119 protein-coding genes, 3 pseudogenes and 1 riboswitch (1 of these 123 running past the window's edge) are annotated in these 115,343 nt (G+C 44.4%); of the genes and pseudogenes, 25 read left to right on the forward strand and 97 right to left on the reverse strand.

Annotated features, from left to right (window positions below; all coding sequences use genetic code 11):
• Nucleotides 1-149: 149 nt before the first annotated feature.
• The 19 genes from lepB to ACAN55_RS14685 form a co-directional block, all read right to left on the reverse strand.
• A complete protein-coding gene (lepB, locus tag ACAN55_RS14595) occupies nucleotides 150-602 on the reverse strand; it encodes a signal peptidase I (RefSeq protein ID WP_379134009.1) in 453 nt (150 codons plus the stop codon).
• A gap of 20 nt (nucleotides 603-622) precedes the next feature.
• Nucleotides 623-808 carry a hypothetical protein gene (locus tag ACAN55_RS14600; protein WP_379134012.1) on the reverse strand — a complete coding sequence of 62 codons (186 nt, stop codon included), beginning with the start codon at nucleotides 806-808 and terminating at the stop codon, nucleotides 623-625.
• A 139-nt stretch (nucleotides 809-947) separates the two neighbouring features.
• The gene (locus ACAN55_RS14605; protein ID WP_379134014.1) at nucleotides 948-1,649 is read right to left on the reverse strand and encodes a class I SAM-dependent methyltransferase; all 702 of its coding nucleotides are present in this window, start codon (nucleotides 1,647-1,649) and stop codon (nucleotides 948-950) included.
• Between the two features lie 6 nt (nucleotides 1,650-1,655).
• On the reverse strand, nucleotides 1,656-2,222 hold the full coding sequence (locus tag ACAN55_RS14610) for a GNAT family N-acetyltransferase (RefSeq protein ID WP_379134017.1): 567 nt from the start codon (nucleotides 2,220-2,222) through the stop codon (nucleotides 1,656-1,658).
• Between the two features lie 154 nt (nucleotides 2,223-2,376).
• Entirely contained in the window at nucleotides 2,377-2,760 is a 384-nt protein-coding gene (locus ACAN55_RS14615; protein WP_379134019.1) for a VOC family protein, read from the reverse strand.
• An 80-nt stretch (nucleotides 2,761-2,840) separates the two neighbouring features.
• Entirely contained in the window at nucleotides 2,841-3,116 is a 276-nt protein-coding gene (locus ACAN55_RS14620) for an ArsR/SmtB family transcription factor (protein ID WP_379134353.1), read from the reverse strand.
• Nucleotides 3,117-3,221: 105 nt separating this feature from the next.
• On the reverse strand, nucleotides 3,222-3,749 hold the full coding sequence (locus tag ACAN55_RS14625; RefSeq protein WP_379134021.1) for an AAA family ATPase: 528 nt from the start codon (nucleotides 3,747-3,749) through the stop codon (nucleotides 3,222-3,224).
• Between the two features lie 96 nt (nucleotides 3,750-3,845).
• Nucleotides 3,846-4,742 carry an alpha/beta fold hydrolase gene (locus ACAN55_RS14630; protein WP_379134023.1) on the reverse strand — a complete coding sequence of 299 codons (897 nt, stop codon included), beginning with the start codon at nucleotides 4,740-4,742 and terminating at the stop codon, nucleotides 3,846-3,848.
• Between the two features lie 217 nt (nucleotides 4,743-4,959).
• The gene (locus ACAN55_RS14635; protein WP_379134025.1) at nucleotides 4,960-5,667 is read right to left on the reverse strand and encodes a class I SAM-dependent methyltransferase; all 708 of its coding nucleotides are present in this window, start codon (nucleotides 5,665-5,667) and stop codon (nucleotides 4,960-4,962) included.
• Between the two features lie 64 nt (nucleotides 5,668-5,731).
• The gene (locus ACAN55_RS14640; protein WP_379134028.1) at nucleotides 5,732-6,163 is read right to left on the reverse strand and encodes a GNAT family N-acetyltransferase; all 432 of its coding nucleotides are present in this window, start codon (nucleotides 6,161-6,163) and stop codon (nucleotides 5,732-5,734) included.
• A gap of 204 nt (nucleotides 6,164-6,367) precedes the next feature.
• Complete coding sequence (locus ACAN55_RS14645; RefSeq protein ID WP_379134031.1) at nucleotides 6,368-6,709, reverse strand: hypothetical protein; 342 nt, start codon at nucleotides 6,707-6,709, stop codon at nucleotides 6,368-6,370.
• A gap of 63 nt (nucleotides 6,710-6,772) precedes the next feature.
• Nucleotides 6,773-6,898, reverse strand: coding sequence for a hypothetical protein (locus ACAN55_RS14650; protein WP_379134034.1), 126 nt, complete (start codon nucleotides 6,896-6,898; stop codon nucleotides 6,773-6,775).
• A gap of 40 nt (nucleotides 6,899-6,938) precedes the next feature.
• Nucleotides 6,939-7,391 carry a GNAT family N-acetyltransferase gene (locus tag ACAN55_RS14655; protein WP_379134036.1) on the reverse strand — a complete coding sequence of 151 codons (453 nt, stop codon included), beginning with the start codon at nucleotides 7,389-7,391 and terminating at the stop codon, nucleotides 6,939-6,941.
• A 288-nt stretch (nucleotides 7,392-7,679) separates the two neighbouring features.
• The gene (locus ACAN55_RS14660; protein WP_379134039.1) at nucleotides 7,680-8,612 is read right to left on the reverse strand and encodes a YwqG family protein; all 933 of its coding nucleotides are present in this window, start codon (nucleotides 8,610-8,612) and stop codon (nucleotides 7,680-7,682) included.
• 218 nt (nucleotides 8,613-8,830) lie between these two features.
• Nucleotides 8,831-9,172: a hypothetical protein gene (locus ACAN55_RS14665; protein WP_379134042.1), complete on the reverse strand. Its 342-nt coding sequence runs from the start codon at nucleotides 9,170-9,172 to the stop codon at nucleotides 8,831-8,833.
• A 414-nt stretch (nucleotides 9,173-9,586) separates the two neighbouring features.
• Nucleotides 9,587-10,000 (reverse strand): hypothetical protein, encoded by a 414-nt coding sequence (locus ACAN55_RS14670; RefSeq protein WP_379134045.1) that lies wholly within the window; start codon nucleotides 9,998-10,000, stop codon nucleotides 9,587-9,589.
• Between the two features lie 31 nt (nucleotides 10,001-10,031).
• Nucleotides 10,032-10,799, reverse strand: a complete 768-nt coding sequence (locus ACAN55_RS14675) for a hypothetical protein (RefSeq protein WP_379134047.1) — start codon at nucleotides 10,797-10,799, stop codon at nucleotides 10,032-10,034.
• A 351-nt stretch (nucleotides 10,800-11,150) separates the two neighbouring features.
• Nucleotides 11,151-11,603 (reverse strand): VOC family protein, encoded by a 453-nt coding sequence (locus ACAN55_RS14680; RefSeq protein ID WP_379134050.1) that lies wholly within the window; start codon nucleotides 11,601-11,603, stop codon nucleotides 11,151-11,153.
• A 420-nt stretch (nucleotides 11,604-12,023) separates the two neighbouring features.
• On the reverse strand, nucleotides 12,024-12,872 hold the full coding sequence (locus ACAN55_RS14685; protein WP_379134052.1) for a class I SAM-dependent methyltransferase: 849 nt from the start codon (nucleotides 12,870-12,872) through the stop codon (nucleotides 12,024-12,026).
• Between the two features lie 30 nt (nucleotides 12,873-12,902).
• Between ACAN55_RS14685 and ACAN55_RS14690 the strand changes: the two genes are divergently transcribed.
• Nucleotides 12,903-13,226: a transposase gene (locus tag ACAN55_RS14690; protein ID WP_379134055.1), complete on the forward strand. Its 324-nt coding sequence runs from the start codon at nucleotides 12,903-12,905 to the stop codon at nucleotides 13,224-13,226.
• Here the strand turns inward: ACAN55_RS14690 and ACAN55_RS14695 are convergent.
• The 11 genes and pseudogenes from ACAN55_RS14695 to ACAN55_RS14745 all read right to left on the reverse strand — a co-directional run bounded on the left by ACAN55_RS14695 (nucleotide 13,186) and on the right by ACAN55_RS14745 (nucleotide 23,428).
• Nucleotides 13,186-13,761: a 2'-5' RNA ligase family protein gene (locus ACAN55_RS14695; protein ID WP_379134057.1), complete on the reverse strand. Its 576-nt coding sequence runs from the start codon at nucleotides 13,759-13,761 to the stop codon at nucleotides 13,186-13,188. The two genes, ACAN55_RS14690 and ACAN55_RS14695, sit on opposite strands and share 41 nt — an antisense overlap.
• 158 nt (nucleotides 13,762-13,919) lie before the next feature.
• On the reverse strand, nucleotides 13,920-14,372 hold the full coding sequence (locus ACAN55_RS14700; RefSeq protein WP_379134059.1) for a DinB family protein: 453 nt from the start codon (nucleotides 14,370-14,372) through the stop codon (nucleotides 13,920-13,922).
• 211 nt (nucleotides 14,373-14,583) lie between these two features.
• Nucleotides 14,584-15,027, reverse strand: coding sequence for a GNAT family N-acetyltransferase (locus tag ACAN55_RS14705; RefSeq protein WP_379134061.1), 444 nt, complete (start codon nucleotides 15,025-15,027; stop codon nucleotides 14,584-14,586).
• A gap of 295 nt (nucleotides 15,028-15,322) precedes the next feature.
• A complete protein-coding gene (locus tag ACAN55_RS14710; RefSeq protein ID WP_379134063.1) occupies nucleotides 15,323-15,823 on the reverse strand; it encodes a hypothetical protein in 501 nt (166 codons plus the stop codon).
• A 226-nt stretch (nucleotides 15,824-16,049) separates the two neighbouring features.
• On the reverse strand, nucleotides 16,050-16,586 hold the full coding sequence (locus ACAN55_RS14715; protein WP_379134066.1) for a hypothetical protein: 537 nt from the start codon (nucleotides 16,584-16,586) through the stop codon (nucleotides 16,050-16,052).
• Between the two features lie 476 nt (nucleotides 16,587-17,062).
• On the reverse strand, nucleotides 17,063-17,596 hold the full coding sequence (locus tag ACAN55_RS14720) for a GrpB family protein (protein ID WP_379134069.1): 534 nt from the start codon (nucleotides 17,594-17,596) through the stop codon (nucleotides 17,063-17,065).
• A 242-nt stretch (nucleotides 17,597-17,838) separates the two neighbouring features.
• A pseudogene (locus tag ACAN55_RS14725) lies at nucleotides 17,839-18,431 on the reverse strand (DUF2441 domain-containing protein).
• Nucleotides 18,432-18,592: 161 nt separating this feature from the next.
• A complete protein-coding gene (locus ACAN55_RS14730; RefSeq protein ID WP_379134072.1) occupies nucleotides 18,593-18,931 on the reverse strand; it encodes a hypothetical protein in 339 nt (112 codons plus the stop codon).
• Nucleotides 18,932-19,199: 268 nt separating this feature from the next.
• Nucleotides 19,200-20,135, reverse strand: coding sequence for a hypothetical protein (locus ACAN55_RS14735; protein WP_379134078.1), 936 nt, complete (start codon nucleotides 20,133-20,135; stop codon nucleotides 19,200-19,202).
• Between the two features lie 449 nt (nucleotides 20,136-20,584).
• Nucleotides 20,585-21,304, reverse strand: a complete 720-nt coding sequence (locus ACAN55_RS14740) for a DUF5677 domain-containing protein (protein ID WP_379134081.1) — start codon at nucleotides 21,302-21,304, stop codon at nucleotides 20,585-20,587.
• Between the two features lie 1,293 nt (nucleotides 21,305-22,597).
• Entirely contained in the window at nucleotides 22,598-23,428 is an 831-nt protein-coding gene (locus tag ACAN55_RS14745) for a hypothetical protein (protein WP_379134084.1), read from the reverse strand.
• Nucleotides 23,429-23,798: 370 nt separating this feature from the next.
• Between ACAN55_RS14745 and ACAN55_RS14750 the strand changes: the two genes are divergently transcribed.
• From ACAN55_RS14750 to ACAN55_RS14760, 3 genes are read left to right on the forward strand one after another with little or no spacing between them, the layout of a single operon-like run.
• Nucleotides 23,799-23,939 (forward strand): hypothetical protein, encoded by a 141-nt coding sequence (locus tag ACAN55_RS14750; protein WP_379134087.1) that lies wholly within the window; start codon nucleotides 23,799-23,801, stop codon nucleotides 23,937-23,939.
• A 15-nt stretch (nucleotides 23,940-23,954) separates the two neighbouring features.
• Nucleotides 23,955-24,575, forward strand: a complete 621-nt coding sequence (locus ACAN55_RS14755) for an IS110 family transposase (RefSeq protein ID WP_379134090.1) — start codon at nucleotides 23,955-23,957, stop codon at nucleotides 24,573-24,575.
• Entirely contained in the window at nucleotides 24,569-25,102 is a 534-nt protein-coding gene (locus ACAN55_RS14760) for a transposase (protein ID WP_379134093.1), read from the forward strand. The genes ACAN55_RS14755 and ACAN55_RS14760 overlap by 7 nt, the downstream gene beginning before the upstream one ends.
• 161 nt (nucleotides 25,103-25,263) lie before the next feature.
• Here ACAN55_RS14760 and ACAN55_RS14765 read toward each other — a convergent pair whose 3' ends face one another.
• The 19 genes from ACAN55_RS14765 to ACAN55_RS14855 form a co-directional block, all read right to left on the reverse strand.
• A complete protein-coding gene (locus ACAN55_RS14765) occupies nucleotides 25,264-25,716 on the reverse strand; it encodes a hypothetical protein (RefSeq protein WP_379134095.1) in 453 nt (150 codons plus the stop codon).
• A 207-nt stretch (nucleotides 25,717-25,923) separates the two neighbouring features.
• Nucleotides 25,924-27,363 carry a hypothetical protein gene (locus ACAN55_RS14770; RefSeq protein WP_379134098.1) on the reverse strand — a complete coding sequence of 480 codons (1,440 nt, stop codon included), beginning with the start codon at nucleotides 27,361-27,363 and terminating at the stop codon, nucleotides 25,924-25,926.
• A 210-nt stretch (nucleotides 27,364-27,573) separates the two neighbouring features.
• Nucleotides 27,574-28,050 (reverse strand): hypothetical protein, encoded by a 477-nt coding sequence (locus ACAN55_RS14775; protein ID WP_379134101.1) that lies wholly within the window; start codon nucleotides 28,048-28,050, stop codon nucleotides 27,574-27,576.
• A 602-nt stretch (nucleotides 28,051-28,652) separates the two neighbouring features.
• The gene (locus ACAN55_RS14780; RefSeq protein ID WP_379134104.1) at nucleotides 28,653-29,033 is read right to left on the reverse strand and encodes a VOC family protein; all 381 of its coding nucleotides are present in this window, start codon (nucleotides 29,031-29,033) and stop codon (nucleotides 28,653-28,655) included.
• A 141-nt stretch (nucleotides 29,034-29,174) separates the two neighbouring features.
• Nucleotides 29,175-29,516 carry a VOC family protein gene (locus ACAN55_RS14785; protein ID WP_379134107.1) on the reverse strand — a complete coding sequence of 114 codons (342 nt, stop codon included), beginning with the start codon at nucleotides 29,514-29,516 and terminating at the stop codon, nucleotides 29,175-29,177.
• 243 nt (nucleotides 29,517-29,759) lie between these two features.
• A complete protein-coding gene (locus ACAN55_RS14790; RefSeq protein WP_379134110.1) occupies nucleotides 29,760-30,002 on the reverse strand; it encodes an EFR1 family ferrodoxin in 243 nt (80 codons plus the stop codon).
• Between the two features lie 149 nt (nucleotides 30,003-30,151).
• Nucleotides 30,152-31,501 (reverse strand): MATE family efflux transporter, encoded by a 1,350-nt coding sequence (locus tag ACAN55_RS14795; protein WP_379134113.1) that lies wholly within the window; start codon nucleotides 31,499-31,501, stop codon nucleotides 30,152-30,154.
• A 54-nt stretch (nucleotides 31,502-31,555) separates the two neighbouring features.
• Nucleotides 31,556-31,987: a MarR family winged helix-turn-helix transcriptional regulator gene (locus ACAN55_RS14800; protein ID WP_379134116.1), complete on the reverse strand. Its 432-nt coding sequence runs from the start codon at nucleotides 31,985-31,987 to the stop codon at nucleotides 31,556-31,558.
• 256 nt (nucleotides 31,988-32,243) lie between these two features.
• Nucleotides 32,244-33,260 carry a GTP 3',8-cyclase MoaA gene (gene moaA / locus ACAN55_RS14805; RefSeq protein WP_379134119.1) on the reverse strand — a complete coding sequence of 339 codons (1,017 nt, stop codon included), beginning with the start codon at nucleotides 33,258-33,260 and terminating at the stop codon, nucleotides 32,244-32,246.
• 25 nt (nucleotides 33,261-33,285) lie between these two features.
• Complete coding sequence (locus ACAN55_RS14810) at nucleotides 33,286-34,530, reverse strand: molybdopterin molybdotransferase MoeA (RefSeq protein ID WP_379134122.1); 1,245 nt, start codon at nucleotides 34,528-34,530, stop codon at nucleotides 33,286-33,288.
• 29 nt (nucleotides 34,531-34,559) lie between these two features.
• Nucleotides 34,560-36,062 (reverse strand): nitrate/nitrite transporter, encoded by a 1,503-nt coding sequence (locus ACAN55_RS14815; RefSeq protein ID WP_379134125.1) that lies wholly within the window; start codon nucleotides 36,060-36,062, stop codon nucleotides 34,560-34,562.
• 260 nt (nucleotides 36,063-36,322) lie between these two features.
• Complete coding sequence (locus tag ACAN55_RS14820; RefSeq protein WP_379134127.1) at nucleotides 36,323-36,853, reverse strand: hemerythrin domain-containing protein; 531 nt, start codon at nucleotides 36,851-36,853, stop codon at nucleotides 36,323-36,325.
• Between the two features lie 21 nt (nucleotides 36,854-36,874).
• On the reverse strand, nucleotides 36,875-37,522 hold the full coding sequence (locus ACAN55_RS14825) for a response regulator transcription factor (RefSeq protein WP_379134356.1): 648 nt from the start codon (nucleotides 37,520-37,522) through the stop codon (nucleotides 36,875-36,877).
• A gap of 7 nt (nucleotides 37,523-37,529) precedes the next feature.
• Nucleotides 37,530-38,582, reverse strand: a complete 1,053-nt coding sequence (locus ACAN55_RS14830; RefSeq protein WP_379134130.1) for a sensor histidine kinase — start codon at nucleotides 38,580-38,582, stop codon at nucleotides 37,530-37,532.
• A gap of 14 nt (nucleotides 38,583-38,596) precedes the next feature.
• On the reverse strand, nucleotides 38,597-39,055 hold the full coding sequence (locus ACAN55_RS14835) for a GAF domain-containing protein (RefSeq protein ID WP_379134133.1): 459 nt from the start codon (nucleotides 39,053-39,055) through the stop codon (nucleotides 38,597-38,599).
• Nucleotides 39,056-39,100: 45 nt separating this feature from the next.
• Nucleotides 39,101-39,790: a respiratory nitrate reductase subunit gamma gene (gene narI, locus ACAN55_RS14840; RefSeq protein ID WP_379134136.1), complete on the reverse strand. Its 690-nt coding sequence runs from the start codon at nucleotides 39,788-39,790 to the stop codon at nucleotides 39,101-39,103.
• Nucleotides 39,787-40,353, reverse strand: coding sequence for a nitrate reductase molybdenum cofactor assembly chaperone (narJ, locus tag ACAN55_RS14845; RefSeq protein ID WP_379134139.1), 567 nt, complete (start codon nucleotides 40,351-40,353; stop codon nucleotides 39,787-39,789). The genes narI and narJ overlap by 4 nt, the downstream gene beginning before the upstream one ends.
• Nucleotides 40,346-41,917 (reverse strand): nitrate reductase subunit beta, encoded by a 1,572-nt coding sequence (narH, locus tag ACAN55_RS14850; protein WP_379134142.1) that lies wholly within the window; start codon nucleotides 41,915-41,917, stop codon nucleotides 40,346-40,348. Before narH ends, narJ begins: the two co-directional genes overlap by 8 nt.
• Complete coding sequence (locus tag ACAN55_RS14855; RefSeq protein ID WP_379134145.1) at nucleotides 41,907-45,581, reverse strand: nitrate reductase subunit alpha; 3,675 nt, start codon at nucleotides 45,579-45,581, stop codon at nucleotides 41,907-41,909. The genes narH and ACAN55_RS14855 overlap by 11 nt, the downstream gene beginning before the upstream one ends.
• Nucleotides 45,582-45,852: 271 nt before the next feature.
• Between ACAN55_RS14855 and ACAN55_RS14860 the strand changes: the two genes are divergently transcribed.
• Both ACAN55_RS14860 and ACAN55_RS14865 read left to right on the forward strand, forming a co-directional pair.
• The gene (locus ACAN55_RS14860; RefSeq protein WP_379134148.1) at nucleotides 45,853-46,278 is read left to right on the forward strand and encodes a hypothetical protein; all 426 of its coding nucleotides are present in this window, start codon (nucleotides 45,853-45,855) and stop codon (nucleotides 46,276-46,278) included.
• Between the two features lie 38 nt (nucleotides 46,279-46,316).
• Entirely contained in the window at nucleotides 46,317-46,862 is a 546-nt protein-coding gene (locus tag ACAN55_RS14865) for a flavin reductase family protein (protein ID WP_379134151.1), read from the forward strand.
• A gap of 50 nt (nucleotides 46,863-46,912) precedes the next feature.
• Here ACAN55_RS14865 and ACAN55_RS14870 read toward each other — a convergent pair whose 3' ends face one another.
• The 4 genes from ACAN55_RS14870 to ACAN55_RS14885 are packed head-to-tail and all read right to left on the reverse strand — an operon-like array spanning nucleotide 46,913 to nucleotide 50,302.
• The gene (locus ACAN55_RS14870) at nucleotides 46,913-47,620 is read right to left on the reverse strand and encodes a Crp/Fnr family transcriptional regulator (RefSeq protein WP_379134154.1); all 708 of its coding nucleotides are present in this window, start codon (nucleotides 47,618-47,620) and stop codon (nucleotides 46,913-46,915) included.
• 34 nt (nucleotides 47,621-47,654) lie between these two features.
• The gene (rd, locus tag ACAN55_RS14875; protein ID WP_379134157.1) at nucleotides 47,655-47,834 is read right to left on the reverse strand and encodes a rubredoxin; all 180 of its coding nucleotides are present in this window, start codon (nucleotides 47,832-47,834) and stop codon (nucleotides 47,655-47,657) included.
• Nucleotides 47,834-49,051: an NAD(P)/FAD-dependent oxidoreductase gene (locus tag ACAN55_RS14880; RefSeq protein ID WP_379134160.1), complete on the reverse strand. Its 1,218-nt coding sequence runs from the start codon at nucleotides 49,049-49,051 to the stop codon at nucleotides 47,834-47,836. The genes rd and ACAN55_RS14880 overlap by 1 nt, the downstream gene beginning before the upstream one ends.
• 15 nt (nucleotides 49,052-49,066) lie before the next feature.
• Complete coding sequence (locus tag ACAN55_RS14885; protein WP_379134163.1) at nucleotides 49,067-50,302, reverse strand: FprA family A-type flavoprotein; 1,236 nt, start codon at nucleotides 50,300-50,302, stop codon at nucleotides 49,067-49,069.
• Between the two features lie 285 nt (nucleotides 50,303-50,587).
• Between ACAN55_RS14885 and ACAN55_RS14890 the strand changes: the two genes are divergently transcribed.
• Both ACAN55_RS14890 and ACAN55_RS14895 read left to right on the forward strand, forming a co-directional pair.
• Nucleotides 50,588-51,304 (forward strand): YwiC-like family protein, encoded by a 717-nt coding sequence (locus ACAN55_RS14890; protein WP_379134165.1) that lies wholly within the window; start codon nucleotides 50,588-50,590, stop codon nucleotides 51,302-51,304.
• Nucleotides 51,305-51,365: 61 nt separating this feature from the next.
• Nucleotides 51,366-51,611 (forward strand): hypothetical protein, encoded by a 246-nt coding sequence (locus tag ACAN55_RS14895; protein ID WP_379134168.1) that lies wholly within the window; start codon nucleotides 51,366-51,368, stop codon nucleotides 51,609-51,611.
• A gap of 181 nt (nucleotides 51,612-51,792) precedes the next feature.
• Here the strand turns inward: ACAN55_RS14895 and ACAN55_RS14900 are convergent, their stop codons facing one another.
• The 4 genes from ACAN55_RS14900 to ACAN55_RS14915 all read right to left on the reverse strand — a co-directional run bounded on the left by ACAN55_RS14900 (nucleotide 51,793) and on the right by ACAN55_RS14915 (nucleotide 54,988).
• Complete coding sequence (locus tag ACAN55_RS14900) at nucleotides 51,793-52,833, reverse strand: SDR family NAD(P)-dependent oxidoreductase (RefSeq protein ID WP_379134171.1); 1,041 nt, start codon at nucleotides 52,831-52,833, stop codon at nucleotides 51,793-51,795.
• Nucleotides 52,830-53,153 carry an ArsR/SmtB family transcription factor gene (locus tag ACAN55_RS14905; RefSeq protein WP_379134175.1) on the reverse strand — a complete coding sequence of 108 codons (324 nt, stop codon included), beginning with the start codon at nucleotides 53,151-53,153 and terminating at the stop codon, nucleotides 52,830-52,832. The genes ACAN55_RS14900 and ACAN55_RS14905 overlap by 4 nt, the downstream gene beginning before the upstream one ends.
• A gap of 189 nt (nucleotides 53,154-53,342) precedes the next feature.
• Entirely contained in the window at nucleotides 53,343-54,206 is an 864-nt protein-coding gene (locus ACAN55_RS14910) for a DUF6612 family protein (protein WP_379134178.1), read from the reverse strand.
• Nucleotides 54,207-54,320: 114 nt separating this feature from the next.
• A riboswitch (cyclic di-GMP riboswitch) is annotated at nucleotides 54,321-54,414 on the reverse strand.
• Between the two features lie 88 nt (nucleotides 54,415-54,502).
• Nucleotides 54,503-54,988, reverse strand: coding sequence for a GNAT family N-acetyltransferase (locus ACAN55_RS14915; RefSeq protein ID WP_379134181.1), 486 nt, complete (start codon nucleotides 54,986-54,988; stop codon nucleotides 54,503-54,505).
• 152 nt (nucleotides 54,989-55,140) lie between these two features.
• On the opposite strand from ACAN55_RS14915, the gene ACAN55_RS14920 reads away from it, so the two are divergent.
• From ACAN55_RS14920 to ACAN55_RS14930, 3 genes are read left to right on the forward strand one after another with little or no spacing between them, the layout of a single operon-like run.
• Nucleotides 55,141-56,475, forward strand: coding sequence for a spore germination protein (locus ACAN55_RS14920; protein ID WP_379134184.1), 1,335 nt, complete (start codon nucleotides 55,141-55,143; stop codon nucleotides 56,473-56,475).
• Nucleotides 56,468-57,550 carry a GerAB/ArcD/ProY family transporter gene (locus tag ACAN55_RS14925; RefSeq protein ID WP_379134187.1) on the forward strand — a complete coding sequence of 361 codons (1,083 nt, stop codon included), beginning with the start codon at nucleotides 56,468-56,470 and terminating at the stop codon, nucleotides 57,548-57,550. Before ACAN55_RS14920 ends, ACAN55_RS14925 begins: the two co-directional genes overlap by 8 nt.
• Nucleotides 57,534-58,610, forward strand: coding sequence for a Ger(x)C family spore germination protein (locus ACAN55_RS14930; protein WP_379134190.1), 1,077 nt, complete (start codon nucleotides 57,534-57,536; stop codon nucleotides 58,608-58,610). Before ACAN55_RS14925 ends, ACAN55_RS14930 begins: the two co-directional genes overlap by 17 nt.
• 69 nt (nucleotides 58,611-58,679) lie before the next feature.
• Here the strand turns inward: ACAN55_RS14930 and ACAN55_RS14935 are convergent, their stop codons facing one another.
• The 5 genes and pseudogenes from ACAN55_RS14935 to ACAN55_RS14955 form a co-directional block, all read right to left on the reverse strand.
• Complete coding sequence (locus tag ACAN55_RS14935) at nucleotides 58,680-60,746, reverse strand: RCC1 domain-containing protein (protein ID WP_379134193.1); 2,067 nt, start codon at nucleotides 60,744-60,746, stop codon at nucleotides 58,680-58,682.
• A 186-nt stretch (nucleotides 60,747-60,932) separates the two neighbouring features.
• Nucleotides 60,933-61,324, reverse strand: a pseudogene (locus ACAN55_RS14940) (erythromycin esterase family protein).
• Nucleotides 61,321-61,494 (reverse strand): annotated as a pseudogene (locus tag ACAN55_RS14945) (erythromycin esterase family protein); the annotation flags it as partial. The pseudogenes ACAN55_RS14945 and ACAN55_RS14940, both read right to left, overlap by 4 nt.
• Before the next feature lie 89 nt (nucleotides 61,495-61,583).
• On the reverse strand, nucleotides 61,584-62,945 hold the full coding sequence (locus tag ACAN55_RS14950) for an LTA synthase family protein (protein WP_379134196.1): 1,362 nt from the start codon (nucleotides 62,943-62,945) through the stop codon (nucleotides 61,584-61,586).
• A 148-nt stretch (nucleotides 62,946-63,093) separates the two neighbouring features.
• A complete protein-coding gene (locus ACAN55_RS14955) occupies nucleotides 63,094-63,348 on the reverse strand; it encodes a glycosyltransferase family 2 protein (RefSeq protein WP_379134198.1) in 255 nt (84 codons plus the stop codon).
• Nucleotides 63,349-63,513: 165 nt separating this feature from the next.
• Here ACAN55_RS14955 and ACAN55_RS14960 point away from each other — a divergent pair, with 165 nt between their 5' ends.
• Together ACAN55_RS14960 and ACAN55_RS14965 are read left to right on the forward strand one after the other, a co-directional pair.
• Nucleotides 63,514-64,143 carry a DUF1796 family putative cysteine peptidase gene (locus ACAN55_RS14960; protein ID WP_379134201.1) on the forward strand — a complete coding sequence of 210 codons (630 nt, stop codon included), beginning with the start codon at nucleotides 63,514-63,516 and terminating at the stop codon, nucleotides 64,141-64,143.
• A 228-nt stretch (nucleotides 64,144-64,371) separates the two neighbouring features.
• The gene (locus tag ACAN55_RS14965) at nucleotides 64,372-65,244 is read left to right on the forward strand and encodes a pentapeptide repeat-containing protein (protein ID WP_379134204.1); all 873 of its coding nucleotides are present in this window, start codon (nucleotides 64,372-64,374) and stop codon (nucleotides 65,242-65,244) included.
• A gap of 73 nt (nucleotides 65,245-65,317) precedes the next feature.
• Here the strand turns inward: ACAN55_RS14965 and ACAN55_RS14970 are convergent, their stop codons facing one another.
• The 3 genes from ACAN55_RS14970 to ACAN55_RS14980 all read right to left on the reverse strand — a co-directional run bounded on the left by ACAN55_RS14970 (nucleotide 65,318) and on the right by ACAN55_RS14980 (nucleotide 67,477).
• On the reverse strand, nucleotides 65,318-65,719 hold the full coding sequence (locus ACAN55_RS14970) for an NUDIX hydrolase (protein ID WP_379134207.1): 402 nt from the start codon (nucleotides 65,717-65,719) through the stop codon (nucleotides 65,318-65,320).
• Nucleotides 65,719-66,705 carry an aldo/keto reductase gene (locus ACAN55_RS14975; RefSeq protein ID WP_379134210.1) on the reverse strand — a complete coding sequence of 329 codons (987 nt, stop codon included), beginning with the start codon at nucleotides 66,703-66,705 and terminating at the stop codon, nucleotides 65,719-65,721. Before ACAN55_RS14975 ends, ACAN55_RS14970 begins: the two co-directional genes overlap by 1 nt.
• Before the next feature lie 142 nt (nucleotides 66,706-66,847).
• A complete protein-coding gene (locus ACAN55_RS14980) occupies nucleotides 66,848-67,477 on the reverse strand; it encodes a YfbR-like 5'-deoxynucleotidase (RefSeq protein WP_379134213.1) in 630 nt (209 codons plus the stop codon).
• 127 nt (nucleotides 67,478-67,604) lie between these two features.
• Between ACAN55_RS14980 and ACAN55_RS14985 the strand changes: the two genes are divergently transcribed.
• A complete protein-coding gene (locus ACAN55_RS14985) occupies nucleotides 67,605-68,165 on the forward strand; it encodes a GNAT family N-acetyltransferase (RefSeq protein WP_379134216.1) in 561 nt (186 codons plus the stop codon).
• Nucleotides 68,166-68,473: 308 nt separating this feature from the next.
• Here the strand turns inward: ACAN55_RS14985 and ACAN55_RS14990 are convergent, their stop codons facing one another.
• The 9 genes from ACAN55_RS14990 to ACAN55_RS15030 form a co-directional block, all read right to left on the reverse strand.
• Nucleotides 68,474-69,433 (reverse strand): carbohydrate kinase family protein, encoded by a 960-nt coding sequence (locus tag ACAN55_RS14990; RefSeq protein WP_379134219.1) that lies wholly within the window; start codon nucleotides 69,431-69,433, stop codon nucleotides 68,474-68,476.
• A gap of 48 nt (nucleotides 69,434-69,481) precedes the next feature.
• A complete protein-coding gene (locus tag ACAN55_RS14995) occupies nucleotides 69,482-70,321 on the reverse strand; it encodes a carbohydrate ABC transporter permease (RefSeq protein ID WP_379134222.1) in 840 nt (279 codons plus the stop codon).
• Nucleotides 70,322-70,334: 13 nt separating this feature from the next.
• Nucleotides 70,335-71,267, reverse strand: coding sequence for a carbohydrate ABC transporter permease (locus tag ACAN55_RS15000; protein WP_379134225.1), 933 nt, complete (start codon nucleotides 71,265-71,267; stop codon nucleotides 70,335-70,337).
• 24 nt (nucleotides 71,268-71,291) lie between these two features.
• On the reverse strand, nucleotides 71,292-73,157 hold the full coding sequence (locus ACAN55_RS15005; RefSeq protein ID WP_379134228.1) for a glycoside hydrolase family 32 protein: 1,866 nt from the start codon (nucleotides 73,155-73,157) through the stop codon (nucleotides 71,292-71,294).
• A gap of 13 nt (nucleotides 73,158-73,170) precedes the next feature.
• A complete protein-coding gene (locus ACAN55_RS15010) occupies nucleotides 73,171-74,775 on the reverse strand; it encodes a glycoside hydrolase family 32 protein (RefSeq protein ID WP_379134231.1) in 1,605 nt (534 codons plus the stop codon).
• Between the two features lie 61 nt (nucleotides 74,776-74,836).
• On the reverse strand, nucleotides 74,837-76,462 hold the full coding sequence (locus ACAN55_RS15015; protein ID WP_379134234.1) for a response regulator: 1,626 nt from the start codon (nucleotides 76,460-76,462) through the stop codon (nucleotides 74,837-74,839).
• A 5-nt stretch (nucleotides 76,463-76,467) separates the two neighbouring features.
• Nucleotides 76,468-78,249, reverse strand: coding sequence for a sensor histidine kinase (locus ACAN55_RS15020; RefSeq protein WP_379134237.1), 1,782 nt, complete (start codon nucleotides 78,247-78,249; stop codon nucleotides 76,468-76,470).
• 159 nt (nucleotides 78,250-78,408) lie between these two features.
• On the reverse strand, nucleotides 78,409-79,737 hold the full coding sequence (locus tag ACAN55_RS15025; protein WP_379134239.1) for an ABC transporter substrate-binding protein: 1,329 nt from the start codon (nucleotides 79,735-79,737) through the stop codon (nucleotides 78,409-78,411).
• A gap of 103 nt (nucleotides 79,738-79,840) precedes the next feature.
• Nucleotides 79,841-80,689, reverse strand: a complete 849-nt coding sequence (locus ACAN55_RS15030; protein ID WP_379134241.1) for an SDR family NAD(P)-dependent oxidoreductase — start codon at nucleotides 80,687-80,689, stop codon at nucleotides 79,841-79,843.
• A gap of 189 nt (nucleotides 80,690-80,878) precedes the next feature.
• Between ACAN55_RS15030 and ACAN55_RS15035 the strand changes: the two genes are divergently transcribed.
• Both ACAN55_RS15035 and ACAN55_RS15040 read left to right on the forward strand, forming a co-directional pair.
• Nucleotides 80,879-81,472 carry a TetR/AcrR family transcriptional regulator gene (locus ACAN55_RS15035; protein ID WP_379134244.1) on the forward strand — a complete coding sequence of 198 codons (594 nt, stop codon included), beginning with the start codon at nucleotides 80,879-80,881 and terminating at the stop codon, nucleotides 81,470-81,472.
• Between the two features lie 48 nt (nucleotides 81,473-81,520).
• A complete protein-coding gene (locus ACAN55_RS15040; protein WP_379134246.1) occupies nucleotides 81,521-82,261 on the forward strand; it encodes a spermidine synthase in 741 nt (246 codons plus the stop codon).
• 9 nt (nucleotides 82,262-82,270) lie between these two features.
• Here ACAN55_RS15040 and ypfJ read toward each other — a convergent pair whose 3' ends face one another.
• From ypfJ to ACAN55_RS15055, 3 genes are all read right to left on the reverse strand, one after another.
• Nucleotides 82,271-83,101 (reverse strand): KPN_02809 family neutral zinc metallopeptidase, encoded by an 831-nt coding sequence (gene ypfJ, locus ACAN55_RS15045; RefSeq protein ID WP_379134248.1) that lies wholly within the window; start codon nucleotides 83,099-83,101, stop codon nucleotides 82,271-82,273.
• 150 nt (nucleotides 83,102-83,251) lie between these two features.
• Nucleotides 83,252-83,428, reverse strand: coding sequence for a hypothetical protein (locus ACAN55_RS15050; RefSeq protein ID WP_379134250.1), 177 nt, complete (start codon nucleotides 83,426-83,428; stop codon nucleotides 83,252-83,254).
• Between the two features lie 179 nt (nucleotides 83,429-83,607).
• Entirely contained in the window at nucleotides 83,608-84,360 is a 753-nt protein-coding gene (locus ACAN55_RS15055) for a YheC/YheD family protein (protein WP_379134252.1), read from the reverse strand.
• 206 nt (nucleotides 84,361-84,566) lie between these two features.
• On the opposite strand from ACAN55_RS15055, the gene ACAN55_RS15060 reads away from it, so the two are divergent.
• Together ACAN55_RS15060 and ACAN55_RS15065 are read left to right on the forward strand one after the other, a co-directional pair.
• The gene (locus ACAN55_RS15060) at nucleotides 84,567-85,379 is read left to right on the forward strand and encodes a DUF6492 family protein (protein WP_379134255.1); all 813 of its coding nucleotides are present in this window, start codon (nucleotides 84,567-84,569) and stop codon (nucleotides 85,377-85,379) included.
• Between the two features lie 21 nt (nucleotides 85,380-85,400).
• The gene (locus ACAN55_RS15065) at nucleotides 85,401-86,723 is read left to right on the forward strand and encodes a sugar phosphate nucleotidyltransferase (RefSeq protein ID WP_379134258.1); all 1,323 of its coding nucleotides are present in this window, start codon (nucleotides 85,401-85,403) and stop codon (nucleotides 86,721-86,723) included.
• A 131-nt stretch (nucleotides 86,724-86,854) separates the two neighbouring features.
• Here ACAN55_RS15065 and ACAN55_RS15070 read toward each other — a convergent pair whose 3' ends face one another.
• The 5 genes from ACAN55_RS15070 to ACAN55_RS15090 form a co-directional block, all read right to left on the reverse strand.
• Nucleotides 86,855-88,207 carry a TldD/PmbA family protein gene (locus ACAN55_RS15070; protein WP_379134261.1) on the reverse strand — a complete coding sequence of 451 codons (1,353 nt, stop codon included), beginning with the start codon at nucleotides 88,205-88,207 and terminating at the stop codon, nucleotides 86,855-86,857.
• Nucleotides 88,208-88,210: 3 nt separating this feature from the next.
• The gene (locus ACAN55_RS15075; RefSeq protein WP_379134263.1) at nucleotides 88,211-89,602 is read right to left on the reverse strand and encodes a TldD/PmbA family protein; all 1,392 of its coding nucleotides are present in this window, start codon (nucleotides 89,600-89,602) and stop codon (nucleotides 88,211-88,213) included.
• A gap of 38 nt (nucleotides 89,603-89,640) precedes the next feature.
• Nucleotides 89,641-89,946: a Dabb family protein gene (locus ACAN55_RS15080; RefSeq protein ID WP_379134265.1), complete on the reverse strand. Its 306-nt coding sequence runs from the start codon at nucleotides 89,944-89,946 to the stop codon at nucleotides 89,641-89,643.
• 50 nt (nucleotides 89,947-89,996) lie between these two features.
• Nucleotides 89,997-90,509 (reverse strand): peptide-methionine (S)-S-oxide reductase MsrA, encoded by a 513-nt coding sequence (gene msrA, locus ACAN55_RS15085; RefSeq protein WP_379134267.1) that lies wholly within the window; start codon nucleotides 90,507-90,509, stop codon nucleotides 89,997-89,999.
• Nucleotides 90,510-90,640: 131 nt separating this feature from the next.
• Nucleotides 90,641-91,597, reverse strand: a complete 957-nt coding sequence (locus ACAN55_RS15090) for a helix-turn-helix transcriptional regulator (RefSeq protein ID WP_379134269.1) — start codon at nucleotides 91,595-91,597, stop codon at nucleotides 90,641-90,643.
• 103 nt (nucleotides 91,598-91,700) lie between these two features.
• On the opposite strand from ACAN55_RS15090, the gene ACAN55_RS15095 reads away from it, so the two are divergent.
• A complete protein-coding gene (locus tag ACAN55_RS15095; RefSeq protein ID WP_379134272.1) occupies nucleotides 91,701-92,129 on the forward strand; it encodes a VOC family protein in 429 nt (142 codons plus the stop codon).
• Between the two features lie 101 nt (nucleotides 92,130-92,230).
• On the opposite strand, the gene ACAN55_RS15100 is transcribed toward ACAN55_RS15095, so the two are convergent.
• A complete protein-coding gene (locus tag ACAN55_RS15100; protein ID WP_379134275.1) occupies nucleotides 92,231-92,467 on the reverse strand; it encodes a hypothetical protein in 237 nt (78 codons plus the stop codon).
• Between the two features lie 140 nt (nucleotides 92,468-92,607).
• A complete protein-coding gene (locus ACAN55_RS15105) occupies nucleotides 92,608-93,906 on the reverse strand; it encodes an alpha-glucosidase/alpha-galactosidase (RefSeq protein ID WP_379134277.1) in 1,299 nt (432 codons plus the stop codon).
• A gap of 255 nt (nucleotides 93,907-94,161) precedes the next feature.
• On the opposite strand from ACAN55_RS15105, the gene ACAN55_RS15110 reads away from it, so the two are divergent.
• From ACAN55_RS15110 to ACAN55_RS15125, 4 genes are all read left to right on the forward strand, one after another.
• Complete coding sequence (locus ACAN55_RS15110; protein ID WP_379134280.1) at nucleotides 94,162-95,025, forward strand: AraC family transcriptional regulator; 864 nt, start codon at nucleotides 94,162-94,164, stop codon at nucleotides 95,023-95,025.
• An 89-nt stretch (nucleotides 95,026-95,114) separates the two neighbouring features.
• Entirely contained in the window at nucleotides 95,115-96,044 is a 930-nt protein-coding gene (locus tag ACAN55_RS15115; protein ID WP_379134283.1) for a LacI family DNA-binding transcriptional regulator, read from the forward strand.
• Nucleotides 96,045-96,098: 54 nt separating this feature from the next.
• Entirely contained in the window at nucleotides 96,099-97,364 is a 1,266-nt protein-coding gene (locus tag ACAN55_RS15120) for an MFS transporter (protein ID WP_379134285.1), read from the forward strand.
• A gap of 142 nt (nucleotides 97,365-97,506) precedes the next feature.
• Entirely contained in the window at nucleotides 97,507-97,833 is a 327-nt protein-coding gene (locus tag ACAN55_RS15125) for a DUF4190 domain-containing protein (RefSeq protein ID WP_379134288.1), read from the forward strand.
• A gap of 90 nt (nucleotides 97,834-97,923) precedes the next feature.
• Here ACAN55_RS15125 and ACAN55_RS15130 read toward each other — a convergent pair whose 3' ends face one another.
• The 10 genes from ACAN55_RS15130 to ACAN55_RS15175 all read right to left on the reverse strand — a co-directional run bounded on the left by ACAN55_RS15130 (nucleotide 97,924) and on the right by ACAN55_RS15175 (nucleotide 111,789).
• A complete protein-coding gene (locus ACAN55_RS15130; RefSeq protein ID WP_379134290.1) occupies nucleotides 97,924-99,138 on the reverse strand; it encodes a response regulator in 1,215 nt (404 codons plus the stop codon).
• Nucleotides 99,135-100,898 carry a cache domain-containing sensor histidine kinase gene (locus ACAN55_RS15135; RefSeq protein WP_489685775.1) on the reverse strand — a complete coding sequence of 588 codons (1,764 nt, stop codon included), beginning with the start codon at nucleotides 100,896-100,898 and terminating at the stop codon, nucleotides 99,135-99,137. Before ACAN55_RS15135 ends, ACAN55_RS15130 begins: the two co-directional genes overlap by 4 nt.
• Nucleotides 100,899-100,979: 81 nt before the next feature.
• The gene (locus ACAN55_RS15140) at nucleotides 100,980-101,804 is read right to left on the reverse strand and encodes a carbohydrate ABC transporter permease (RefSeq protein ID WP_379134293.1); all 825 of its coding nucleotides are present in this window, start codon (nucleotides 101,802-101,804) and stop codon (nucleotides 100,980-100,982) included.
• A gap of 17 nt (nucleotides 101,805-101,821) precedes the next feature.
• Entirely contained in the window at nucleotides 101,822-102,712 is an 891-nt protein-coding gene (locus ACAN55_RS15145; protein WP_379134295.1) for a carbohydrate ABC transporter permease, read from the reverse strand.
• 81 nt (nucleotides 102,713-102,793) lie between these two features.
• Nucleotides 102,794-104,158 carry an extracellular solute-binding protein gene (locus tag ACAN55_RS15150; protein WP_379134298.1) on the reverse strand — a complete coding sequence of 455 codons (1,365 nt, stop codon included), beginning with the start codon at nucleotides 104,156-104,158 and terminating at the stop codon, nucleotides 102,794-102,796.
• A 352-nt stretch (nucleotides 104,159-104,510) separates the two neighbouring features.
• Complete coding sequence (locus tag ACAN55_RS15155; RefSeq protein ID WP_379134302.1) at nucleotides 104,511-106,712, reverse strand: DEAD/DEAH box helicase; 2,202 nt, start codon at nucleotides 106,710-106,712, stop codon at nucleotides 104,511-104,513.
• Complete coding sequence (locus ACAN55_RS15160) at nucleotides 106,709-108,028, reverse strand: ATP-binding protein (RefSeq protein ID WP_379134305.1); 1,320 nt, start codon at nucleotides 108,026-108,028, stop codon at nucleotides 106,709-106,711. Before ACAN55_RS15160 ends, ACAN55_RS15155 begins: the two co-directional genes overlap by 4 nt.
• Before the next feature lie 8 nt (nucleotides 108,029-108,036).
• Complete coding sequence (locus tag ACAN55_RS15165; RefSeq protein ID WP_379134308.1) at nucleotides 108,037-109,620, reverse strand: TerB N-terminal domain-containing protein; 1,584 nt, start codon at nucleotides 109,618-109,620, stop codon at nucleotides 108,037-108,039.
• A gap of 170 nt (nucleotides 109,621-109,790) precedes the next feature.
• Nucleotides 109,791-110,993 (reverse strand): MFS transporter, encoded by a 1,203-nt coding sequence (locus ACAN55_RS15170; RefSeq protein WP_379134362.1) that lies wholly within the window; start codon nucleotides 110,991-110,993, stop codon nucleotides 109,791-109,793.
• Between the two features lie 73 nt (nucleotides 110,994-111,066).
• Nucleotides 111,067-111,789, reverse strand: coding sequence for a DUF1836 domain-containing protein (locus ACAN55_RS15175; protein WP_379134311.1), 723 nt, complete (start codon nucleotides 111,787-111,789; stop codon nucleotides 111,067-111,069).
• A gap of 115 nt (nucleotides 111,790-111,904) precedes the next feature.
• Here ACAN55_RS15175 and ACAN55_RS15180 point away from each other — a divergent pair, with 115 nt between their 5' ends.
• The gene (locus ACAN55_RS15180; RefSeq protein ID WP_379134314.1) at nucleotides 111,905-113,236 is read left to right on the forward strand and encodes a hemolysin family protein; all 1,332 of its coding nucleotides are present in this window, start codon (nucleotides 111,905-111,907) and stop codon (nucleotides 113,234-113,236) included.
• Nucleotides 113,237-113,385: 149 nt separating this feature from the next.
• On the opposite strand, the gene ACAN55_RS15185 is transcribed toward ACAN55_RS15180, so the two are convergent.
• The 3 genes from ACAN55_RS15185 to ACAN55_RS15195 are packed head-to-tail and all read right to left on the reverse strand — an operon-like array spanning nucleotide 113,386 to nucleotide 114,596.
• Nucleotides 113,386-113,901 (reverse strand): GNAT family N-acetyltransferase, encoded by a 516-nt coding sequence (locus tag ACAN55_RS15185; protein ID WP_379134317.1) that lies wholly within the window; start codon nucleotides 113,899-113,901, stop codon nucleotides 113,386-113,388.
• Between the two features lie 17 nt (nucleotides 113,902-113,918).
• Nucleotides 113,919-114,272, reverse strand: coding sequence for a VOC family protein (locus ACAN55_RS15190; RefSeq protein ID WP_379134320.1), 354 nt, complete (start codon nucleotides 114,270-114,272; stop codon nucleotides 113,919-113,921).
• 57 nt (nucleotides 114,273-114,329) lie between these two features.
• Complete coding sequence (locus ACAN55_RS15195) at nucleotides 114,330-114,596, reverse strand: hypothetical protein (RefSeq protein ID WP_379134322.1); 267 nt, start codon at nucleotides 114,594-114,596, stop codon at nucleotides 114,330-114,332.
• 164 nt (nucleotides 114,597-114,760) lie between these two features.
• Between ACAN55_RS15195 and ACAN55_RS15200 the strand changes: the two genes are divergently transcribed.
• Nucleotides 114,761-115,343: the beginning of an aminopeptidase gene (locus ACAN55_RS15200; protein WP_379134325.1), read on the forward strand. Its footprint extends 650 nt past the window's final position; the window shows 583 of its 1,233 coding nt (coding positions 1-583); the start codon lies at nucleotides 114,761-114,763; its stop codon lies beyond the right edge, outside the window.

The following is a 115,343-nucleotide window of genomic DNA, read 5'->3' on the forward strand; positions in this document are numbered from 1 at the left end:
CAAAGTCCCATGTGTTCTCCCCAACCTTTCTGTTACTTCCATTTTACTGGGTTTAGGAGTTTACACAAACTATTTTACAGACTCTTATTTCGTAAAACTACAGATGTATTCATTGGCGCTCACCCTTTTAGAAATACAGATTCATTAGTTCAATGTTTATGCTTAATCGATTTGATTTTTCCAACAATCTCAGTTCGTTTGATGACTCCAAACATCCGGCTATCAATACTATTATCGATATTGTCTCCGAGTACATAGAACTCATCTTTAGTTAACTCCATAGGGTAGTTCATATCCCCCAACATAAAAGTCTCGTATCTCTTATCATTAATAATAATTGCATTTTCATCACTCTTAATGGTATCTCCTTCAACAGCGACGACTCTCTTTACAAATTTTTTATCATCAATCTTTAGAATAATTAGGTCGTCTACATCAATATTCAAGTCGTTACCTGTGTCTACGATCATGGTATCCCCTTCGTTAATAGTGGGAGCCATTGAAGGTCCATCTGCAATATATTTTTTAGAACATCCTGTAATAAGAATTAATAAACCTAACAACACAAGAAGTATGTACTTATTTGATTTAATGCTTCTCACCTCTTTGAAAAGATTTCGCGTTACTTATCGAACATTTCATCATGCAGTGCTTCATCTTCAAGCTCTCTTTCAATCTCTTCATTGGTCATAACAGCCTCTTCTATTTCTTTAATTCCTAACTTTTCTTTGATTGCCTGCATATCACTTTCAATTTTTTCAGTCTTAATGTATGTACTTAACACCATAGCAAAAATAAGAGAAATCATTATGATTACACCATAGGGAGCAATGAATACGGATAAAACAATTCCTACAAAAAAATACGATCACTAAATGTAAAAAATTCATTGTCCAATCCTTTCCTGAATAAGGTAATGAGAAAATTCCATAAATAGGTACAGCACCTTATGGTTTATTGGCTTTCCATATGTATCTATATTCCCGGATTCCTATACTCCCGTTTATTCTATTCTCTTCAATCTGTTGTTGAAGTTCCTTCTTCCTGGTTGGTGATGTATAATCCGGATTTCCCGGAATACCTGTTAAATACTTAGCAAATTCAAGCTCATTAGGAAAATAATATATCGCATTCTGATACTCTTCTATTTGGATATTAATGAAACCATTACTTATCAGTCGTTCTTTGACTTTATCTAATGCACCTGAATGGATACCGAAAATTGTCCCTCCACTTGTAAGAATCCTACTATGATTTAAAATCGAGGTTGGACCTCTTCTGTTGTAAATGAAATCAAATTGTTCCTCATAAAAAGGCAGTTCATTTAAGGTCGTGGCATAAACAAATTTAACGTTCTCGCATTCCACTTCACTTAATTTAGAGGCTGCGATATTTATCATTTCACTTGAATTATCAAAACCGGTTATTTCAGTTCCTATTCTCCCCATCTTGAGAGTGAAATCCCCGTGGCCACAGCCTGCATCTAATACGGATTTATGTACATGTAACATGCTAATAAGTTCTTGTTCAAAAATGGCTTCAGCTGAAGTACCTTCAATCGTATAAATTGCATTATTTTTATATCCGCCATTTGTTCTGGCATGCAGGTTATACCATTCTACTCCCATAAACTCACCTTCAACTTCCAATGTTCTCTAATTTATAACGGTTTGAACTCTGTCCTTCTGATCAAATACCATTAACCAACAATCCCGGTATTCTCCTTCGTGCCATTCATGCTTAGGTAACAACCTCTGCTTCGTAAATCCACACTTCTCGTATACTCTTATGGCTCTCTTATTCCATGTCTGTGGATCTATTACAATTCGAGTTGCATTCTTCTCTCCGGTTATAAACTTAATCATCATTTCAATTAATTCGGTTCCGACTCCCTTATTCCAGTATTCTGTTTCTCCTATAAATTGATCCATTCCATAAATCACTTCATAGGTATTCTCAAACCCATATAATGCTTCTTCTTCGCTATCAATTGGATAGATCTGTATGTAACCAATGTCTTGATCTTGGTATTGAATAATTCCAGAAGTAACCCTGTCTCTATCTTCATAAAAATGCTGCCTCACTAATGAAACATCGTGCGGTTTATCCCGCCCTTCATAATATTCCAGAACCAAGGGATTACTTAACCAACGTACTAAAAGCTGATCATCTTCATCTAATAGTAATCTAATCTTTAAATTCTGAGATTGAGTAATGAGCATTGAGGATGTTCCTCCACATCTGTTAGTTCTTCATTTGGCTTTATACAAATATACCACTCCCCCTAATAAATGGTAATGGTCAATTTGATCTTTGCTTATCCTCAGCATGAAAAAAATAACCCCGTCCTAAAATTAGGACAGGGTTAACATACCGTTATCTTTGAAGGATCTGAATGAGGTTGCCACAAGTATCGTCGAAGACAGCGATCGTGAGTTCCCCCATTTCTGTCGGCTCCATTGTAAACTTCACACCGAGTTTCACTAATCGATCGTATTCTTCACGCACATCTGGAACACCAAACATTGTAGCAGGAATGCCATCGGCAGATATCTTTTTCTGATATTCTTTAGCGGCTGGATGGTCGTTAGGTTCAAGCAAAAGTTCGGTACCCTCTTGATCTTCCGGTGAAATTACCGTTATCCATCGATGTTTTCCGAGAGGTACATCATGCTTTTTAACAAAGCCCAGCGTTTCTGTATAGAACTTGAGTGCCTTGTCTTGGTCATCTACGAATATACTGGTAACAATGATTTTCATACTGTCCTTGCCTCCTTTGATATTTACAGCACATGGTGCTCTGCTGACATTCCGATTACGAGCAAGCAACTTTTATTAAATTACTCTATCCATCTTGTCAGCAAGTTAGTAAGAGGTTCTTTGTTAAACATAAGTACCCGATATTTTCCCTTTCGTATAGATTGTACGAGTCCTGCATCATCCAACACTGTAAGATGTTTAGCTACCGCCTGCCGCGAAATATTAATGTCATGCTTCGTAATTAGACGTACTGTAAGTTCATACAGCGTCTGCTCGTTGCGTTCGGATAGTTCGTCTAATATCAACCGCCGAGTCGAGTCGCCAAGTGCTTTGAATATAACGTCATTGTCCATCATATATAAATTATATGCAACCTCGCGGTTGCATGTCAAGGTGACTGAATGCATGAAATCTTAATATCCAGCCGCTTAAGTTTCTAGTATGGCGTCCTTCGACGTCTACTATTCTGTAATTCTTGTTAATATTGTATTCACTACTTCTTCAGTTTCAATGTGATCAGTAAGTATATGTTCTCCAAATCTCGTGTCTCCAAAGTGATGAATACATTTCTCTAATTGTTGGAATGTCCATCCTCCTGGAGTATCACCGCGTTGCTTCATTCTTTTATGTAAAGTTTCTACAGAAGCCAGTAAGCAAAAATGATAGAGGTTGGCATCGATATCTTGGAATCCTTTGTGGATGTAGTCAAAGTTCTGAGTCTTATATATCGTCATCGGAACAATCAGATGCTTGTTATATTTATCCTTTAATTCTTTTGCAATTTTCACAGTGAGAACTTTCCATAAATCTAAATCCTGAAAATCATCCGTTCTTTCTTCATCCATTCTATCTTCTTCCCGTATTACATTTCTTAACAGATACCCTACTTCCTCTGGGTCATAGATCATACTATTCGGAAGCAACTGTGAAAGCTTAATGGCTGCTGAGGTTTTACCTGATCCAAACGAACCATTGATCATTACTATCATTATTCACCTCTATGTATACGTGATTGATAGGTCCTCAACTGAGTCTGGCTTGTCCTTATAAGCAGTGTTGAATACCAGCTCTTGCGGATCTTAGAATCAACCAACTTCCATCCCGCTTTTCACACCCTTTAAGAACGTATTCACCGTGCCACTGATAACGAACGGCATTTGCATCCAGACGTAGGCATGAACCGCTTGTGGAATTCTGTGGATCTCGCTTACCTTCACTATACTCGCAAAAACATGCATACTGCTCTGGATCCGCTCGTTACCCCAGTCCTCTTCACTCGGCAGAAAGAGAATAGGACACTGTACTTTCTTGTAGTAGCTGTCAAATTTCACATCCATGTACTTGCTAATATATTCTGTTCGAACCCGATTCTCATAGTGGCTGGTGAATTTACCTTCCTCCGTCTGAACCATTGTACTCTCTGCAAAAGCGAAGAAATACTCGTTCCACAAGCCCAACTCTTCGAAGGACCTCCGCGACTCCGCTAAATATTCCGTAGGGGTGTCGTAGACTGGCACCTGTCGCTTCGGCAACTCGGCTATAACCCTAGCCTTTTCGCGCTCCGCTTCCTCCTCCGTCCCAACGAACAAACCGTATTCGCCGAACTCATTATATAAAGCGCCTTCGCAGACTAACGAAATCACCATTTCCGGGTGATCAGCCGCTAGACTAAGGCCTACCTCAGCCCCCAGCGAACTGCCAACGACATGACATTGTGCGATTCCAAGCTTGCGAAGTAACAAGAACATATCTTGAGCCATATCATCAATGTGATAACCTGTCTCCGGCCGATCTGAACGACCGTGACCCCTAAGATCCGGAGCTATGACTTCATATTCTTCAAGAAAGAGAGGCAATACCCCCGACCACATCTCAGAGGTCCCTCCGCTAAAATGAAGAAATAATATCGCCGGCTTATCACCCTTCGTGTAATTCACATGAATGCTAAGATCCTCATGAAGTTGGATACGTTGCTGTATCATGAATTAATATCTCCTTTGTTGCTATTGTCCGCACCTGTCTATCTCAACAGGCCGCAGCGTATTTTGCAAAGACGACTGCAAATTGCAGATCTTTATTAACTATCCATTACATCCACTCCACACAAGCCTCTGCAGACCAAGTCACCGCTAGGAGCAGTAACACGAATGCCTTGGTATGCGAGGCCTCTGTCCCAGTGCCTGATCCAATTGTGCTACATTACTTTTTACAACTCAAAAAATACTGCATCATGCCGGCGACTTTTTCCTTTTTATCTATTTCAAAGTATTCTTGAACCATAATCTCAAATTCTTGAGATGACATATTAAATTTATCTGGCCGGCCTAAATGCTCCTCAATCAGCATTGTAATTTCGAAGAGCGGGCTATCAAAGTTAGGAATATCAAGAACAAATTTCCCAAATGGCTTTATGATTCGATGAGCTTCTACGATTGCTTGTTCTACAAAGTCTTTTTCAAAATACTCAAGTATACCGACACATGCGCCAATGTCAAAATAATTCTCTTCAAAAGGTGTTTCATGTACACTTCCACAATATAATGATCCCACTGACAAATTGTTTTTTGCAGCAAACTCATTAAGTAGTTGAATGGTTTTGATGCTTATATCAACTCCATGATAGGTAGAAAGCCATTTATCATATCCGTTAAACATTAGGTTTAAGCAGCAACCAAGATCAATAAATTTCATATTTGTAACTGGCGATAGATAATCCTTGATTTCCTTACGTCCACTATCCGAAAGAGAGCCTTCCATTTTCAGCTTTTGAAAAAGAGGGTAGTCGGTGTGTTTGGTGATATGCTCTGGCAGATCTTCATATAGATCAATACCCTTCCTCCCAAAATCAATGGCTTTGTCATAGGAAATTGAAATTAATTTCAATTGGTTTTCCATTTTATTTTCCAAGTTCCCCTCACTTTATTATTACTTAGGTAATCGCTTCTCCACTTCAAGTTACCCATTAAAGGCATTATTCTCGTATATCTTTCTTAAAATAATAATGCTTAAACCCTCTAGGAGCATCATCAAGTACTCCAATTACCGTATATCCTTGTTTCTTGTAAAAATCAGGCGCTTGGAAACTAAAGGTATTTAGTTTTATAAATGTACATCCCTTATGTTTGGCTATCTCTTCAATTTCCTGTAATAAGTTCGAACCATAACCTAATCCCCTATATTTCTGATCAATCCATAGGATATCAACCTCTAACCAGTTCCAGCAAAAAACACTTATGAGTCCGCCTATAATCTTCCCGTTTTCATCCTTGATAGAAAGATTAATATCTTCATAGTTTGTATTTATATCTGATGGTACGTGCTCTGCATTGAATTCAATCAACCTGTTTCTAATATAGTTAGTTTCATCTTTATTACTAATACTAATTTTGTTTGTATTGTCCATATAAATCCTCTCCTTTTTGAGGTTTTCAATAACATTCTACATGGGCGAAAGCTCCAGGTCTGACAAACTAGCCAGTAAGGGTTATATGCTGAATCCGCATCCACGTAATTCTTTACAGCCCAAGGGCCGTACCGCCCGCAACGTATAAACGTTGTTAGGTGATGTCAGAGTTCATGTTTCAATGTTCAAGATACTTCTCTGTTATTAGTATATCGAATCTCCACAGGCTATATCAAAAGGCATTATGAGTAGTTTCTGAATATCTTTTTCGTAGTATCTAAAAAACCATTCAATGGCTTTTGCATAATTTTCCTTGTTGTCAAAATCCCAATATGAATAATATTTCACACACTTCACGATCTTTGTAAGTTCTCTTAGCGGGTTGCCCAATCCGTCTAAGATAAAAAAACGTTTCATATATTTGATATCAATACAACCTTGTTGTTTCTTTTGTTCGTCTGCTATTACGTCAACTAAACTTTCAAATTCTTTTAACCTATCTGGTTTTACTTGAAATAATTTTACCTCCGAGAATGAATTCTTCAATTTAAATCCCCCTGTAACTAATTTGCCTAGTTTAGAATCGTAATACCCAACCTATTACCAACATTACTTAACCAAATATTGATGCTCCGCGCTTAATGCTTCTAAATCATAATAACCAACAAGTTTTAATATAAGCATTTCCTCTTGGCTTCCACGATTCAGATATAGAACAAAAAGTCCAACTGCCATAATAATTATTCCAATGATGGACATGTTCCCACCATTTCTTTTATAAATTAATTTGCATTCTTATCATGTCTTTACATTGTAATCCATTTTCAAAAATTGGATCTTTATAGTGCCTTATAAAAAAGTCTTTATCGATCCCGATTATTCTAAATCCACACTTCTGATATAAATACAACTGCCCAATACTTGAGTTTCCAGTTCCAATTTCTAAAGTTTTATATCCGAGATCTTTCGTTGTCATTAGTGCGTGCTCAATTAATTTCTTCCCAATCCCTTTTCCTTGAAAGTTCTCATGGACCGCTATATTAACAATCTCCATTGTGTTGGGTCTCGTTGATAAAAGTAAGTAAATTCCAATAATCTCACCATCGATCACCCCAACATAACACTTGCTTCTTGTCATATAGGTATGAATGACTTCTTCTTCCGGATCGGCCAATAATATTAGATCAATGGGTAGGGCTTCATTTGACTGTAACTCTCTGATTATCATAATAAATCTCCATATCTTGTGATTTTCTTCACAAAAACTTGCGCTTTATGCCAAAACATCAAAGTTCGGCTAGATGAGCGTCATTTCTAATCCATATTCTGTCTTAATTCTGTTCGAATTTGTGCAGCTTGAATTGGGTGTCCATCCCTTTGGAAATATTGTAGAGTATGCTGCTTCCATTTCCCCGAAAATCTTCTGCCGGACCGAGGGTGAATGCCTGAAGCGTGAATATAGCGTTAGGTGAAGCGGATGACTTTTTTGAATTTACTCAAATTCCTTCCGTGATCCCTAGCCCCCTTCACGTATTGTGGTTACGCCATCAAATTGTAAATTCTTTAAATCCATATCTTTAATCCAAAAGTAAAGTCTTCCCATATCATCCCACACCATGTTCGTACTGTCTTCAGAATCTATTTGAAGAAGGAGCCTCCACCCCTCGCCCTTATACTCACCCTGAACAGGATCATGATACCCATATAGTCTATTCATTCCTACATTGAATTCTGAAGTATAGCCCTCTATGTATTTTTTTGAAAAATTTTCTTCGAATACTTCCCAGTACTTATCGTGATTGTCATCACCCCAAGGTAACCCAAGCACTTCATATACTTCATATGAATCCGAATCAGGTACATTCCATTCAAGTCGAGGTGTAACTCTCGCACTTGTAAACTGCAATTCTTCGGATAGTTGTTTAGGGGGTTGAGTTCTTATTAGATTATTCAATTCTCCATCGTAATATAAAACCTTTGAAGTCTCAGGGTTATTATCGAAATCTCCATCTTCATACATCGCTTCGGGATATGCTGTATAGAAGAAATAAATGATTCCTTTAGTTGGATAAATATCGTTATCTGTCTCACTATCTGTCTGAATGTTAGGCATTTCCTGCAAATTGATCTGCGCAATAAATGACATGGGGTACTCTTTCCAATACGGCCATTTAAAATTTGCAGGCAAATCTGGTTGGCCCCCTAGTTTGGTCTGACCCATTTTTAATTTTTTCTCTGGCGCTCTTTCCGATATCAAACGAATAGATGGCTTGATCATGTTTTGAAATGTCTCTGAATAGTCTTCTAGTCCAGCTTCTTGAAATAGTGATAAAACGTCTGCTTTTACATCCATCATTGAGCTTATGTCTTCATTATTATTTGCGTTTTTCTTTTCACATCCAGATAATATAAAAATAATTATTAAAACAAACAATGCTATGCGCTTCACTTAGTTGCTCCTTGAATTTGATTTTTATTGCCCACTGCAATTTCGTATAACGCCATTGTACTCACGAACCCGACAGGCTTAGGGCTGCACTAGATGCCGTTGCCAACGGACTTAGCCAGTGCAGGGTTGTATGCTGATTTTGCTTCGAACTTTTTTTCATCCGTAATTAATCGCTCATAAATTTCCTATTGAAATCAGAACTCCACTTTCTTATCGGTCTAGCTGCGCCTTACTCCTTGTCTTTTACTCGTTCGTTTAGCACTATGATAGGTAAGGGCCCAGGCAATGCAGGTTTTGAGTTCTTCAACAGGAATGTTGTCGTCATTCTCAAAAATGATCGCCCGATTCCCTTCATATCTTAACTCGTTTGGAAAAGCGGTTCGGAACGTATCTACTAGGGTCGTTTGACAGTTGTAATACATGGCATACTGTGTGTCACTGAACTTCCTTCGATCGATTCGAATCGTGCTTCCACTCTTAAATTCTGCCGTGACGTATGCAGGTGCTATTGGATACTGATCAAATACGTTTGCAACGTCCGGGTTCGATATAGAATTCATCGAATTCCTCCTTTCCAGTGCGTGACAGCCTTGATTTGTTTGAGTTTTATGGTCTTTTTAAAATATAAATAATAAGTGTTTGTTCTCTTTTATCTTCTTCATCAATTTAACGACTCCTCGAATAATAAATACTGAGAAAATGATCATAATGACTGGACTAATTTCTATAAGAAAAACAGGAGCTAATGCTGAAAATGAAACGAAAATCTCGTAAAGAAAAAAATAATCAACTATTCCAACAACTACAAAAGACATTACAATCAATTGAAATTTCTGATAATAATAACTAAGTTTATAATAGGCTCTTCTTAAGTAATCCAACACTTTCATGCTTCACCTCATTGCAATTTATTTACAATAAGTTACGATTGTGTTTGGACATGGTTTCAGGTGTAACTGGTACAATATCTGCCGTCATTCATTCTCAAATAAATTCGTTAAAAAACTTAAGTCTGGTTGTTTATTTATTATTCGATATGAATTCGATTCTTTATATAAAAACGCACCTTGATTTTTGATTTCTAATATTTCATTTCCATCACTATAAATAAAATTGATTTCAAATTCATGTACGGGTTCTTTATAAGTCACTCCATGCTTTGAAGATATGAATTCTAATGAATCTAGAGATCTCCAGATTTCAATAATCTCACTGTTTTTCGTCAAAGAAACTTCTCTATTATGGTCAAGATCTTTAATAATGATTTCTTTAATATCTACTGAAGTTTCAACCAATAATATATCTTTAACATGATATGATTTGCTACTCGAGCAACTACTTACTATTAAAGTTATTAAAACAATAAGAAAGAGAGTACGTATTCTCACTATGACCTCCAACTATTGATAATTATGTATTTCAAGTAAAGTTGCGTTCTTCCTCAATTAACTTGCAAATGGTTATTTCATTATCAGTAATCTCCAAAAATTCTTTTGATCTACTATGATAAACTTTCGGGTGAAAATTTACTTCTTCAAAAAGCACTTCACCATTCGAGATCTCATAAACCCGAAAGCCTATATTTTGAGAGGTACAATAAAGAAATTTATCGAAAAATAATATGCCATTACAAATTTCAAATTCTTGCAATAAACTGCCATCATAAACATCAAAAATTCTAAAAAGTAATTCTTTCGGTATATTTATGAGATCTTCATCGTCATATAAACTTGAATCGATCTTCCCCATTACTCCAACTGTGGTACTGCTAAGCCAACAAATTGGATCATTCCAGTCTTCCTTATCCCGCCATAACTGTTTCTTAGTTTCTCCATTTTCGGATTCCCAACAATTATTTGTAATCCATTGTTTAATATTCCAAGCTGTCACAGAACCACGCGGATGCCATTCCCAACCATTGTCCACAACCCATTCATTATTAGGCGAAACTAATAGTTGTCCATGAAAATAATCCAAATAATGTTCATCACAATTAGGTTGATTACCTATCATGTGAAACTCAGGATCTACTCTGGTGGTTAATAACTCACCAGTTATTGGATTTGAAATATCAAGCCTATTCCATTTCGTTCCATGAATCAAAAGTATTTGATTATCATCACTCGTATAAAAAGAAACTGGAAATATGGTTTGATTGAAATGATAATCATCTCTGCTAAATCGCATGATTATCCTCTGAGTGAATAGATCTAAGACCAATCCAACTCTGCCATAAGTATTAAATACTGCAATGATATTTCTGGCAGATGAAGATAGAATGGAAACCGCCTCATCAAAATCTAACTCGTCACCAACAAAAGTAAATAATGTATTATTAGATTCCTGATTCGTATTAATTTCAATAATTTTCTTATTACTAGTAATCGCTTAGTATGTACATTCTTGAGATATCACTGGATGGATATCCAATAATTCTTCGTTTAATAGTTTTAGTCTTCTTTTTTCAATATTAAATAGAACCTCTCCCATCTAAAATCCCTCACTAATATATATTTAGTGTGCAATTTCATCTAATACTTATTTGTTACCGAGTTGTTCCGCCAAACCGATTAGAATTCCTTCGACTCCACGAATGTAACAGAGCCGATACGAGTCCTCGTATTGAACCACTTCGCCAACGAGCTGAGCTCCGTGCTTAGTTAATCTGGATACCATTTCGTCAATGTCTTGAACCGCAAACATGACTCGAAGATAACCGAGGGAGTTTACAGGATCAGTCCGGTTATCTGATATAGTAGGTGGGGTGAGAAATCTCGAAAGTTCAAGTCGGCTATGGCCATCTGGGGTAACCATCATAGCAATCTCTACGCACTGGGTACCTAGTCCGGTTACGCGACCTGCCCATTCACCTTCGACAGTGGCTCGCCCTTCGAGGGTCAAGCCAATCTCCTCAAAGAAAGAAATTGCTTCTTCAAGAGATTCTACAACGATGCCGACATTGTCCATTCTTAGTAATTTGTTTTTTGTCATTGATTTATCTCCTCACATACAAATTTGTTATCTGATTATCTATAATTATTTAATAAAATATTAGCTTTGTAACAATTGTTGACAATAATAAGAAGACATAGTGCTTGAATATTTGAAATCGGGGTTTCAGGTATGTCATATACGTTGTTGCATTCACGACGCCCACCACCTTAAGGAGCGTAGCAACTGGTCGCGATGCGGTTAGGCGGTGCGGGTGTGTCCGTCTGCTTCGGCTCTCTCGTTACTGAAAAACATCCCCGAATCCACTTCTAACTGCTGCCGGGCCGAGGGACGGTTAAATTGATTTATTGACCTGTTTTATTGTTTTCTTCATCTCCTTTTTTGTTAGAATTAATTTCCTGTAAATAGTTTTTCACGATTTTTGAATGTTTCAGTATAAATGCATTGTTAAGCGAAATTCTAACTCTTTTTCTTGGCAATTACTGTTATTATTTCTGATTCATCATCATATTCTCGTCCAGTTACATCTGAATAATATTCAAATTCTTCAAAGCCGGTATAGCTAAGAATTGAAGAAATTTCATCAATTGTATATGTCTTATCCCAAATATTATATACTTGCATATCCTCATTATCATCTAATACTATTGTTTGATGTAAATGAACTCTTTCTTCTGAATACCAATAATTAGAGTCTAAACATAAATGAGAAGTTGGTTTCCAAAAGCTACTTTTATATGAATTCCATGTTCTTGAATCAGCATGATTTCTATATTTATTAGGTGTAAAAACATCAAAGACAAACTTACCCCCGGGCTTTAAATTACTGTAGATTTTGTATAACAATGAATTTCGTTCGTTTTCGTTAAAAACTCCAAAGTCACAATATATAAGCAGGACAACATCAAAACAATTATTAAAATCGAGAGTTAAATAATCTTGACAAACATAATCAACATGCAAATTTAACTCCGATGCTTGTTTCTTTGCATATTCAATAGAGCGACTTGAAAAGTCGACTCCCGTTACATTATTAAATCCCAGCTTAGCCAACCGATTAGTATAAAGCCCTGGCCCACAACCTAAATCAAGTACTTTTTGTTCAAAGTGGTTACCACAAATATATTCTTTGATCCATTTCACAGAAGCATCAATAGTATAAGGCTTCCTGCTTGCTGCATCTGTATTTGGATCTAAATGAGCATCCAGCATTTGTTGTGATATATATTCGTCTACCCACATCTGTGAACTTCCCTTCTCAAATAATAAAGGTCTTTTTGTTTTTTCAATTATTTTGCTTATCGTCATGAAAGATCTCCTTCTTTCAAAAGAATCACTATGCCAACTTGCACTCGCTCACATTCAACATCATATGCAGCATCTGGCTTGTTCCCTACCAGAGTATGCTTTACTGCGTTAACCGTACCCAGCCTACAGGCGGGGATAGGGGATATAAAAAGGTTCCCTCCCGTTAAACAGTTGACCGCTTTTGCCGGGCTGGAATCATCTGTTTACGGGTCGGGAACCTTTAAGTCCAATCACAATCACATTTCGAAGAGAGGATCGTCTTACCTCCGCACCGCTTTGTATCAAGCTACCGTAGCTGGGATTTCAAAGCAAGTTAACGGTCCTTCATTAAGGGTAGTATTTTATGGGTTATGAATCGTCCTGGACGAAGTTCATCAACAGAATAAAACATAGCAATTTCCTTGGCCTGAAAACTCATTTCATTAAAATCATCATTTAACTCGTTCTTAGTTTCTGAAAGTTCTTTATATTGATTATGCCCAAAAGTAAGTGTCGAATGGAAATGAAACGATTCCCCATCAGGACCAGAATTCGGAATCGAAAATCTTTTCATTAACTCACTATTTAATCTATTATGTATTTCTCGAAGTGCTTGACTCTCTTGAATATCAAGCCATAAAACTTGTGTTTCATTCTCTCCGTTCTTCATATTTATTAAGTCTATTGCTTTAAAAGTGATCTCAAATGAACTTAGACTCAAAGCAAATTTTTCAAAATAATTCTCGATCTCCTCAATTTGCGATACATAGAATGATTGTTTTAAAGAAATGTGTTGAGGTAACAGTGATGACTCAATGCTTACGTGCTGTTCTTTAATTAATTTATAAATCATCTTTCTTACTCTATTGTGAACTTCATAATCTAATAAAAGTGCAAAACAAACATACATTGAATTCTCTCCTTTACTTTTGGATTTCATATAACGTTCCTGTATTCAGGACGTCACAGCGGCTTAAGGACCGCTAGGTCCGGGTGGCTCTACCACTTATCTGGTGGGATGTGCCGTCTGATCCCACTTTTTACGAAATTCCTCGAGCTACTTGGATATTATTTCTTCAATACTTCCATTTGTTTCATATGATGCTGATCATGCCATATAAAATCTTTTAAATATCCTTCAACTGTAAATTTATTGTCAAAATACCCCTTGGTAAACTTTAATTCATCCATATTAGTAATGTTGTCTATTAAAAGGTTGCGATATTTCATGGTTAATTCAATTAATTCGTCTTTACGTAATGTCTTACCATGTTCAATTGAATTCTTATTAAATTCATCAAAAGTTAAATTAAGTAATGATTTCGCAAGTGGTTTATCGGTTGATATTCTTTCAATAACTTCTTCAAAAAAATATTTGTCCCATAGCATAATATGGCTTACTATATCATGAATTGTCCATTGGCCATCTTTCTTAGAAGTCGTCCAGTCGAAATCTTTCATTTCAAGAATAAAGCTGTTCCATTTTTTGAACTCATCTAATAACTGTGATTTGTTACACATAGTATCATCCCTTCAGTTACGTTTTTCATAAGCTATTATTTCGGATAACGATTTGTGTTCAAGAGCCCGAAAGGCTTAAATTGCCGATCAATCAAGTACAGTGACTGATTCCTACCGGGTGGCTCCTCAACTTCTGCCGGACCGAGGAGCAACAGCGATGACGTGAACATGTTGTTATACAACGGACTTCTTGTATTACCCACAAACATCTTTAAGTCTCCATTCTCATGTTTGTATAATATGGTTTAAATCCTGCACTGTCCCAGAATCTTTTCCCTTCAGGGTTGGTTTCTAATACATCAATTTCAATTTTCTCTACGTCCTTAAAACGTGTCTTCTTCAAGAGTTCTATTCCAGCAATTCCATATCCCATATTTCTATATTCTCGTCTTATAAAATATTGTCTTATATATACTTGTTTTTCATCTCTATTAAATAAGTCCTCTTGATATTTATAGAGTGTGTAACCAATAATCTTTGATTCTTTCAAAATCAAATCAATTCCCCAAGCGTTTTCGAGAAATTCTCGCATACGGCCCTCTAGTTCTTTAATTCCCATCGGGTTTGAACTTTTCTCATCTTCAATTAGCTGCTTATTCATTTCAGCCAAAATTTGAAGATCCGAGTTCCTTGCACTTTGTAATCTAAGAGTCAAGGTTTCGACCTCCTAGAATTTAATGGTTTGGTCTTCATTCATTACTCGCTTCGGTCTATCGTATAACGTTTCCGCATTCTCGAACCCGAGAACCTTAAGTAAGCACAGATCCACCAGTGCAGCTGGATCCCGACCGGCCGCGACGCGGTTAGGTTCGCAGATGTTGTCTGCTGAGTCCACTACTCTGAAAAGCCTCTGTAGACCAAGGGACCGTTAGGGTCCGCAGCGTGAATACAGTGTTACCAGAAGTTAATGCCTGCCTTGCATAACATTGATGCATCCTTTAATAAGTCATTTAATAATGATCAAGCCAGGGGATTTTTCCCCAGTTACTTTTTGATACATTAGTTTGTTCAAATTCGAGAATGAAGTGTACTTTAGCGTTGTCACTATAAATTTCTGGATTAAACATTTGAATGATTCTGGTTTTGTATACTCCATTATTAATTTCGAAACTACAATCTTCAAGATGCCTTTCTGGTAATACAACATCTTCGAATTGAGCACCCATTGTCAGACTTTCATAATTAATTAGACATAACTTACCATTTGTTACTTCGATAACACCTTCTATTTCCCTAAATCCCGTTACACTAGTAATTTCTTTGTTGATACTAACCGTCCAAGTCCCTTCTGTCCCAGTACTCCAAAATAACAGATTATTGGATTGAATTTGTTTCATGAAATGATTCAATAATCGTTTTAAGTCCCAATCTTCATCAACGAATGAACTGTATCTTTCAGGATTAAACAAACCCATAAAACCTGAATCATCTGCTATTTCATACAACTTCATCGAAATACCCTCCATAAAATATTCCTCTGCATTAATTTCTGCTAACGTTACCGTATTCCTGACGTTCAAGCGGTTTAAGGCACAAAGTGCAGGGTCGTCAGACTTAGCCGGCTGGATGTGTAGCCTGAATTCACTTCTCCGAAATTCCTCTTGGCGACCTAGGAGCGACAGCGACGAAGCAGGAATGTAATGTTATAAGCATGTGGGTGACTTCTCGATTAAACTTTCATTCATGTTTTCCTCGATTTCTTTCAATATATTTTCTTATGATAAAACCTATCCATATAAAATTTAAAGGAAAGAAATTAATAATCAATATAGAAAACGAAAGAGCGTATTTATTTATCGGTTTTCCAAAATACACTGTAATATCAGTAGAAAACGTCGCTAGAAACACAAATAGGTTATATACAACATAGAATAACCACTGCATCTCAGATGGCAATACATACGGAACAGCGGCTCGTTTAAATCGTGCTTCAATATCATCAGTAATATAATTATATAAACAAATGAACCAAATAATTATCCCTATAATACTAATGATTGATATGTTAAATAAGATCTCCCACCTGCCTCCTCTTGAGTTAACATATCTAAACCCAATAAAAATATAAAAAAGCGGTAAAATTACGATAACAAAGAATTTTGCAAGAGGAACAACTATATCTACATCCTCAAATTGGAAGAAAATAATAATCATTAATATATTAAAAAGGATATGCAAAAATATGATTTTAAGGTTTCTCATCTCTTCACTCATTTCTTATAACGTTCCCGTATTCACGACGTTTAAGCGGTTTAAGGACCGTAGGTCCGGTGGCTCTGCCACTTAGCCGGTTGAATGTGTCCGGTGAATCCAATTCTCGAAATGCCTCTTATGGACCCAGGGTCATGTTTGTCTCAGCCCTCTGCGTTAAATGCGATGTTAGATGATGTTAGCTGCCTTCTTCGAATTGCCTTAGATTCCCTTCAGTAACCATTCTTTAGTCTTTCTCCGAACTTTCTCTCCAATGATAGCATCTCTTGCATAAACCCAAGTATATATTCACGAATCCGAGAGGCTTAAGGCGCAATAGCGCCGGGTCGAGACTTAGCCTCGCAGGAGTTGATCACCTGACCCGAATCCTGGCCTCATATCTTCTGGCGATCCAAAGGCCGAATGGCCGTAGCGTAAATATGGTGTTAGACGCTGTTACCACTTCTTCATCGAGTCATCCCCAATATATTTCTTGATTGTTAGCTGTCTTCTTTATATATTCTTTTGTCTAAAACCTTTCTAATAAATTCAGTTTTTTTATTGCAATAACTTTCAATATCATTACTATATTCCTCAACCAATTTCAGTTTTAACTCTTCATATTCTTTACGTGATTCTTCATTTGCGCACAAATAATCACGAAAAGCAATATGTTCTAAGTATCCCTTCCCATCTTTCGGGCATACGTAAAGGTGGTACTTCGGCTGTCGATCTTCATAAGTTCTTCTAAATGCTTCTCTTCCCTCTACCCCTAAGTTGCCTTCATGTTCAAATCCATGTGCTTTTAACCGTTCAATTATACTAGGTAAAATAGCATAGTTCTCGATGACAACATCAAGATCAATAATGGGTTTAGCAGACAACCCTTCTATAGAGGTGCTCCCAACATGCTCAATTGAGATAATTAAATCATTAATATATGAATTGATCATTTCCTTTATCTTATTGAAATCTGTTTTCCAATGTGGATTATATGATACTATTTCAACTCTCTTTACTTTTCTTTCTACCATGTAATTACCTCCACATCTGTTTTTAAATAAGGCACTTAGACAATGCGTCTAACGTTCCCGTGTTCACGACGTCCCACCACTTTAAGCGAACGTAGTGAGCGGCCGCGATGCGGTTAGGAGGTGCGACTGTCTCCCGGCAATCACTTCTTAGACTTATCTACCGGGACCGAGGCGGCTTGTCCGCCGATGCGCTAACACATTGTTAGATGATGTCTGCGTCTTCTTTGAAATACATTCATCCTTTATTTAGTGTAGTTATCAATAATCTCAACTACTTCAATATTTCCATTAATCAAAACCTCTGGAAGCTCACTTATAACATTACCCTTCCAATATTCTTTAGCTTGTTCGATTTTCCGGGAAAAGGGAGCCCCATCTTCTTTTGGCAAAAGGTTTCCATCGCCCTCGAAGTAATTACCAAGAACTCGAAGTTTAACAATTTGCAAAACTTTTCGATTATAAGAATCAAATAGGTCCTTCCATTTCAAAGCATCTTCATAGCTTTTAGCAGCGTATAAACAAGATAATCTTGAAGGATATTCAGGATAGTCTTGTAGTCTAACCATCTCAACTATCACTTCTCTAATAGCTCTAATTGTTTGTCCTACATACTTATTGGCTACATCCGTGTTTTCTTTATTCATCACTATACCTTCATTTGTATGATGATCATGAAGGATCTTAATAAAGTCTTCACCCTTTGTATTTAAATGCTCCCTTTCAAAAAAGAAATGGTACAGGGTATTTTTTGGTCTTTGTCAAAGGAAATTGTCTGACCAAGGTTCATTTTATTCCTAGTAACAATGTGAAAAACATACAATTCATTCTCTCGCATGGTCTGCTCCTTGGAACAACTAGGAATACATTGTATTCACTAACCCGTAGGGTTATCTGCCAGATTCTACATCCCCGATTTATCTATTGGCAGATCCAGGGCTGAACGGCCCGCAGCGTGAATATAATGTTATATGCTGTCGGGGACTTCTTCGATCAACTTCAAAATTCTTCTCTATACTTATAGTTTTCTTGATTTTCAAATTGTATTTTTCGTCTTTCAATAAATTCTCTTGTTTCTAAACTGTTATCTCCCGGTTGCAATATTTCGGTATAGTAGTAAATAAAAGACATAGATACATTAATTTTTTTATCTTGAACTACAATATGTTTTCTTTCTTGAAGAGAATTTAGAATCTCCATCAATGCTATTTCATCCAATTCAAGTTGCAGTGAATGAGAAGCAAAAATAATTAAGTTATCAATAAACGGCGCACTTTTATATGTGGCTCTATATCTAAGAATTAAGAGTAAAATTAATGAATCATTAATAATTAACATATATTTCTCTTCCTTTAGAGGGTTTGGGGTTGGAGATTTAGTGTTCCCCGATTGCATATAATGTTGTTGTGTTCACGACGTCCCACCGACTTAAGGCGACGAAGTCGCCGGGCGCGATGCGCCTAGTCGGTGCGGATGTGTCTGGCTGCCATAACTTCCCCGAAATCCCTCTGCCAGACCGAGGGGCTTGTCCCCCGCTGTGTGAACACGGTGATATCTAATGCCTGCGCTTCTTGATCATCTCACATAGTTCTTTAATGTTTGTAACTCATGATACAGAAGATATTAAATAATCATTATCTCTTTCTGTTAACTCAATCCGATTTGTATAAAGTAAAATTGCACCATAAAGCCTCGCCATCCTAGGTTGAGATTCGTTGAACTTCTCCATCACGTATCTTGCCAACCCCCCAATATTTTTTTGTGAATGACCTAATGAAGTTTCATCAGACAATATAACTAATTCATTAACTATTTTATCTAGCATCTCATCAGAAATTCTGAATAAGGTTTTTCTCCATTTGCCAAAAAATACATTATTTTCAAAAACAAATGATATCTCATTTGCTATTACGCCAGTTGGAGCTATCTTAGTTACGGACCCGGTCTCAAGTTTCCGCTTAATTATTCCATCATTAATATGCTTATTAAACTCCTTCATCAATGTAAAAGCCTCTAATGACATCTGAAGTTCATACTTTATTGACTTTCTTAATTCAGCATGAATATGAACGGCATTTCTGATATTGTAGAGTTCAATTAACTTTCCACACATTGCTGAGGTAATCAGATTCAACTTCTGTGCAACTTGACATTTTTCATCAAATCTAATTTTTGTAATATCTCTTTTTACAAAATCCTCGTAGTAAACCAAAAGTGGTTTCCCCATATGTGTTAGTGCACCCTCAAGTTCCTTTTTCTTGTCGTTTGGTATCGATATTTGTTTTTGTGACTTTATATATTTTAATTCTTCAACAATTAATTCAGTTTTGAACTGCTCAAATAATACTTCATGGATTATCGCTTCATAGATTGAAGTATACATAATGATTTGAACACGTACTTGAGCCAATAATAAATCATCGGTTGCTGCTAAGCCTTCAAACATCTTATATATGAATCTTGCATTAATATATTCTGTCTTTATACGTTCTACTAAGTCTTTATTTTGTATGTAACTAAAATAATTAGTTACATCTTCCAAATCAGGCAAGTGATTGTTAATTTAATCATCGATTTCGCGTTTTAATTTTTCCTTAAATGGCATATCAACACACATCCTCATTTAATCGAATATTTTTTGATCTTAGCAGGTTTCAGATAACGTTCCCGTATTCACGACGTCCCACCGACTTAAGGCTCTGTCAGGAGCCGGCCGCGATGCGGTTAGTCGGTGCGGATCTGTCCACTGATTCAACTTCCCTGCCGATCACCTCTTGCGGACCGAGGGGCCGCCAGGCTCCGATGCGTGAATATAATGTTAGCTGAAGTAAGTGCCTCCTTGAGATCAATCAATTACTCTATCAAGTAGAAAAAATCCCCTGAACTCTTCCATCATTTCTGGGTTATAAATATTAATTAATTGAAGAGTTAGTTTTGAATTTAAAGATCGATCAAGTTGAAATAGTCTTTCGTTGGACAATTTCAATTCTCTTATTTCATTAAATGATAATTTTCTTGTTTGTACGTTACGTCCTTAATTGAGTTTACCCCGTGGACTTCAAGGGATAATAGTCCATATAGTTCTATTATGCTTTCATTATTTTTACTGACATACTTAAGTAGGTCATTGACACTATAAATCTCATCTTCAGTTTTATTATAAATTGAGTACCACTTAACATATTTTCTCGGTATTTCTGATTTTATTTTTGAAATCAATTGTCTTTTATCAAACTCAATTTGTTTTAATGGATGCTCTTTTTTCATTTTACGAATTGTTTGGTTCATTTCCTGTAACTTTGCTTCTGAATATTTTGTCTTTAACAAATCAAATGAATGTTGTTTACTCAGAATCTTTAATTCTTCCTCTTTGTGAAATAAAAAATAACTTAACGCTCTTTTTTCCATATTGTTTTTATCTTCTACAATGTACGACAAAGATAAATACACTTCTAATACTGATCGCGCTGTAATTTGTGCCGCCCCAAGGGAGTTATGATCAATAAGAATAAATATCCCATCAGTTAACTCCAATAACTTTCTATAGAGAGAGAAGATAACTAAATCAAACAATTCAAATTTTTTATTTTGTTTAAAAATGCTTTCGAATAAATAAATACCAAATCTAAGGTTCTTACTTAAAGAATTTAAGAATGCTCTTTCTTCAGCATCATCAATATCCTGTGACACAAACAAATGTATGTTACTCATGTTATCACCTAGTTAATTAGTATTTGCGCTTATTTCAGCTAACGTTCTTGTATTCACGAACCCTCACTGGCTTAAGGCCCGTAAGGGCCGGCCGCGATGCGGTTAGCCAGTGCAGGGTTGTCTGCTGATTCCGCTTCCTCGAAAATCCTCTTGCAGACAAAGGGCCGTCAGGCCCGCCGCGTGAATACGGTGTTGGTTTAGCTGATGCTTGCGGCCTCATCGAATATTCTAAATATAAAAATCTTCCTAGAATAGAACCCAATCTAAATGATATTTGAATAAGTTCCTTTATTACTTTACCGACATAATATTTCACCCACACTTGCTTACAAACTATTGTTATCATTATTTAGAAAATCATTTAGATGTTGAAAAAATGTATCAAAAGCCACTTCTTCAGTTGAACTATAAAATTGTATGATATGTGCCCAACTTTGAACTCCATGTATGTTATAACAATCCTCAATATACTCTTGGAATCCTTGTGCGAATTCTGGATAATCTCCTTCAATTTCATATATACAATGCTGATACCCATGGATAAAGTGCCACAGATCTAAAAGCGATTTCCTTCCGATGTAAAGTCCCGGTTTTTCTTTTATTTTTTTTAGTAATCCATTGATTCGAGGGTCGATATTAATTCCTCCAAACTTAAAGTTGTATTATTAAGACTGAAATATATTTTAGGTCTTTGAATTCTGATTGAGTCTTTAACTTTAATTCGAACTGGGATTTTATATCCTGGCACTCGGAAGTTTCAGCTAACGTTCCTGTATTCACGAACCCGTAGAGTTGTCTGCCTGATTCCACTTCTCGAATTATCATCTGGCAGACCCAGGGCCGAATGGCTCGCAGCGTGAATATATTGTTAAGCGATGCTCCTGACCTCCTGATTTACCAACAAAATATTATCTTTATTAGCTCTTCAATTTATTATAGTTTCCTAATCTTTATCCTGTTGTGGACCTTGTTTCTTATTATGTATTGATTCTTAGACTTTGTCCTTACATAGTCTTTATGATGTTTTATTCTTATTGTCGTCCGTTCATCTTGTGCATTCAGTCAGTATTGTATTTCTGGGTTTTTCTTTCCTCACAGTTCTAGTTTTTGCTGTTCAATCTATTAGTCTATTCATTAATATTCTTTCAGGAGTTTCACATAACGAGAGGCGAATTCACGAAGTTGCCTATTGCTCATCAGAGCAACTTGGCGCTGGGCTTGCGTCACCGCAAGCACTGCGACAACTAGGCAATTTCGTGAATTCGAAGTTATGTGACGTTGGTGTGTCCTAAATTATACCACTTCTAGTTCTAAAGCACTTGCTAATTCTAAAAGAACCTTCCGTGATAGTTCTTCAATGTTTTTACTTACAATTGGTTCAGCTCCATGAATTATTGAATTTCTTAATGTTATTAAATTAATGATTTGATTAAGTAACTCAGAATTAATTTTCTCTGATTTATAGATAAACTCGGCAAGTCTTACATTGGATAATCTTTTCATGTTTTTATTATTAACTGGAACGATTTGAGATTGATACGCTGTACCATATTTTTGAATTATGTATTCAAGCTGGTTATAATTTTTTAGAAATTCTTCTAAACTACCTCTATCGTTGATTTCATAATCAGGGTCAGCAATTTTTTGAATTTTTTTGCTTTCCTTTTCAATTCTTTTAGGCGAAATAACATCAAATATGAAATACGATATAACCATTAAATTTACAATAAATAATGATTGTCCCATATTCATTAAAATGGGATTCCAAAATGTATTGGGATTACTTTCAATAGAAATAACAGAATTCGATATCAGCAAAGTGGATACTGTAATTAAAGTAATAAATTTTAACAATGTATAGTATCTTTCTTTCAGTCCTTGAATGGCTTCTGTCAAAGAGTCATCATCTGATTCTTCCCTACTAAGTTCGTTTCTGAAGAAAATAAAACCAGTTAGAGTTAATCCATAAATCCCAGCTAAAACTTGTGCAGTAGTTGAAAATAGATATAATATCTGATTTTCGTTTAATATAAGTATTGGACAAAATATACCTATCAAGCTTGAAACTACTGAAATGATTACAGCTGTTATGGCTGCTACAATTATCAATTTTGATGTAGTCACGAATTTCTCCTCGTTTCAAATAGATTGTTGCTATACCCAATGTCACATAACGTTCTTGTATTCACGAACCCTCACTGGCTTAAGGCAGTGTCAGCTGCCGGGTCCGACGGACTTAGCCAGTGCAGGGTTGTCCGGCTGCGCCCACTTCCCCGAAATGCCCCTGCCGGACCGAGGGCCGGATGGCCCGATGAGTGAACACGGTGTTGGTATATTAAGCTCATCCCAGTAAGTCGGGGGTGAGCTTTTCTTTTATACTAAAAAGATCACCACTGGGTAAAAATTTAGCTGGTTGGGTTAAGAGCCCGTATCACCGTGCCAACCTGTGGAGAACGACTTATCCTTGGTCCCGGTGTTATCCAAAGGAGGTTTTATGCAAAAACCCGTGCTTAGTATTGATGTAGCGAAAGGTAAAAGTGTGGCTGCTGCTTTCTCTGCCTACGATTCCATCGTCCGTAAGCCATTCTCTTTTTCACATACGCCACAAGGAATTTCTTCATTGCTTCCCTTGTAAGAGGAGCTAGAGCAGATGACACAACAACGGCCTCATGTTGTTTTAGAAGCCACAGGCAATTATTCCAAACCTCTGGTCTCTTACTTCTCCTCCATGGGATATCCCGTCGTTGTCCTCAATCCATTGCTCACTCATCAGCTCAAAAAGAAAGCAACCCGTAAGATCAAAACCGACCCCATTGACGCCCTTCGGATCACTCAAGCTTTCTATTTGGAGGATGTCGCTCCTGTCCAGATGCCAGATTCTAAAGTCACTGAACTCCGTGCATTATGTAGGCAGCACTACCAGTTAACCTCATTATACGGCGATGTGCAGCTGCATTTCCGTTCAGTTTTAGACCTCTTAATTCCTGGGTATGAGCGTGCTTTTCAGAACATTTGTAACCCTACTTCGCTTGAACTTTTGAGCCATTATCCTTCGCCACAACATTTATTAGAGGCTGACCAGAATCATGTCTTACGAAATCTTCTAAACAATCGACGTGGACAAAGCTGGAATGAGATAAAGCTTGTTCATCTGAACACTATTGCACGTGACAGCTTACCAGATCCTGAAGCTACTTTCTCACATCAGATTGCGCTGAGAAGCTATATTTCGCTTAAACGGCGCTTGCTGACATTCAACATCATATGCTGAATCTGGCTTCTTCCCTGCCAGAACACGCTTTACTACGTTCGATTCCAGGCGTAGGTCCTCTCACAGCGGCGACCCTACAAGCGGAGATTGGGGATATAAAAAGGTTCCCTTCCGTTAAACAGTTGACCGCTTTTGCCGGGCTGGATTCATCTGTTTACGAGTCGGGAACCTTTAAGTCCAATCAGAATCACATTTCGAAGAGAGGTTCTTCATACCTCCGCACCGCTTTGTACCAAGCAACCGTTGCCGGGATTTCAAAGCAGGTTANGTCGGGAACCTTTAAGTCCAATCAGAATCACATTTCGAAGAGAGGTTCTTCATACCTCCGCACCGCTTTGTACCAAGCAACCGTTGCCGGGATTTCAAAGCAGGTTAATGGCCCACGAAATGAGGTTCTATCGCGATATTATCAATTAAAACGTTCTCAAGGCAAGCCTGCCAAAGTGGCTATTGTTGCTGCCGCCAACAAGCTTTTGTGCATTGTTTATGGGGTTTGGAACAGCCAGACGCACTTTTCTAACGTCTAAGTTCATATTATAAGTTATATTTTTCCATATATCTACTGTTTGGGGTAGGTTTATTTGAGTATGTTCGTTAAGGTCGTCTTTAACTTTATTTCTCTAGACTATTGACCTTGATTAGCTGGTTTATACGCTGCCCCGGCTTCCACGAATCCACTCAGAAAATTTTATTTAATTACTATCCATATTTCACCATTGTCATTTATATTTATTTCAATAACCTGTTGCTCTCCTTTCTCCAATCTCTTGTAATCTGTTCCCATTCCATAAATACTTCTTCCTGGGATTAATAACAAATCTCCAATCTGTCTATTCTTATAAATGACAAATCTTTCATTTAATTTAATTTTCTGTCCCTCCACTAATTTATGAGCAGTTTTATTCATTTCTATATCTATGATTTTAAGTGTTGTAGAAACCTGTTTGCCATCGATGTGCTGTTCGCCCGTTCCTTCAACTAATATTCTTGCATCTGCACTCTTTGACATAAAGTCATAAATTCCTAAGACTTTATCCTTTCGGTCTATTATAATGATTTGATCTAATGCAAAATACGCTCCAATGAATGTATATAATCCGATAATTGTAAGTATTAGTACTTTCTTAAAATGAATCTTCATATGAAACTCCTTGAAAATTATTTATTTTAAAATCACCGGGGTTGCGTATAACGTTCCCGCATTTACGACGCCGATGTTGTCGGTGTGTCCCGTCATATCCTCCCTGCTTCTTAGCTCCCGGGACCAAGGGGCGGCTATGCCGACCCGCTGCGTAAATGCATTGTTATATGCTGTCGAGGCCTTCTTCCAAATTACAATCAAATTTCATTATTCTTCGTTCACTTTCATTTTTTCAGTTAGAACTGGAGTTCCTTCCCATGGTTCAGGATGATCATCTAAAACCAGAATCTGAATGTAACCTCCACCATATTCATCGGCTAATTGCCCTATTCCCTTTCGATTGGAAATCTGATCATTCAATATAGTTTCTTTATCACCCTTAACTTTTATAATATGGTTGCTTTCAATTTCTCTTAACCCTCTTACTTCATAAAAGTATTTTGTTAAATGAGGGTTATTAAAATCAATTAGTAGTCCATCGTATAGCATTTTAAGGAAGTATTTTCTATCAAAAGATGCTATTCGTTCATCCGTTATTCCTTGTTCATAATGAGTGGTTATCATCTCTTCAGGATAGAGGGATGAAGCAAAAGCTGTTGGTGAAAATCTTAATAATGTTAGGACAATGTCTACCTCATTCTCGGATAGTTTAAGTCCCTTTTGAATTTCTTGAATTTTGGAGATGAGCAATTCATTTATGTGATTGTCATAAAAATCACAACCCAGAGCTTGAATAAATACATCACCTGTTAAGAAAAAGCGGTAGAAGTCAATTGAGATGGAATCAAAATTCTCATATATTGAAACTACAAAATTATCAGTATAAATAAAGTTATTGTTTAATAACTCCTCAAGTGCTTTTTCAATTTCATGGTCTTCAAACTGAAGTCTTATCTTTATCTGCTCTTTATTAACAATACCGTCGTTAATCATTAATTCAGATAAAATAGCTTTTTGTATGTGTATCGCTCTCTGTTTTGCTTGATTTTCTTCTTCTAAGTTGACATATGTGCCTATTGCATTTGAACTTTCCAATATAGGGCATATTTTATCTGTTATTTCTTTCGGTAGAAAACTACCGTTATAGCCAAATGCAGTATATTCGTCATTATTGAATGCTACTATCCAATACACTGAATTATCGTAATAGCATATATCCAACATTCTAATAATTCTATGGGTATAATGAGAAACAATCTGATTAATAACATTGCCATCGGTTAGATTGAAGAGTTGGGTTACAGATTCGGTTAGTTTCTCCCCAGAAACCAGTGATACATTAGTTCTATGAGTAAATAATTCATCATAATTACCAGCAACATTACCATTAACACCAGACAAAGCAATAAAACACCCGAACACTTCTTCATCTCTTCTAGATTCTTCAATGAATATCTTACCCAAAAACTTCAACCAACTTGTAATATCAATCGGGGTCTTATATGCTTTACATTCACAAATTAGTCGTCGTGTTTGATTCTGGCCAATTCCAGGTAAATAATAATCTGCTGATACATCGATTTCCTCTCCACCAGGACCAATATAGTTAGTAATAATATTCTTATAACCATACCCGGATAAAAGTCGTTTAGTAAGTTCTTCAAGCTGGGTCCCTTTATCATCGTTACTCTTTCCTAAGATTATCATTTCTGTATTCTCCCAATAATTAATTTTAGTATTGTTCAGAAGTGTATTTACTAAGATTTTCCTCGATTGCATATAACGTTCCCGTATTCACGACGTCCGACGGAGTCGGATGTGTCCGGCTGCCCCGGCTTCCCCGAAATCCTTCTGCCGGACCGAGGGCGTATGCCGATGCGTGAATATTATGTTATAAGATGTTGGGGCCATCATTGATTAATCTTCAGGAATATGTTTTAGTAATTCTTCAATTGCTTTCTTGTCTTGTGTAACAATTTCAATAATAGGGATAATCCCATTTGGGCTATTTGGTCGATAAGATTCTTTTCTGAAAATCCAAGATATTAATTGACACCATTTATCCTTTAATCTTTGTTTGTAATAAATTTTGTTTAATTTCTCAAAAGATCTCCGAGTAAACCTTTTGGAGTCAAAGTAAAAATTATAAGAAATAAAAGTGTTGGCTTTGGATGGGTTTTGAAAAAATTGAATACTTGCGATCCATATCAAATACAAAATCTTATATTTTATAATCATATTTCTAAATTTCTTCTCAAATATATTAAGTTTCCCAGTTAATTTATCAATTTCATCTAATATGGCAATATAAAATTCCAAATCATCAATGAATTGATGAAAACCTGAAAAATCTTCATAATATTCATTCTTTGCAATAATGTGATATTCCGACATTAGTTTAGGGCTTGCATATTTCAGATTACTTTTAACATGACCAAAAATTTTTTTTCTAATCTCATCTTCATTTATTGAATCTTTTATTTCGTGACCTTTCCGAAAATTTGTAGATATATCAAAAAAAGCAATAATATCAAAAATAATAGGAGCAAATAAGTTCTGATATATCTCCCTTACGTACTATTCCTTTTCTCTTTTTTTGGTTAGGAAATGCGAAAAGACTTGGGCAGTTATTGCAGCTGAGGCTCCAATTGCTGCACCGAGTAATGAAGCAGTTTGTGCTGTTAATTGAATTTCCATTGTCTTATGCATCTCCTGATTGATCTATAAAAATTTTATTTTGCCTCAATTTCTTATAACGTTCCCGTATTCACGAACTTCGCAATAACAGCCTTTTAGAGAGTATTCGCGAACTGATTAAAGTTTCCTGCCTTTGTCCACTCCCATAACCTATAGCCAGATACGATTGCGCAGTTTCCAGGAGTCAGTAGACATATTATTTTTATATATAGAATTTCACCTTCGACCTCAGCCTAAAAAAAGACGGCCAACTATGCTGTCAGCCGCCTAAGTTTATTCCTTTTCCGTGGGATGGAGATTTACTTCTTTTCGATTACAGCAAAATAGTTGTCTTCATCATCTGCAAAGTTAAATACTCTTCCGAATGGCATCTCTACAAGTTCTCCTACTTTGACATTTTTCCCGGTGAAGTCGGCATACAGTCGATCCAGATCCTCCGAAAAAAACATTAAAGACGGTGTGCCGAGATTTAATTCCGGAGACATTTTAGCAACGAGCTCCTTATTATGGAGTATGATGCTTGTCTCAGCGTCTTGGGTAGGAGCAATTTCGATCCATCTCATGCCTTGTCCATTGTTTTCTTCAGAAATCACGCTAAAACCAACTTTTTCTGTCCAAAAGTTCAGTGCTTTGTCCTGGTTGTCTACATACAGCATGATTTGACCGACTTTATTGATCATTGATGGTCCCACTCCCTCGTAGATGTAATTAGCAAGCAGATGTTCCAAATGCTCAAAATAGGTACAGCTTTCTTTTTTATGCTACCATATATACCCGTTAGAAATAAACCTTGTATGTATATTCCCTTGTGGTATCCGCTTTTATGTTAGATTCACAAAAAAACTTACGGAATTGCCATCGGGATCATAACATAAGAATGATCTTACCCCCCAAGGTTTATCCGTTGGAGCAGAATGAACTTTAATGTTCAGCTTCAATAGCCTTTCATATTCATAATTAACATTGTCGACAGCATAGATTAATGCGACATTCCGAGTAGTTGGCGCGGTCTCATCCTGCAATTTATAAATAATAAGTTGAGTGTCATAAAACCGATAGTCTACTTCATTGTCTACAACTGGTTCTTGTTGAAATACCCTCGTGTAAAAATCTACGACATCTTTGATGTTGTGCGTCTGAATACAAGCTCCATGCAGTCTCATGTCTACCTCCTCTAATCATTCCAATCTGATTCATCGACTTCCAGTTCTCTCCAGATAATATTCTTCGAAAAGTTCATTTGTTCCTCCCCGTGCGTTCCGATTTGACTTTAATTAAACTCTGTATATAGTATCCTTCCAACAAAATAACCCGCAAATTTGCGGGTTCAATAATTTGCTCAATAATGTGCTCAATGGATGTTTTCATATGGAACTCTCAATGGATATATTGCGTTATGCTTCCGGTCAAGTTCGATTCACAATCTCACTGATCTTAATATTAGGATTAGTATATCTACCCTTCGTTACAGTGTCTTTTCCATATTGTATAGCTTTTGCGGGGCAATAGTGAACACAGGCAAGACATAAGGTACAATGTTCACCCCACTGTGGTATCTCATCGACTTGGATGTTATGACAATTACACACCTTCTCGCAAGTTCCGCAACCTGTGCACAGGTCAGTAGCCTTGAACTTCGTAGTATCCAATGCCCCCCGCAGGTTGCCACGGCAAATACGTAATTGCCCCGGTAATTGATAAGCTTAAGCTTTTGTATAAAATCAAGCACGATTCGAGGAGGCCCCCATGAATAGGTGGGGTGTATGAATCCGATGATTACATCGTCCCACAATTGCTTTTATACCTGCACTTTTAGCTTTTGGTTAAACGGAATGAATAGGATCAACCCCATGAAACATGTGATCACTTCAGTCACGGTCATCGACCAGATCACGCCGTGCAATCCGAACAGGGAATGCAGTAGAATGATCATCGGAATATACAGAACCCCTTGAGTGATGGACATGATCATCGTCGGTGTTCCTTGTCCGGCTGCTTGAAATACACTGATGAACAAACCCGTGAAACCGTTGAACAAGGCAGAGATTAGCATCGCAACAACGATATAAGTCCCTGTCTCCAGAACAGAAGGGTCATTCGAGAACAGATGCAGGATAGGCTCCCTGAACAGATAAACCAGTCCTACGAATACGGTGGCTATGCCTCCAATCAGCAGTGAAGCGTATTTGAAACCGGATTTGAATCTGGCGATATTGGGACTGGAATAATTGTAGGCGAAGAAAGGAATTAATCCGAAGAACAATCCCATCGCCAGGAACTCGGGAACCTGGACAATTCTTAAGGCGACACCAAATCCGGCAACCACACTATCCCCGTACATGATGGAGTAGTTATTCAGCAGGAGCGTAGACACAATAAGAAATGCCGATTGCAGGAGCTCAGATATCCCGATTTTGTAGACCTCCAGCTGGTCTTGAAGGGAAATCTTGAAATGCTTCAGGAATCCCTGCAGATGCTCACTCTTAGTCTCTAAGTAATAGATGTAATAGAAGACCGACCCGACATTCGCCAAGATCATCGCACACGCCGCACCTGCCACATGCCAGCCCAGCCCCAAGATCAGCAGCGGATCAAGAATCAAACTAAGCGCTGTGCTGATAAATATGCCATACATGGATTCCTTGGATGCCCCTTCCGAGCGCACCAGTTGTTCCAGGGCGAAATTAAGAACTACAACAAATCCGCCGCCAAAAAGAGTTAAGACATACGTTTTGGTGTAACCAAAAGTCGCAGTATCCGCACCTAATAATCGGGTGATTGGATCAACGAACAGGAATGCGAGAACTGCAATGAGTATTCCGGCAATAATGCTTCCGTAAAAGGTATAGCCGGCGATGCGTTTCCCCTTCTCGCCCTCTTTTCCTCCGACCAATCGGGTAACGAATGTGCCGCCACCGACACCAAATACATTGCCGATGGCCATAAGTACGGTGAAGATCGGCAAACCAAGCGTGATGGCAGATAACATACTCGTATTGTGTAGTAGACCAATGAAATACGCATTAATTACATTGTAGATCGTGCCCACGGACATGCCGATCATCATGGGAATGGACAGGTGAGCTATCGCTTTTTTGATCGGAGCACTTTCCAGATAATATTGGTTTGACGCTTGATGTTGTTCCATAGTGAATCTCTTCTTTCATTACAGGATGAATCCATCCGATTACGGACAGAGTTGTTACATCGTTGATTTGACTTTGATTAATAAATTCATTAAGGTCTCCGCTTCGTTCGGCGTTAGTCCTTGGGTAATGCTGTTCTCTACTTCTTGAAAAATGATGTTAAACTCTTCGACTAATTCAGCCGCTTTGGGCAACAAATATATCTTCTTCTGGCGTTCGTTGTCTTCCGGGACGATCCGTTTGATATACCCCTTCTTCTCCAAACCCTGAAGCATGCTGGTAATACTCGCTCCCTTACGGTTAAAGCGGTCCGCCAGATCCTTCTGGATCACTCCCCGATCCTGTTTCTCATAAATGTATCCAAGCATCTGGCCCTGCTGTGAATTAAGCCCAAGCTCAGCCAATCTTGTATCTGCCGTGGATTTGAGCTTCATACCGATTTCTCTGATTAAAGTCGAATATGGGGTAATGTTCCTGTACTCTTTCATATCACCGACTCCTTCGTTTCTCTATTGTTAGAGTTCTAACTATATTCATAATATATATGTTAGAACTCTAACTGTCAAGATTCTAATTATATATTCTCACTGTCCTTTTCTTGAATTCTAGTTATCGTCCATTCCGGCACTTGTATTCTGGCAATAAAAATACCCGCGCCAGGCGCGGGTATAATGTTCTTCATATGACTGCTCTGCAGATGAATAGAACAAATGACTTTCATCTATGGGTTGTTGTGAAATCTGGTTACCCGCCAATATAAGACATACTAATCTTATTCTTGTTCAGTGCTGTCTGCTCTGTGCGTTCATCCGAATAGCGGTCGGTCCGCTGATTCCATACCCCCGATATCGCTGCAAGCAAATCTTCGTCTTTCGCCCCTCTTCGGATCATCTCTCTTAGATCAAAGCCCTTTGATGCGAATAAGCAGGTATAAAACTTGCCGTCTGAAGACAGACGAGCCCTTGTGCAGGATGTGCAAAACGATTCCGATACCGAGGTGATAAAGCCGACTTGGGCACCCGTATCTTTATAACGGTACCGCTTGGCAACCTCTCCGAAATAATCCCGGTCTACCGGCTCCAGCGCATAAGCACGCTGCAGTTGTTTAAGAATCTCCTGTTTGGATACGACTTTATCAAAGCTCCAGCCATTATCGTTGCCGGCATCCATATATTCAATGTACCTAAGTGTAATATTTTGTTCCTTGAAATAAGCTGCCATCGGCAGAATTTCCGATTCGTTAACGCCTTTTTGGACCACCATGTTCACCTTGAGTTCAAACCCAATCTGCTGAGCAAGTTGAATCTGTTTCAGAATATGCGAAGACTTCATCCCTCTGCCGTTCATTGCACCGAATATCTCAGGGTCCAGCGCGTCCAGGCTTATATTCAACCGTCGCAATCCTGCATCGTATAAATACTGTGCCTGCCCTCTCAAGAAAACGCCATTCGTGGTCAAGCCGATATCATGTACTCCGCCAATTGCATGAATTTTGGAGACAAGCTCTGGAAGATTGGGACGCATCAGCGGCTCTCCACCGGTCAGGCGGATTTTCACCACTCCCAGGGATACGAACAACTTGGTGAGCCGCTCGATCTCGTCAAAAGTTAGCAGCTCCCTGGCAGGCAGAAAGGCATATTGGTCCCCGAACATTTCTTTGGGCATACAGTAAGAACAACGGAAGTTGCAGCGATCTGTTACAGAAATCCGCAAATCACGAATCGGCCGCTGCCATTGATCTTGCAGAGGATGTAATCTCATGTAGTCAACTTCCTTCCTTGTATTCTTACAGCGCCCACTCGTCTGTTCCTTCTTCAACACCTAAGAGCAGCACATCTACCAAATCTCCAGCGGCAAATCCCCGGGACCCGCTAGGCAATACCATCAGTGAATTACCACGGGCAATGGAAGATACGGCATTGGACTTGTTGAATCCGGCGGGACGCACCGTGGAATTGTCGTATATGGCCCGGATGAAACGGGTAAATGGATTGGGTGTCTTGAAATCCTCAGCCAGCCTTGCTGTAATCCGTGGTAAAAACACCTTGTCTGCTCCCATCATTCTCAGCAGCGCCGGTCGGACAAAAAGTTCAAATCCGGTGAAACAGGCAGACGGGTTACCGGAGAGTCCGAATAAATAGCTGCCGTCTGATACAGCCACAGTAGTCACACTGCCAGGGCGCATAGCTACCTTATTGAAGAGAACCTCTGCCCCGAGCTGTTCATATATCGCTGGCAGATAATCGTAATCTCCGACAGATACACCACCTGTTGTAATCAAACAATCTGTTTCTTCCATGGCAGTTCGTACTGCCCGAAGACCTTCTTCCAAATGATCGGCAGTCATGCCGTATATTTTATAGGGTATGCCCATACTTGCAAGCTGCGCAGCAATCATCGGACCATTGCTGTTGCGGATTTTCCCGTGCACTAGAGGCTCGCTTACGTCCAGCAGCTCCGATCCCGTCGCCAGGATGCCTACAACCGGCTGTTTGGCCACCTTAACGGAAGCGTAACCGAAAGTTGCCAAAAGGGCTATAGTTCCAGCTTTAATAATACTGCCCGCAGGTACAATGGCTTCTCCCGTCTTCATGTCTTCACCTTGCAGGGAGAGATTCTCCTGATGGGAGAATGATTTCCTGATGGTAAAGGTATCTTTTGCAGCAATGGTTTGCTCTAGCATGACAACGGCATCCGCACCTCTGGGGAGAGCTGCACCTGTCATAAGCCGTACCGCCTCAAATGCGCCAAGGGTTGCAGCTGATACTGCCCCTGCACCGATATGATCCACGACCTTGAAAGTTAAGCGGTTATCTCTTGAAGCACCTGCTGAATCAACCGAACGAATAGCAAAGCCGTCGTAGGGTGAACGGTCAAACGGAGGCACATCATAGGTTGCTGCTAATGGCCCTGCAAGAATCCGTCCATAGCTATCCGTTAGTGACACGGTTTCGGTACCTGTCGGTTGTGCTTTGTCTAAAACGCGGAACACGGCTTCTGCCACGGAAATCGGTTGTCTGTGTTTAACCACCTGAATCTGCTCCTTACTTGTGCTATAGCTTAATTAGTCTTATCTCTCTTCTGCGTTATATCGCTGAACGTGCCGACATAACGGATATGCTCCCCAGTATCATCTTTGACGGCGCTGATATGGAGCCACTGGAGATACTCTTCTCCGTTCTTCCGCTTGTTCCAGATTTCTCCCTGCCACATCCCCTGAGCTCGGATTTCCTTCCACATGCTGCTGTAGAAGTCCTTTGGTTGACGGCCGGATTTCAGGACGCTTGGCTGTTTGCCGAGTACCTCCTCTGACGTGAAGCCGGTAAGCTTTGAAAATGCCGGATTGACCGATTTGATGGTGCCCGTCGCATCGGTAACAAGAATTCCCTGCGCGGTTGAGTTAAATACCTCAGAGGTAAGAGCCAGACGGTCGTTATAGTATAGCCAGATTACCAGGACCAGGCTCGCGAGCGCTAATTGCGACAGCAGCATAAATCCGATCGAATATTGACCCGTAACAGAATATATAATCGAGAGCATAACCGGCGGGAAAAAGCCGCCAAGACCACCCATCATGGAGACAATTCCGTTCGCGATCCCAGCCTGCTTGTTGAAATATAAGGGCACTAATTTGAAAATAACACCGTTCCCGATTCCGGCACTTACCGCAATGGCTAACGATCCTACCGTATATAAGCCTATCGAAGGCATAAAAGCTAAAATAATCGCTGCGACCGTATAGATGGAGAACGTGCCGATCAGAAGGAATAAAGGCTGGAATTTATCTGCAAGCCAACCGCCCACCGGGCGAAAGAACGTGGCAACTGCAATAAATCCGGCTGTACGCATCCCTGCATCCACCTTCTCCAGTCCAAAATTCGATACGAGGAAGTTTGGCAGGTAAATGGTAAATGCAACAAAGGAACCAAATGTAATGAAATAGAACAAGGAGAACAGCCACAGCTTCTCATTCTTTGCGACACCCTTAATCTGTTCGATGATTGGTGTTTTCACTTTAGGTTCATGGCGGTCACCCAGAAAGAAATTCAGTACAATAAACACTAGAAGAAGAATCAAATACAGCTTAATGGTTGCTGCCCAGCCAATTTGTACAGCCACAATGGGAGCAGAGAAAGTTGTAATAGCTGTACCTAAATTCCCTACACCATAAATGCCATTTACGAATCCATGACGTTCTTTGGGATAATACTTGGGCAGAGAAGTCACTCCTACTGAAAAGACGGCCCCACCGATTCCGAGGAACAAACCTCCAATAATTAAATGATTGACCGAAGAAGCTTCGCTAATAAAGTAGACGGGAAATAACAGTACAATGAAACTGGTCATAAAGATGACACGTGCACCCAGGATATTCGCATAATAACCAAGCGGAATCCGCAGAATGGATCCGAGTATTACAGGAATTGCTGTGACCATCGCAAGTCTCCCTGCCGGGATATGAATATCCTCGGAAATAAAAGGCATCAGGGAAGAAATAATAACCCATACCATAAAACCTGTAATCAAATTTAATGTTTGAAGTGGCAATTGCATCTTCTTCATTGTTCAACTCACCTTTTCGCCGTTTATTCTCCTAATCGACTAAATAAGACCTTCATGTCCTTATTGTAGCCGCCAGTCCACGGGCGCAGATATAGGGGAGTACCCTTTCCCTGACAGGGGAAACCCTGAAAATAAACATAAAACGGCTGCACCGCCCCGATGCTAGAACTGCACCGCCATTTTTCCTGAACACATGCAATTCATTGATCACAGCGTTGACTACATAAAAAAAGCCGCTTCGTTAGGAAGCAGCCTTAGATTCAAGTGATAAGTGTATTTAGCTTATGATGCAGGCGATCCTTATCCAAGGCATTAAGCTGGCTTTCTGCCATCGGATAAATCACGGTTTCTTCCTTCACGAAGTGTACGGTCAATACTTCAAAAGCCTCTCCTGCATCTTTCACCGCAGAAGTAATCTCCTGTTTGGACATCAGATCCGTATAACCACTCGTGCGGTGGAGAAAGTGTCCAAGATACCCGTCAATCTCGCTATGTTCCTCCTGGATGCCAACGAGCGGTCCTTGTTCATAACCGATATAAGTCCCAAGCATCGGGAAAAAGTGCGCTTCTTCTTTCAGGGTATGCTTCTTCAGCGGCTCCATAAATTCGAGGATCATTCTGCGAAGCTCCTGGAGACGCCTCCGGCATTCTTCCAGACTTGTATGCTCCGTTTCTTCAAAGGTGAGGACGATCGCATGCCATTCTTCCATTAAATAGGACAGATAGCGGTGTTCATTCTCGAAAATGCGCATCGCGGGTGTCGCAAATCGAAGTTCATCTTGTACCGGCACACTGATCCCTCCATTCCACAATTAGAAATCAAGCATTTTTTTCTTTAAAGCATATTCCACCAGCTCAGGCCGGCTCTTAAGGTTTAATTTCTCCATGATTTTGGATTTATGGGCTTCCACCGTTTTTACGGAGATATATAGCTTCTCCGCAATTTCCTTGTTGCCATAGCCCTTGGCAATCAGCGGCAAGATTTCGAGTTCCCGTTTGGACAGCAGCTCGAACAAATCTTCTGAATTCTGAGACTTATCCTTTTTGATGAATTCACGGACTAGAGAAGTTGCCATCTTGGGATGTATGTAGGTTCCTCCAGCATAGATAGTGCGTATAGCCAGCAGCAGCTCTTCATCCGGTGCACTTTTCAGTACATAACCTGATGCGCCATTCTTCAGCACATGGAAGAGATATTCCTCGTCGTCATGCATCGTCAGAATTAGTATTTTGGTATCGGGATAATCCTCTTTAATCTTGCCTGTGGCAATCAACCCGCTCTCACCGGGAGGCATGCTAAGGTCCATAATGAGAATATCCGGCCGGCGTTTCGCTACCAAGGCATACGCTTCAATTCCGTCTGCTGCGGCTCCAATAACTTCGATATCGTCCTGATAATTCAGGAGCATGGCGAAGCCGCTGCGTACAATTGCATGGTCGTCTGCGATAACGATCTTCATCTGGACCTCATTCCCTTCCTTCGCCATATCTGACAGGAACTTGCACCTTGATACGAGTTCCTTGTCCGACCTCCGAATCTACGGTGAAGCTTCCGCCTACAAGCTCCGCCCTCTCCTGCATTCCATAGAGGCCAAGGCCTGTGCCATTCGGTTCGTCTCCCAGGTTAAACCCGGCACCTTCATCTTCAATCATCAGCTGCAGCAGCTGCTTACTCTCTGAAATAGATACTTTAATCATATCCACCTGGGCGTACTTCAAGGCATTCAAAACAGCCTCTTGACAGATCCGGTAGATGACGGTTTCAATTTCACTTCCATACCGCTTATTTGAAAGACCGGATTCAAACTCGATAACAAGGCCATAATTTTGTTCCAGCCGTTTAAAATGCGAGCGGAAGGCAGCCTCCAGTCCGAAATCGTCCAGGGCGGCCGGCCGCAGCTCTACCGACAAATTGCGGATATCCGTGAGCAGACGGGTCATTGATACCTCGGTCTGTTTCACCTTTTTGAGCAGCTGCTCGTCACCGGTCATGTATTTAAGCAGACGAAGATCCACAACAGCGCTCATCAGTTCCTGAGCCACGCTGTCATGGAGCTCGCGGGAGATCCGCTTGCGCTCGTTCTCCTGCGCTTCAATGACATGCTTCATCATTTTATTCTGATAGAATTTCTCTTGAGTTTTGAATTGTTTGGTCAAATCACGCAGCATAAACACCCTGATACTATTCTCGTAATCTATTGTATGGAAGGTTGCGGAATAAGGAACAATACCTTTATCTTTCGTCTCCAGGTAGACTTGATAAGAGGTGAAATCATAGGATTCCGGCGTACTGAAATAGCAGTTTAGACACGTATGAAGCTCCGTATCACTTGTGTATCCCCTGCATGTACCACAGAAAGCCAGGGTTTTACCCTGATAGAGCTGCTTCAGAATGTCGATGTCTACGATCCTCTCCGCTGCCGGGTTCATCGCCAGGGCTTTCCCTTCCTTATCGAAGAAGAATATGGCCTCCGTGCTGTTCTGAAACAGTTTTGTCAGCAACGCATGCAATTGATCCATCCCGGTTGGTATCATCAACTCAGCCACAGTTCCTTCCCGTTCAAGTCTCCAATTCCTTTGTGAGCCCATTGCTCCAGGTCCTGCAGCATCGCCTCGGTTACCTGCTGTTCACCACGAAACCCACCGAGGAGCACACCTGCGACACGAGCATCATTCCACAGAGGAACAGCCCCAATACTGCTCAGATTCTCCGATTTAATGATCGGATATTTAAATAGCGCATCAAGCTTCACATGTCCCTGTACAGACGGAAGTAAGAATGATTTCCCGGTCTTGAACACGATCCCGGCAACGCCTCTTCCGGACTGCAGCACGATCCGTCTGTAACGGTCGTTCTGGTTGCCCGAAGCATACTTCCAGCGAATGATATAGTCAAATTCTGCAGGTTCTGCAAGTGCGAGTGCCATGAAATCATAACCGAGGATCTCACGGATATGATCAAGCTCCAGCTGGTAATCTACCTTATTCTTCATGGTATTCTCTCCTCGTTGACAGAGAAAGAAGTGTACGCTTACTTTCTATTCATTCGATTTATGTCTTCTGTATAGAATATAACTTCTCCCCACATAATTCAACGGAACACTCCATACATGCACAAGCCGGCTGAAAGGCCAGAAGGCGAAGATTGCGAAGCCCGTCAGAATGTGGATTTTAAAGGACAGCGGAACACTCTCCATAAGCGAAGAATCTGGGCTGAAGAGGAACAGGCCGCGGAACCAGACTGAGATGGTTGACCGGTAATCGAATTCAGGCTGGACGGCATTGGTAACAAGTGTAGAATATACCCCCATAAATACGATGAACAGTAGCAGCGAATTGACTATCAGATCGGAAGCGCTGCTAAGACGCCGGACATTCTTCATCGTGAAGCGTCTGGAAGTAAGAATAAGCATACCAATCAGGGTAACGACTCCGAATATTCCTCCAATATAAACTGCACCGATATGATAGAGATGATCATTCACACCGAGCGCCTCCATCCAGGATTTAGGGACTGCGAGGCCGCCAATATGCCCGAATACAACGGGGATTATTCCCAAGTGGAATAGAATGCTCCCGTATTTAAGCTGTTTCTTCTCGATAAATTCACTGGATTTCGCCGTCCAGTTAAATTGGTCTTTCCGGTAGCGATAAATATGCCCGAGAATGAAGACCACTAGACAGATATAAGGGATGATCACCCACAAGAATTGATCAGACATATTCATTGACTCAAAGCCTCCTGTTCAACGCAAGTTTTAATCGTTTCACGCAGTCCCTTCACCAAGTGAAAATAGGGGCTTGCACATTGATCAAGCGCCTTGAGCAAATGATAGGTGCCATCCTCCATGATTGCGATCAGCATCCGGAAATTCTCGCCCGCGGCCGGATCACCTTTCCATTCTGCTGCATAAAGAAATTCACACATAAGCGGCAGAAAGTCCGGCAGCTCCCCTTCCGGCATTTCGAGGCCATACATTTCATATAGAAGCTTCAGCTTCGCCAGCATTTGCCCGCGTTCCTTGGCATCCTCGAATTTGAAATAGGTCATATACAGCGCGCAGTCCTTCTGAAAATCAAAGGTGGATGCGTACATTTCCTGAATTTCATCCAGACTGTAATTCTGCATCTGCAACCAGAATGTATGCACATGGACATTGCCTGGATGACCAATCTCAAATGCTTCTTCCAGAAAAGCCGGATGGAAATCCAGCTTCTCCGGATACATAAGCTGCAATGCATAATATCCAAATGAGGGCTTATAATTGTACAGCTTATTTAGTTCAATCACGCCAAATCCCTCCGTAAAAGTTCTCTTCGTACATCTCCTTGCCGGTCTTCGGCTTGGGTTCGGCAGAACTTGCCGGTCCGCAGCCATCACATCCGGAGCCTGAGCCCATGTCACCCATGACATTACCATATCCGGCAGAGCCTTGAGCCCGATATGGGTTCATAGTTTGTTCTTTATGCGAGGTAGGGATAACGAACCGGTCCTCATATTTCGCAATGGCCAAAAGACGGTACATCTGCTCCGTCTGATGTGCGGTCAGTCCAACCCGTTCAAGTCGGCTATGATCAAATTCCTGACCCATGGACTTGGCACGCATATAGGAGCGCATCATAGCCATTCGCTGCAGCGCTTCTTTGACCGTTTGAGTATCGCCTGCTGTCAGCATATTGGCTAGATACTGGATGGGTGTGCGCATTTCTTCAATAGCCGGAAAGATCATATCCGGATTCTTGAGGGAATCCTTGCCTTCAAAGTAATTCATAATCGGGCTAAGCGGCGGAACATACCATACCATAGGTAGGGTGCGGTATTCCGGATGCAATGGGAATGCCAGCTTATGCTCAATAGCAAGTTTGTAGACCGGGGAATTCTGTGCCGCTTCGAGCCAGTCCTGCAAAATCCCGTCTTTTCGTGCCTGCGCCATTACTTCAGGATCGTGGGGATTCAGAAACAAGTCACATTGAGCTTTATACAGATCTTGTTCATTCGGAGTTGAAGCGGCTTCAAGCACCTTGTCCGCATCATACAGCAGCACACCCAGATAACGAATACGTCCAGTACATGTCTCCGAACATACGGTAGGCAGACCGGCTTCCACACGAGGGAAGCAGAACGTGCATTTCTCCGCTTTATTGGTCTGCCAGTTGAAATAGACCTTCTTGTAAGGGCAGCCCGTCATACAATATCTCCAGCCGCGGCAAGCCTCCTGGTCCACGAGAACGATACCATCCTCATCCCGTTTATACATAGCACCGGAAGGACAAGATGCTACGCAACTCGGGTTTAAGCAGTGTTCACAGAGTCTCGGAAGATACATCATAAAGGACTGCTCAAAGTTGAATTTGATCTCTTCCTCTATCTTCTGAATGTTCGGATCCAGCGGTCCGGTGACATGCGCCCCTGCCAAATCATCCTCCCAGTTCGGTCCCCACTCCAGATCCATCTTCTCTCCGGTTACTGCGGAATGAGCGCGCGCAACAGGGGAATGCTTCTGCTCTCCTGCACTCGTCAGATGTTCATAGTTATAGGTCCAAGGCTCGTAATAGTCCTTCATTTCCGGCATGTCTGGATTATAGAAGATCTTCCCGAGTGCGATCTTGGACAGCTTGTTGCCGGACTTCAGCTCCAGCTTGCCTTTACGAAGCTGCCAGCCTCCTTTATAAAGCTCCTGGTCTTCCCAGCGTTTAGGATATCCGATACCGGGTTTCGTCTCGACGTTATTGAACCACATGTATTCCGCACCTTTGCGATTGGTCCAGGTCGTCTTACAGGTAACACTGCAAGTGTGACAGCCGATGCATTTATCCAGGTTCATGACCATTGCAATTTGCGCTTTAATTTTCAAGCCAGTTAACCTCCTTCATTTTACGTACGGCTACATACACATCCCGCTGGTTGCCGATGGGTCCATAGTAGTTGAAGCCGTAGCTGAGCTGGGCATATCCTCCTACCATTTGGGTAGGCTTCAAATGAATTCGAGTAGGAGCATTATGGCTTCCGCCGCGCGTATCCGTGATTTCAGAGCCCGGCACTTGAATATGTTTGTCCTGGGCGTGGTACATGAACATGGTGCCTCTCGGCATTCTGTGGCTGACAACCGCACGGGCAGTAACTACACCGTTCCGGTTATACACTTCCAACCAATCGTTATCTGAAATTTGGTGCGCCTCAGCATCGTCATTATTAATCCATACAGTTGGGCCCCCACGGAACAGTGTCAGCATATGCTGGTTGTCCTGGTAAGTAGAGTGAATATTCCACTTGCCGTGAGGTGTCAAATACCGGAGCACAAGTGCGTCTAATCCACCTTTGACTTCACGATCCCGTGGACCAAAGACCATGGGCGGTAAGGTCGGCTTGTAGACGGGCAGCGCCTCGCCAAACTGCTGGAAGATCTCATGATCAATATAGAAATGCTGTCTGCCGGTCAATGTGCGGAACGGGACAAGGCGTTCGATATTAGTTGTAAATGGTGAATAACGTCTCCCTTGTTTGTTCGAACCGCTGAATACTGGTGTCGGAATCACTTCCCGTGGCTGCGCCGTGATGCTCTGGAATGTGATCCGCTCGGCAGCACGATCGGCGGAGATATCCCGCAGCTCAACACCGCTGTCCTTCTCTGCCTGTTCGTACGCTTTCTGGGATACGTGCCCATTGGTTGCGGAGGACAAATGCAGGATTGTATCGGCAACCTGCCGGGCGGTTTGAATCTTCGGCAGCCCATTTTTAATGCTTTCATCAAAATAGACCCCGTTCAGCCGCTTCAATTCCTCGTATTCTTCAGCTACGGAGAAGCTAATACCATGTGCACCTGTTTTGCCAACGACAAGATTGGGTCCGAGAGAGATGTATTTGTCATGGATCTTTGTATAATCACGCTCTACAATGCTCAGGTTCGGCATCGTCCGGCCCGGAATCGCTTCAATCTCAGCCTTGGCCCAGTCTTTAACAAGACCCATCGGCTGTGAGATCTCACTGACCGAGTCGTGACCAAGCGGTGTCGCTACCAGATCCTTATACACTCCCGGCAAATGTGATTTGGCCATTTCCGAGAATACCTCTGAAAGCTGGCGGTAAATATCCCAGTCCGACCGGGACTCCCAGAGTGGATTAACCGCCGGATTGAACGGGTGCACGAATGGATGCATATCTGTAGAAGAGAGATCTGTTTTCTCATACCAGGTGGCTGCAGGAAGCACGATATCCGCATACAGCGGCGTAGTTGTCATCCGGAAATCCAGCGCAACCAGCAGATCGAGCTTGCCTTCTACATCGTCCCGCCAGATAATCTCTTCCGGCTTCTGCTCTTCATTCGGCTGGGCAAGCAGTCCGTCAGAAGCTCCCAGCAGGTGTTTCATGAAATATTCCTGTCCCTTCGCGGAGCTAGAAATCAGGTTCGAGCGCCATACGAACAACGAACGCGGGAAGTTCTCGGGTGCTCCAGGATCCTCCACTGCAAATCGGGTCGTGCGCGATTTAATTTCTTCTAACGTATGGCTGATGATTTCAGCATTGGAGGTCTTGCCTTGCTTCGCTGCTTCTTCAGCGAACAGCAGACTGTTCTTGTTAAACTGCGGGAAGGATGGCAGCCAACCAAGTCGCGCGGCAAGCACGTTGTAATCTGCCGGATGCTGGTAGGCAACTTCTCCGCCTGTCGGCGACTTCAGCGAATCGGTGCCGCTTTCTTCATAACGCCATTGCTCTGTTGCAAAATAGAAGAAAGACGTAGCATTCTGCTGGCGTGCCGGACCTTGCCAGTCCTTGGCGAATGCCACGGTGGACCAGCCTTCTATAGGACGGCATTTCTCCTGTCCTACATAATGCGCCCAGCCTCCACCATTCACACCTTGGGAAGCCGTGAGCACGACCAGATTCAGAATGGAGCGATAGATCGTATCGCTGTTGAACCAGTGATTGATCCCGGCCCCCATGATAATCATCGAGCGTCCGCCTGTATCAATGGCATTCTGGGCAAATTCACGGGCGATTTGGACAACCACGCTGGGCTTCACGCCCGTTATCTTCTCTTGCCACGCAGGTGTATAATGCGAAGCTTCATCATAATAATCCTTGGCGTTATGCGTGCTTGCGGTACGTGTTATACCGTATTGGCTCATCATTAGATCATAGACGGTAGCGGCAGCCCGCTCTGTACCGTCCGCAAGCTTCACCTTGATTACCGGAATCATCCGGGTGAACGTTCCGTTCCCGGCATTGTCAAAGTAAGGGAACACGATTTCTTCCCACTCTTCCCCGTGGCCTTCCACAGAAAGTGCCGGTTCAACCTTCGTTCCGTCCTCACGTTCAAGAATCAGGTTCCACTTCTTCCCTTCTTCCCAACGTTGGCCCATAGTACCGTTCGGCACGATGAGTTCTCCCACGGCCTCGTCGTAGATGACAGGCTTCCAGTCGGCATGCTGCGAGTTGTCTCCTAGATCGCTCGCCCGGAGGAAACGCCCTCCTTTTAAGCTGTCTTCATGCGGATCGAGAAGAATCATAAAGGGCATGTCCGTATATTGCTTGGCATAATTGATGAACATCGGCTCTTTGCGCTCCTGGTAGAATTCATCCAGAATCACATGTGTCATGGCTTGTGCCAGAGCAGCGTCAGTGCCGGGATTCGGGGCAAGCCAGTTGTCGGCGAATTTGACATTCTCCGCCAGATCCGGTGCCACCGACACCACTTTCGTACCTTTGTAGCGCACTTCTGTCATGAAGTGGGCATCCGGCGTCCGTGTCAGCGGGACATTCGAGCCCCACATGATCAGGTAACCGGCATTGTACCAGTCGGAAGATTCAGGCACATCCGTCTGCTCGCCCCAAATCTGCGGAGATGCCGGGGGAAGGTCGGCGTACCAGTCATAAAAGCTCAGCATTTGTCCGCCAAGCAGCGAGATGAAGCGGGCACCCGAGGCATAGCTGACCATCGACATGGCCGGAATGGGTGTGAAACCTGCGATCCGGTCCGGGCCATATTTTCGTATGGTGTAGATCAATTGTGCCGAAATGAGACGCAGTGCATCTTCCCAATTTACGCGGATATGACCGCCTTTTCCGCGGGCCTTTTTATAAAGGGCAGCCTTATCCGGATCTTCAACAATACTCGCCCAAGCGTCAACCAGATTATCATGCTCTGACACTGCTGCTTTCCACAGCCGCCACAGCTTCCCTCTCATATAGGGGTATTTCACGCGAAGCGGACTATATTCATACCACGAGAATGTGGCACCGCGCGGACAACCTCTCGGTTCAAACTCCGGCATATCGGGACCGCAGGACGGATAATCAATCTGTTGGTTCTCCCAGGTGATGATGCCGTTCTTCACAAAAACCTTCCAGCTGCACGAACCTGTACAATTCACTCCATGTGTGGTGCGGACAACTTTATCATGCGACCAGCGCTGACGGTACATATTCTCCCAATCTCTGTTTTTCTCTTCAAGAATAGACCAGTTCCGGGAATAGCTTTCGACCGGTTTAAAAAAGTTTAGCCCGTATTTTTTCTTCATCGATGACGAACGCTCCTTTGCGGGACTTGATAAATCTCATTATGGATGCCGTTCGCGGTTGTTCCCATTAGGGAAAGCTCTATTGTGACTCGGGAATTCCCTTGATCTCTACGTTTCTGACGATTCCGTTCTTTTAGGAACATAACCTGCCTGTATGCAGGCGCTGGATACCGATTAGGGAGTTCCCTCTTTTACAGCCGGGGATGTCCTTACTGGGGATTTCAGAGCCGTTTCGTGTGTTAAACTGAACAAAAACGAGAGGTGAGAGATCATGTCAGGACCATCCTTGCGCCAACTACACGCCCACCACGCGATTCACGAAGGCGGACTGTCTGGGGCCATTGCTAAAACGGAAGAAGTAGAAGAATTACTGGCAGCCAAAGAATTCGCTGTGGCCCGACAAGCGGCAGAGCATCTGATTGAGTATTGGGAGACACGGATTCTCAGCCATGCCGAAGCGGAAGAGGAAGGCTTTTACCAGGAAAAGGTTGCGGAGAATCCCGACCTGCAAACCGTTGTCGCAAAGCTGACGCGTGATCATGATTTATTGCGAATCATCGTGCTGGATGTGAAAAATATGCTCCGAGTAGAAGGCGTAAGTACTGAGGTGCTTCATCAATTTCATGCTCTCTTAGTGATTAATGCGATTCATAGCCGGGATGAGGAACGACTGCTGTTTGAGTCGACGAAGGAGTAGCCGAACACTATCAAAGAAGTTTTTAGGGGGATTACATATTGGATAAGGTAGCTGTAAATTATGAAAAAATGTATTACGGATTTCCGGTTGTACTCGTGAGCTTCTACGACACTAACGGAATTCCGAATGTAACCACCATCTCTTCCACCTATACGCTGAAGGACATGATGGTCCTTGGATTTAACAGCAAGGGTTATGCCATTAATCAGATCAAAGAGGTTCAGGACTTCGTCATCAATGTTCCAGATCGTTCTCTTATGGAAGCCATCAGCTATTGTGGTGCAACTTCAGGATATGACGGGAGCAAGTTTGATCATCTCAGCCTAACCCCTGTGATCGCACCCTCCGTGAATGCTCCATTAATCCAGGAGTGTCCGATCTCGATCGAATGCACGTTGACTGAAGTCATTGAAAGAGATCACTTCCAAGGGATTACTAACATCTTGGCTCAGATCAAAAGCAGGTATGTTGCCAAGGATTATCTGGACCATGACGGCAGACTGCAGGCTTCACAGTTTGATCATGTGCTCTATATCGGAGATGGCAAAGTACGCGGCTTCCGAACCTTACAAGAATCCAAATGATTTGAAAGAGCCCAGGAACTCTGTAACTCAGAATTCTTGGGCTCTTCTATTTATTCTATATATTTTTCCAGCGAGCTTCGGTCCTTAAGGATCATCTTCTTGTTGCCAATCAGCTCAATCAGGCCCAAATCCTCGAATATCGCAAATTTTCGGCTGATGGTCTCCCTTGTAACTCCAACATAGTTGGCTAATTCTTCCCGTGACAGGGGGAGATCAATATGAACTGTGCCGCTGCGCATTCGGCCGTATTTATCACTAAGCTCCAGGATCATATAAGCAATCCGGATCTCCGGATCCTTAGTCGCAAGACTCTGCGCCAGATTTTCGGTATGCGCCAGTCTTTTGGTGACGGTGCTCAGCAGCTTGAACGCAATATCCGGATTGTCCAGGATCAGCTGCTCCATATCCGTTTTAGTCAGCATGCAAATGCTGGTCTCTTTCAGAGCATACGCGCTAAAGTTGCTGAGTTCTTCACTGTTAAAAATATGGAGTTCTCCGAAAAAATCACCCGCTGTCAAAATGTGCAGAATTTGTTCCTTCCCCTGCGGCGTCATTTTGGACAATTTAACATGTCCCTGCTGAATAATGTACAAGGTGTCCGTCGGCTGCTCTTCAAGAATGAGCGGTTGTCCCTTGTCATATTTCCGGTGTTTGATCATGGTGCTGATCCGCGAAAGATCCGCATCGCTTAACGAAGCGAAGATCGGCACCTTACGGGTACAGGGTTCTGCGGCATGCTGACAGGAATGCTCCGGCATAACAGGTCTCTCCTTTTTCTTCTAAAATCGAGGCTTACGAAGCTGCCCCTTTATCTTCAATCGGTGCGAAATGACTTGTATCTTCGCCACAGACCGGACATAGCCAGTCTTCAGGCAAATCCTCAAAAGCGGTACCCGGAGCTACATCCTCATCGGGATCACCATTGGCAGGATCGTAGATATAACCGCATGGTAGACAGATGTACTTTTTCATTATGCTAATCTCCTCTCAACTTCAGCCATAATTTCCGCGATGCTGCTACCGGGCAGATCAATACCTGCCAAGCTGGTGCGCTGTTCTACTGCGGCTTTATAAGGAAGTGAAGCCACCGCACCTTCCCAGGAAATCGCACCGGTTAATGTGTTATCTTTCACAAATATCCGCGTGTATACGCCGTTGTCTTCCGCAGACACACTCAGATCACACTGCGATTCATCAATCATTCCAATGGAGAACAGTGAAATGCCAAAGGCGTTGAACAGGGTGACTGGAACCGCCTTGCGATACGAAGCAGGCTCTGTCGCCGCCATATTATTGCCGGCAATACGTCCCTGCTCGATGGCTCCTCCCCATAATCCCTCTACATGACCGTCAATTTCCGCAATATCTCCGGCAGCATATACATTGGGAGTACTCGTCTCCATATGGGTATTTACAACGACACCTGACCGGGTCTCAACGTCAGTCTCCTGTACAAGTGCAGTATTCGGCACGATTCCTATGGAGTACACCACATGATCGCAGGTAATCGTATTTCCGTTGTCGAGTGTAATTCCGGTTACGGTTTCTTCTCCCGAGATTGAAGTAACACCGGAATGAAGAACGACTTCAACTCCTGCAGACTCGAGATTCTGATGCATCATGTGAGATGAGGCTTCATCCAGTTGTCTGGCCATTAGCCGGGGGGCCGCCTCGATAACGGTAACCTGATAACCGGCTTCGTGAAGTGCCCAAGCTGTTTCCAAGCCCTGCACCCCACCACCAATAATAGCGACACGATTACCGTTTGTAAGACTTGATTTCAACTTGTCGGCATCGCTTAAATCCCGGATGGTATGCACATTCTTCAGACCTGCACCTTCAACGGGAAGTTCGCGGTTTCTGGCTCCCATGCAGAGCAACAGCTTGTGATACGCAATGAGGTTTCCGTCTGCTGTTTCTACTTGCTGCCGGTCTGTGTGAATATTTACAACGCGCGTTGAAGTCTGCACGGTAATGCGGTTGTCCTGATACCACTTCGTTTTCTTGATCAGCACTTTCTCGCTGTGCAGGTCGGAGAATAACCCTTTCGTCAGCTTAATCCGGTTATAGGGAAGGTGGTCTTCTTCACCGAGAATGTATATCTCCCTTTCAGAATCCTGATCCCGGATAGCCTTGGCGGCATGAACAGCGGCTACTCCGCTGCCTACGATAACATAATGCTGTGACATGGATGTCCCCCCCCCTTAGAATGAGCTCAGCAGCAGATCAGAGACAAATTCAGCCGCATTTTTGATTTTTTGTTTCTTGTCTGCATCCTTCGGTGAGAAACGGACTCTGATCGGGAATTCCACATGCGTCATCCCTGTTGACTTAATAACATCCGAAGTGCTCTGTACGGTCATGTTGGTGCCATTCAGGTAATCCTGAATAACTTCAATAGCTTCTCCGCTCCAGCCGTAAGATCCAAAAGCCGCCGCCAGCTTACCTTCCAGATTCATGTTCTTCATTTCCTTCAAGAGCGGCTCGAGATTACCAATCATGTCTGCATATCTGGTAGAACTGCCGACAAAGACGGCATCGGCTGAAGCAATGCTGCTTAGAATATCAGCCGCACTGCTCTTGTCCGCATCCCAAACTTCGGTCTCAATATTGCTTTCGTTTAAGGTGTCCTGCAGAATATTGGCCATCTTTTTGGTGTTGTTCTTGATCGTAGTATACACAATAGCCGCTTTCTTCCCTTGTGTTGTCTCACGGCTCAGCACATCATACAGATCAATATATTTACGGACATCTTCCCGGATCAGGAAACCGTGGGAAGGTGCGATCATCTCAATCTCCAAGTCCTTCACGGCCTCGATCAATGTTCTTACATATCTTCTGTGAGGATGAATGATGGCATTATAGTAGCCTTTGAAATCCTCTGTGATATCAAAGCCGGCTTCATCGCTGAACAGACTTCCCGCAGCCACATGTGTACTGAAAATATCGCATGGGAACAAGATCTTATCCTCCACACAGTAGGTAATCATCGTTTCTGCGGTATGCAGATATGGCGTCTCCTTAAAGAGCAGTGTTTTCCCGCCGATATCCAGCGTATCCCCGTCCTTCACCACTAGGAAATTCCGGCTGTGAAGCTTGTACATCTCCTGAAGTTCAGGAACAGCAATCTCGGTGCAGACGATCGTCGCATTCACAGCCCTGGATGACAACGCAGCAAGGCCGCCGGAATGGTCAGGCTCGGTATGGTTAATTACGATATAAGCAATGTCCAAAGGATCGATCATTTCACTAACGCGTTCTGCATACTCACGTCCAAATTCCATATCAACGGTATCAATAATGGTTGGTTTGCCAGTCTTCAGCAGGTATGAATTGTAGGTCGTTCCTTTTGCCAAGATGAGACGATGAAAAGGCACCTCGCGGTTATCTATTTTGCCAACCCAATACGTATCCTTAGCGATCATAAATTCGGTGTTCATTAGTTCTGCCTCCTGATTGATTGATAATGTTTATCAGCAACCTCATTCTATACCGGATGCCAATTCAAAAAGGAGGATTACAATCAAATTTTGAAAGTTTCAAAAGCTAGTTTCAATAATTAAATATACAACGGCTACAGATAAAGATTATGCGTTCAGTCACCTTTCGGATAATGAAATGGAATGATCACAGTCCATGTGTCCGGAATCACTATCGAAAATGAGTCGGAAACGTACGCTTTTTATATAGATTTCTTTTACATATACGTATAGGAGGTTTCAGTTATGAGGAAGTATATTCCTAACCAGCACGGGGCGTGGGCGATGCTCATTCTGCCTTTTCTATTCGGGGTGGCTGCATCGAGGGGGCAGTTTCTGCATATTCCGCTGTTTATTTGCTGGCTGTTGGTATACTTATTTAGCTTCCCTTTGCTCCAATGGGTGAAAACAGGAAAACGTGAAAGGTATGCCCGTCCTGTAGCGTTGTATGGAACGTTAATGCTCCCCTTCATCATCTACCTGGCGGCTTCGGAACCCGGGCTTCTATGGTTTGTCCTTCCGGTCTGCCCTCTGTTTGCTGTAAATCTGTATTATGCTAAAGCAAAAAATGAACGTGCCTTGCTTAATGACATCACGGGCATACTGGTGTTCTGCTTGATGGTGTATCCTGCGTTTTATATCGGAGAAGGAAGTCATTGGAGGCTCGCCACAGAGTTGTTCGGTTTAGCATTGCTATATTTCACCGGGACGGCTCTATATGTGAAGACGATTATTCGTGAAAAAAAGAACCCCCGTTACTATTACGCATCCGTGATCTATCATTTGTTGTTCATGCTCATCTATACTCTAGTGCTTCCCGCTCTCGTGATCCCGCTCTTGATCCTGCTCCTGCGGGCGGCTATCCTGCCAAAGACCGCGATAACCGCTAAGCGGACTGGAGTGGCCGAAATCGGATTTTCCGTGATGCTGTACGCATCTGTCCTGATATCACTTTCCCTTTAATGATTTTGTTCACTCGAATGGGGTAATAGATCTCATTAGTTATTGAAAGGGGATAGAAGTAATGGCTAACGAAGAGACACCTTTGGAAACATCTTATCTAAGCCGGGAAGAACGTGAGCAGATCGGACGCCGCACCAATGCTGGTTTTGCACGGGTAGAGCATGTGGAAGTGGAGGTAGCCGCTAGTGAAATTCCTACAGGTCCGATTGCTCAGGCCTTGACTGAAGAAGAAGTCCGCCGACTTGTAGGCTCCGGAAACTTTGAATCTGCGAAGGATGATCGTCAGACGGGTTCAATTAACAGCTGAAGAATGAAGTACATCAGTATCTTACCACCCCATAGCATATATCCTTACAAACACCTGGTGAGTGGTAGATTGCTTTGATGTTAAGCGCACAAAAAGCACCGGACCCGGTGCTTTTTGTGTTTGATTTTGGATTTTCCCTGCTTAAATACACTATTTATTATTCCTTGTATACGATCGGATTCTAAAATTCAAATTTCACTCCGGTCAGCTCTTCACTTAACTGCCAAAGCTTCCGTGCTGCTTCCGGATCAATCGCCCATGGACGAACACCGTATCCTTTGCTGCTGTCGGCTGGAACTGCTTCGGCGATATCAACATCCTCACAATATACGCCTCCCCTTCCATTCAGAGCCGGGCTTGTAGCACACCATACAGATGTGGCTGCTCCTTGTTTAATCGTCTTGAACTGGTCTCCCCGTTCTTTTTTGCGCAGGTTGATTAAGCTGATTACACAGGATGTATTCATGAGGCTTAGTACGATTGTATTCAGACTCTTTTTCAGGAATGAAGATTTGCCGCTTATGCTGTATCTGCCTATCCCTGTGGACGGAATTAACCCGGGGTGAACGGAAAAGGCTCGTACGCCATGACTCAGTCCCAATCTGTCCAGCTCGAGCGCGAACAGAATATTGGCGGATTTCGATTGAGCGTAAGCCTTCCACTTGTCATACTCCGAATGAACAAAGTTCGGATCATCGAAGAGCACTCCGCCGAGTCGCTGGGCTCTTGAAGAAACGGAAATGACTCTGGCATTTCCAGACTTTTTCAATGCAGGCCAAAGCCTCGCTGTTAAATGAAAGTGTCCCAGGTGATTTGTTGCGAATTGAGCCTCGTACCCCCTCTGATCCCTCATGAGTGGTGAAGCCATAATGCCTGCACTATTAATCAGGTAGTGAAGCGGTCTTCCGGAAGACAAGAAACGTTCTGCGAATGCATCAATAGACTTCGGATCCATCAGATCCAGTACTTCCAGTTCTGCATGGGGCATCCCCTTGATCGCATCTCTCGCTTTATCCAGTGAACGGGCAGGCACAATTACAGTTGCACCTGCTTCTGCCAGTACCCGCGCTGTCTCAAGTCCAATCCCGGAATACCCTCCGGTTACAATGGCAATTTTACCTTGAAGATCCTGCCCTCCGAGTACCTGCTTCGCAGTTGCACGTCCGTTGAATCCGGAATGGATCGGGGCTTGAATGGTCTTTCTAACAGTATCTTTGTTCATTGAAGAATGTCCTCCATATGTGTGATAAGATCTTTTAAATTTGCAATCCAACTGGTGGGATCAATATAGTAGTAATTCTTAGTAGTTACCTTATACATATTAACGATTCCGGCCTCCCTTAATATTTTCAGATGATGGGATACTGCGGGTCTTGAAAGATGGGTCTGCGCCGTAATATCGCCCACCCGCACACCGTCGCAGCCTGCAGCCATAATGGTGATGAGGATCTGCTGGCGCGTCTCATCACCAATGGCAGCCAGTACCTGCGTACAATTCTTGAAATCTGATGTGACTTTATATAATTTCTCGCTAGCGATCATAAGTGAAATGCTCCTTTACCAATGGTTTAAACGTTTGAACCGAACTCAGCATAGCATATGGATTTTCACTTCGCATTATCGGGAAAGAAAATGAAGACGAAGCATTACAGGCAGACAATAATTGCGCACAAAAAAGGCTGATCCGCCTTAGGCAAGATCAACCTGATAATGAATATCAAAACTTAGGTTCTATTCCAATTCCGCTGGTTTTACGATATTTGCTACTTTATTGTGATTGGAGTAGACAGCTACAGTTTTCGTAGTATATGTATTTTTTTCGGCGTCCTTAACCAATGTATAGTTTAGATCTACAGTAAGTTTTTCTGTCTGCCAGGTCTTGGAATTGGCATACAGCTTCCACGTCACAGTCTTAGGTTGAACCGTTGCACCCGCTTCCAGGTTATCTCTGTCATAAAGCTGGATAAGTGCTTTAGCCGCATTGGGTTCGGTTATTGTGAACTGAAGAACCGTTTGTGTTCCAGCATTGGTAACTTTCATGAATTTCTTATAATTTTTAACCGAATCTAGTACGGAACCGGGATCAAATTGGCTTTTACTATAGAGTGTATCCCAATCTTCTTGTTCCATTGGAAGCCAATATTGTGCCTCGGGGTCAAAAAGCTCTTCCCCGCTCTCAGCGGATTCGGGATCAGCGGTCGCTTCTTCAGCTTGACTATTAATAAAGCCGCCATCTACCAGTTGATAAAACTCCTTATCATTGGCGAACAGCCCAAACGTCAAATCTAGTGATTTGGCATATGCGGAACCTGATGCGACAAATTTAGGCAGGCGATTAATATCCAGATCCATAGAGCCCGTGTCGTTGGAGGTCATTCCTCCGCTCTGCAGAGTTACTGTCTCGTTCATCTTCCAGTGAAAGCTCTTGAGCGTCTTCGAAGTTGCTGTCAGTTTAGCGATCATCTGGTCAACTGTAGGTGGCTTAACCGTAGCCGCGGACATCACATCCGGTGAAATTACTAAACCACTCGCCCCGGATAGAATTACAGCCCCCGCAAGCAATCCTGTGCATACCGATTTCAAAACCTTCTTCATGTCGTTTCCCCTTTCGGATCTCGCGATGTGTAACACCAAAAGGACACTGCCCATAAAAATAGCCCCGAATAGAGTTGTATCCTTCGGAGCGTTCTTTATTAAATATGCTACCCCTTTGGCGGCCTGGCGATCATTGCCTCTACTCTTTAGTGGCTTTAGACCCATGGCTTTGTGTCATCATCTTTCGATGATTTTACCTTTAACGCGGATATTTGATTAAGTATAAGCCTCAATGACCTATGTACTTAATATACTTTAACATGCTTAAATATCCATGTAAACCCGATTTTCCCAGTTTATCTACTAGAGTGCAAATCTTTAATATACCAGGCATCACAGGCGAAATGCTCTGATCCTGCGAGTGGTTCATCCAGTGACACAAACCCTTGTTTCGAGTAGAACCGGTTGGCAGCCTGCATTGTCTGCAAGGTCTCCAAATAACATTGCTGATAATGCACCTTGGCAAATTCCAGTGCAATTTCAAGCAGGTCTGAAGCAATTCCGGTTCCCCTGATGCTGCTGGATAAGTACATCTTTTGCAATTCACATACCTCATCCGAATCGGCAAAAGGAGCAATGCCACACCCGCCGAGCACAACACCCTCTTCTTCCACAATCCAATAAGCACGCTGCGGCTCTTCGTTATAATAATGGTACAAATCACTCAGGCTTGGGTCCGCCCAGGCCAGTCCTTCCCGGTTGCCTCCGAATTCAATTAAGCAGGTACGGATAATTTGTTCGATGGGACCATTGTCCTTCTGTTGTATAGCTCTAATATTCACAATTGAACTCTCCCCTCCCGGTTCTCCGGATAATATTCCGCTATTATAACATGCCCGGAAGCAGCAGTTCGCTCTTTTTAGTATATTATTCCTCTTTGAGGGTAAACTTCTAGAAATCATTCACTTGCTTAAGGATTGAGGAGGATCGAGCGATGGAATTATTCGTTCATAGACTGGAGAAACACTTTACTAATGATGATGATTTCTTTGTACTCAACGACTATTTGGCAGGAAAACCCGTTGTCTTCATCGGCTTTGATTCTTTAGTGGATATGGTCCGTACGAAACATAGTCTGCAGACGTACGCTCAGACCTTAAAGGTTACCGGGGTTAATGAATTCAAAACAGTACTAGGACACGTTGTAGACATTGACCATATGGAGGAGGCACTCTCCGCAATTATCGAGGGAAAACTAATTATTTATTTTGACAATGATGCAAGTTATGTGATCATGAATCCCACTTCACAAGAGCTGGACCGTGCGGTAGAAACTCCTATTAACGAAAATGTACTACAGGGCACGATCACTTCTTTTACGGATAATATCAACATCAATATTGGAATTTTACGCAAGCAGGTGCATACGGATAAAATCCGGGTTCGTACGTATACGGTCGGCAGCCGTGAGACAACTCAAATTCATCTTATATATTACGAGGGACGGGCTGACATGAATTTAGTCCGTAAGATCAAGAAACAGATTGAGAAGAATAAAGACCAGCAAATCGATAACCTCCAGCAATTATCCAGTAAATTGATGGGGTTCCGGTCGTTGAATATGATAGCCAATTACAATCAGACAGAGCTTCCGCAGGAAGCGGCGAATTTCCTGAGACAAGGCAGAGCGATTTTATTTATTGATCGTCTTCCTCTGGCTATAGTACTTCCCAATCTCTTATGGGACGTTTTTATTCTGGACAGTGACAAGAACTTCCCGCTCCCGATTATGATCTTTCAAAGGTTGCTTCGAGTGATTGGAGTGTTATTAACTCTCGTTCTTCCGGGGATGTATGTTGCGCTTGTATCCGTGAACCCGGAGGTCCTCCGTATTGAACTCGCTTTATCTATCGCCCAGACGCGTGAAGGCATTCCCTATCCGGCGCTGGTCGAAATCATTATTATGCTGATCATTCTGGAATTGATTATTGAAGCGAGCATTAGGCTGCCAAAGAACATCGGACCCACTATAACTATGGTAGGAGGCATTATTCTGGGACAAGCCGTCGTTCAGGCGAAGCTGGTCAGCAATCTGCTTATTATTATCCTGGCAGGTACCACCATCGCGAATTCAACCATTGTTGGGCTACAGCAATCCTTTGCCCTGCGAATCTCAAAGTATGTAATTGTGATTTTAGCCTCGATATACGGAATTTTTGGCATTATGGCGGGCCTGGTACTGGTTTTTGCCTATTTATCCGGGTTAAGCACTTTCGGTATTCCCTATACGGGCTTTATGCGTATCAAGGAAGAGGTGTCGAATGGATAGAACCTGGCAGGTGGCACTCATGTATTTTACAACCCACCTGGGTCTGATTTTCCTTTTGTATCCGGGTAATATTATTTCAAGCACACAGGATGGCCACTGGCTTCCGATTATGATTGGATTTGGCATTCATATTCTTGCGATTACCTTTTATCTTAAAGGTCTGGAATTTCTGGGGAATAAGGATATGATCACACTGTTTCTGGAGTCCGGAAAAGGAATGTCATTAATGATTTTGCTTCCAGTCGCCCTATATTCACTGATGATTTGCATCATTACGGTCCGTGCCTACTCGGAGATTATGACGATCGTATTCCTGTCGAGCACGCCATTATGGGCCGTCATGGTTCTGTTTCTGATCATTTCAACCTATATTGCCTTTAAAGGCATGGGCTCCATGCTGCGGACCAGTGTGTTAATCGTATGTTTATGCCTTCCGGTGATCGTGTCATTCACCAGCGCCTCTTTTCAAAATATCGACTGGAGGTACATCTTCCCATTAGTTGATAACGTTTTATTTTTAAAAGAACGCGAATACTTTGAGAGCTTTTTTGCCTTTGCAGGAGGGTTTCTGTTTCTAGGTTTTGTTCAGCCCTTCGGCACCTTCCGCAGCCGTGGTATTTACATTGCCTCACTGGCACTGTTGCCCTTCTTACTTCTGTCCGTGTATATTCCCGTCCTGACCTTTGGTCAAGCTACGGCGTCCACCTTTCATTTCCCTTATATCGTGGCGCTCGATACCATTTATATTCCCTGGCTGATGTTCGACCGGATCACCATCTTCTTCTTCCTCTGCCTGATCATGTTCACGATGCTCTTTCTATCCGTTGTTCTTTGGTCGACCATGAGAGTGATCCATCGGAGCTTCCCTGTTTTGAAGCCGTCGTATATCCTTCTGGTTATTGCAATATTTGTGTTCATGATATGTTTGACGATCCCAGCATGGGAGGATATTGAGGAGATCTTTTGGTGGAATACCTATCTTCGCTTCTATATCTTATTTACTGTTCCGGTATCTACTTTCGTATTCGGGAAACGGTATAAAAGGAAGGTTACTCGCAATGCTGTGGATTCATAGAACGATTAAGGCTGTAGCCTTAATCTGCCTCTTGGGTGTGCTCACCAGCTGCTGGGACAATAGAGATATCAATCATCGTTCACTGCCGGTAGTGATGGGTATTTCCTATCATAGCGGCTTATACAAGGTCGTTCTGCAGATTCCAGAGCCACTTCAGGACGGCATTAATCTAAGGATATTGACACAGACAGGTCGGACAATAAATCAAGCTGTTGATTTAATGAGCGAGCGAATGGAGAGTCAAATTGACCTTCTGCATCTAAAAGTAATTATGATTGAACAAGAATACGCCAAGCGCGGCCTGAGTGACAGTGTTACCAGTTTTATGCGGGCCCGTGATATATCACCCAAGACGCTGGTGGTTATTTGCGATGAGGATTTGGATGAATTCTTTGACCGTGTTCAGAAGACAATGGCTCCCAAGGGAACAACACTGTACGATTGTTTCGAGAAAAATGCCGGCTGGAATCCCCAAATGGCTCTAACCCGTTTATGGCAAGTATACCGAAGTATTCACTCATTCACCCGGGATGTGGCCATTCCAATCTATAAGTTCGGAGCGAGCGGTACTGTTGATTATATCGGCTCTGCCATAATAAAAAATGGAAAAATGGTGGACAGACTCACTCCGAATGAGACCTTATTGTTCAATTCAGTCAACGGGGTAAGTGCGCAGGGCAAAATTGAGGTGATGAACAACGCCAGTGTTCTGATCTTAAATAACACGGTGAGTCATCGCAGTAAAATGGTCGGAGGCACTCCTCATCTGGAGATTACCATAACGCTCAAATTGTCAGTCCTTGAGACCAAAGGGTCGACTACTTCGAAGATGATCGGAGATAACCTGAAGGAGGTTCTCACCAAACGGTTAAACAATTTATTAGCGAAGATAAAAAAAAGTGAAGCTGATATTCTTGGTGTGGGACAGTATTTCAGAAACAAAATGCCAAGAACAGAGCTACGTCACTGGAGAACTGAATACTTGCCTAGACTTGAGCTTGATTTGAAAGTAAATCCAATCATCCAGAATGAAGGAAACTTGAAGCTCCCGCAGGATTGAAACTGCCACTATACAAAAAGGCTAACCTGCATCGGTTAGCCTTCGTAATATTCTTCTTTGGATTCGTTCTTAATTGCTAATTACAGGGGTTAGCACCGTTTGTGAGACAAAGTGAATATTATTGTTCTCGCTTCCGTCGTTCCCCCAGCTCCACACGGAACCGTCACTTTTGAGTCCTATGGTGTAATGAGACGTGGTGAACAAGTTCTTCCATGGCCCTTTCCCTTCAACAGGGGTAGGTTTTGTCAGATTCTGTACTGTGCCGTTCCCCAGTTGTCCATAGTCATTGTCTCCCCAAGAATACAGACTTCCGTCTTTCCTCAAGTCGAAGGCCCCTCCGGTTGTCGTCCAAATGTTCACCCAATCTTTGGTTTTGGATATTAAGGTAGCAGGTACTGAGCTCGAATAATAAGTAATTCCGTCCGAGAATCCAGCACCCCATTGCCATAAAGATCCTCCTTTACGGATTCCGACACCCGCAGAGTCTCCTATCTTGGCCATCACCCAGTCCGAATAATTCCCTACTTTGGTGAGGGTTGTTACCTTGGGGCTAGTTTTAGCAGATAGTCCAAGCTGACCCAGCCGGTTATCGCCCAGTCCCCAAAGTGTTCCGTTCTTTTGAATGGCGATAACGGAGCTGTCAGATAAACTAAAGGACTGCCAGGTAGAATTTGTACTGAGCTTGACCGGCTCATACAGTTGATCTCGGGTAGAGTTCTTCATTAGCATTTGCCAGGAATCCCTGCCCCAGAACCATAAGGAACCGTCTTTTCTCAAACCGATTGCATAGCCCAGAGTGCCGACCTCAACTGACTGCCAGTAGGTTCCTTTCTGAAAGGGTTCCAGAGCCAGAGTTTTTGACAGCCGCATTCCACTGGGCGCCCGGTCCCCGGAACGGTAGGTCCATAAGCTGCCGTCTCTTTTGATGGCATATAATTCTTCACGGTTCCCCTCAATTGAAATCCAGTCGTGATCCATTCCTAGTCGCTTATCCGTATTCCCCTGATATTCGTTACGGATCCACAGGCTTCCATCTTTATGGAGTGTATAAACGATCCAGTCAGCGAAGACGATATCTGCAACATCATCATTTAGAACCTCAGGTTCATACTTGGAGTCCGACTGTCCATTCCCCAATTGCCCCCAAGTATTGTCTCCATAGGTCCAAGGTACACCTTTCTCATCCAAGGCTACTCCGAAGGTGGTCCCTTCATCTACGAATGTCATATTCTCCGGACACTGCATCATCTGATATTCATCATACCCGACATCCCATTTCCACACAGAACCTTCCGAATCCAGAATCACGGAGGCAAATTCTCCGGACAACTGGATAGCCCGCCCGGTTTCCTCAACTTCCTTCAAAAGGATATCTCCCGACGTATCCATATTCACTGTCCACACGGAACCATTCTTCTTACGGACAACCGAGTAAAAGCTTGCAGCAATCTGATCGAAGTCCCGGTCATTACTTAACCTCGTGAGGTGTTCAACCCCCTGGGTAGTGGGCACAATGTCCCCTAACCCCCACAAGCTGCCGTCTTTCTTCAGGGCAAGCAGGCCAGAACTGCCTACAGATACCTCTGTCCAATCCTTATCATTATTCAGCTTTCCATTCGAGATTTCACCAGGAAGCACATTCAGGCCGAACTGCCACAGGCTGCCGTCCTTACGAATTGCCGCCATCCCGCCATCTCCAGCGGATATTTTCACCCAATCGTTGTCCTTTCCGAATCGTGAAGGCGTATTGCGGTTAATGACATTCGGCTCATAATTAATGTAGGCATTTTTATTATTAGTGCCCCACATCCATAGACTTCCATCTTTCTTAAGAGCTGCGGAGAACTTATCCCCTGCGGCGGCATACACCCAGTTATGTTCAGTTCCTACCTGAACCGGAGTCGTGCGGGAGATGAACGTTCCGTCACCAAGCTCCCCTGTACTGTTATCTCCCCAGGACCATAAAGACCCGTCTACGCCAACTGCCAGTGCATGTCCATAACCTGCGGAGACCTGCACGATCCTTGGCATCTTAGCAGACTGAGCCTTGATTGTTGTTAAAGGACACAAGCCCGAGCCGATCAACAAGATAACCAGCACTACGAGAGCAATTGCTCTCTTTCTGATATGAACCATATGAACCCCCATAAGTATGTCTTCAATACGATTATGTACTCTTGTTCACACAACACTTACATATTAACCCAAGACAAATTAAACCGTAACTGTTTTTTTATGAAAGGATACCTCTAATCACTTTATATACAAAAAACCCGCGCCTTAGCGCGGATTTAATATAGCTTCAAGTATTGCATAGCTAAGCTATACTTGAAGGATCTCAACGGCAAGAGGTGACAATGCATTTGTTTGATCCAGATAGATAAACGCATTGTACCGCATCGGAATAACCGTCGGCACATAATTGCCACGCTCCCGTTCAGGATGATATACAACACCAATGGCCCGGTGCCCGACCATCGTCTCATCCAGTCCCGGCGACTCCTGATCAAATAAGAGCAGCTTGTCCTCCGCTCCATCCCGGTGCAGAAGCTCCTCCCAGCTGTTCTTCAGTGCAGGCGGTACATTCATGATCTCATAAGCTGCCCCACGTTGATCATGTCTTCACCCGCCATATCAGTTGCTCTAGCATCTCCGATATGCGTATTGTGCTCCCAGACCAGTGCGCGTGCTTCCTCTCCGTGGAATTCCATCATCTTCTCCAGTGCGGACTGTACATGTCAATGCCAAAGAAACCAACCTTCTCGGAATCACTTTTAACCGCATTATAGCTACGGAGCCATTCGGCCAGCTCCAGAATCTCATGGTTAGCCCACATCCAGATGGGCCAGCGGTTGAAATCGTACAAGGCTTCCCTCGCGCTGGCAGCGGCACCAGCATAACCTTTAACGTAACGGTTTAGGGTATAGCAGGACGACCAATCGCTAAATCATGACTCATACAAGTTTGCTCCTCTCAGTTGTCTGTTTCGGCTTGGACTTCTCTCCGTATTGGCAGTTGCTTCACGTATTTATCCGACAATTTCATCCATTTCTTAATATAGTCGTAATCCGATTTAAAAGGGGTAATATCCTCAATGTTCTGCAGAGTTCGAATGGAGGTAGCCTTACCGTCCTCGAATCCATTTTTACCGGGTATAAAGAGGATGTCATTATTAAAAAAGGTTCCCGTCGGCATATAATAGCGCATACCAATCACGTTGTGGCTGGTATTCAATAAGTCTTGTCCAAATGCAGTAAACCCTTCACGCTTCAGGTCGATACCCATAATATTCGCAAGTGTTGGCAAAATATCAATTTGTCCTCCTGTCTGCTCAACGATTACCCCCTGCCGCTCCCCCGGGATGTGGATTATGAGTGGTACATTGAAGGTACTGATTTGCTTATGATATGTAATTCCTAAAGTTTCACTAATCTTCTTAGGATTAAATTTCTTCTTGTGAAGACCATAATGATCCCCATAAAAGACAACTACACTGTTATCCCACAATCCGGTTGTTTTAAGCTTATCCATAAACGTTCCAAGAGCGTAATCAGTATAGTTAACCGCCGTAAGATAATCTCCAAGAGGAGTTCCACTTAATTTCGGATTCAGCTTCAGTCGCCTGCTCTGCTTAGGTATTGAAAAGGGAGCATGGCTGGACACTGTAATAAACTGGGCATAAAACTTCTTGTGATGTTTATGGAGTGTCTTCATTTTATTAATGCCTACCCTGTACAACGCCTCGTCTGAAGCCCCAAACCGGTTAAACTTGGCAACTGGAAAATACGGCTTATCATAGTAAGAATCAAAACCAAGCGCTGGATACATTAGATTCCGGTCCCAAAAGCTCACATCATTCACATGGAAAGTGTCTGCGTGATACCCTCTTGGATGAAGCAGTTTAGCCATACTTGGTAACTCACGGTTACCATACTTAGTTGACATTGCCGACGCTCCCACCGGGTAAATGGAGGTATTGCTCATGAATTCAGCGTCTGAAGTATTCCCGCTGCCTATCTGCTGAAATATGTATGGAAAATATAAACCTTCGGTTGCCAGCTTGTTCATAACAGGAGTTAACTCCTGCCCGTCAACGGAAGTATTCAGCACAAAATTCTGAAACGATTCAAGCTGAACCACAATAAGATTATATCCTGCACCGGCAGCGAAGTAGTTTCTATTTCGACCAATTACAAAAGGAACACCATGGTTTTGATTCCATATGGCTGTTATTTTATTGGCAGAGTATTCATAATATCCTGAGAAAATGAGGAGTAAAGTGATTAGTAGAACAAGGGCTCTTCGTATGGATTTATGTGTGGTAGATGGATTCATAACCGAGGAATTCGCTCCTTTAACCAGCATTCTGTGCTTATTGTGGTTCGTTCCTCCGGATTTATGCGCGAGTATAAACAGACAAGCTGGAAGCTGAAAAAAATGACCCTAGTAAGGGCCACAACGAAGTTCATCTTCCGCAGACAGGTTACTGTAATAATTGCTCGGAGTATTTGAAGCACTGGGATAACACTGTATTTAAAATCTCCTGGTTATATTTCTGCGCCCGCCAATTAGCGTTCAGTATTTTATGTGCCCATGCCAAGGCAGTTGTGTCTGTTGACCCGTCATCAATAATCACTAACTCAAAGTCCCGGTAAGTCTGCTGCAGAATACTATAAATTTCCTCTTCTATAAAAGATTCCACGTTGTATACAGGCATCAGGATTGATACTCTAGCCAATGGTCAAACACCACCTGTCGTAATTTCTTCTAGTTTAATTTATTCGCAAAATTATGAACTGTCAGGTATAAATGACTCCAGTATGTGAAAATAGGTTATATTGTCCAGACCCTTTCTCTCTAAGATTAATTTAATAATAGTAAATTAGTCGGGGAGGGATTTCGTTTGAATTTCAGTGAGATCAAGGGCTCATACGACGTTATCTTCAGCTTAGGCCATAACTGCCTTCCAGCAGATCAGTTATCCCGTTATATGTTAAGAAAAATTGGCGGTGTGCTGGATTGGGTGGAATCGCCGATTCTTGCAGGTGTCAGCAATCTACTGCGCAATAGATTTTCACACTATATGGAACTCCCGAATCTGAGTGTTACGGGTATCAATGATCAAGCCGGTTGTTATATCGTGCGGGATGCTGCCTACTATATTTTTTCCCATCATGATTTCCCGCTTTCTGAGAATACGTCGGAACAGTTAAACAGCTACCCTGAGCTTCGGGAGAAAATAAACCGCCGTGTTCCTCGTTTCATGGAGACTCTAAAGAATACGGCCAAGATCCTTTTTATACGCACGGAGGCCACGATCCATGAAACGGCTGAGCTGTTAACTGTGCTGGACAGCATGGTTCAGGGAGAATTCAACCTGCTCGTTATTAATCACGCACCGGTACCCGGGATCGTTGAGACGCCATGGCCTTTCCACAATGTGTGTGCTCTTCAGATTCCTAATGTTCCGGATATGTTCCATGATAATGACTATATATGGCGGGGATTGTTGAACGCTTTTACGCTCCGGTAATTAATAATAGCCAGCTCATGTTTCGCATTCCTTCCGAAAATAAAAACAGACCTCCGGGCGATTTGCCTGGAGGTCTGTTCAAATTCACTTAATTATTTAAGAACCGGATCCATTTCTCTTAATAAAGATAGCTGATTTAATAAATAATTAGATTTCATTTCGCAATTATCGAACTCGTATTATAATGTTCCATACATATCAAACAGCATTCAAGAAGGAGATTATACATTGTCTGATACACATAATTATAAAGTTCCTACTTCGCCAGAGAACTTCAACCACCTTAAAGCTGACTGTACAGAATGCTTCGGTTTATGCTGCGCGGCTCTTCCTTTCTCGGAATCCATCGATTTCGCCATTAATAAAGAAGCAGGTCAGCCTTGCCCGCATTTGCAAACTAATTTCCGGTGCGGGCAGCACCAGGAACTGAGGGAGCTAGGCTTTCGGGGTTGTACCGTGTACGACTGCTTCGGTGCAGGACAGAAGGTTTCTCGTTATACCTATGACGGGGTAGATTGGCTGACGGCACCGGATAAGGCCAAAGAAATGTTCGAAGTATTTCCTGTCATGCGCCAGCTGCATGAACTGCTCTGGTACCTTAACGAAGCTTTAATTCATACAGCGGCTTATTCTCTTCAAAAAGAACTCCAGAGTGCTCTAGAGCATACACAGCAGCTCACTCTTCAACAGCCGGAAACTCTTCTTAGTCTGGATGTGAACGCACACCGTGCAGAAGTGAATAAGCTGCTGCTCCGTACCAGTGAACTGGTGCGCAACGAAGCGGAGACTATTTCAACACCAGCGGCAGACCGACGGAAATCTTATTCACGGGGAGCCGATCTTATCGGCGCCAAGCTTAAACGAGCCGACCTAAGGGGTGCCAATTTAAGAGGAGCCTTTCTAATTGCAGCCGATTTAAGAGAAGCTGATTTGCGGATGGCTGATTTAATTGGAGCCGACTTCAGGGATGCTGATATCAGGGGTGCAGACCTCAGAGGAAGTATATTTCTTACCCAATTCCAGGTGAATGCTGCGATCGGCGATTCCAATACACAACTGCCCCCATTGCTGGAATATCCTTCACACTGGCAACAGAATTAATTATTCGAATAATTAAAAAAACAGGAGGCCTGATTGGGCCTCCTGTCTTCATCTTAATATGAGCGAATTAGCATCATTTCAGAAGCTTTAATTCATGCAGACGGTCGAAGATGATCCGGCTGACTTCGGAAACACGGTCACGATCGACATAACCGAGCCAAGCCATTTCCTCGATTTCCGATGCCGGGCGAAGCTCCCCAGTGAAATCGGCTGTGAAGCAAGTCATCTGCACTTTAATATCTTCCGTTTTGCCATGTGCACCGGCTTCGAATACTCCAAATAAGGAAGCCGTCTCTGGCCGGATAGCTACGGACAACTCCTCTTCAATCTCCCGTACCAGTGTCTCCACGTCACTCTCACCCGGCTCTCTCTTCCCTCCAGGTAAATAATAAGTTTCTTGTCCTTTCGAACGTGCGCTTAATATCCGTCCATCCACGATGTGAATCCAGGCAACCTTATCAATTCTTGTTGCCATTACAGATTCAGACTCTTCATGGATGCTTCTGGATAACGGTTGCCGACAGCAGCACCCTTAGGAGCCACTTCATCAATCATTTCCAGCTCCTCTGAAGTAAGCTGAATAGCGAGTGCTCCGAGATTCTCCTCCAGATAGACCGTACGTTTCGTCCCCGGGATTGGAACAATATCGTTACCTTGCGCGAGCAGCCAGGCAAGTGCCAATTGAGACGGTTTGCAGCCTTTCGATGCGGCCAGCTCTTCGACTCGCGCCACAAGCTCCAAATTCTTGTTGAAATTCTCTCCCTGAAACCGCGGAGAGAACCGGCGGTAATCGCCCTCCTCCAAGTCTTCAAACTTGCGAATTTGTCCAGTAAGGAATCCGCGGCCCAAAGGACTATACGGTACAAACCCGATACCCAATTCACGACAAAGCGGGAGAATTTCATCCTCTACATCCCGGCTCCAAAGCGAATATTCAGTTTGCAGCGCGGTAATGGGATGTACTGCTGCTGCACGGCGAATGGTTTCAGGACCTGCTTCCGACATCCCCAGATACCGGACCTTGCCTTCTTTGACCAACTGGGCCATCGCACCAATTGTCTCCTCAATAGGTGTATTGGCATCCACCCGATGCTGATAATACAGGTCGATATGGTCAACACCAAGTCGAAGCAGGCTGGCTTCACAAGCCGCCTTCACATATTCTGGACGCCCGTTAATCCCGAGTGGTTTCCCGTCTTTATCACGGACATTACCGAATTTGGTAGCCAAGATTACTTCATTCCTGCGGCCCTTGATAGCCCGTCCTACTAATTCTTCATTTCTGCCCATGCCATACATATCTGCGGTATCCAGAAATGTAACGCCAAGCTCAAATGCCCTGTCAAGCGTGTGGAGAGATTCCGCTTCATCACTGTCCCCGTAAAATTCCGACATACCCATACAGCCTAGTCCCAGCGCGGATACTTGCAAGTTGCTCTGACCTAAAATGCGTTGTTCCAAGTACATTACCGCCTCTCTTAACTACGAAATATAGATATCATACCCCTTGAAGCGCACTCTAACGCAAGCATTTTTTCAGGATGAGCCCACACCAATAATCGGGGTCCCATAGAACACGAAAGCCCCGATTCTACAACTAAGCTTAACCGGCCAGAGCTTCTTCCGTAATCTGCCTGATATTAATCGACGAGATTGTTTCTTCATCCACCATGTCAGGCAGGATTTCCTCCAGAAAGTAATCGACACATTTTAAATGGATATTCTTTATCTTGATCAATGCGTTGCGGTACATAACGACAAACTCTTTCTCAGTGTTACCCCTTTGTAGCTCGGCAAAAGCTTCATACACCTGGTCGAGCTTATCTGCCACTTCCAAAATCAGCCCTTCCACGGAGTCATCTTTACCTTCCCGTAATTGATTATAGAAGATGCTTTTGAATTCATCGGGAATATGTTCATCAATAAAATGGTGAACCATCCCTTCTTCCACCTGCTGAATGAGAGAGCGAAGCTCCATCGAATAATGTTTAACCGGGGTTTTGATATCACCGATGAAGATCTCACCATAGTCATGACTGCTTGTGATCTCATAAAGCTTTTTCCAGTCTATAACTTGGCCATGCTTCTCTTCGATGTCGGCAAGTGTTTTGGCGTATTGTACTACCTTCCAGGAGTGGGCAGCCACGCTATGTTCTTCGAACTTGAACTTTCCCGGACAGCGGATAATTCGTTCCAACTCATTCAATGAGCGAAAATATTTATGGATTCCCATGGCTTCAGCTTCCTTTTAAAGTTCATAAATTTTGTAGGTTTTGTTTACAGTATAGATTGCTAGTGTAAAATGTGGATTAACTAGATATAAAGCTGTTCATTACGCAATTGCTGGAGGCAGACAGAGAATGACTTTTTCAATTAGAACGTACACACAATGGGATGAGAACGTATGGACAGAAACAGAGCCGATTTATCAGGAAGCTTTTCCTCATGGAGCGAAGCCGGTACATATTCTACGGAACATCGTGGAGAGCGGTATCGGACAACTGCATGGAGGTTACCTTGGGGATGAGCTAGTTGCGATGGCTGTAACGGGAATAACAAGAGGCATTCATGGCACTCTGCTGATTATTGACTATATGGCTGTGAGGGAGGATCTGCGTGGAAGTGGTCTCGGACGTACTTTTCTGGAGATGCTCTCCACATGGGGGAATAACAAGTGTAACCTGCAAGGTATTCTTATTGAAGTTGAAGCCGGAGACAGTGAAGAACATCAGGAGCGGGTCAAGTTTTGGGAACGCTGCGGATTTATATTAACAGAGTATATTCACCAGTATATTTGGGTGCCGGAGCCCTATCAGGCCATGGTTCTGCCGCTTGGAGAGAAACTTAGCATTGAGGATGGCGGCGAGTCTCTTTTCCGGTATATCAGCTCTTTTCATCAACAGTCGTTCCGGCAGCATTAGAAACGTATATCAGGATTAGACAAAACGAAGACCCTGCAGGCAACCTACAGAGTCCTCTAAAGGTGAGAAGTGTTTTAATTATGCAAGTAATTTAAGCCGTTTGCGATAGCTAGGGAGATATACCGGAAAATAACCGACGGAATCTCGAACGTTTCTTGCCTTTCAGATAGTACATGGTCCAATCAACAACCCTTCGGAAAACATGCGACATGTCCTTCCAACCTGTTTATTGAAAATCCACTTCCCACCTGATAATTATTACCCGCTTGAGAGGGAAGTCAAACATGAATCACTGGATGAATAGTCGACTATTTCCCTGTCAACAATAGGATTTCTTCCAGCGTAGCTAAGGAAGCAATCGCTCCTTTACGCGTAGTGGCCAGTGCACCAGCCGCATTTGCAAAGGACAACGCGGTCTCCAGTTCTTCTTTCGTCCATTCCACAGCTGGTTTTCCGGCCTCCAGAAGCTGATAGATGAATGCCCCCATGAATCCGTCGCCGGCCCCTGTCGTGTCTACAGGTTTGACCGGATAAGATGGTACGTTACCGGATAGTGTACGGGTGCTGTAATAAGTCCCCTCCTCACCTCGTGTAACGAGCATCAGTTTGGCTGGAAACCGTTCCATCAACACCTTGACCCCTGCTTCCAGAGAGTTCTTTTGCGAAAGAAACACAAGTTCCTCCTCCGACAACTTGATGACGTTAGCGAGCTTCATTCCTTCTTCCATCGTCAGCCTCGCATGTTCCTCATCCCTCCATAGCGCAGGCCTCCAATTGGGATCATAGGTAATCACCGCACCCTTGGAGATTGCCATCAAGGCAGCCTTCAGCGTGGCTTCATGACTTGATTCTGAGGACATGGAAATCGACCCAAAATGAAATATTTCAGTTCTATCCAGTAGAAATGTCTCAATCTCCGAATATTTAAGCTCTTCATCCGCTCCTGGCTGCCGGCAGAAGTGAAAGGATCTTTCTCCCTGTGCATCCAGATGAACAAAGGCCATCGTCGTATGCGCCCGATCCGTAAATAAAAGTCCGCTATCGTCGATTCCCTCCACCCGCAGTGTATCCTGCAGATAATGCCCAAAGGGATCATTTCCAACCTTGCCGATAAATGCTGTTCTCTTGCCCAGCCGTGACAAAGCAGCCAGCACATTCACTGGTGCTCCTCCGGCATTGCGCTCAAACAATGGATTTCCTGAAGGAGATAGACCGCCTGGGGTGAAATCAATTAAGAGTTCACCCAATGCAACAACATCATAAGCCATATCAAATTTCTCCAATTCTTTGTAGAGTGTACCGGGAGCTCATTCTGATTACCCCTTAACGCCTGACATCGTAATGCCCTGAATATAATACCGTTGAAGGAACAGGAACAAAATGAGGATCGGTACCGTTGAAATCGTGCTTGCAGCCAGAATCTTCGACCAGTCCGTCCCTTCCACTGATGAGAAAGCGGCGATGGCCACCTGAATCATCTGTTTCTTGTCATCATTGATTACGATAAGCGGCCATAAGTAAGAATCCCAATTCCCCAGAAACGTCATTAAACCCAGAGTGATCATCGGAGGCACCGCAGCTGGTAGAACTATCCTTACAAATGTCCGAGGCATTGATGCTCCGTCAATCTTTGCTGCTTCCAGAATCTCGTCAGGGATTTCGGCAAAGAACTGCCGGAGCAGAAAGATGCCAAAGACCGAGAGCATTGAGGGAATTATCAAAGCTTTGTAGGAGTTAAGCCAGTCAAAATTATGCATCAGCAGGTAGTTCGGAACGAGCGTTACTTCGCCCGGAATAATCATCGCCGACATGAACAAGGCGAAGATCACCGCTTTGCCCCGGAACCTGAGCTTGGCGAAAGAAAATGCAGCCATGGAGTTGATCAGCAGCACCAGAACTGTAACTATGGATGCGACTAGCAGTGTATTGCTGATATAACGGATGAACGGATTACGTTCACTGAAGATCACATCTTTGAAATTCTGCAGTGTCGGATGCACCGGCACAAATAAATGAATATTGAAACTGTTCGCATATTTGAATAGTTCTTCGTATGGTCTTACAGCACCTGAGATCATCCAGATAATCGGGATTATGGAGATAATGGCGAGCAGAATCATCACCGTGTATTTAAGAAAACCCGCGAAGCGGTTCATGTTCTTCCCTCCTTTAGTAATCATCATTTCGGAATAATCTCATCTGCACAAGAGAGATTGCAAGTACAATGGCGAACAGGATGAATGCGGCAGCTGTACCATAACCCATCTGCATCTGTTGAAAGGCCATTTTGTAAATGTAATATACGGCAGTCTCTGTCGACCCGTTGGGGCCACCTCCAGTTAGTACGAACACGAGTCCGGAGATTTTAATTGCATCAATGGTTGTAATAATGACAACAAATGCGGTAGTACGTTTTAGTAAAGGCAGAGTTATTCGAATAAACTGTTGGATTTTAGTAGCCCCGTCCACTCGTGATGCCTCATACAAATCCTGAGGAATATTGTTCAGACCTGCCAGAAAAATGATCATAAAAAAGCCAACGGCTTTCCACATGCCGAGCATGATCACTCCGTTCATCGCCGTGTCCGGATTGGACAAGAAATTGGTCGTAGGCAGATGAACCAGCTCAAGGAAATTGTTTAGAAGACCATACTCTTTGTTGTAGATCAATTTGAATACTGTAGCCGCTACTGCCGTCGAAATGACAACGGGAATGAAATATAAGGTGCGGAACAGTCCAGTCAGCACGACTTTCTTCTGAATAAGCAGAGCCATTCCGAGTGAAATACAGGTCTGAATCGGGATGACAATGATCGCAAAATAGAAAGAATGCTTCAAACTGTTTAAGAAATCCTTGTCCGAAATCAGTGATTTATAATTATCCAGCCCAACAAATGTCTTTGTGGAACCGACCAGATTGTAATTCTGGAAGCTGATAATAAATGCTTGAAGCATCGGATAAAACACAAAAATGAGCAATAAGGCCAGTGAAGGCAAGACGAACCACCAGGCTGTCATTTCCTCACCTTTCAGCTTATGGAGAATTTTATGCTCCGAAGCCTGCCCGGTCTTGGTCCGTGCCGCCGCTGGGGTATCTGTCATGGGTTCTTCATCTCCAATCTATGGTTATGGCTTAAATACAAACGTATTTATTACCGCATATATTTTGCCGTCGGGTGTACGGGCTTTTATCTCAACGGTTCCATCGTGCAGGCCTTGAATTACCGCTTCGGTTCCTCCATTGCTCTGCACCTTTGCAATGCTTTCATCACCCGATTCCCAGATCAATTCCTGGGGTGCTGTGAGCGGAAGAACCGCAGACGTAATCTTTGAACTTCGTCCAACCGGAACATCAATGCTAGCTTTACCAAGCAATATGCGCAGTGGCAGCGTACCGTCCGGCACCTCATCGCGCCAAACCGTCTTCATGGGATAAAATACAGCTCTTTCCAGGGTTGCTTTGCCTTGAGTCAAGAAGACCGACAGTCCGTTGCTTGTCGCATCTGGAAATACCAAACTCGAAAGCACTGTCGTTCCATCCCCGGAGAATATCTCAAGAGTAGACTCATCTACATAAAAACGGAGCTTGATTCGCCCGTCCTCGGCTTTCAGCGGAGCGCTGATCTTCTCGGCGAAGCCCGCCTCAAACGCGCTTTCGCCTGATCGGGGCCGGTCCAGCGTCAGCGTAGAGGAGGAAGCGTCATACATGATGACCGTTTCCTGACTTTCTCCCATTCGTAGCTTGAGTCCAAAAAGAGCATCTTGGCTGACCGTAAATTCAGTATCCAGCTCATAAGAAGTTCCTTTAAGCACAGACAAGGGATTGGTGCCCTTGGCTAGATCTTGTGCCTTTAATACAACTCCCTTGCCTCTAAGATTCTCCAGTTCCTTGACCGGCTCCTGAGAGAGGCGCAGCCCTTTGCCTTGGATATCTTTAAGCGTCAGGACCCGGGGAATCGACATATTCCCTTTCCGTGGACCCGTCGGCATATTGAAGGGATAACGCCAGTTGGACATCCATCCAACATAAATTCGTCGGCCGTCAGATTCGGGAATATCCGAATAGGAGACAGCGGCATAGAAATCCTTGCCGTAATCGGTCCAGAGCACTTGAGAAGGTGGATTCTCATTCTTGAAGGTCTTGCCGTCAAAGGAACCCACAAAATATTGGGCGGTAGAACCTTTGGTTGCCGTGTTATTGCCGATACTGACGGCAAGCACCCATTTCTTCGAGGATGTTCCTTCAACCGGCAGTTCGAACAGATCCGGGCATTCCCATACCGCGGCATGCGATCCCTGATCCTGTCCGAATTCACCGGTCATTTCCCATTGTTTCAGATTAGGCGAGGTATAGAAACGCACCCTATTATCTACAGAAACTACCATTACCCATGACTTTGAATCCTCATGCCAGAATACCTTGGGATCTCTAAAATCCTTAAGTCCCGGATTCGGAATAACGGGATTACCCTCATATTTAGTCCATGTTCTGCCTTTATCCGCACTATAAGCGATGCTCTGCGACTGGGTTCCGCCCTGAAAATGGGTGAATATAGCCACAAGCCCCGGCTTGCCATCAAAAAATCCGCTGGTATTGTTCCAGTCTACGACTGCACTGCCTGACCAAATCTCACCGAGCGAGTCCCTCATAAGAGCCACGGGAAGATGCATCCAATGGATCAGGTCTGTACTGACGGCATGGCCCCATTGCCCGCTGTTCTGATAGAACTGGTGATATTCACCTTCAAAATACACCATGCCGTTAGGATCGCTCATATTCCCTGTTTCCGGTGAGAGATGATATTGGGGACGATACAACTCCGTATAGTAATTGGGATCAGTGTTGTACTGAAAAGCTTCTGTAACCGTTTCAAGCGGCGTTGCCTGCTTCCCCCGGTTAGTTGGTTCCGACAGTTTTCCGCCACCGCTGCAGCCGGGCATGAGAATAAGCAGCACCACCAGGCTCAGCAGTTTTGTCCGATAAATACTCATGGTTGAATTCCTCCTAGATCCGCGATAGATTCCAGAGATTTAATGAACTCAGCTTAATGTCGCCCCCATGAGACTTAAATTGTAATTCTCCAGTTAGTGCTGACGGGTACACTCTACTCGTAATTACAACATCTCCGTCATTAACGAAGATTTCGATGGAGCTGCGGTCAACGAATACATGAAGCTTCAAACGGGTACTGCCCGTTTCAGGGAGTATCACCTCATTGATCTGCACATCACCTTGTCCCGATCTGCTGCAATCCAGGATTAATCTTCTCTCTCCCGCTATATAATCGATAAGGGTCTCTTCGCCTTCATCAGCGGATACGAGCAGTTTCATATTCAAGCGTTCAGCGAGACTCCCGGCAAAATCGAATTCCGCGATCCATTCAAACCCCTGATTATCAGGCGTCTGCCACATCATGGATTGCCCATTCATTAGCAGCTGGTCAGAAGCAATAACTTCATCACGTCGCAGCTTGGCAAGCTCAGGAACCGGAATTTGCACAAGCGTTCCATCTTTCTTCAACCTCAGTTCCCGAGGTAAAGTCATTGCTCCGTACCACCCGCGCGATTCCTGGGCCATCTTTGAGCCCCAGCGGTCCATCCAGGCGATCAGAATCCGTCTGCCTTTATCATCCTGGAAGCTTTGAGCTGCATAGAAGTCAGGGCCGTAATCCAACTTGCCCTGAACCATCGGTGTAAATCGGCCCGTGGAATAGTCCATTTCTCCAGTCATATATAAATTTTTGGAACCCTCCATATTCATAGGTGACAACAGCAGAACGTGGCTTCCGTCCAAAGCGAACAAATCAGGACATTCCCACATATCCCCTTGAGTTCCGTCACTTTCGGCAGCGGCACCTATGTACTGCCAGTCGTATAAATCCGCCGACTTATACAAGAGAGCTTTTCCCGTGCCATCCTTGCCGGAGCCGAGGATCATATACCAGGTACCCTCATGCGACCATACCTTCGGGTCACGAAAGCCGACATTCCCTTCATCTGGGGAACCGGAAATAACCGGGTTTGATGTATGCTTCTGAAACACGATTCCGTCACGGCTTCGGGCTAAGCATTGAACCTCTGTCGGATGCCTTCCATCCACATGCCCCGTATAGAACATCAGCATCTCTTCTTCGTGTGCCACGGCGCTGCCGGACCAGCAGCCATAACCGCCCGTCTCCCCTAACTCGTATGATTCCGTAGGGGCTAATGCAACAGGCAAGTGCCGCCAGTTCACCAGATCACTGCTCACGACATGCCCCCAGTGCATCGGACCCCATTTGTCGCTGTACGGGTGATGCTGGTAGAAAAGGTGATACTCCCCCTTGAAAAAGACCAGGCCATTAGGATCGTTCATCCACCCGGCTTGAGGCATGACATGATATTGAAGCCTGTATTCATCCCGCCCGGCCGATTCCGCCACGATGGAAACCGCTTCATCCGCCCGGCGGACTTCATTTAGGTGGTCTAGTGCTTGCTTTGACTTATCCATGTTGTCTACTCCTTCGCTCACTTTATTGAGATCATTGTAGCTGATCAGCGGAACGAAATATTTCAATATCCTCGGTTGTTGACTTGCAATTTCATGCTTCAAAGGGTTACGCTTCAGCACAAAAAAGCCACCCGGGTTTCGCACGGAAACGGGGATGGCCTGCTATAACTGAACATTCCGGTTAAACTTGATTCTTCTGCTGCAAATATTCCTCGCGGTACTCCTTGGGGCTTTTTCCGAAGCTCTTCTTGAAGCAGGTACTGAAATAGCTGGAGGTGGAATAGCCGACCAGCATGGCGATATCCGTCAGCTTCAGCTCATTTTCACGAAGAAGCTGTTCGGCTTTCGAGATCCGCAGCGCGGTGACATAATCACTGAATGTAATGCCAACGTGCTGCTTGAACAGTCCGGAAAGATAAGTTTCATTGATATGGAACATGTCCGCCAGCGAAGAAAGCGTCAGCTCATAACTGAAATTCTCTTCCACATATTTTCGCACCGCCTCTGCCAGCTGAAGTCCACTGGAGAATCGGGTCTTCTTCACCTCTTCCATTACCTGCTCTGCAAGCACATCAATCTGTCCCATTACTTCCCCGCGGGACTCCAGACCGGAAATCATCATCTGGCAGTTCCATAAATATTGCTGCAGTGCTGATCCGGCGATCTCAAACTTCTTGGCCACTGAACTGAAGAGCAGCAGTACTCTCAGGGCAAGAAAGGTAAAGGCAAATACCGGAGTTTCCTGGTCCGGTTTGAATATAGCGTCTAATTGACGGTGGAATGCTTTCATGTCAAGGTTCTCAATGGCTTGAATCAGCTTTCGTTCGACTTCCGGTGTAAACGAGTGGGTCATTTCGAGTACTCCATGAGTTTCTTGACCTTCCTGGCCGTGAACTGTACTTTGACTCCAGGACAACATGCACGAAGCATATCCGTTCTTCAACCGGTTTATTCCCGTGACAGGTTCACCAATTCCTATGACGCTGTCCAACCTCAGAACATTAGATATATTACTTCTAAGTTGTTCCATGAACTTCTCTGCCAATCGGGAATGCTGAGTCTCATCATTGGTAGCAATTAGAAAATACATAATGGAGGAATGGGCAATGTCCGCAAAGGGATAAATCCCCCTCCACTGGGAAGCCGTCTCCCGGCATAGCATTTGAAATGCCAGGTGAAGCAAATCCCGGCGGTCCTCCCACCCGCTTAATCTCCCCGGCGGAATCCGCATTTCTACAGCCAGGAATCGGGCATTCAAATTTTCTACGGAAAGCGGGGCCAGTTGGAGTTGAATCAGCCGTTCCTTCACTGCGGAAAGACTGTGCCAGTCCTCCTTAACCAGTTGGAGAAGAAAGTGCTCCTGAAGCATTCGAAGCTGTTCATTTTTCTGCACGAGCTCACGCTGCGCGGCCTGAATCTCCTCAAACTCCGACTGCAGATCAGCACTAAGCCTGGCGAGCAGCTCGATTAACTCTCCACGGGCTACAGGCTTTAGCAGATAATCCTTCACTCCCAATTTGATGGCTGATTTTAAATATTCGAAATCCGAGTATCCGGATAACACTGCCGTCCGAAGATCCGGATAGCGATTTTGGCAGATTTGAATAAATTCAATTCCGGTCATCTGCGGCATTCGGATATCGGAGATAACCAGATGCGGCAGTGGACCTTGCTCCAGTAGCTTCAAAGCTTCACTCCCGCTGGACGCCTCGGAGACGATGCAGAACCCGGCTTCTTCCCAGTTGATTTTCGCTTTAATGCTGTTACGGACCCCTTTCTCGTCATCCACCAGCATAACGGTGTACATCTTCTTCAGCTCCTTATCGGCGGCAGGATCAGTGTAATGGAAGTCCCTTGCCCCATCTCTGAATCCAGCTTCACTTCAAATTGCTCCCCATAGTACAGACGACAGCGGGAGAGCACATTGCGCAGCCCTATGCTGTTCCCTTCATCACTCAGGATGCCTACTCCACCTTTAAGCTCCATATCCGACAGCACACTCCGGATCAGCTCCGGTGGCATGCCGATCCCGTTATCGGCTACTGTGAGGTGCACCCGGTCTCCGATCATCGAGGAAGAGAGGGTGATTTCGGCGATACCGTCTTTTTCCAGACTATATTTCACCGCATTCTCTACCAGTGGCTGCAATATAAACTTGGCAATTAACAGGGAATCGAGAGACGGATCCTGGCGGATATCCACTACCAGCCGGTCATCGTTGCGAAGCTTAAGGATAAACAGATAATCCCGGATATATCCCATCTCTTCGCTTATCTTCACGAGGTCGCTGTCCAAATTTAGCGCATATCTCATCATCTTGGCCAGAGCTTCCGTTGCATCCATAACGAGATCTTCCCGCTTCATGGCTGCCAGACCGCTGATGATTTCCAGCGTATTATTATAAAAATGTGGATTGATCTGCAGCAGCAGCGCTTTGTATTCCGCATTTTTCCTGCGTAGATTGGTTTCAAATTCCGTCTCGATCAGATATTTCAGCCGATGGGTCATCTGCTCAAAGACACCAGCCACATAGTCGACCTCATTCTTCCCTGATCTGCCCTTGGGTATGTCCTTCAGAGCCAGATCAAAACGTCCATGCTTGATATGCTTCATCGAACGCGCCATGGCGCTTAGCGGTTTGGTAATGCCCGTGGACAGCACAAGCGCCACAATAATTACAATAACCAGCAGTCCCAGACTTGCAAGCAGCAGCGTTTCCTTGATATCGGTAATCGTCGCATACAGCTCTTCTTTAGGCACTTCACCGATGATAATCCAGCCTTGCTGCGGGAGCTTCCGGTAAAACAGCAAATAATCTGTCTCGTTCTGCCTAAGAGGCATAATTCCGCTTACAGTGCTCTCGGTGTCCTGCAACACATGTGCGAGCCCTGCACTAATTACTTCTCTGCTTCCTTTGAGGTCCTGATTCAAGACATTTTCACCTTGCTCAGTTAGCAGAAATGCCTTTCCGCTCTCACCGAACCGGATCTTGTCAATATCCGCCCGCAGCAGGCTGGTGGGATAATTCACCTTGATCACCCCGACATTGCTTAATTGCTGGAGCTGAACTAGCGGCATAACCAGGCTGTTCACCTCACGTTCGCGCATACTGTCATCGCTTTGATCCGTATCTCGGTGGGCCTGTGTCCAGCGGATATCCTCCTGCGAATATTGCTTGAACCAATAAGTGTCTAGATAATCCCTGTTTTGTGTCCAGAGGCCCCCGGTTTCCGCCCGAAACGTGGAAATGGAGAGCAGAGTGGAATTGTTCGCGGCAAAAGAAGAGAAAAACTCACGGAGCCTTTGCTTGGCTAAATATCGCTCCCCTTCCGTGCTCTCATCATTCAGCTCTGTAGTGATCCAATCCTGGGTAATCCGGCTGCTTAGTACCTGCTTACCTGTGTCCTCAATTTGCAGCAGCAGCGACCCGGCATGAGATGCGAACTGGTCTATAGTTTGCAGTGTGGAAGATTCTATGGAGCTTTGAATAAGGTTAGCCGATTCCCTGCTCAGGATAAATACGACAGCGGTAAATGGAATGATCAGCAGGATAGAGAAAGCGAGCATTAGCCGGTTTCGCAGTGAGTAGAACATAGCGTGACCCCTTCTGGTTTCTATGGTCAATATCCAACCAGTATAGTTGTTAACTTAACGATTGGGAATAGCACATCACAGCAGTCATACGCCAATGTCCCGGACAATGCTTGAAAGAGACGGCCGTAAATACGGTCGCCTCTTTTTGTTGATCAAGAATTATTTTTGTGGAAGACCGGCATACGCCTTGTCAATTTTACCGATGGCATCAGAGATGGCAGCATCAATATTCCGACCGCTGATAGTGATCTCTTCGATCATCTTATTGACCGCTTCGGACATCTGCGGGAAGATCGGAGTGATCGGACGTGGTCTGCCGAATTTTTGATTTTGGACTACAAAAATATTTTTCGGATATTCATTTAGTTCAGGGAATTGTTTAGCAACGGAGTAGCGCGCTGGAATATCCTTGGTGATGGAGCAGTATATCTTTGCCCCTTCAGCCCCCGTAACCCAGTTCACGAACTGCCAAGCTGCTTCTGCATTTTTGCTTTTGGATGAAATGGCCAGCGACCAGCTACCGTTCGCTACAGCCTGCTGAACTTCCTTAGGAAGCGGAGCGATATCATAATCTACTCCAAGCTTGAAGTTCGGGAATTTATCGGCATAATTGCCAAGTGACCAGGAGCCGTCGATGGTGATGGCAAGCTGTCCATTCGGGAACGGATCCGGAGGATACTCCAGTGAAGAGACCTTGTCCTTATTGTACAGGTCAGAGAAGAACTGTAGTGCCTTTTTGGTTTCCGGCTTGTCCAGATACCCTTTGGAGGTTGTTCCGTCAGGGCTCATGACCTCGCCGCCGAATTGCCAGATGATCGGATATTTGAAATATGCCGTTCCTCCGGCATTCCCGAACCCTTGGGCCGGATCGATACCGAAAATACCTTTTGCCGGATCGTTTACTTTCTTGGCGGCATCAAGCACCTGATCCCAAGTCCATGGCTCTTCAGGGTTCTTAGACGGAAGTGGAATGCCCTTAGCTTCAAACAGTTTCTTATTGTAGAACATGGCAATCGACGACTCCGTTAGCGGAGCCATATAGATCTCACTATTATAAGTATAAGTAGCCATGGTCGATTCAGGGACATCCTCCAAATTTCCGTCTTTCTTAAAGAATTCAGTTAGCGGCTGAAGAGCACCTGCCTGGGCGTATGAGGCCATGTTAGGACCGTCGATGGCCATAATATCAGGCGGATTGCCGGATGCGATCGAAGTTCTGAGCTTCGTATCATAATCAGCATATGGAATTGGGCTCATCTCCACCTTGATATTTGGATGACTTTCATTGAAAGAAGCCACCAGTTTGTCATAAGCGGAATTCTCAGATTCGTTGCCAGAGTTTCTCCAGAACGTCAGCGTCACCTTTTTCTCTTTCGGCGCATCTGTTGATCCTGCCGCAGATTCCGTGTTCCCTCCTTTGTCTCCACATCCGGCCAGTAGACCGGCAACCAGCATTACACTCAAGGCGATTTTAAACCTGCTGCTCACTATTGCACTCCCCTTTCAAGTATTGGTAGCCCTTACACTTGAAATATATCAGACCGCTCCGGCGAATAAATTCATTATTCTCTGCTTAAAGCTTATAAAATGTTCAGTTATTGTTGAACTCATTGTAATAAATACTTTGTACAATCTCCAGAACTCTCCCGCTCTGCTGGACATATTTCAACTTCCGAGGTTTTCCTTTGATTAGAAAATCACCGGGTGAGCCTTTAGCCGGACCAAGAGCGGCTTCATACAGCAGGGAGGCCCCTTTGGTCGGCGGAGCGAACAGAAACTTCATGAGTGGTTTGATATAGAAGGGAAGTCCAGAGTTTTTATCTTTACGAAGCGTATTATTACCACCTGGATCTACGCTCAAGATCGTAATTCCTTCGTCTGAAGCCGCCGGTGCAAGCTCACGTGTCCATAAGGAAAGGGCCAGCTTCGTGGTGGCGTAAGGACCGAACAGCTTCTTGAATGTTGTCGGATGCGCCAAAGTATCCGCATCAAAGGACTTGATGGTATTCATCGCACTACTGGAGGTATTTACTACAGTCGTCATCGTTCCCTTCTTCAGAAGATCCTTTAATTCCATATAGATGATATACGGCACAACCGTCTGCAATTCAAAATGTTTCTCCCGCCCTTGTTTGGAGAAGCTAAGCTCAGATAGGCTGCCACCTGCATTGTTGAACAGCAGATCTGCTTTCTCCTCATGTGTCTTTATCTCCTTCAGCGCAGCCTTTAAGCTGTCGAAATCAGTCAACTCCGCACGGTACGTACGTATACGCCCCTCTTGGATCGCTTTATTAATGAAATTATCATCCTGCGGGAAGCTCGAGCGAATCAGTGCGATAATCTGCCAGCCTTCACTCAGTAATCTGCGGGTTAGCTCCAGCCCTATTCCATTATTGGCTCCTGTGATGATCGCGGTATTGTTGTTTTTTGTATTTTGCATCATTATTCCTCCATTATTATAGATTCATTTAGACAACACGTGTTGTGAAAGCATCACTTGTTTAGTATACTAATATCTAACCGGAAGCCGGTCAACCAACAAGAATGAGCAAGTGTATGCTTTAGCAACACACAGTTCAATCTGTCGGTGAAGTCATTTCAACTTTATGAATGCGAGGTGTATGTATATATGATCGTTAATGAACTGGATCCGCGGGTTATACGGTCCAAACAGCTGATTAAGGATGCCTTTACACAACTTATCATGGAGCGGGATTTCGATTCCATCACGGTAAAAGATATTACGGAGCGTGCCACGATTAACCGGGCTACCTTCTATGCGCATTATGAGGATAAGTATATTCTGCTGGAGACACTTTTTGTTGAGCTGTTCGATCAGATACTGGCCGGTCAAAACATCGATACCAGCGCCTTTCAACCAGAAACGTTGGAGAAGCTGATTATTGCCGCCTGTGAATTTCTGATCCAAGTCAAGAAAGGCTGCAAGAAAATCTCCTCTTCAGTAATGTCACTAATGGAAGAGAAGATCATCTCCCGGCTCGCCGCCTTCATCTCGATGATCCTGCTAAACCGTGCGGACGGCAACAGCCTCTCTGAAGAGATAGAACTTACCATTACTATGATCAGTTGGTCCGTCTACGGCGCAGCTCTGCAATGGCATAAGAAACAGACCATCACACCGGAGGAATTGGCCCGCCAGGGAGCTAGTCTGCTTCGTCATGGCAGCGACAAGATCTGCTTTGTTAATTCGATAACATCATGAATAAAACCCGCAGCGGAGGGCTGCAGGTTAATTAAGGGGATTAATCAATTGCGGATTTTAGTTCAGGAAAAGAGCGGGACGCATGATATCACTGTTTACGAGACCTCAGCTCTATACGGGGAAAAAGGAAGCTTCCGGGTTCTGCAGTTCGCAAATGGCGATGTGCAAGGCGCTATAGATCTGAATAATCCGGACCGTGTGGTATTGGAATACCCGCGCGCCATCATTCACCTCATGCAGAGCAATAACCCATCTTTCGCAAATGCATTCGTCATTGGCCATGGCATCGGGACCATATCAGGATATTATCCCGAGAAGCGCTTTACCACTGCGGAGATCGACCCTAAAGTTGTGGAACTCAGCAAGCAGTATTTCGGATATCATGGGCATGAGATCATCATCGGCGACGGACGGGAGATTCTGGATCAGAGTGGTAACCATGGATATGACTATATCATTCTTGATGCCTTCACCAGCAAAGGAATGCCCCGGCATTTATTCTCCAGTGAGTTCTTCAGGGTGGCGGCCGACAAGCTGGAGTCTGATGGCGCACTGCTTATCAATGCCATCGGCAAAATCGGACAAGACGCGCAGCTGAATGCCATCCATTCAACACTCCGTGAGGTTTTTCCCTTTATCAACGCGTTTGCACTTCGTACCGGAGGTAACAATGAAGCGCACAACATTGTGATTTGGGCCGGATATCACCCTGCCGCCTATCAGATCCGTCATATGTCTGGGTTTAAAGAAGTCACCCTCGGTACGGGTCATATAATTTGGGACCGATAGTATGAGTTTTTATAACTGAGGCGAATTAAATGTATCTCCGCCACTGATCGTTCCTGATTGAAATCCTTTGTTAAACCAGCGTTTTCTCTGCTCGGACGTGCCATGGGTGAAGCTTTCGGGGACGGCATAACCCCGGGACTTTTTCTGGATGGTGTCATCACCAACCGCACTCGCTGCGGTCAGCGCTTCTTCCAGATCCCCTGCTTCTAACAGATTCATACCCTGGGCATGGCTGGCCCAGACACCGGCATAATAGTCAGCCTGCAGTTCCAGACGGACGGAATATTCATTGGCCTCCTCCTGACTGAGCTGGCTTCTCTGGGACATGTTAGTCCCAAGCAGATTCTGCACATGGTGTCCGACCTCGTGGGCAATCACATATGCCATGGCAAAGTCACCCGGTGCCTGAAACTCTCTCTGCAGCTCATCATAAAAGCTTAGATCTATATATAGCTTATGATCACCAGGACAATAGAACGGTCCTGTCGATGAACCTGCTACACCGCAAGCAGACTGTACACTATCGGTAAATAAGACCAGTGTGGGTTCTTCGTATACTTTATTTTGTTCCTGGAATAGTTCAGTCCAGACATCTTCTGTATCCGCTAATACTACAGAAACAAACTCGGATAGCTCCTTCTCCTGAGCGGTTTCGGTATAAGGTGCATTGGGACCGGTCCCTGTAGACGTTATATTATTCAGCAGATCACCAGGGTTACCGCCAAGTAATGTTACGATGATTATTATAATTATCCCGCCGATCCCGCCCCCAACGAGCTTACCAGATCCGCCCCTTCGATCCTCTACGTTGCTGCTGCTTCTTCTGCCTCTCCATTGCATTCATGTAACCCCCTTGTCGTAGATGTATCAATCCTTTACCCTATCTTCATAGCCTACGACACATTTCTACTAGTAAAAGCAGCAGGGTGGCAGGAATCTCCCGCCACCCTGCTGCTTATCTACACTCAAAACTTCGATAGTTGTTTACCGTTATTGATAACGGTTTTGTCCATACCTCGGTTCCTTTTCTTCATCTCGCATCATTTCTTTGCGGTTGTCGAGTTTCTTCTGGTTTAACTGCTGTGCCTCCTGACTGTTCACAGGTCTTTCCTCTAGATCATTAACAACATTAATTAGATTTTTGTCCGGTTGTTTGGAATGCGCCAAGCTATTTCCTCCTATCGTGCAAGTGGGTAGAAGCTATGGATTAGCTTGGCATGATGACGTTCCGATTATTCATAGTGTGCCACTTTACACCAAATTAAAGCCAGCAGTTCTCCATTCCTTTGGAGATCTGCTGGCTCAATATTAATTATGGAATTAGTTGTTGCGCCGCTACTGCTTCATTACTTCAAGAAGAAACGGCGGTAATGCATGACCTTTCTGTACATGGACTTATCTTTAAGCTGGTTAAAGATATACGGATCGGGATTCATATTCACTTCGATAATCCAAGGAGTCAAAGACCGGTCCAACCCGATGTCCACTCCAATCTTCGTCATCTTCGGATACTTTTTCTGCATATGAGTTGCGATTCGCACACCTAAAACGCTAAGCTCGTTATTCAACTTTGAAAGCTCACGATCCGACAGATGGGTGGACAGCAATTTACCCACCGCAGTCGGTTTACCGCCGCTATGGTAATTTGTTACTATTTTACGTGGATGACCCAAACGCCCTATAATTCCTGTAGCCTCCCAGGCTTTCTTTGGACTTAACTGGACCATTACCCGGATATCGAAACGGCGCTGATTATGCTTCAGGAGATGGATCCCCTTTTGTATCAGATAACTCCTTCCACCCGTGCGTTTTGATAAGCTCTTGTAAAAGCTCTCCATCGAATCAAAACGCTTAATTTTCTCTTCATACTGGTAAGTGAATCCCTGGCGTCCTTCCCTCTCGGCCCGGATGACCCCATTTCCGTACGTACCCCGTTCAGGCTTCACATATACCATTCCATAGCTATAAATCATCTGTTCCAAATTTTGTCTGGTAAATCTCCGGGTATCCGGGATAAAAGGCTGTATGGAGCTGTTCTGTAGCAGCAATTTGGTCTTGATCCATTTGCTTTGCACTAAATTTGTCGATTTGGCTTTCACGCCTGCACTCTCCTATCGGATAGATTCCAGCAACCTGCCCTATATTCAAAGTCACTGCATACTATGCGGGTACAGCGACATCGGAATAAATCATCAGCCCGCCTGCGAAGATAAACTTTCCAGCTTATTCGCCCGTACCTTCCCTGGACCTCCGTCATACTCTAGTGCAGACGCAATATGCGTACCATGTAGATGGAGATGAACATATGCCCGAACCAACCACAAGCTCTGACCATAGCACACCTATAGATGTCCTGATTCCAGCCATTGAAAAAGACCTAGCTACCTTGCCGCATGTCATAGACAGCCTTCGCCGTTATGTCAAACACCCGATAAGTCATATCTATATTGTTTCTCCGAACAGCCCCAGAATCAGAAGCCTATGTTCACGGAAGAAATGTGTCTTCATTGATGAAACCTCTGTACTGCCCTTTACTAAACAACATATCCGCTATTCTTCGGCCCGCTGGAATCGTTCTGGCTGGCTGTATCAGCAGTTGCTTAAAATGAACGGGGATCATATCTGCCGCGAGAACTATTTCCTTGTTATTGACGCCGATACCGTGCTGATTCGTCCTCACCGGTTCCGCTCGGGGGGGAAAACCGTCTTTTACTGCCGCGATTGGAGCCAGCCGGAATATTTCGTGACTTATCGTAAGCTGCTCGGAAAGAAAGCACCCTCCCCCAGATCTTTTGTCACCCATTACATGCTATTCGAGAAAAAGAAGCTGGCACAGTTGAAGCGGACCATCGAGGCCAAGCATCATTTGCCATGGCATTCTGCCATTATCCGCAGCATTAACAAGAAGAAGCAATTCGGCTTCTCCGAGTTCGAGACCTATGCCAATTATGTATACAGCCACAATCAAGCTTCCGTTACCTTGAGGAGTGCGCGCAACAAGTCACTGGCCACACCTGTAACTTCACTTACAGCCAGCCGGATTCAAAAGTTCTCGTCGTCTTTCCGCTCTCTCTCTTTCCATGAACGCAAAGGTTATTCCCGTCCAGCCAAACCCTAACATGAGAGGAGGCAGACATCCGTGCATACCATACTTCTATGCGGCGGCTCCGGACAGCGGCTTTGGCCGTTATCCAACCGTATACGGTCTAAGATGTTTTTGAATCTGCTTCCTGCTCCTGAGGGCGGCGCGGAATCCATGATTGGCCGGGTATGCCGCCAGTTGAACAATACGGGAATCGGTGAGTCAGCATTGTTCGTGACACACCAAGAGCAGCTGGGACTGACTCAGAGGTATACAAAAGGTGATTTCCCCGTGTTAGGTGAGCCATACAAGAGAGGAACTTTTACTGCAGCCGCACTGGGTGCAGTCTATCTCCACTCCACGGGTAAGGCAGATCTTAGGGATACTCTCTGTGTTGCGCCGGCCGATATGTACGCAGATGATGAGTTCTTCAGATTGTTCCATGAGTTCAGGGATATTCTGGCTGCATCAAAGGCAGATATCGCATTGCTTGGGACAAGGCCCACTCATCCTTCAGACCAATACGGCTATATCGTTCCCGGAAACAAGAACTCCATGGGGTATTCTCCTGTGCTTCGATTTGAAGAGAAGCCCAATCCGGAAAGAGCCCAGGCGCTTATCCAGCAGAATGCATTATGGAACTGCGGTGTTTTTGCTTTTTCACTATCGTTTATCCTGACTTACCTGAAGGCAGCCGGATTGCCTACGGAATACGACGCATTCACTGCCCTATATCCAGAGTTGCCTGTCCGCAGTTTCGATAAAGAAGTCGTTGAACAGAACAGCAATACGGTCGTTCTGAGACACACCGGAGTATGGCAGGATTTGGGGAGCTGGGATTCTCTAACAGAGCAACTCAGCAGCACGATTGTGGGTAACGGGAGTGTCTCAGGCTGCTCCCGCAATACCCATATTGTGAATGAGCTAAATACACCTATTCATGTAATTGGTGTATCGGATATTGTGGCTATTGGCAGCGCGGATGGTGTCTTGATTGCAAACAAGGCGAAAGCGAATGAAATTAAAGAGGTCATGGGCAGTCCAGCTAAATGCCCTTGGTATGGAGAAACCTACTGGGGGAGCTATTGTATTCTGGATTGTGCCGCCACTGGAGTAGAAGATGTAATTACACTTAAACTGACCCTGCTCCCGGGCCATTCCATGCAGGAAATGGTATGCGAACACCGTCAGAAGATATGGACCGTTCTAAACGGATTTGGTGAATTTCGATTGAATGGTTCAGTGATGCCCGTCCAAGCCGGGGAGGTCATCAGCATTTCCAGAGGCGACAGACATGGAATGATTGCAGGTACTTCCATGGAATTGACCGAGGTAAGATTCGGAGATAAATTAGCAGCGCAAGCTGTATATCCTTCGTAAAAGGACACTAAAAAGGCAGACACCGCTGAACTGCACCCCAATTGTTAAACACCAACTAACGATTGGAGGTGAAGTCCATCACGGCATCTGCCTTTTTGAAATATTTCAGATTTAACTCAGGTAACCTCTCATTAGGAACCCGATACAGATAAAGATTTCAACTTCAGTGAAGGTGATGTGCAACTGCCAATGAAGCGGGGATCGTTCCCAATACACTCGATCTCGTTTAGCAATTCAAAGAAATTGCCTGAGATCGTGATCTGGTTGACGGGTCTGACGATTACGCCCTTTTCAATATAATGTCCGACTGCTGCCAGCGAGAAATTTCCTGAGGTGGCATCCGTGCCGGAATGCAGGCCCTGCAGCTCGACGATCATCAAGCCCTGCTCTGTTCCCTGAATCATCTCACTAAGGCTTGATCCTCCTGGAGCAATATACAGATTATGATGGGACACTTCAATCTGCCCTTTATAACCGTTCTTTGCCGCGTTCCCGGTACTTTCTACACCCGCCTTACGGGCGGTTTTGCGGTTGTGTAGGAATGTAAGCAGCTTCCCGTCCTTGATTACTTCATGACGGGCAGTGGCGCTGCCTTCTGCATCAAAGGTACGGGCAGAAATGGTATTCGCCATTAATGGGTCGTCAATCAGGGACACATTGGTGCCGGCGATCTGCTCACCCAGCTTGCCTTTAAGCCGTGAGAATCCCTGCTCTACAGCCTCTCCAGAAAAGATAGAGGTGAAGCTTGACAGCAGCTGTGTCGCTGCATCATTCCTGAGAATAACCGGATAGGCATCCGATTTCAGCGAGGTCGCGCCAAGCTTGGATAACGCCTCCTGAACCCCTTTTTCCGCAACAGCTTCGGGGTTAACGTTATCAAAGTTTGAGAGGGAATAATCAAACCAGCCCCCTGTCACGCTGTCCTCTGAGTTATTGTTCTCTTTGGCTATCATATATAGACTTGCTGAACCATAGCTATTCTTTCTGTGACAGTTCAGTCCTTTCGTGTTCGCCAAGAGAACCTCGCTCTCACTGACGGAAGCCGAAGACCTTCTGACCATATGAATTCGTGGATCGCTTTCAAGAGCTGCTTTCTCCATGGACAGACTGGCCTCAATCAGCTTCTCGGCTGGCGTATGAATCAGAGAATCACTACATGGCACAAGCTCCGCATATTGGGAGGAGCCGGCGAACAGTTCTTCCAGATCCTCTGTCTCAACCGCTTCAGCGTTGCCGGCAGCCTCTTTTAGAAGGAACGCTATAGAATCCTGATCCATTCGTTCTGTAGAGGCATAACCCATTTTCCCATGAATCAACCCACGGAAGGATAACCCTCCACTTTCTACGATCGTGTAGGTATCGATCTCGCCTTTACGGACAGAGACAGAGGTAGAACGTCCGCTGGCATAATAGATTTCCATCTCCGTGAACCCGGACTCATAGCCTTTGGTGAACAACGCTTGCTGAAACTCACCGATATTCATACACTACTCCCCCTTTCTGCCGCCAACGGTCATTTCAGATATACGGATCGTCGGCTGCCCGCAGTTCACAGGAAGGCTACCGCTGATGGAGCCGCACATCCCTTGACCATGATCCAGATTGTTCGCAACCTGATCAATATTTTTGAGCGTTTCAATCCCTTTTCCAATAAGGGTCGCACCTTTGACAGGCTCGGCAATCTTCCCGTTTCTCACCATATAGGCTTCCTGGACCGCGAAGTTAAACTCACTGGTAGCCGTATTTACGGACCCGCCGCCCATGGACATGGCATATATGCCGTATTCCGTATTCGCGATAATCTCTTCACGCGTCGAGGTGCCATTATCGATATAGGTATTGTTCATCCGCGAAGCGGGAGCGAACTTGTAGGATTGGCGGCGGCCAGAGCCCGTAGAGGCCGTATTCATCTGCCGGGCGCCTACTTTATCGATTAGATAGCCTTTAAGAATACCATTCTCGATCAACACATTACGTTGTGTCGCTGCTCCTTCATCGTCAATATTCAGTGATCCCCAAGCACCCGGAATCGTACCATCGTCAATTGCGGTAACAAGTGGCGAAGCAACCCGTTCACCTATTTTACCTGCGAACACAGACGATCCCGTTGCTACCGCAGTTGACTCCAGCCCATGCCCGCAAGCTTCATGGAACAATACACCCCCAAAGCCATTATCAATGATAACAGGGAGCTTTCCACTAGGTGCATACCCGGCCTTCACCATGGTGCTTGCGATCCGAGCTGCCTTATGCGCGTGCTCTTCAATGTTCAAGCTCTCCAGAAATTCATGTCCAGCGTAGGCACCCGGCCCGCTGAATCCGGATTGCTTCTGATCTCCATCTTCAGCGACAGCGCTTATTCCCAGCCGTGAGTAGGTGCGGGTGTCTTCGACCAACAGACCTTCGTTGTTCGCGATCAGGACGTGCTGGATTCCGCTCAGCCCGTATACCATCGTTTGGGCGATGGAAGGATCATATCCTTTGGCCGCCTCGTGTGCCCGCCGCATCAGATCTATTCGCGATTTTTTATAGGAACCGTCCGGGATAAGTTTGATCAAATGCTTGTTGTAGAGCTCTTTTTTACTCAGATCCAGCACTTGGGTGATAGAACCGCTCCCGCGAATCGCTTTAGCTGCGGAACGGGCTACAGCGATGAGATTAGGTTCACTGCTGTCATTGGTATAGGCATATACCGAGAAACTCCCCTTCAAAATCCGTATGCCCACGCCATAATCACGGCCGGACAGAGATGTCTTCAGCACACCGCCGATCATCTCAAGCCTGCCATTTGTTCGGTCCTCAGCGAATACCTCAGCGAAATCACCACCGGTCTCCAGTGCGGCATTTAATACATTTTCAATCACCGATTTCTGAAGCATACAATCCCTCCCCGCTTGTTATCATACGATTACTGCCTTTAATGACTCTTAAAATCGATCTCTAGAAACCTCTCCACTTCAGCCATCCAGCGCGTCTGCACATATTCCACATGGACCGGGTGATTGTTGTAAGTATCGTAGTCCTCCTGAGAGGCAAATTCCATGGAAAATCCATAGTCATAATCATTCTTCGGGCTTACCTGATGAAAGACTTCAAAATTACTGACCACAGGAATTGTAGTTAGTACATCCTTGCTCTCCTGAAGGAACTGCCCGGCAGCTTCCGAACCATTTGCATGTTTCAGATTAAAAATAACCATATGCCTGATATTAGGATTGCTCATGTCACTGCCTCCACAAAAGTTCAAATGGGTGACGGATGGCGCCGCCTATTTTACCAGTACTTCACAATGAACTCATCTCTTCCGGACTGCTCCCGGTCTTCCTTATAATGCTTGGGATTCTTCTTGTGGTAATCCTGATGATATTCCTCTGCACGGTAGAACACATCCGCTGGGAGGATTTCAGTGACTACAGGACCGGAGAATCTGCCGCTGACAGCCACTTGTTCCCTGGATGCCAGAGCAGCCTCACGCTGTTCTTCTGTATAATAAAAAATCGCGGTGCGGTACTGGCTGCCTCTATCCTGAAATTGCCCCCCGTCATCTGTAGGGTCGATTTGCGGCCAGTATAACTCCAGCAGCTTCTCATATGGGAATAATGCCGGATCAAAGGTGATTTGTACCACCTCGTAGTGACCTGTTGTCCCCTTCTTCACTTCCTCATAAGTCGGATCAATCGTATGCCCTCCCGTGTAACCGGAGACGATTCCGTGGATTCCCGGCAGCTCTTCAAAGGGTGTTACCATGCACCAAAAGCAGCCTCCTGCAAACATTGCCTGTTCCATGACTCTATTCCTTCTTTCCATTCATTCTGTACGTCTTCCTAATTTAACACAATTCCGTGCGGGGGAGCCACTATCGACAACAATAGTCTATACTCAGCAGAAATTCACAACCAAGTGTTCAATGTTCGACCTCATGCCTCTGCGTATTTATCCCGAAGCTCAGCCAGAAGTCTTCTCATCTCGCCCAGCAGTTCCGGAGATCCGCTAACCGAAGCATCCATTCCAAGACCAATGAAGAATTGGGCAAAATAAGCCAGATCCCCTCTGTTGACTTCTCCCTCAACCCAACCGGTCCCGTCTCCGCGGATATGTAGTTTGGGTTCCGGCCAAAGCTCCGCTTCGCATCTCTGTATGGCATTGCCCTTAAGCTCAGCATATATACAGACGGTTTCCTTAGACTTCATCATTCCATATTCCTCTCGATTCCCCAGATGAACATACCGCAGGTCCAAAGGCTCGGAGGATGCAGCCTCAATGCTGGCATGCTGAATCCGGTCACACCGGAATACTCGTATTCCTTGTCTCAGGAAACAATACGCCGGACAATACCATAATCCGTTGCTGGCATAGATACCGATAGGCTGAATTTCCCGGCATGTGCTTGTCCCGAGGGTTCCATATTCAATGGAAATAACCTGCTGGTGAATAGCGGCATCGAGAAGAAGTGCAAGATAAGGTGCTACAGAATTCCGGACGGGTATTATGAAATCCACGCGATTCTTCATCTGATCTATCACATCACGTACACCACCGGACATGAAGTTATAGAATTTACCCAAGGCTGAAGCCGCTTCGGCTTCAAAGGGCAGGGATGAATAATGCCGAAGTGCATGACTCGCGAAAAAGAGCGCTACCGCCTCTTCCTCCGTGAAAGCGATTGGCGGCAATACACGCTCCTTCAGAACCTGATAACCCCCGTGGGGTCCAACTTCCGAATATAAGGGAACACCTAACTCACTTAATTCTTGCAGATCCCGCAAGATGGTTCTTGAGGATACATCAAACTCACGGGCTAACTCCTTGACCGTAAATTTCCGTTTCCGGTTAACGGTCATCATCAGTTCAAGAAGCCGTTTCGATTTGTTCATAGTTGCACACTCCATTTTTGGAATAGTGACAAGAGTTGTCACTATTATGCTCTACAATGAAAGAGTAGTCCAGATTAACCTAAACTTAAGGAGAGGTTCTCACATGAAACTGCAATTAAATCCCTATATCATGCTAGATGGCAATGCACAGGAGGCTATTGATTTCTACGAAGAAGCATTGCATGCAAAGGTTTTATTTAAACAAACAATAGGCGAAGGTCCAATGAATCCGGAACAGCCGTTAACCGTGCGGGAACAACAACTAATTGCTCATGCCATCCTGCAAATTGGAGAGTCCCAAATATTTGTAGCGGATCTTATTCCCGGGTTACAGCTACAGAGCGGCAATCAGGTAACGATTTGTATTACTGCAGATAGCAAAGAAACCTCACAACAGCTTTATGATGCCCTGCGCGTGGAGGGTACAGTGAACATACCACTTGAGCCTGCTTATTTCAGCCCTGCCTATGGGATGGTAACGGACAAATATGGTGTGATCTTTCAAATCTTCACGAGCCGGAGCGCCAACTAACATCGCTCCATCAGCACCAAATATCCAAGTCTGTAACTTCAATAATGAATACAGAGAACGGCCTCCCGTTAACCGGAAGGCCGTTTCTTATGATTGTACTTTTATTGTTGCTGATCTTTCTTACGGGCTGGCGGAGTGACTCTTGCAGGCCGGCTCACCCAATTCTCCCTATTCATTCGTTTAACGGAATTGATCGGATTGCCTGCGTCTTCGGCATTGCTTTCATTCAGAGATTCTTTATTAGCAGAATCCGGGGAGTTCAACTGTTGCTGCGCCCGTCTCCCTTCAAATCCGCCACCGTTATGTTTCCCTTTGTTCCATACGCGTCCTTTACTCATACCTACACTCCAATTCTGTTGTTCTTAACAATAACCATAACATACATATTCGTTGGAAGAAATCACTCAACGAATTTAGACTCATGATACATTGTGAACTACATTAGATTCAGGTACGCGGACAGGTATGAGTGGAAGCTTTAAATATACTGCGGCAGCCATTCCCCGTGTGCTTCGATCAGCTCATCACACATGCTGGTGATATCATCCATCGACAGTTCTGCCGCTGTATGAGGGTCTAACATTGCGGCATGATAAATATGCTCTTTCTTACCGGTCATGGCTGCTTCAATCGTCAATAACTGAGTATTGATGTTCGTGCGGTTCAGAGCAGCGCACTGCGGAGGTAAATCCCCAACGTACGTCGGTGTTACTCCGCTGCTATCCACGAGGCACGGCACCTCTACACAGGCTTCCCGTGGCAGATTCGTGATCAGTCCCGTGTTCATCACATTGCCGCCGATCTTAAACGGTACATTGGTCTCCATTGCTTCCAGGATGTATGAAGCATACTCATGCGAACGCTCATGGCGAAGATCGGTATTGTTCACGAGATCTTCCCGCATATGCTGCCACCGTTCGATCTGCTCTACACAGCGGCGCGGGTATTCGTCGAGCGGAATTTGAAACCGCTCAATAAGCTCCGGGTAATTACGCTTGATGAAGTATGGATGATATTCTGCGTTATGCTCGGAGGATTCCGTAATATAGTAACCGAATTTCAACATCATCTCGTAGCGGACCATATCTCCATGATGCTCCTTTTGTTTCTCAGCGGCACGGCGTTTAATTTCCGGATACAGGTCAATACCGTCCTTGGTAACTTCGAGCAGCCAGGCCATATGATTGATTCCGGCGATCTTGGCTTGCACGCCTGACTGATCCAACCCGAGATGTTCGAACAGACCGGGAATGCACTGCTGGACACTGTGGCAGAGACCAACCGTCTTTACACCGCCATAAGTATTCATAACATTCGTCAGTACCGCCATAGGATTCGTATAATTCAGGAAAAGCGCATCCGGACAGACTTCTCTGATATCTGCTGCAAAATCCAGCATTACCGGAATCGTCCGCAGATTGCGGAATATTCCGCCGATACCTACTGTATCCGCGATCGTCTGCCGCAGGCCGTACTTCTTCGGGATCTCAAAATCCGTTATGGTACATGGATCGTACCCTCCGACTTGAATCGCATTGATGACGTATTTCGCTCCCCGCAATGCTTCTTTGCGATCCGTATATGCTTTCACTGTGCAAGTACTTCCAGAGCTTCTTTTGATGTTATTCAGCATATTTTCAGAATCCTTCAGCCGCTGAAGATCGATATCGAACAGGGCTAACTCAAAACCTTGCAGTGCGGGTGTTCCCATACAATCACCCAATACGTTCTTGGCAAAGACAGTACTTCCTGCTCCGATAAATGTAATTTTAGACATGACTATTATTCCTCCTCTAAATGAGGGAGTAATCAAATGCATTCACAGCATTCAGGATAACAATGATTTGATTCACATCAATATACGCTGTAACGGCTGCGATATCTGACTACCCTCTCTGTTTCTTCACATCACCTACTATAGAGGATGTGTTCATTATTGAGTATGGAGAAATACAAGTTTCATATGGATGAATGTTGCATGATCAGTCCAATTCGGCTATCGTGAAGATAATGATAAATATAGGAGGCTGCTATGAACCCTGATCATTATCATTTTACCTTAGCGATCAACCTTTCACCGGAAAGTGATCTCCCTTCCATTCTGTTCAGCGGTGAGGGAAGACCCGTTCCGGGGCATAAGATTGGTCCTGCCGTGCATGATTACTACCTTATACATACGGTACTGGACGGGAAGGGCATTTTTCAGAGCGGTAATGTTACAAAGGAGTGTTCACCCGGTGATACATTCGTGATTTACCCCGGTTCACTCTTCAGCTACCAAGCGGATAAGATAAATCCTTGGCATTATGCCTGGGTAGCTTTACAAGGTGCGGAGACTGAGGGGTTTCTTACAAACATTGGCCTTTGGAGAGAGCTTCCGCTCCTGCATACAGAAGATATCATCGGTATCAGCAGCCTTTATGAGAAGATCCGCATGTCCTTCCGCCAATCCCCTTATCCGGTCCTGGAAAGTCTGGAGGCCGCAGGTTGGATGAGATTGCTGCTTCACCGGCTCGGTACATCAAACAGCGGGGATCACCCCCCACAGTCCAAGGAGTTACCGGAGATGGTCGACCGCCAGATCGCTCAGGCCATACGTTGGATTTCTCTACAGTATCATCAACAGATCAGCATAGATCAATTGGCTTCGACACTAGGCTATCACCGGGCCCATTTGTCCAAAGCTTTTAAACAGAAGACCGGACTCTCCCCCAAACAATACCTGATGAAGGTACGCATGGAGAAAGCAAAGGAACTGCTGGGCGGAAGATTAACCATCGAGCAGATTTCATCAGCGGTGGGTTTTAATGATGCACTTTATTTCTCACGGCAATTCCACAAGTGGAGTGGTATGCCGCCAACTGATTACCGCAATGCCCTGCGTACACTAAGTTAGTCAATCCATACGCGCATTACAACTGCAATTGACTTGCCTTCACCCCAAGTGATAGGCTTTGTTCAAAGAGATCCGGAGGAGAAGTAGGGATGAAAAAAGCAACCATGAAAGACATTGCCCGTCTGGCAAATGTATCGGTAGCCACAGTAAGTTATGTGCTGAATAATGTCCAGAAACAAACGATACCCGAAGCGACTAAGGTGAACATCCTCCAGATCGCCAAAGAACTGAATTATGTCCCTAATCTGGCAGCGCGCTCTCTGGTTCTGCGAAAAACAGGCCTGGTCGGGATTCTAATCAATCGAACGGCTGATACACCTTACTGGAAACAACAAAACCACTCCACCTTCATTAGCGGACTTGAAGCCAAACTTACAGAGGCCGGTTATCATACGCTGCTGGTCAGCCTGAATCCTGATAATCCCTATCTGGACGTCATTCGGGAGCGAAAGCTGGATGCCGTATTCCTGATCGATGTGAAGGAAGAACAATTCTACCGGATATCCGCCAATTTTACCGAAGGGGTTCCTCTGATTCTTATCGACAGCCTTATCTCTGATCCTTTATTCAATCAGGTGTATTTCAACTATCCTGGGGCGCTGGATCAGGCCCGATCAGCCCTCCCTCTTCCCGCTTGTCTTGTTATGGAGAGCTTTAATAATGCTGCATTTATGGATGCAATCATCTCAGGCGCAAGCCTTCCCGGGGAGCAGATTTATGTCGTCAAGGGCACTCAAGACCTTTCGGATCTATGTACCTTCCTGAAACAGAATCAAGGCAAGCACATGATTGTAACCAATGAATTTCTGGGCAAAATCATTGAGAACTCTTATACCGGACCTGTGACTGTACTCTGCACCTGCGATCTTCCTCAAATCCTTGACAACACAACAGCAACAGTGCAATTCGCGGATGACAGGTCACGAACCTCCTTTGAGCTTATGGAGACATTAATGCAAAACCATGGAGGTCATGCTGTACATCAGGCCAATCAATTTTGGGTTGATGTGTTGAAGTAAATCTTCTATAATAACTTAAACGTTTAAGTTAAGTGACTACACGAGGTTGTCTTCATGAATTCTCTGGAACCCGGATCGATAATAGCAGCTAATAAACCGATCAGCAGTTATCCTGCATTATGGAGAAACAAAGCGTTTATTCTCCTGTTTACTGCCAGCACGATCTCACTTTTGGGCAATGCCTTTCACAGCCTTGCACTTAGTTTGTGGGTTCTTCAGGAAACCGGCAGTGCCAAGGCTATGAGCATTTTGCTGATCGTGAATCTCATTATTTGTTCGCTGCTCGGATCAGTCACCGGTACGCTTGCAGACCGGTTCAACCGCCGCCGGATCATACTGGGCGCCTATTTCATTCAAAGCATATTTGTTCTTGGTATCGCAGCATGTCTTGCAAGCCCTCATCCTTCATTCGTACTGATCGTCTGTTTAACCGGAGTCGTGACGGCTGCCGGGCAATTTCAAGGACCAGCGTTTCAAGCCTCACTCCGATGCATTGCCGGAACAGAACATATTCAAAAGGCGGCTGGATGGATGAGCTTATCCGAAAACATCTCACGAACCGCCGGCTATGCGCTTGGCGGGATCTTTGTCGCGGCTTTCGGAGGAACTTTGGCCATCGTGATCGATGGCATGGCTTTTCTCGCCGCTCTTCTAGCGGTGTCTTTAGCCGGGTCATTCTCTTCTCCGGTGCTTACCGGCGGTGCGAAAGGACAATCATTTAAGCAGGATATACTAAGCGGCTTCCGCTTTATATGGCGTAACCCTTTCGCTAAAGCTATAACCATTCTGCTGCCTATACTGTCTTTGTTTTTTCTATCTAGCCTAATGCTGACTCAGGTGATGGCTGTGAAGGTCTGGAATGCAACCCCTCTCGAGTTCGGTCTTATGGAAGGCTGTATTCCACTAGGCTATATGCTTGGTGCAGGATTTATTGTCGCGACAGGTGACAAACTGAAATACCGTGGCCGGGTCATTATCTACAGCCTTCTGCTTATTGGGCCACTTTATGCTGTGCTGTCCTTTACTTCTACTATGTGGATAGCTATACCGTTAATCCTCCTCATTGGTTTCACATTCGCCTTCAGCACACTACTAATCAACATAATTTTGCGTCTCGAAGTGCCTGAAGACCTGCAAGGCAGAATGTTCGGAGTACTGGGGTCGCTTATGAGCGTTGCTCCACCGCTCGGGCTTGCAGTCTTCTCTTCTTCAGCCGACTTATTTGGTCCTTCAAGTGTAATGCTTGCAGTTGGAGTTATGCTCCTGGTATTTGGAATATGGGCATATCATGAGCTTCGGTTCATCCGCGAATATCAATAAACTTTTCAAAATTAAATGTATGTCCTTATGTCAAAGCACATAGTATCTCTTTTCTGGAAATATTAATATAGAATGTAGGGGGGATGTATGTTACCTTTTAGGAACTGTCCGCTCATACATAATCTCGGGAGGTACTTAATCAATGAACTATCAACCACAGGGACATCAGGAATTTTATCCACCTGTGCCTCCTCCGGCACACACCAACGGCAAATCCGTTGCTGCGCTCGTTCTCGGAATACTGGCGATCGTCATCCCTTATATTGGTCTTTTATTCGGAATCATTGCCATTATCTTCTCCACATTGTCCCTTAAAGAGATTCGTATCCGTCAAGAACAGGGCAGGGGCTTAGCGATCGCTGGGCTGGTATGCGGCATTATTGGAACGATTTTTAGTGTCATACTTATCATTATATTAATCATTTTTATCTTTGCCGCTGCCAGTATGAATAACTACAACACCATTTAAGCAGATATACACAAATATTTCATTTATAAATCAAAAAGCCTGCCTTCAACATTGTTGAAGACAGGCTTTTATTCTTAGGTATCCCACGCTCTACAATAATGACTCCGGTTCCCCATTGCCCATCAGAACATTTACAACCTGCTGTTGCCGGTATTCTGTAGGGGTTAACTGGAATTTCTTACGGAACATTTGGGTGAAGTGCCTCATGTCCTGATAACCAACCCGCTCTGCAATTTCAGCAAGCTTTAGCTTCGGAATCAATAAGAGCAGTTTAGCCTGCTCCAGGCGCACGGAGGTCAAATACTCCTTATAGCCCTGACCGGTTTTTTGCTTGAACAGTTGACTGAAATACGCAGGATTGAGGAAGACCACCGACGCCATTTTCTCGAGAGACAGGTCTTCGTAATAATGTTCCTTAATATATTGCAGCGCGACATCAATAGCCTTCTCACCGCTGCCTTTGCCGGGTTCAAGTTCAATAGCCTGCGATGCGAACGCCTTGCGCATTCTCATCACAACCTGCGGAACGGTATTGAAATCGAAGCTTAGACCTGACAGGATGACCTGAAACGGCACCTTTAGCGAATGCTTGAGATGCAGCTTCACTTCCTCCTGGAAAGTCTCGATCACCTCGTCCTCTCTTAACGTGATCAGACCGAGCAGGCTTTGCCGGTCATAGCTGACTACAAACCCACGGCCATGACGTTCAATCAGCTCGGAGAGCACGTTCTCGACAATAAAATGCTCCAGGCGAACGCTTTTATCCCCAGTATCCATTTGTACCATAATCAGATAAAAGTTAAGGTAATCCTCGATGAAAGGACTTAAATCAAGATTGCCGATATCAAGACCGGAAGCCAGTCGCTGAAATACGCCTTCCCGCAAATACTTAAGATTGACTTTCAGGCGCTCGCCTTCCCTTGAAATCTCACTGTCTTTCTCAATCTCCTCAGCAAGACTATTGATGACCTCCAGCAGACGTGTTTTGCCGATAGGCTTCAGCAAGTAGTCTCTGGCTCCCAACCGCACAGCTTCCTGTGCATATGAGAATTCACTGTGAGCTGAGATAACCACCCATTTCACATAAGGATATCTGCGTTTGGAAATCCTCATGAATTCCAGCCCGTTCACTCCAGGCATCAAAATATCGGTAAGCACGATGTGAATCCGTTGTTCCTCCATAATCTTAAGCGCTTCTTCAGTGGAGGCCGCTAAATAAATTTCGTGATCCGGGTTTATATGTCTGATGGTCCGCTGAATGCCTTCCCGAATCACACGTTCATCATCAGCGATCAGAATGTTCACGAATTTGTTTCTCCTTCCTTAGGAAGCGGCAGCACAATGCCTACCCGCGTTCCTTTACCGGGATGGCTTTGAATTTGAAGGCCATACTCCTCGCCAAACATATATTTTAGCCGCCGGTGCAGATTCTGAAGACCAATGCCTCCACTCTGCTCCTTATTATTCTCCCTCTCCAGCGATTCCAGCAGCATGCCCAGCTGCTTATCCGTCATTCCACTACCGTTGTCCTCAACGATAATTTTGAGATCGCTGCCTTCCTGTATTGCAAACACCTTAAGTATACCCTGACGGTTAAGCGATTCAAGCCCATGTTTTACCGCATTCTCAATAACAGGCTGGAGTGTCATCTTAGGTAGCGGGATGTGAAGCCAGCGCTCGTCAATATCAATCTCTACCTTCAACCGGCCTTCAAGGCGAATGGAGATAATCTTCAGATAATGATTTATTTGCTCCATCTCTTCCCGGAGTGTTACTTCTACTCCGTCATCCCATTTACTGCTGTACCGAAACATAGAAGACAACGATAGAACGAGTTCACCGAGCTGATCCTTTTCTTTCTCATCCAGCATCCAATAGATCATATCCAGAGTGTTATACAGGAAATGCGGATTAACCTGAGATTGAAGCGCATGAATTTCTGCGTTCTTCTCACTAACGGAGGAGACTTTCACCCGATCAATCAATTCCTCAATCTGAGTAACCATGCGGTTAAACGATGCTACTAGAATATTAATCTCCTGATACGAGGCTACGCTTAGCATTCCGCGGAAATTCCCGATTTCTACCTGTTTCATCTCACGAATCAGCTTCTTGATGGGTGAGGAGATGGTCTGGGAGACAATAGATGCTATCAATGTAGATACACAGATCAGAATCGTAATTACGATAAGCAAATATCGCTTCATCTCAATCACTTCAACATTTAGATCCCGGTCAGGTGTAACACTGATAACCCATAAATCTGCAAAAGACAGCTTGGAAGCAACCGTCAACCGGTCTGAATCCTGCTTCACTACCACATTCTGCGCATGTTGCAAATCCGTAATTTCCCCAAGATCAGGTGGAGACTGAGCAGTCGAAGAAATGTCACGACCATCCTGCGACATGAGAAAGACCTCACTATGCTCACCAAGTTTAAGGTTGTCCAGTGCATCCAGAATCGGCAGAGGATTCATTTCATAGAGAACAATGCCAATAGGTTTGTGCTCATTCAAATCAAAAATTTGTCTACCAAAAGCGAATACCCGGCTATCCTCTGCTTCATCAATCAAGGAATGATCGAAGACGCCCAACCAGACCATTTTCCCGGAAGATTTCTGAAGCTGCTGGTACCACTCCTCTTCGGGGTAAGCTGGATCCACAGCGTTCATTGTATTTCCGTAGTTATAAATTTTGCCATTGTCATTAATGACATGAATACCGACGATATCATCCCGTGAATAAAAAATCGCTCCGATGATGTTCGTGATAGACTGTTCGTTAATGTAAGCAATCGCCGGGGTATCCGTCGTCTGATTCAGAAGCCGGATCATTTCAAAGTTGTTGCTCAGAGTTTTAGATAAGCTGTCATACCCTTTGTACAAAAGACTGAATAAATCGGCTGTTTGTGCGACGTTCTTTTGCGACAGGTCACTGATCTTCTCATGTACCTGGTCCGTTGTCCGGTTGTAATACAGAAGACTGACAATTAACAGAATTCCGGACATGCAAAAAAGAAACAGCAGAAACAACCGATGATGTATGGAATGAAATCCGCTTCGCAAGCGGGTATCCCTCCTTTCACATCCTGTGTCCCACTGTTCCTTTATTATAAAGCCATTAAGATTGCCATTGCAACGCGAGAATTAACCTTTAACCGCACCTGCAACCATACCTTTAGTGATTTGGTTGGACAGGAAGAAGTAGATCAGGATAACCGGCAGGGCGCCCATTACCAGGAACGCACCAATCGCGCCATAGTTGACAGAGTACTGACTGACGAATGTGTATACCCCGAAAGGCAAGGTCTTCAGCTTCTCGGAAGAGATGAAGGTCGCAGCCAGGATGTACTCATTCCAGATGTTGATGAAGGTCAGGATACATACCGTCATCATCGGTGGAACGGAAATCGGAAGAATGATGCTGCGGAAGATGCGATATACGCTTGCTCCGTCAATAAACGCCGATTCTTCGATTTCATGCGGAATGCCTTTCATAAATCCGCTAAGGATAAACACAGCAATTGGCGTCTGGAATGCGATATACGGCAAGATCAGCGACAAATGCGTGTTAAGAATGTGTACGTTTTTGAAGATGATCATCAGTGGCAGCAAAGTTGCCTGCATCGGGATCATCATACCCATCAGGAAGATGGTCATTACAACATTGCCGTATTTCCAGCGGAAACGCGAAATCGCATAAGCGACCATCGAGCTAAGCAGAATTACGCATACCATAGTGACCAGGGTAACGAATACACTGTTCTTCAGGAAGGCCAGATAGCTTCCTGATTCGAAAGCTGTAGAATAGTTACTCCACTGAAAGGATTTCGGCAGAGCGAAGAAGTTACCGTCAAGGATTTCTTCATTGGTTTTAAGTGAGTACAGCAGAAGCCATACAAGTGGGTACAGTTGGGTGACGACAGGAATCGCAAAAAGAAGATACACGAGTCCTTTTTTTGTTTTTTGCATGATCGCGATCTCCTTTCCTATCCGAACTTTTTCTCAAGCTTGTTGAAGATGGTATTGATGAACCCGGTAAATACCAGACACACGGCTACCAGGAATGTTGCAATAGCACTTCCGTAACCGTACTTGAAGGATAGGAAGGAGCTGTTATACATGTGCGTAGAAATTACGTCTGTCGCATGTGCTGGTCCCCCGCCGGTCACAACCATGACCAAATCGAATGCCTGCAGTGAACCGATAAATGCGAGTACAATCGATATTTTAAAGATCGGGACAATCAGCGGCAGCGTTATGTAACGATCCGCCTTAAATCCATCTGCACCGTCAATTTTTGCAGCTTCATACAATTCGTCAGGAATATTCTGAACCCCGGTGAACTGAATCAGCAAGTGGTAACCGAAATATTGCCAGAGTGAAATGAAATACAGGGCAAACATTGCAATTTTAGGCTCGGTAAGCCAGTTATGAGTCCAGCTGTCCAGTCCGAGTGCGATGAGTACACCGTTCAGCATGCCTCCCATGGAAGCAGGGTTATAAATGGTCTTCCACAATTGTCCGATAATAACGACCGACAAGATTACAGGTGTGAAATACAACGATACCAAAGTGTTTGCTTTTTTCAGATAACGATTAAGCAGGATCGCCATGAACAAGCACAATGGAATTTCAAGCATTGACGCTACAGCATACAGTAAGGTTCTTCGTACAGAAGGCCAGAACACAGGATCATTAAAGAACATGTCATGGAAATTGCCAAAACCAACGAACTCCGAAGGAGTTAGTCCGTCCCACTTCAGTAGGCCTGTGTATACAGAAACCACAATTGGTACAAATACAAGGCACACATACAGCAGCAGACATGGCAATACGAAGACGGCTATTGTGCGTGCTGGCACCTTCAGAACTTTCATTTCTCTCCGCCCCCTAAAATAAACTCGATGCGAAGAAGCGTGTACTTGCCACTTCGCATCGATTTCTAAATATCTTTTTTATTATTTATTAGCTTCAAAAGCTGTTTGGTGTTCTTTTGCTACTGCAGCTGCATCCACTTTTTGTACGAACAGGTTTTGAATGCTGCTCAAGTGAACTTGCGATGTTGCAGGGTTCATAGTGTTATCGAACGAAAGGTCTCCGCCTTTAACTTGGTTGAACAATCCAGCAACTTCGATAGCCAGGTCAGAGTATCCAGCAGCTTTCAGGTCGCCATCAACTTTTTGTCCAAGACCTACAGCATTTTTGTTCTCGAATTGTTTCTTAGGGAAGTTCAGTGCAAAGAAGTTCAAGAAATCTTTAGTTGCTTCCAGGTGCTCGCTGTTTGCAGAAATTGCGAACGCGCTACCAGGAGCCAACATGAATTCGTTAGGGTCGCCTTTACCGTTAACAGTAGGGAATTGGAATGCTCCAACTTTGCCGCCTACGGAAGAAGCATCAATTGCTCCAGTTTCCCAAGATCCGATTACCCACATAGCTGCTTTACCAGTTTTGAAGATGTTACCGCCAGCAGTTGCGTCGATGGAAGTTGCACCATCAGGGAATGCGCCTGCATCAACCAATTGTTGGAATGCGTCTACAGCTTCAACGAAAGCAGGATCTTCAAAAGTTTTCTTACCATCCATTACATCTTGCAGGAAGCCAGGGCCGCCGTTTGTGCGAAGCAGGATGTTCATGAACAAGAATGAACCGGTCCAGGAATCTTTTTCGCCGATTGCCAGCGGAGTGATTCCTTTGTCTTTCAGGATCTTAACGTCTTTCAGCATTTCTTCAAATGTTGTAGGAACGTTAGCGATTCCAGCTTGTTGGAACAGATCTTTGTTGTAGTATACAACTTCGATGTTGTTACCATCTGGTACAGCGTATACATTGTTATCAAAGCTATAGTAGTCAAGCAATCCTTCTTGGTAAGTATCTTTCAGGCCGTTCTTGTCCAGCATGTCGTTCAGCGGAGCGAACAGACCAGCATCAACGAAAGGTTTCATTTGTGCAGCTGGGTTAACGATGGTGATATCAGGTACTTCTTTGGAAGCCGCTTGTGTTTTCAGCTTCACTTTTTGTTGGTCAGTGTTCAGCGTATCCAATTCGATTTTAACGTTTGGATTAGCTTTGGTGTACTCTTCCACGAGCGCTTTAAGCGTTTGAGTGGATGGTGCTGCAGGGTCTGGGTAGATATTTTGGAACGTGATGGTTACATTCTCTTTGCTTGTGTCAGCTGGTGCAGCAGTTTCGGTTGAATTGGCTGGTGCATTTGTTGCAGCCGCTTCGTTTTCCTCGTTGTTACCGTTTCCACATGCCGCCAAAGCCAGTACTAGTGACGCTGACATTGCTACTGTGAATGTTTTTTTCATTCTGTTTTTGACCATTTACTAAAGCCCCCTATATCGTGATAGGTCTATTATCTCCTCGTGAAGCGCTTTCATCAAGGTGTGAACTTCAGAATAAATGTTTGTTTTTTCTAGGTATGTTTTTCAATATAAAATGAAAAAATAAGAAATCTCTCCATTTCAAATGAAAAGAACCTTGCTTGAATGTGGGAGTAACTACGGTGAATGTTGGACTTACAGCCGCTGTTGTCTCCAGATTTCTTGATTTATACCGCTGCTTGCGGATGAAATCCGGAGACAAAGGTGGTCGCTTACGCTCTTCCAGTTCCAAAAATTCCCCTTCGTTACAATCATTCTAAGGTTAATGTAGTTGTAAACTTAAAACGGCAGATTAGCGTTCATCATTATGCCATTGTTTCAGCACTTCGACCAGGCCCGGTACATCAAGTCCGTCCAGTGAATATGCCTTGCGTATAAGCTCATGTGGGATGAACTCATCATACTTGCCTAGATACGGCGCTTCGTCCGGTGACAACAACGATAGTGGCTCCGTAGCGGCAGTACATTCGCCAATGATCTCAGCTTCAAGTGTTGCGGCGTCCGTGCTGCCTGCAACAACCATATAGTAAGGTTCCATCGGAACGATAGACCGCAGGCCCAGGGGAGTCTTAAGATTATTCTTAAGCAGCCGTTCCAGAGTACGGAATTGCCGGCTTCCTGCCCAAGGCAGAATAAACATCGAATCACCACCCGCAGGCATGACGGCTTGCTTCAGCATTCCGCTTTCTTTGGCTAAACGCCGCGCACGCTCCAGCCTTGCTGCTGCACTGGGCGCAAGATAAGGGTATAGCGCAGTATCTCCGAGAACATCCCGAATCTTGGTCATAATCCGGGTATGCACATCACCGCCTGCTCCGAGCCACAAGGTATCTACTTTACCGCGCGAAGTTTTGACATAGACCGCTTTATGGCGGTTATCCACTTCTTCTACCTTCCACAGCTTACCCGCCAGAGTGAAGCAGTAGCCTGGAGGCGGCACTGTGGTAATTGAACCAATCTCTTCAGTTCCGTTATAAACAACATGTTCCTCGTCATCCTTAAATACGGCATAGAACCGGAAATTGTTGACGATCTTTTCCCCTGCCATACCGATCAGGAGACTGCCTTCATCCATTTTCTCGATGTGCCCCATGCCCAGCATGTATGTGATGAACGTATCATAATCCGAAGGATCGATGCTTTTGAAAGAAGGCAGACTAAGTACTGCATCCTTCAAATCCTCCGACTCCGCTTCCCCCATGCTCTTCAGGATGCTCATGGTCTGATGGTATAGCAGTCCAACTGGCAGCTTCCGCACAACTTGTGGCTCCACCCATTTCTCACGAACATATAGCTCGATTACTGCTATCGCACGTAGCAGACTCCAAGGCATGCGTGCTGGGAGTTGTGCCTCTTCGTCCTCCTCCTCCGGCGTGACGAAGATCATCTCAGAAGCTGCGTCACCTCTTCTGCCAGAACGTCCTAACCGCTGCACAAAACTGGCACAGCTATACGGTGCGCCTAGCTGCAATACCCGCTCCAGCTCTCCCAGGTCGATACCAAGCTCCAAGGTTAAGGTTGCCGCTGCAACCGCTGGCCCCGGTTTCTGGCGGAGCGCTGCCTCCGTCTCCTCTCGCAGCATCGCAGAAATGCTGCCGTGATGGACATGGAACACATCCCTCTCACCACGCTTCGCCGCCGTACGTCTCAGCTCCAATGTTGCTGTCTCGGCGTCAGAACGGCTGTTGGTGAAGATAAGCGCCTTTTTCAAATGGGTATGATCGTAGATGTAATCATAGTATGCCTGCCGTGCACGCTCCAAATGCTCAGCCTGCTGCTCGTCCCGGGCATCTGGAAAGGAGAAGTGCTCCACGCTTAGCCGAAGCTTGCGCCCCCCTTGCGGTGCGGATACTTCCACCTTATCCCTCGTTCCCGCTGCCAGCCACTCCGTCACAGATGCGTAGTCGCTTAGAGTGGCAGATAAGCCGATCCGGCGAGGAGCGCATCCGGCCATCCGTGAGATCCTCGCCAATTGGCTGAGCACTTGGATACCGCGGTCAGCACCCATAAAGGCATGCACTTCATCCACTATGATAAAGCGCAAATCATGAAACAGAGCCGGAATGGCATTTGGACGGTTCATCAGGAGACCTTCAAGAGACTCCGGTGTAATCTGCAGCACCCCGGAAGGATTCTGCATCAGCTTTGTCTTATCCGCTTGGGGCACATCGCCATGCCAATGCCAGACTGGAATTCCGCCTTCACGGAGCAAATCATTTAGCCGGGTGAACTGATCGTTGATGAGCGCTTTGAGCGGAGCAATATATAATATGCCTACTGATGTTGATGGACGTTCATGCAGCTCGGTTAGCGCCGGAAAAAAAGCTGCCTCTGTCTTCCCTGAAGCTGTACCGGAAGCAATCAACAGATGATGCGGTGTATCAAAAAGCACCCGGCAAGCATCTACTTGTGCCTCGCGCAGCGTATCCCACCGGTTCTTATATATAAATTCCTTAATAAAGGGGGCCAGTCTGTAGAACGGATTAGTACTCATAGCTCAAACTCCGCGAGGAAGCCGTCTACCGCGCTTTGATCCTCATCCGGTGCATTCGAAGTACGTTCCCCTACCAGCTTCTCAAATGAAATCCCGGGATGCTGATGCAGAGTATGAAGCAGATCCATGAAGTCACGAACAACCTCGCGCGGTGTCAGAAGCTCTTCTGCTCCAAGTCTGCCTACAGCCTGCTCCATAAAGTGGACAAGCTGCTCCTGTGAAAGATTGACATCATACGCGTAATGCTGGGCGTGAATATCTCTTAGCTTTTGCAGCAGGATCAGGATTTCCTCATGGGACAGCATGTCGAGCGCGATAATCGGCCCGGTGAAGTTGTTAAGTCCTGCGGCCCCGTAACGGCCTGCTACCAGCCTGGAGCGAAGCGCCTCATAACTGAATAAGCCCCGCCGACCGTCTTCGACGAATTGTGGCGTGCCGCCAAGAAAGATCCCCAGCCTCTCCGCCTTGCCCTGCATGGTATCATTAAACATAGTCAGCAGCTTCTCGTAGTTGCTTTGGCGTGAAATACTGTTCGTGATTTTGTACAGATTCACACCTTCATCAATAAACAGCAGCAGGCCCTGATAGCCAATAGCCGCCGTGAATTCTGCCCAGAGCTTCATGTAATCATACCAATTGTCATCATCTATAATGACCCCTACGTCCAGCGCTTTTCTCGCTTCGGTTCGAGTGGCGAATTCACCGCGCAGCCAGCGCAACGCATCCTGCTTGAGATCATCATTCGCCAACTTATGTCCATTCCAATAGGCAGCCAGTACTTTGGCAAAATCAAAGCCATGCACCAAACCGCGCATCTCTGAGGCTACAGCATATATCTGCTTCTCTACTTCTTGCCCAAGCTGTGGAGCGTCAGTCCCAAACCCCTTATCTTCCATAATGCTCTGCTGAAGTGAGAAGATCCATTTCTGCAAAATAATCTCCAGTGCTCCGCCGTCCGGCCGGGTACGGGTCGATAAATGGCTCATCAGCTCCCGGTAGGTGGCAAGCCCCTGCCCTTTGGTTCCCACCAGCCGCCGTTCCGGCGAAAGATCGGCATCCGCTACGACAAAATCCCGGTCCATGGCATAATTACGGATCATTTGAAGCAAAAAGCTCTTGCCGCTGCCGAACTTGCCGGTGATCAGCTTGAAGGCGGCTCCACCATCGGCAATATTGTCCATATCCCGCAAAATCGCTTCAATCTCCGGTCTCCGTCCGACAGCGATATGCTCTAACCCTATCCTCGGAACAACTCCAGCCGTCAAGGAATTGACCAGCGCCGTTGTCATCCTTTTTGGTATTTTCATTGATTTCATGTAGCAGTTCACCTCATCAAATATTGGACCATAGGGACGTATTCCTCCATGATCTCCTCCATATCAATCAACAGATCTCCAAGCGTTTCCATCGCAAGTTCATTAATTTCATCAATCAGCAGCTCCGGCATGGTACCACTGCCTGTGGCAAGCTTGCTCAAGGCGGCCATGCCGTTATCATTTGCCAGCGCGAGTACTGCATTTTTTTGCAAAGGGGAAAGTGAGGCGGCAAATAGCTCCCAACCGCTATTACTCTCTCCAGCTACAGGGATAATGAGCTCCTCCGGTGTATTCGTACTGTTAACGATCTCAACGGGTTCTCTTTTAACGCTATCCTCAGGAACTGCAGCAATCTCATCAGATACAGCATCATGTAAGATCCAACCTTGTGTTTCTTCTACAGGAAGCTCACCCTCCATCGTAAGCAGTGAACGGACAATCTCGGAGTCACTTTGCAGGCGCTCCAGCTTCTCCTGGTTAATGACAACAGCCGGCCCTTTGTCCTCTTGTTCCTTTTTCCTGAATTCTCTCTGCAGATAACGTGTGATCAGCTCGTCCATATCTGCGTCAACATTAACACCCTTCAATCTTCCCCGGAAGCCCATCCGTTCCCGGATCTTATTCTCCGTCAGCCGGAACAAACGTGTGATCAGATTCCGCAGCGGCGGTGATTTACTAATACGGACAACGGGAACAAGCACTGAGTAACCATATAAAGAGATATCATAAACAGCACTGCGGAATAGATAACGTTCGCGAAGAACCGCAGGGCCAGGTGGGAACATCTCTACCAGATTCATGCCGTGCTTACGAATAACATATGCATTGATTAATGCTACAACCTGCGGGACATAAAGCTCAATGGCTTCCTTGCCTTCTCCAATATAGAACTTGGATTTGCTGATATCATAATCAGACATTACGGTTAATGCAGTAAAGCTCAGCTCGTCAGGACTTGAGGTCAGGCACCTCATTAATTCCAGCTCGGCCAAATCTCCGGCGAGTCCGCGTGAACGTGCAACAATTAGCGAAAGGGGTACATCCAGCTTGTGCACGAAAGAGAAATCCGCGATCCATCCGCCCAAATATTGATCGAAACGTTTAAAAGAATCCCGGTAAGCCTCCCAGATCGCACATAGCTGTCTATATCCGTCCAAGGGATCTTCCCAGCCCACACCATTAATAAGCTCATAAACATGCAAGAATATATAAGATAAATCAGTTTTGTGGAATCTGTTGTGTCTCACTTCATCACGCCAGTAGAAATACCAGCGGTATTGGGGTCCCGTCATATGGCCGTAAGTTGGCCAATAACTTTTAAATGGTACAAAAAGAGCTGCCGGCTCCTTATGGTTCACGAGTTCACGCGCCCGTGCTACGAATTGTCCTTCGGTTGTAGTCACAGGCTCCTGAATGTCCGTGTCCCATAGCTGCAGCTGCACCATAGGCTCCTTTTTCTTGAGATCAGGCTCCGGTGATGTCTGTTTCGGCAAAGAGCGTTCAGTGGAATCCCGCGGAGGAATGGCCATATTCTTCTCCGTACTTTCAAAGATTAATTCCGTGAAATGCGGCTGACTCCTGTCGTTACCCATTCCCGCCCCTCCAATCGATTTAAAAAAAACGGCCCTGTTCACATTTGTGAAGGAACCGTTTGGTTTAATTATGGTCACTGTCGTTTCTTCTACATACAATTTTAGCATTGTAGTTCAAGACACTTCAAGTAGAACAAGGAATCTGCAGCAGGATTTTTTCAGGAAAGCTCTCAGGAAAGCTCCATACCTTTTGTCTCCTTGCCTAAGAAGAATACCGCCGTAGCTCCAATAAATATCGTAACGAAAAACATCATAAATATGGAACCGATCCCCACGGAACGTTCTACCAGATACCCTACAAGCAGAGGTGCAATAATGCCTCCAATCCGTCCAAAGGAGGTAGCTAGTCCCGATCCGGTAGAACGGACAGCTGTAGGATACAGCTCAGGCGTATAAGCATACATCCCGCCCCATGCCCCCAGATTGAAGAAGGACAGACAAATCCCTGCTGCAATAAGCATGCCTTCTGTTGTTGAATTCCCGAACCATGCAGCACTGATTGCAGTCAGAAGGAGATATACCACCAGTACAAACTTCCGGCCGAACTTCTCTATGAAATAAGCAGCGGTAAAATAACCTGGCAACTGTGCAAGCGTCATAATTAGCACGTATCCGAAGCTCTTCACCAGGCTGAATCCTTTCAGCATCATTACTGTAGGGAGCCATAAGAACATCCCGTAATAGGAGAATATCACCGTAAACCAGAGAATCCAGAGCATAATTGTTGAACGGCGATATTGAGATGACCACACAACGGCGATCTTCTTAGTCAACGAGACAGGTGCCTTGCGGATTTCTGCAAAACGCGGCGAATCATCAATCGCCTTACGCAGATAGAGTGCATACAGCGCAGGGACTGCACCAATGATGAAGGCAGTGCGCCAGCCATAATCAGGAATAACAAAAAAAGCAATCAACGCAGAGATGATCCAGCCTAAAGCCCAGAAGCTCTCCAGGAGGACAACTGCACGTCCTCTCTCAGCAGCTGGCATACTTTCGGATACAAGAGTTGAAGCCACCGGAAGCTCCCCTCCCAGGCCGAAGCCCGTGATGAAACGAAACACACATAATACGGCGAAACCAGTGGCAAATGCGGATAAACCACTCGCAGCCGAGAAGATCAGCAAGGTCCACAGCAGAACGGATTTCCGCCCAAACCGGTCTGCCAAAATGCCTGCTGCTGCAGCTCCTACCGCCATCCCTACAGAGTTTATACTTGTCAATAATCCGATCTGACCCGGATCCAGCTTCCATTCCTTAGCTAATGCCGCAACCACAAACGAAATCATTCCCACGTCCATGGCATCGAACATCCAGCTCAGCCCGGCGCTAAAGAGCAGTTTTCTTTGCTTCGGGTTCCGCAGCAGTGTCATTTGATTCACCTTCAGGACCTCTCTTTCCCACTCCGACTGTTAAGTTTTATTGTTTATTTTAAATTTCAAATCCTTAAAAATCAAGGAAGATCAAGTTGTTGAAATATTGTCTGGCGAGCGACTGAACGTAACAGGTCTGCACGGACAGTGCGGCAATCAGCAGCGTGTTCTGAACCACTTCTTTCTGCTTCCGAGTTAGCGTAGTTAATTGGTCTAAGCTTCTCCCGGCTTCTTCCATCCATTCGCTCTCTTTATGGATCAAGTCGGGATTCTTTTTAAGTTTCTCAAAAAGCCCGGCATATACTCTCAATAACTGTGCAGGTTCGATCAAATCATCATCATCAAGCTCCGGCTTAAGAAACAGTATACGGAATAGCTTTCGGATACTTTCGAAATCAAGCGCATTTCTCAGATCCTCGATCAGAAACAGCAGTGCTGCTTGATTGATTGAATATTTCTTGCCTTCCCTGGGTGAACCCAGATATTCTTTAAAATCACGTTTTACCCAGTTCTGCATCGTCGATGCGGTAAGCGTGGAATATTCTATCATCTGACCTAATGATGTAATTTCTGCAAGCGACAACCCTTTAATACGGCGTCCCTTGATGATTTTATGCAGGATGGGTGGAAGACTCTCTGGAATAACCATCCTTGAGCGCACACCCTCCTGAGTGGCTTCTGAGAGATCTTTACTATATATAGTCTGCAGGAGTCGAACTGGTCTTATCTCACTAACTCCGGACATTGAAAGCAGCAGCTCAGACACCTGGATACGGTTCAGAATGAAGTTTTCCATGACTTACATCCCTTCATTATTTGATATTTTAACTAATTCCCCGTAAAATAGGTTCATAAGAACTTGTAATTATACTATATACTTATTGAAAGTTGAAAGGGATGGTAAAGATTAAATGGGTATAGGACTTAGTTTGGTTTTGGTCGCTGTGTTGATTGTGTTAACCGCTTTTTTTGTAGCTACGGAATTTGCTCTTGTGAAGATTAGAGGAAGCCAAGTCAGCCAACTGGTTATTGAGGGTCGCAAGAATGCGATAGCCGTTCAAAAAGTTGCCGCTAACCTTGACGGATATTTATCCGCCTGCCAGCTTGGAATTACCATTACCGCACTCGGTATCGGTGCTTTGGCAGAGCCTGCATTTGAACAGCTGCTCCTCCCTGTATTCGACTTTTTCGGGGTCAATGTAGAGTTCAGCCATGTTATTGCTTTTGCTCTTGCCTTCTTCATCGCAACCTTCCTGCACGTCGTCGTTGGTGAACTTGCACCGAAGACCGCAGCTATCAACAAGCCGGAAGCAATCAGTCTGTTCACAGCTCCGCTGATCGTTTGGTTCTATAAACTTATGTATCCACTGATCTGGCTCCTAAATGGATCAGCCAACCTGCTTGTCCGCATTTTCGGGATGAAACCAGCGAGTGAACATGGTGAGGCGCACTCTGAAGAGGAGATACGACTGATCCTCTCTGAAAGCTATGAAAACGGCAAAATCAACAAAGCTGAATACGGATATGTTAACCGGATTTTTGCTTTTGATGAAATGCTGGCCCGTGAAATTATGGTTCCACGTACTGATATGGTATGTCTGTTCTCTAATTTTTCGCTTGCTGAGAACTTTAGCATTATCCGCAAGGAAAAATATACCCGGTTTCCGGTAGCAGACGTCAGTAAAGACAACATTATCGGAACGATTAACACAAAACAGTTGTATTTGGAGTATGACAACAATCCTGATTTCGATTTCCGAAGCATTCTTCAACCGGTCTTAACTGTTTCTGAAGTTACGCCTGTGAAGACTCTGCTCACCCGGATGCAGAAAGAACGTGTTCATATTGCACTTCTCCTTGACGAATACGGAGGTACTTCAGGACTTATTACTATAGAAGATATCTTGGAAGAGATTGTCGGTGAGATCCGTGATGAGTTCGATGGTGACGAGCTTAAAAATGTAGAAATGCTCAGTGACTCCCGCTATTTGTTTGACGGAAAGGTTTCCCTGCTTGAGGTTATGAACCGGACCGGTCTGGATTTCGAGGATGAAGAGGTAACTACTATCGGCGGATGGTTATATAGCCACCTCACCGAGCCCTCTCCCGGCAAAAACATCATCCATGACGGTGCACAGCTTATCATCCGTGAAATGAACCGTCACCGTGTAAGTAAGGTGGAGGTTGTCCTTAAGCCGAAAGTCGTTTCAAAAGGTTCCGAAGCTGACCATAATAAACACTAACAAAGCACTAGATAGAGAGAATATTCTCAAGTTACGCTGGATAACGCACAAAAGAGTGTCCTGATGAAGGACACTCTTTTTGTTGTATTCGAAAGCCAAGTTTTTCATTTTGAAACTTATGTAGAACACTTGCGGGTTATGTATGGATCTTATTCTGACTCTTCTATAATTTTACTCATATAATATTCATCGACGTATTGTCCGTCCACTTTAAGCGATTTGACCTTCGTTCCTTCAATGGTAAATCCATTCTTCGTATATAACGCCAAAGCACGTGTGTTATGTGTCATAACCGTAAGCTCCACGCGGGTAATATGATGCGCTCTAGCCCATTCATTCATCTCACGGAACAGTTCCTTACCGATGCCAAGTCCTTGATATTCCTGGATGATACCCATAACAATATAACCACAATGACGATTCCTTCTAACAGTGCCTCCACGGAGAGACAAATATCCGACCAGGCTCCCTTCCACTTCTGCTCCGATAAATATGGAGGACTCTGAATCTTCAAAATTCACAATCATCTCCCTGATCATTTGTTGTCCCGTGTGGCGTTCATCCGGTTCAAGCAGCATGAAACTCGATTCTTGGTCTAACTTATGCTGCAGCTTCAGCAGCTCGCAAGCATCCTCAGGAATTAACTTTCGAAGTGTTACCCTCATGCCAATCACTCCTTATATTAACAGCGGCACACCATGAGCACATTCCCGTCGGGATCCTTAAAGTTAAACCAATGGTCATGCTCAATGTCAGTTAAAATTTCCGCACCGCTATGCTTAACAAAATCATAGGCAGCATCAATATCCTGCGTATTCAGATGAAACACAGGAGCAGTCAGAATGCATTCTTGGGTAAAAATCTTACTGTCCAGCACGATTCCCGCTCCTTCCATAGGCACAACGTACAAATGTCCGAACAAAACTTCTCCGTCCTGCGGGAGACCCAGCAAGCGGCAATACCACTCTCTGGACTTCTCTATATCACTCACGGGAATGAATACAGCACCAATCTGATTCATAATCGGACTTGTCACAGTTAATAACCCCCTTTTGAAGTTGCGGGACAAACTATCCATTAATTAAGTAATTACTTACACATCCTGCACAGCTATTACTGCATCCAAAAGCTGATTGTATATTTCATCATCGGTTTCGAGCAAAGCATCTACCTCAAGAAACTGTTCTTCACTTCCAGGTTCTCCGGAAAAGCTGAGACTGTACTCCCACTCGCTGCCTTTTTTGCTGAAAAAGGTAATTTCATAGTTCGCCTGATGATTAGCCAGACTGAATATCGCTCTTCCTACGAAGCTTCCATCTTCATTGCGGCTCAATTCCGCTTTTGTTATTTCTAATGTCATTCTATATCCATCCTTTCTGGTTGTGTACCATTCTTCCATAGTATACCACTGAAATTGCTGTAAATCCCTACCCACTGAGTGAATTGACTTTTTTCATCCGGCGGTTAATAATTTAATACAATGCTTATGAGATAGAATATTATAGAAAATCGGAGGAGACCCAAATGTCCAACTTTCAGAATCAACTGAGCAAATATGCTGATCTGGCCGTTCAGATTGGTATCAATGTGCAGCCCGGCCAAGTTCTCGTTGTAAATGCTCCAATTATTGCTGCAGAATTCGTCCGGATGATCACGGCTAAAGCGTACTCAATCGGAGCAAGTCTGGTTAAAGTGAACTGGAGCGATGAGAGCATTACCCGTCAGCAGTTCGAGCATGCGTCACCTGAAATCTTCACCAAAGCACCGACCTGGTATGCAGGTGAAGTGACCGAGCTGGCAGAGAATGGGGCAGCCTTCCTGACCGTACTGGCAGAAAATCCGGACGCTTTAAAAGGAATCGAACCAGAGCGGATCGCTAACTTTCAAAAAACACGCGGAGCCGCATTATCCCGTTACCGCGAATTACAAATGTCGGATAAGGTTAGCTGGTGCCTGGTGGCCATTCCTTCACAAAGCTGGGCGGATAAAGTATTCCCTGATGCGCCAGCTGAGGAACGTGTGAGCATGCTGTGGGATGCGATCTTCCACACTGTACGTTTAGGTCATGAAGACCCGGTAGCCGCATGGCAGGAGCACTTAAATAATC

This window comes from Paenibacillus oryziterrae (genome assembly GCF_042610485.1).
Classification (GTDB): Bacteria; Bacillota; Bacilli; order Paenibacillales; family Paenibacillaceae; genus Paenibacillus_AQ.

Coding starts and splice junctions, on each gene's coding strand:
- ACAN55_RS14600 (WP_379134012.1), bottom strand. CDS start 808: ATGATTTCTCTTATTTTTGCTATGGTGTTAAGTACATACATTAAGACT.
- ACAN55_RS14610 (WP_379134017.1), bottom strand. CDS start 2,222: ATGCTCATTACTCAATCTCAGAATTTAAAGATTAGATTACTATTAGAT.
- ACAN55_RS14615 (WP_379134019.1), bottom strand. CDS start 2,760: ATGAAAATCATTGTTACCAGTATATTCGTAGATGACCAAGACAAGGCA.
- ACAN55_RS14620 (WP_379134353.1), bottom strand. CDS start 3,116: ATGATGGACAATGACGTTATATTCAAAGCACTTGGCGACTCGACTCGG.
- ACAN55_RS14625 (WP_379134021.1), bottom strand. CDS start 3,749: ATGATAGTAATGATCAATGGTTCGTTTGGATCAGGTAAAACCTCAGCA.
- ACAN55_RS14630 (WP_379134023.1), bottom strand. CDS start 4,742: ATGATACAGCAACGTATCCAACTTCATGAGGATCTTAGCATTCATGTG.
- ACAN55_RS14640 (WP_379134028.1), bottom strand. CDS start 6,163: ATGGACAATACAAACAAAATTAGTATTAGTAATAAAGATGAAACTAAC.
- ACAN55_RS14650 (WP_379134034.1), bottom strand. CDS start 6,898: ATGGCAGTTGGACTTTTTGTTCTATATCTGAATCGTGGAAGCCAAGAG.
- ACAN55_RS14655 (WP_379134036.1), bottom strand. CDS start 7,391: ATGATAATCAGAGAGTTACAGTCAAATGAAGCCCTACCCATTGATCTA.
- ACAN55_RS14665 (WP_379134042.1), bottom strand. CDS start 9,172: ATGAATTCTATATCGAACCCGGACGTTGCAAACGTATTTGATCAGTAT.
- ACAN55_RS14675 (WP_379134047.1), bottom strand. CDS start 10,799: ATGCGATTTAGCAGAGATGATTATCATTTCAATCAAACCATATTTCCA.
- ACAN55_RS14680 (WP_379134050.1), bottom strand. CDS start 11,603: ATGACAAAAAACAAATTACTAAGAATGGACAATGTCGGCATCGTTGTA.
- ACAN55_RS14685 (WP_379134052.1), bottom strand. CDS start 12,872: ATGACGATAAGCAAAATAATTGAAAAAACAAAAAGACCTTTATTATTT.
- ACAN55_RS14690 (WP_379134055.1), top strand. CDS start 12,903: ATGCCAACTTGCACTCGCTCACATTCAACATCATATGCAGCATCTGGC.
- ACAN55_RS14695 (WP_379134057.1), bottom strand. CDS start 13,761: ATGTATGTTTGTTTTGCACTTTTATTAGATTATGAAGTTCACAATAGA.
- ACAN55_RS14700 (WP_379134059.1), bottom strand. CDS start 14,372: ATGTGTAACAAATCACAGTTATTAGATGAGTTCAAAAAATGGAACAGC.
- ACAN55_RS14710 (WP_379134063.1), bottom strand. CDS start 15,823: ATGAAGTTGTATGAAATAGCAGATGATTCAGGTTTTATGGGTTTGTTT.
- ACAN55_RS14715 (WP_379134066.1), bottom strand. CDS start 16,586: ATGAGTGAAGAGATGAGAAACCTTAAAATCATATTTTTGCATATCCTT.
- ACAN55_RS14720 (WP_379134069.1), bottom strand. CDS start 17,596: ATGGTAGAAAGAAAAGTAAAGAGAGTTGAAATAGTATCATATAATCCA.
- ACAN55_RS14730 (WP_379134072.1), bottom strand. CDS start 18,931: ATGTTAATTATTAATGATTCATTAATTTTACTCTTAATTCTTAGATAT.
- ACAN55_RS14740 (WP_379134081.1), bottom strand. CDS start 21,304: ATGAGTAACATACATTTGTTTGTGTCACAGGATATTGATGATGCTGAA.
- ACAN55_RS14750 (WP_379134087.1), top strand. CDS start 23,799: ATGCAAAAACCCGTGCTTAGTATTGATGTAGCGAAAGGTAAAAGTGTG.
- ACAN55_RS14755 (WP_379134090.1), top strand. CDS start 23,955: ATGACACAACAACGGCCTCATGTTGTTTTAGAAGCCACAGGCAATTAT.
- ACAN55_RS14765 (WP_379134095.1), bottom strand. CDS start 25,716: ATGAAGATTCATTTTAAGAAAGTACTAATACTTACAATTATCGGATTA.
- ACAN55_RS14770 (WP_379134098.1), bottom strand. CDS start 27,363: ATGATAATCTTAGGAAAGAGTAACGATGATAAAGGGACCCAGCTTGAA.
- ACAN55_RS14775 (WP_379134101.1), bottom strand. CDS start 28,050: ATGTCGGAATATCACATTATTGCAAAGAATGAATATTATGAAGATTTT.
- ACAN55_RS14780 (WP_379134104.1), bottom strand. CDS start 29,033: ATGATCAATAAAGTCGGTCAAATCATGCTGTATGTAGACAACCAGGAC.
- ACAN55_RS14785 (WP_379134107.1), bottom strand. CDS start 29,516: ATGAGACTGCATGGAGCTTGTATTCAGACGCACAACATCAAAGATGTC.
- ACAN55_RS14795 (WP_379134113.1), bottom strand. CDS start 31,501: ATGGAACAACATCAAGCGTCAAACCAATATTATCTGGAAAGTGCTCCG.
- ACAN55_RS14800 (WP_379134116.1), bottom strand. CDS start 31,987: ATGAAAGAGTACAGGAACATTACCCCATATTCGACTTTAATCAGAGAA.
- moaA (WP_379134119.1), bottom strand. CDS start 33,260: ATGAGATTACATCCTCTGCAAGATCAATGGCAGCGGCCGATTCGTGAT.
- ACAN55_RS14815 (WP_379134125.1), bottom strand. CDS start 36,062: ATGAAGAAGATGCAATTGCCACTTCAAACATTAAATTTGATTACAGGT.
- ACAN55_RS14825 (WP_379134356.1), bottom strand. CDS start 37,522: ATGAAGATCGTTATCGCAGACGACCATGCAATTGTACGCAGCGGCTTC.
- ACAN55_RS14830 (WP_379134130.1), bottom strand. CDS start 38,582: ATGGATCAATTGCATGCGTTGCTGACAAAACTGTTTCAGAACAGCACG.
- ACAN55_RS14835 (WP_379134133.1), bottom strand. CDS start 39,055: ATGAAGAATAAGGTAGATTACCAGCTGGAGCTTGATCATATCCGTGAG.
- narI (WP_379134136.1), bottom strand. CDS start 39,790: ATGAATATGTCTGATCAATTCTTGTGGGTGATCATCCCTTATATCTGT.
- ACAN55_RS14855 (WP_379134145.1), bottom strand. CDS start 45,581: ATGAAGAAAAAATACGGGCTAAACTTTTTTAAACCGGTCGAAAGCTAT.
- ACAN55_RS14860 (WP_379134148.1), top strand. CDS start 45,853: ATGTCAGGACCATCCTTGCGCCAACTACACGCCCACCACGCGATTCAC.
- ACAN55_RS14870 (WP_379134154.1), bottom strand. CDS start 47,620: ATGCCGGAGCATTCCTGTCAGCATGCCGCAGAACCCTGTACCCGTAAG.
- rd (WP_379134157.1), bottom strand. CDS start 47,834: ATGAAAAAGTACATCTGTCTACCATGCGGTTATATCTACGATCCTGCC.
- ACAN55_RS14880 (WP_379134160.1), bottom strand. CDS start 49,051: ATGTCACAGCATTATGTTATCGTAGGCAGCGGAGTAGCCGCTGTTCAT.
- ACAN55_RS14885 (WP_379134163.1), bottom strand. CDS start 50,302: ATGAACACCGAATTTATGATCGCTAAGGATACGTATTGGGTTGGCAAA.
- ACAN55_RS14890 (WP_379134165.1), top strand. CDS start 50,588: ATGAGGAAGTATATTCCTAACCAGCACGGGGCGTGGGCGATGCTCATT.
- ACAN55_RS14895 (WP_379134168.1), top strand. CDS start 51,366: ATGGCTAACGAAGAGACACCTTTGGAAACATCTTATCTAAGCCGGGAA.
- ACAN55_RS14900 (WP_379134171.1), bottom strand. CDS start 52,833: ATGAACAAAGATACTGTTAGAAAGACCATTCAAGCCCCGATCCATTCC.
- ACAN55_RS14905 (WP_379134175.1), bottom strand. CDS start 53,153: ATGATCGCTAGCGAGAAATTATATAAAGTCACATCAGATTTCAAGAAT.
- ACAN55_RS14910 (WP_379134178.1), bottom strand. CDS start 54,206: ATGAAGAAGGTTTTGAAATCGGTATGCACAGGATTGCTTGCGGGGGCT.
- ACAN55_RS14920 (WP_379134184.1), top strand. CDS start 55,141: ATGGAATTATTCGTTCATAGACTGGAGAAACACTTTACTAATGATGAT.
- ACAN55_RS14925 (WP_379134187.1), top strand. CDS start 56,468: ATGGATAGAACCTGGCAGGTGGCACTCATGTATTTTACAACCCACCTG.
- ACAN55_RS14930 (WP_379134190.1), top strand. CDS start 57,534: ATGCTGTGGATTCATAGAACGATTAAGGCTGTAGCCTTAATCTGCCTC.
- ACAN55_RS14935 (WP_379134193.1), bottom strand. CDS start 60,746: ATGGTTCATATCAGAAAGAGAGCAATTGCTCTCGTAGTGCTGGTTATC.
- ACAN55_RS14950 (WP_379134196.1), bottom strand. CDS start 62,945: ATGAATCCATCTACCACACATAAATCCATACGAAGAGCCCTTGTTCTA.
- ACAN55_RS14970 (WP_379134207.1), bottom strand. CDS start 65,719: ATGGCAACAAGAATTGATAAGGTTGCCTGGATTCACATCGTGGATGGA.
- ACAN55_RS14980 (WP_379134213.1), bottom strand. CDS start 67,477: ATGGGAATCCATAAATATTTTCGCTCATTGAATGAGTTGGAACGAATT.
- ACAN55_RS14985 (WP_379134216.1), top strand. CDS start 67,605: ATGACTTTTTCAATTAGAACGTACACACAATGGGATGAGAACGTATGG.
- ACAN55_RS14990 (WP_379134219.1), bottom strand. CDS start 69,433: ATGGCTTATGATGTTGTTGCATTGGGTGAACTCTTAATTGATTTCACC.
- ACAN55_RS14995 (WP_379134222.1), bottom strand. CDS start 70,321: ATGAACCGCTTCGCGGGTTTTCTTAAATACACGGTGATGATTCTGCTC.
- ACAN55_RS15000 (WP_379134225.1), bottom strand. CDS start 71,267: ATGACAGATACCCCAGCGGCGGCACGGACCAAGACCGGGCAGGCTTCG.
- ACAN55_RS15005 (WP_379134228.1), bottom strand. CDS start 73,157: ATGAGTATTTATCGGACAAAACTGCTGAGCCTGGTGGTGCTGCTTATT.
- ACAN55_RS15015 (WP_379134234.1), bottom strand. CDS start 76,462: ATGTACACCGTTATGCTGGTGGATGACGAGAAAGGGGTCCGTAACAGC.
- ACAN55_RS15020 (WP_379134237.1), bottom strand. CDS start 78,249: ATGTTCTACTCACTGCGAAACCGGCTAATGCTCGCTTTCTCTATCCTG.
- ACAN55_RS15030 (WP_379134241.1), bottom strand. CDS start 80,689: ATGCAAAATACAAAAAACAACAATACCGCGATCATCACAGGAGCCAAT.
- ACAN55_RS15035 (WP_379134244.1), top strand. CDS start 80,879: ATGATCGTTAATGAACTGGATCCGCGGGTTATACGGTCCAAACAGCTG.
- ypfJ (WP_379134248.1), bottom strand. CDS start 83,101: ATGCAATGGAGAGGCAGAAGAAGCAGCAGCAACGTAGAGGATCGAAGG.
- ACAN55_RS15060 (WP_379134255.1), top strand. CDS start 84,567: ATGCCCGAACCAACCACAAGCTCTGACCATAGCACACCTATAGATGTC.
- ACAN55_RS15070 (WP_379134261.1), bottom strand. CDS start 88,207: ATGAATATCGGTGAGTTTCAGCAAGCGTTGTTCACCAAAGGCTATGAG.
- ACAN55_RS15075 (WP_379134263.1), bottom strand. CDS start 89,602: ATGCTTCAGAAATCGGTGATTGAAAATGTATTAAATGCCGCACTGGAG.
- ACAN55_RS15080 (WP_379134265.1), bottom strand. CDS start 89,946: ATGAGCAATCCTAATATCAGGCATATGGTTATTTTTAATCTGAAACAT.
- msrA (WP_379134267.1), bottom strand. CDS start 90,509: ATGGAACAGGCAATGTTTGCAGGAGGCTGCTTTTGGTGCATGGTAACA.
- ACAN55_RS15090 (WP_379134269.1), bottom strand. CDS start 91,597: ATGAACAAATCGAAACGGCTTCTTGAACTGATGATGACCGTTAACCGG.
- ACAN55_RS15095 (WP_379134272.1), top strand. CDS start 91,701: ATGAAACTGCAATTAAATCCCTATATCATGCTAGATGGCAATGCACAG.
- ACAN55_RS15100 (WP_379134275.1), bottom strand. CDS start 92,467: ATGAGTAAAGGACGCGTATGGAACAAAGGGAAACATAACGGTGGCGGA.
- ACAN55_RS15105 (WP_379134277.1), bottom strand. CDS start 93,906: ATGTCTAAAATTACATTTATCGGAGCAGGAAGTACTGTCTTTGCCAAG.
- ACAN55_RS15110 (WP_379134280.1), top strand. CDS start 94,162: ATGAACCCTGATCATTATCATTTTACCTTAGCGATCAACCTTTCACCG.
- ACAN55_RS15115 (WP_379134283.1), top strand. CDS start 95,115: ATGAAAAAAGCAACCATGAAAGACATTGCCCGTCTGGCAAATGTATCG.
- ACAN55_RS15120 (WP_379134285.1), top strand. CDS start 96,099: ATGAATTCTCTGGAACCCGGATCGATAATAGCAGCTAATAAACCGATC.
- ACAN55_RS15125 (WP_379134288.1), top strand. CDS start 97,507: ATGAACTATCAACCACAGGGACATCAGGAATTTTATCCACCTGTGCCT.
- ACAN55_RS15140 (WP_379134293.1), bottom strand. CDS start 101,804: ATGCAAAAAACAAAAAAAGGACTCGTGTATCTTCTTTTTGCGATTCCT.
- ACAN55_RS15145 (WP_379134295.1), bottom strand. CDS start 102,712: ATGAAAGTTCTGAAGGTGCCAGCACGCACAATAGCCGTCTTCGTATTG.
- ACAN55_RS15150 (WP_379134298.1), bottom strand. CDS start 104,158: ATGGTCAAAAACAGAATGAAAAAAACATTCACAGTAGCAATGTCAGCG.
- ACAN55_RS15155 (WP_379134302.1), bottom strand. CDS start 106,712: ATGAGTACTAATCCGTTCTACAGACTGGCCCCCTTTATTAAGGAATTT.
- ACAN55_RS15160 (WP_379134305.1), bottom strand. CDS start 108,028: ATGAAATCAATGAAAATACCAAAAAGGATGACAACGGCGCTGGTCAAT.
- ACAN55_RS15165 (WP_379134308.1), bottom strand. CDS start 109,620: ATGGGTAACGACAGGAGTCAGCCGCATTTCACGGAATTAATCTTTGAA.
- ACAN55_RS15170 (WP_379134362.1), bottom strand. CDS start 110,993: ATGACACTGCTGCGGAACCCGAAGCAAAGAAAACTGCTCTTTAGCGCC.
- ACAN55_RS15175 (WP_379134311.1), bottom strand. CDS start 111,789: ATGGAAAACTTCATTCTGAACCGTATCCAGGTGTCTGAGCTGCTGCTT.
- ACAN55_RS15180 (WP_379134314.1), top strand. CDS start 111,905: ATGGGTATAGGACTTAGTTTGGTTTTGGTCGCTGTGTTGATTGTGTTA.
- ACAN55_RS15185 (WP_379134317.1), bottom strand. CDS start 113,901: ATGAGGGTAACACTTCGAAAGTTAATTCCTGAGGATGCTTGCGAGCTG.
- ACAN55_RS15195 (WP_379134322.1), bottom strand. CDS start 114,596: ATGACATTAGAAATAACAAAAGCGGAATTGAGCCGCAATGAAGATGGA.